This window comes from Thalassoglobus neptunius (assembly GCF_007859735.1).
In the GTDB taxonomy this organism is placed as follows: domain Bacteria; phylum Planctomycetota; class Planctomycetia; order Planctomycetales; family Planctomycetaceae; genus Thalassoglobus; species Thalassoglobus neptunius.
In genome coordinates, this window is record NZ_SIHI01000001.1 from 1,074,198 (window position 1) to 1,189,540 (window position 115,343).

The window sequence follows — 115,343 nt, forward strand, 5'->3', positions numbered from 1 at the left end:
CAATCGGTCAACTCAGGAGCCATTTCGAAAGCTTGACTGCATTAAGCATCGTACTCTGACGAGGCAATTCCCCTCAAAAGATTGCCATGTTTGAAGCGTCCCGGAAAGTTCTCCGGTACTCCCCAAACAATTGTGCGAAATCAGAATAACTCGAATCGTAACGAGATGTTAATCAGGGGCAACCTGTTATTCCATGCTTCCGCCGTCTCGCAGCCTCGGATCCGTTGCTTCCTGCAACCCTTCACCAATCAGATTGTATGCCAAAACGGTGAGAAAAATGGCGAAACCGGGGAAAAGAATTAACCACCAGTCCTCGAGATTCTGCCGACCGGAGTTCAGCAATTTTCCCCAACTTGGGGAATTGGCCGGTCCGAAACCGAGGAAACTGAGGGCAGATTCAATGAGAATCGCAGCTGCAATTCCGAAAGTGATCGGGACAAGAACTGGAGCGAGCGCGTTCGGAAGCAGGTATTTGAACATAATTCGGATGTGTCCGACTCCCAGAACACGGGCTGCCGAGACAAAGTCCATCGTTTTCAACTTCAGGAATTCTGCTCGTGTCAGACGGGCGATCCCTGTCCAGCCAGTCGCTCCGATGACTGCCATCATGTGCCAGATGGTCCGCTCGTTGATGACCGCGATCAGAGCCAGAATCAGGACGAGCGTCGGAATACACATCACCACTTCGATGAGGCGACTGATCAAGGAGTCAGTCCATCCTCCAAAGTAGCCCGCCAAACCTCCCATCGTGATTCCGATCACGGAGGCAATTCCCATGGAGACGAATCCAACCAATAGCGCTGTTCGCGTTCCGTGGACCATCTGCGAAAAGACATCAGTGGCTCGGGAATCTGTTCCGAACCAGTTGATCGAATTCGGAGCGGAACTTTGCGGCGTTCGCGGATAATCGGGCCATTCGTTCGGGTCGATGGGGCGGTTTGGATCACCGAAGTGCAGCGGCCAGATCGCCCAGCTGTCGGGGTCGTTCTCTTTCAGGTTGTCATAATAGTTGCCGAAGAAGTTTTCGTTGAGAAACGTTGCTTCGAACCTGGGAGAATAATAACTGAGCATTGGGAAATAGATCGTCCCTTTGTACTCACAGACGATCGGTTTACTTCCGGAAATCGCTGGTGCGAAGAGGGCGACAATCGACAGAAACAGCACGAAGCCCAGGCTGAGCATCGCCAGTTTGCGCTGACGAAACTGCCGCCAGGCTTCTTTCCAGAAGCTTGGAGATTTCGGGATCGACTTCAGTTCCGTGATCTGTGGTTCCGTCATGAAAATTCCGAAGCACTGCGGGACAGGCAAAGCATCAGTGACTAGAGCAAGTTGCTCTTTCCGGTGCACTCACTTGCGCGGTCTCACTCCTTTGAAAGCTGAGTTTGCTCGTGCGAGTCAGTGCAAAGCAAATTTGAAAATATTCTAGTTATTGTCGAGTCGCACACGTGGATCAACGACCGCGTAAAACACATCGGCCAACAACTGGGAGATCAGGGTCATCACCGAATAAACAAGTGTGATTCCCATCACAACGGGATAGTCCCGTTCGGTGATTGATTGCAGGAGTTCCAGACCCATTCCCGGCCAGGAGAAAATTCCTTCAATGATCACTGATCCACTGACAAGGCTCGGCAAAGTAAGTCCGACGAGCGTCACGAATGGGATGAGTGTGTTTCGAAAAGCGTGTTGCCACATGACTCTTCGCGGCGACAGGCCTTTGGCTTTCGCTGTTCGAATGTAGTCCTGCCGAAGCACTTCCTGCAGGTTCGCTCGCACGAATCGAGAATCGTAGGCGAGGCTTCCATACGTCAGGCAGATGACGGGCAGAAACGCATGCCACAGATAGTCGAAGACTTGCTGGGTCGACGACATCGAGTTGTGGGTGTTGCTTTGAATTCCCTCGAGCGGAAACCATTCCCAGTACACAGCCAGCCAGAGTTGGAGGAAGAGCGCAGCGACGAAACTCGGAAGCGAATAGAGCATGTAGAGAATCGTGCTGAGAATCCGTTCATTCCTCGATCCGGCATTGGCTCCTGCGTAAATTCCGAGGGGAATGGACAAGAGAAAGGCCAGAAACAGAGACGGAACCGACAAAAGCAATGTTGGTCCGAGCCGATCGAAGATGACTCGCGTGACTCCGATTTTCTGCTTGTAGGATCGTCCAAGGTCCCCTTGAACCGCATTTCCCAACCAGTGCACGTAAGCGAGTGGCCAGGGCTTATCGAGGCCGTAGGCGGCTTCGAGTTGGGCGATGCGTTCTTTGGAGAATTGGACCTCCGGATCCTGCAAGTCCATCGTGATCGGTGTTCCGGGCATGTTCCGGATCAAGCCGAAGATGATGAACGTGATAAGCATCAGTGTCACGACACCAATGGCGATTCGTCGAACGAGAAACGAAATCATGAATTCGACCGGCTAAGAGCGAACAGGCGGGCGGGAAATCACTATTGGGCGGTTGCCCAGATAGAGTCGAATCCGGGGGAATAGTGGTAGGGACCACGAGGACTGAACTTGTACCCGCGAAGTCTCTTGTTGTAGGCGTAGAAAGCTCCTCGATAGAAGAGCCAGCAATAGGGCTGTTCTTCCCAGAGAATCTCATCAATCTCGCGGTAATACTCGGCACGCACATCGCGATCGAGTTCGACTTTCGCCTTGTCGAAGAGTTCATCCACACGCTTGTTCGAATACTGGACGTAGTTTCGACCTTCGTCTGTTTTGAAGATGTTCTCGGTCGTCCAGGGATCGGTTCCGGTTCCCCATCCTCCGAAGAGTGCCTGAAACTCGTGCTTCGAGGTTTTGTCTTGAACAACCGTAAACTCTGTCGGCATGACGTTGCACTTCACCCCAATTCGTTGAAGCGTCGTTGACAGCGAGTTGCAGACATCCACTCTCCAGGGTTGATTGGGGGTCAGCATTGTGAACTGAAAAGGAATCTTCTTTCCATTCACAACCTTGTCTCGGATGCCATCCTGATCGGTGTCTTTCCAGCCAGCCTCTTCCAGAAGTGCGACTGCTTTCTTCAGATCCTGCTTGTAGGGAGCCCGTGGTTCTTCGGGACCCATCCAGGAATCGGGATGAAACTCGCTCGAGCACGCAGGCCAAAGTCCATAAAGCAGCGTATTGAGGATGTAGTCATAGTCGACGGCATATGCCATCGCTTTTCGAACACGCAAGTCCGAAAAGTAAGGAGTCTTCATGTTCCAGCCGAAGAAGTAGTACACCCACTGAGTTCCGCGGACTTTTGTGTTCAGCCGATAGAATTCGGGCTCGGTGGTCTGATTGACCCATTGAGCTGGCTGAAGCTCCAGGTCATCAATGTCGCCACGATTCAGTGCGAGCAGCTGGGTATTCGGATCGGTGATGACTTTAAAGCGGACGGTTTTGAAGTGCGGCTTGCGACGAACCTGCTCTCCGTTGTGCATGTACCAGTCGTCACGTCGCTCGAGGACGATTTCTGATTTCGAACGACTCTTCACGATGTAAGGGCCGCCGCAGACTGGTTTTTGTTCCAACTTAATGTGCTCGTCGGAATCGGCCATTGTTTTGTCGTCTTTGATCGTTTCCTCATAAACGTGTTTCGGAATGATCGGGAAGTTGCAGTTCCAGACGTTCGTCGCCAGAGAATGCTTATGGAAGATCACGAAGGTGCGTTCGTCGTAGGCTTTGATTCCAAGGATATCGTCCATCCCGGTGCGCACAGCGGGGATGGGAATTTCTTCGTCGAGAATCGTGTGATAGGAAAACTCGACATCATAAGCGCTGACTGGTGTTCCGTCTGACCAGGTGATGTCGTCTCGGATCACGACTTTGTCGAAACGCATGTCCTCGCTGGTTTGCCACGAATCGACATACTCAGCAACAGCGAACGGGTCCATATTCCAGTCGAAGCTGAAGAAGCCGAGGCCGATCATCCCGACGACATCACCCTCCACTGTTGAGCTTTGCATCAACGGATTCAGCGATTTCACTTCCGAGGGAAGGTGCCGCACGATCTCAGTTGAGAAGTCTGCGTCTTCGTCTGTCGCATACAGCTGACCGAGCGAACTGAGAATCTTTTCGTTGTTCTCGTCGGAATCGTTCTTCAGCTTCAAAGCTTCTTCGACGCTGACTTCCGGAGGATGGTCCTTCAGATATTCGCGATAAAGCTCCAGCGAGTCGATCACCGGACTGTCGACCCATGTGACCTGCTGATCGAGTTCATCAAGCGTGGCGGGAGGATCGAAAACCTGCTCAGGTTCTGAAGCAGCGATGGCTCCCGAAGAGATTGAGCCATCGGCGAATTCGGAGCGGAGCTCAGCGATCAGTTCCGATTTCAGCTCTTCTTTCATCTCTCCGAGGAGAGTTCTCAGCTGTTCCTCTTGTTTTTCCTGATTCTCAAGGACTTCCCGGTAATTCGGGGCCTTGGGGCATCCAGAAGCAAACATCACTGAGAAACACAGGAAAACCCGAAGCGAGTTCGAGGCCAGACGACTGTGCATATGGCTTGCATCCTTTCCGACGACTTTTGCAATCCGTTTTCGCTGCTCAATTCCATACTGACTGCGAGCGTGCTGTCACAGTATCGAACTGAGACGATTCTTGAAACGGTTGTAAAGAATTCTGTCACACGCTGTCCACACGAACAAGAGTGAACACTCTCATAAAGCTGAATGAAAACTCCCCAACCGTTTCGGAAAACGGCCGAGGAGTCGAATCATCGAAGTCAACACTTTGGGTGCTGAGGAGTTATGGGAGTTCTTTGATCAGGATATCGCGGAACTCGACAGCATCTCCATGACCGGCGAAACCCAAATGTCCCGATTCGAGATCTTTCCCCGGATGAGCCGAGTCAGCCATGTATTCGGTAATCTCGCTGAGATCGGTGTCGAGGATCTTGTTGCCGTTCAGTTCGACAATAATCCGTGAGCCGTCGACGGTCACTTCCTGATAGTTCCACTCGCCCGGTTCTCGAAGATATCCTCTTGCAGCTGCGGCCATGCCGTAAGCGGATCCGTGATATTGTCGGGGATCAAGCTTCGCATATTTCGGATGTTCTGAATCGAGAACCTGCAATTCGGTCATTCCGTCATAAGCCGGGTTTCCGCTTCCGGGGTAACGAATCGCGAGGCCATTGTTTCCGCCTTCAGGGATTTTGATCTGCAGAGCGACTTTGAAGTTCTTGTATTCTTTCTCGGTGAATAGATTTCCGCCGGTCTTCGGTTGGCAGCGAATCGCTCCTTCGAAGACCTCGTAGTTGTCCGTCGCACCGGCCCAACCGGTCAGGTCTTTTCCATTGAAGATTGGTTCGAAACCTTCTTCACGCTCTTCAACGAGAATGGCGGTCGCTTCTTCCGGAGTGAATTCCTTGATCGCGATATTTCGCCACTGAATTTCTCCTCCGTGCGTCTGCAACTGAATTTGTCCGGTCGGTCGCAGCGGGATGAGACGGTCCTTATCCCAGTAGTTTTCCATCAATGCGTTCTTGACGACTTGTTCCCCGTTCAGCCAGATGCTCGTGCGTGCTCCGATCTGACGAATTTTGAAGGTATTCCATTCCCCGAACGGCTTGTCCATCAGCTTGGATGGATCTTTCCCGGGAGTCCCGGCAGAGTTGTTCCAGAGACCTCCTGAACCGAGATTCGCTCCCAGCTTGAATTTGTTTTCGTCGGTAGAATCCCAGATTTGGACCTGTGGAGAGTTCTTCAGATAGATGCCACTGTCAGCACCGGGAACGGTTTTGTAGTCGATGAGCAGTTCGAAATCGCGGAACGAATCATCCGTGGTCAGATAAGCCCCGTGTCCATCGTTGATGATGGCTCCGTCGACGACCCGCCAGTGTTCTGAAACGGATTGATTCCATTCATCAAGTTTGGCTTCCCGTTCAGCTTCGGGCATTGCCTCCAACTGATCAGGATTGAAATGCGGCATCCCGTGCCAACCGGTGAAATCTTTTCCATTGAATAGCGGTCGATAACCATCTTCTGCAGCGAGCGAGAAGGAAGTCGCCGATAGAACGGCACTGGTCAAAGCGAGAATGGCGATGTTTCGCAAAGCGGAACTCCTCAGTCTTGGTGAAAGACAAACGGGCGGGCGAGTCGATGAACGATTTTCACCGTACTTCGAGCTTGCAGCGTAGTCAAACCTGCTGCAACTTGCGACGCAACCGAACAGTTCAAGGAGTGTGAATTCGAGGGAGAACTGATCAGATTGGTGTTGTGGCAATTCGACAAAGTGGCATATCTTGCCGGTCTCAACGTTGAATTCGTCGTCACGTGAGATTGTGATCGACTGGAGCCGGACCCGTTGCTCCTGACGGATTCAGTGTGTGAACTGATTCAAAGAGTTGAGTCGGTTCACCACCCTAAAAAAACGGGATGCCTTTGCCGGATGACATGGACGGATGGCAAGGCATGTGCAATGCATGGAGGTCTCGCACGATGGGCAAGATCGGTAGTTCAATACTTACATTCTTGCTGTCAGTTCCACTCACAGCAGTGACACTGGTGGCGATATTTGGCGTCCCACAATCCGCACAACTCAGTGCTGCGCCTGATGAAGAGGTCGTTCTACGAGACCCGTTTCATGAAGGGGATCAGTGGGCAAGCGACAGCCAACTCGGCCAGCCCGCTCAGTTCCGTCAGCCGTCTGCAAGCCGGCCTCAGCTGCACTTTGGTGAGTCCCAAACAGGTGAGTCGAATGCCCCGGCGTTCGGGAGTGCGCAAACAACGCAAGCTGGCAATTCTGTAGGAAATCATGCTCCGGAATGGGGCCATCCTCAGGACACTCCTGCTCGTGATCCTTACTCCGCTCCGGCTGATCATTCCAGCAATTCGGCTCAAATGCGAAACCCCTTCGCTCAGCAGGATGCGGTTGGACACACTCCGGAATCTTTTCGACAGCAAGGGCATGCAGCTCCGAATCCAGCGACAAGTTTCCCAGTTTCCTACGGAGACGCCACAACTCTGGCTTCCAACGAGAGTGCTTCTCTCGGGGAATCACGACACATCCCACGCGAAACCGGTATTCAACTCTTGTCCTGGCAGGATGCAGCCAATCGTCTCGCGGACTTGGGAATCGAGAACTATCACCTGGAATCGGGAGCCAATCCCGGAACCTTTCTCTTCGTTTGCCTGTATCGCCCCGCTGCCACTCCTTCAGTGACCCATCGATTTGAAGCGGAAGGTAATGATCCTCTCGTCGCTGTGAATCAGGTCATCACAAAAGTGAACGATTGGATTGCTGGCAACTATGCCGCTCAGGCTTACTCGAACGCAGCACCGCGATTCACAAGATGAGTCCTTTGTTCGCTCTTTTCGCTGGCTCAATCTGGTGAATGGAATCGTTGATCGAATCACTTTCGGAGAGAGCTTAAGAAGATTCGAATCATTGAACCTTTCGAACTGCTTCGCTCTTCTGAAAGAGGATGAATGAATTCGCGTTCGAATTGGCAGACTCTTCGAAGTGGAAGTATTCGCGAGATGACCCCTTTTCAGAAGAACGCACTCCAACCGGGAAAGACTGCGGATTTTCGTTCCGCGAATGGCGCCGTTGGTTGGAACTGGCGTCGACACCTCAAGAGAGAGTCAGCGGAATCGGTCACGATCGATCCGCAAATGGCCGGGCATCGTACTCCCAAGATGGCACGCGTTGAAGCAGCACTCTTCGTTGCAGATTCCGCACTCTCTGCGAGAAAACTGAGTCAGGTTGCGATGCTCGCCGACTACAAGGAAGCGCTTTCGGTGATCGAAACGCTGAACAACCTGTACGACGTGGCGGGGTCGGCATTTCGAATCGAACGTGTTGCATCCGGCTTCAAGCTGTTGACGCGTGCTCAACTTTCCGTCTGGCTGGATCGGGTTCACAGTCGTCAGGCTCACCTCAAGCTTTCCCCGCCTGCGATGGAAACGCTCACGATTATCGCCTATCGGCAACCATGCACTCGCGCGGATGTCGAAGCCATTCGAGGAGTCCAGGCTTCCGAGATGATCAAACAGCTGCTCGACAAGAATCTTGTCCGAGTCGTCGGCGAAGATGACTCGCTCGGTCGTCCGTATCTTTATGGGACGACGCGTCTCTTTCTGGAGAGTTTCGGCCTCTCGAACGTCAACGACCTTCCAATGTCGGAACTGATGAAACCGAAGGAAACCGAAACGGAAGAAGTCAGCGAGTCGGAAGCTCAAGAATCGGAAGCGGATGAGTCGGAGAGTGATGGGACACTCAAACTCGATGCCACTGACCCGAACTCAGGGGAGTTAGGGGGGGCAGGGGAGTGCTCGCAATCGGACGACGAAGACGACGATCAGGCTGCCGCGTAAAATCAGCGTCCACACGTCAGTCAGTGTTCAACAGTATTCATACGTTGCTGAGAGAAGCGTGTCGCGTGACGAGTTTCATCGATTCGAAGATGAGCCCGCTGACGCCTATCGCACCGCAATTCTTGCAGTTGGAGAGGCACTGTTCGCTTCGAAAGCGACAGGATCTTCACTTTCCACACGCGGTGAGACGACAGCCCAATGCACAGTGATCGGGGCCTGATCGGCTGAAGTTTGCCATTGAAGCATCAGCGGCTGCGTTCCGTAATGAATCTGCTCGGACAGATCGACACCGAGTTTCGTCGAGAGAGCATCGAGCGTGTACTGATCGGAAGTTTCATCATTCCAGAGAAGGATGCCTCCAGTTTTTACAAGATCTCGATGTGACAACCCGGAGCTGCGTTTGGGGTCGAGTTCGCTGAATGCCAAAGGGCGATGAAATGTTCCGTTGTACCAGCTCGCGTTTTGAGCAAGTTTGGCCGTTCCACCGATGATTTTCAGCGGCCGTTCGAAATTCTGATCCGTCCAGATTTTGCGGACCTGTTGAGCAAGGTCTCGCCCCGGAAAGTGAACACTTGAGGGAGGCGTCGACGTGATCATTTTCGGCATCATGGTGTTGATCGTGACAAGTAGAGCCGCAAAAGCTCCCACTGCGGCCCCGCAGCTGAGAAGGACTCGTCGCCACGAGGTTTTCGACTCTCGCAAGTCGCACCACAGCAAAATCGACAGTCCGGCAAACGTCCACAACGTCAGGCCTGTCGCTCCCAGATCGACACCAACCAGCCCGGCCAGAACGAGCATCGATGCAGCAGGCAGAAGTGTGACAACCAAAAGATACTGCTTCGCGAAGTCCTGATTTTCCTTCTCGTAGTTCGATTCGTCGCTGAACTGGACCGCCTGAATCATCGGAAGAAGCAGCAATGCGATCGGGACGACCGCCAGAAGTTGTCGAATGATAAATCGAAGGGCGAAAACAACATGAGCGCTGAGAGAATCCCAGCTGTGGAGGGATGTCGAAAACGTTTGAAAGTCATTCGACCAGGACCAGAACAGGTGCGGAGCAACGATCAGACCGGCGGTCAGAATGGCGAGAAATGGCCACGAAGTATCCCAGCATCGCCGGGCTTTGTAATTCATCAACGAGAAAGCACACATCGCCCAGAACAAAAGAACGGTGCTGTAGTGGCACAAGATTCCCAGTCCGAGGAGAACACCGAGAACAACCCAGTCGCGGCGATTTTCCAGTTGAAATGCTTTGTAAGCGGCCACAATGGAAAGGGCCCAGAGGGCTCCCGCCAGATGAGCACTCGTCAACGCCGAAGAGCCGATCGTGAAGAAGAAGCATCCTTCCAGCACAAGCGCTCCGCAAATGGCTGTCCAGGGATGAAGGAACTCTCGTCCAAGTTTCCACGCTGCCCAAAGGCATGTCGCGATACACAATTGAGCAATTAAATACGCAGGCCAAGCAGCTGGGGCAAAGACCGCAGAGACGATGGACATCACCCAGATGGAAAGCGGCGGCTGATCGAAGTAGCCCCAGGCTGGCGACTGGCCGAGCGTCAGAATTTCAAGGGTTTCGTCCGGAAGATTCGGCTGAGTGATCGTGGACAGAACCGTCCAGAAAACAACATGGATGCCGAGAAGGATGTAGAAGAAGCGAATCGTCGGGTCGCGATTCTCGTCGTTTTCTTGATGGGTCTTCTGGTGAAACGCGTCGACAATTCGAGTGACGTGTTTGAATTTCTGCGTGTAGGCTTGGCTCATGATATCCGTTTTCCGAGCTGTGGCCCCAGTTGGCTCAAAGCTGCAAAAGGTCCATCTTTTTGCGAAATCGAATCGGAGGCGAGAACATTTCACACATTCCTTTGGGATCGCCTGAAGAGTTCAGCTCAACACAGTCATGTGTCGGACCGCACACGTTTGTGAAAACCAGGTCGAAAACGCTCGCGAAGAGTAACGATCTTTGGAAAAAAACGTCAAGATCGGTCCTATTGGGGGGACGGTCCAAGATGGGCAAAGTGTTTATCGGGTCTCTGAAGTAGCCTGATGTTGATCTCTCGGACGCTTTCAAAAGCAAGAGCTTCGATTCTCGATCGCGTAGGGGCTGACAATATGCCGGTGAGATTCTATTCTCGCCAGTCGCCGAAGAAATCAATTCGACATTACAAGAATCCCGCCGATCCGAGCGGTCCGGAGAAGTCATGGAAATTTTGCCAGCCATTGATCTGAGAAACGGAAAGTGCGTCCGTTTGCGTCAAGGCGATTACAGTCAGGAGACAATTTTCGGCGATGATCCCGTCGCGATGGCTCAACGATGGGAGTCTGAGGGAGGCCAGCGATTGCATCTGGTCGATCTCGATGGGGCGAAAGCAGGACGACCGGTCAATCTCGACGTCATCTCCCGAATCGTTGAAGCGGTGAAGATTCCTTGCCAGCTTGGTGGCGGAATTCGCAGCGAAGAGACAGTCGCAGAGATGTTGAACGAGGTCGGAATCGATCGAGTCATCATCGGAACGCAAGCCCTCAAACAGCCGGAGTGGTTTCAGGAAATCTGTGAGAAATTCCCGCACAAATGTTGCTTGGGGCTCGATGCAAGAGACTCGATGGTAGCTACCGAAGGCTGGCTGGATGTCTCGGAAACGTCCGCGCTCGAACTGGCGAATTGTTTCGTTGGTGTCCCGCTTGCAGCCGTGATTTATACCAACATCGCCAATGATGGAATGATGCAGGGAATCGATGACGGAACGATGTCCGATTTTGTCGAGCTGGCGAAACGCGGATTCCCAGTGATTGCTTCAGGTGGTGTGACGACAATCGAGGACATTGTCCGCCTGAACGAACTCTCGAAACAGCATCCGAATCTGGTCGGAGCAATTACCGGTCGGGCGATCTACGAAGGAAAAATCGATCTGGCAGAAGCTGTCCGGATCACCGCTTCGAACGAATAACCGATTAGGCGAGCCTCTCGGTTCGCGCCTGAACGGGCCAGTCCCGCTTCTATAGGCTGCGTTCACCCACGCGCATCAATCGGCGCAAACAACAATGAAGATGCGCCGTCGACGGTCTCAGACCTGTCAAAAGTCCCTTGAACTGAATCCGTTGGGCGGGTGCAGAAGAAAGCGGGCGCAGAAGAAAGAAATTGTGACGGAAATCCGTTTGGGAAATCGGGATTCACAAGCGGGGTGTGAAAAAAGAAAGAAGCGGAGAGAGCGGGATTCGAACCCGCGGTCCCCTTTGACAGGGACACATCATTAGCAATGATGCGCATTCGGCCACTCTGCCATCTCTCCGTTCAACTGGGGCAACAAAATCATTGCCTCCCAGTGGCGCATGCGGAAGATAGATGTTCATTGAGCGAGTTGCAAGATTAGGAGCCTGATTCTGTGCTCCCAATTTTCCAACAGGCCATCTGGGCTCCATCTGTGCCGATTCCATCTTGACCAGATCCGCGAAATTTCTCTATGTAGGTCCAACGAAAGGAGTTTGAACTGTCTTGAGGATCGCCGACGTCTGTTTCGCCTGAAATTCTCGCTTCGTTTCAAGCTCTTTCTCGCAGTTGTTCTGTCTGCCAGCCCCCGCCTGGATTCGAATCGCCAGACCCATGTTCCCGATGTCCCGACTGCTCCAGCGTTATATTCTGGGTCAAGTAATCAAGGTTTTCCTCTCGATTCTTGCCGGGATGACTTTGCTGCTGGTCTTCGTCGGTGTTTTTCAACAGGCGGCCGAACTTGGACTCACACCGCAGCACGCGGTTCGCGTTCTTCCGTATATTGTCCCCAGTTTGCTCCCATTTACGATTCCTGCAGCAATGTTGCTGACAGTGAGTGTGGTTTATGGTCGGCTGTCGGGGGATCAGGAAGTGATCGCTGCGAAAGCTGCGGGAATTCATCCAGTTTCCTTGATGTGGCCCGCATTCGCACTCGGACTTGCTTTAAGTATTGCGTCACTCGTCTTGACCGACCGGCTGATTCCGTGGTCGATTTCCCGGATCGAACAGCATGTCGTCTCTGTGATGGAAGAGTTGTTCATGGAGCGACTCAAGTCACAACTTCAATACAGCGATCGGAAGTTGGGGCTGCATATCAACGTGGCCGATGTCGAGGGGCACACGCTGATTCATCCCGTGATCCAGTTTTCCAAAGGGAAGGGAGGCGTGACGACGCAGGCGGAACTGGCCCGCATTCGATTGAGTGTCGAGCGTCAGGAAATTCTGGTTCAACTCAAGAATGGCTTCATCGAGTTTCCCGACGACAGTCGCGTCTATTTTCAGGGGGAGCGATCCGAGCGATTCCGCTGGGAAACCGATATGGGCGATCGCAAAGCGCGTCACATCCCCATTACTGAAATTTATGGAGAACTCGACAAGATTGAGCATTTTCGGGAGAGTCAAAAACAGCTTCAGGCAACAGAAGTTTTTCTCTCACTTGCAGGGGCTGACTTTCGAAGACTCGTTACCGATGCCGTCAAGCGTTCGAAAACACTGGCGACGGATCAATCGCGGTTCAACAAGCTTCGGACAGAAGTTCACAGTCGCTGTTCCTTGGCGCTCAGTTGCTTCTTCTTCACCCTGCTGGGAGTGCCAGTTGCGGTCATGCTTGGGAAGTCCCAATTTGCGACAAGCTTCCTGTTCTGTTTCTTGCCGATTGTCTGCGGTTACTACCCGTTGACGTTGGGACTGATGTCTCAGGCGAAAAATGGTTCGATCTCTCCGGACTGGTCAATGTGGGTCGCCAATGTGCTCGTAATGATCCTCGGCGGATTCGCGATTCGGAAGGTGATTCGGTATTGATTACGGAACTGAATCCGGGTACATCCACTTCTTCAACTGTCCAGCCAATCCACTTAAATCCGCTCCTGGATAGCAAGTTGTTTATTTGAAAAGGTTTGTGTCAATGTGCGGTCGCGGAAGGTCGTTGACACTACATACACCAGATCTATAATCGCCCCAAAACCACCATGCAGCGACAAAAAAGATGCTGTATCAGCGGGCAACCCCATAGGAGAGAATCATGGCAGAAAACTTGGCCGAATTCAGCGACGATACATTCCAGTCAGACGTTCTGGAGAGCAGTGAACCCGTCCTCGTCGACTTCTGGGCGCCTTGGTGCGGCCCTTGCAAAATGTTGACACCAACGATTGAGGCACTCGCCGATCAATACGCCGGGAAGGTCAAAATCGGAAAGCTGAACACTGATGAAAATCGCCAGGCTGCGATCAACTATCAGATCAACAGCATCCCGACTTTGATCGTTTTCAAAGATGGCGAACCCGTCGATCGCCTGCTCGGATTGCAACAGCAGGAACGGATTGCTGAAGTCCTCGACCGACATCTTTAAGACTGGTGGTGGAGTGCCGATTGAGTCTCATCAATAGTTCTAACGGGGCTCTTGATCTCAGTCGGCGATTATCACTGGGTTGTCAATCTCGCTTCGGGGAAAGGATGCCCCATGTCGGACCGACCCGTTGATCATCCGTTTCCATTCGATTCCGAGGATGATCAACGCCTGCAACAGGCGAGTGAAATTTTCACCATGTTGCAGTCTCAAATGGATGAACTCGATCGAAAGGAGCGGAGCGTCTCAGAAGCGCTTTCCCTTCTTGCGGACCGGGAAGATACGCTCGCAAAACGTACCCGCAGCCTGGAAGACCGCGAACGCGCCCTCATCACTGCTGAACAACGATCGGGCGAAATTCTGAAGCTCGCCAGAGTTCTCCAAGCGAAAGAGCAGGAACTCGCTTCTGATCGGAAGAAGCTTGAAGCCAAAGAGGTTGAGCGACTCAATTCTCATCAACGTCAAGTTGCTGAGAGTCAACGCGAACTCGAAGAGAAGTTTCAGCAACAGCAAGCTGCCGCGAAAGAGCAACTCGATCAACAACGACGTCAGCTCGAAGACCGCGAAAAAGAACTTCAACGAGAACGGGAAGAACATCTCAAGGCAACTTCTGCATTCCGCTCAGAAATGGAGCAACAGCGGGCTCAGTTGCTCAGCGTGCACGAGCAGACTCTCGGGAAGAAGCTGCGCGAACTCGAAGCTGCTTTCGAAAAGAGAAGTGCGGAAGAAGAACAAAAGCTTAATCGCGTGCGGGCAGAGTACGAACGCGACGTTGCCGAACTGAATCGCCAACGCGAACAGCATCAACGGGCTGTTGAGAAGTTTCAAAACGAGTCCGCCGCCCAGCGAGCCAAGCTGGCCGAAGATCACGAAGCCCAACTCGCTCATCAGCGGCGTCTTCTCGAAACAGAGTTTGCCGAGAAACAATCCGCAGCTGCTCAGGAGTTGTCTCAGGAACGTGCGCGACTTCAGTCTCAACGAGCAGAGATCGAAGCAGAGCACGACCGTCAGCAGCAGACAATCGCACAATGGGAGAAAGAATCTGCGGAGCAGCGAACAGCCTGGGAAGCTGCACGCGATCGCCAAATCGCTGACGAAAAGCAGAAACTGGAGAGCGAGTTTGCGCAACTCCGGTCCGAACTCATTGAGCAATATCACGAGAAAGAATCTCGACTCGCTGAGCGGGAGCAGCAGCTCGAACGGAATCGGGAAGACTTTCAGAAAGCGGTCGCCGACTGGGAAGTGGAGTCCTCTCGGCAGCGTGAGCAACTTGATTCGCTGCGCATTCACCAACTCGAAGAAGTTCGTCAAGAAGTTCAAAAGGAGTTCGAGCAACGACAGTTCGATCTCGATGAGCTGCAAGCTTCGATTTCCGACGAACGTCAAAACTTCGAACAGGAGAAAACACAGTGGGCTGCGGATCTCGAACAGCAGAGACAGCAGTTGGACGCGGATCTTGTTGATCGCCGCCGCGAGTTGGATGACTTCGCAGCTTCGCAGTTGCACGAATCACAACTGCAGCTACACGTCGAGCAGGCACGTTTGAATCAGAAGAAGAATGAACTCGACGCGGAAACGAAGAAGTTTCAAGAGACGTTCGAGCAACAACGATTTGAGCTCGAAGAAGAACTCAAGTCGCTGCGAATGGAGTTTGAAAAGAGTCTTGAACAGAAAGAGAGTGAGTTCAACGACCAGCAACGGGCGCGTCGCGAAGAGCTGTTCGACGAAGTTCGACGGCATAAAAAACTTGTTGAAGACCAGTTGAAACGCGATCAGGAACAGCTTGCACAGACCGAATCGAAACTCGAAGCAGAACGCGCGAGGTTTCGAGATCAGGTTGACGAAGCAAAGGCCCGGTTGTCTGAGGAAGAACAGGTTCAGAGAGCCAAGACTGAGCAATTTCGGACTCAAAAAATTGCGGCCCTCGATCTCCGAGAACAGCAATTGCAGCGGCGGGAGATCGATTTCAAGAAACGCTCATCGCTTCATGAAAGTCATCTGGGGCGAGTTCGAAAAGAGTTAGAAGCGTCCAAAGCCAAACTGGAACAGACAAGTCAGAAGCAAATGATCTGGCGTGAAGAAGTTGAACGGGGAATTCGCCTTCGCTTAAGTCAAATGAGACGTTACCGCGATGTCATGTCTCTGCGAGAACAGTCGCTCGATCAGGACCGCGAAGAGTTTACGGAAAGCCGAAGGAAAGCAGAATTCGAGTTGGCGGAGAGTCGCAAATTGTTCGCCGAAGAAAGGTTTCGATGGCTGCAACAGAAGGCGATTTCGACAACCAAACTTCAGGAACTCGAAAGTGAAATTCATGAGGAGTATCGGGCCGTTCAACAACTCATCGGTCAGTTCGAGCAAGCGATGGGGGCCGACGCCGAATCGGGTGCCACCGCTTCGAATTCCTTGTTCTCCGATTCTGTCACAAGCATTCAGATTTCCAATCTCTTCGAGCGACTCCGTGAAACGCATCAGCTGATCCAACATCGAATCGACCACTCGTCGATTCTGGAAGGTGATGAAACCGAACAGTCGTCCACCTTCGAGGCTGTGTTCGAAGATCTTTCGCAGCAAGTGGAATCGGTTCGAATACGAGAAGAAGAGTTGGCGGGTGCTCGAGAGCAATGGCTGGCTGACCGACACAAGGCCGAACACGTCATTCGCGAGCTTGTGATTCAGCTGGAATCTGCACTCGACCAGATCGAGCAACTTGAACAGCAAGGGGAGGGCGGGCGACGTCATCTGGGACCGGTTCGCGGTCAAAACGTCGCTTAAATCATGCTTGTGGTTTCTCTTCTGTCTTCAGAGCCGATTTCGTTCGGTCAATGCGTGGCTCTTTGATGTGAGCCTGCAGAAAATCCCAGTAATGAACATGCGTGAAGAACGTTCGAAAACGCACGCTGGCGAGAAGTTTCGACAATGTCGTTGAGTTCGCTGTATGCCGAAACTCGACGGGACGATGATCAGTTCGCTACGATGAATTTAAGGCTTTAACGAGATTGGAACTATGGAACGCAAGCAACTGATCGAAACCCTGAATGAATTGCACCAGGAACTGGCGAATTCGCAGGAAGATGTCGATCCCGAAACTCAGGCACTTCTGAAACAGCTCTCTTCCGATATTGATCGGATTTGTGTAACGGAATCGGCGGAGCAACCGGAGCCGGTCAGTTCTTCGAAGCAGGAAAGCATGATCGACCAGCTTCTCGGATTGACCGATGAATTCGAGGAATCGCATCCTCGGCTGGCGGAGATTGTCGGTCGAGTTGCGAGCGCGCTGAGCCGAATCGGAATCTAAACTGAGTTGATGGTTCGTCTGCACTGGTTCTTTCGAATCAAGACTGCGCTGGCTGGTGCAAAGCTCGCAAACCCCGGTTCGAAAACTTGTTGAACAACAACACAAGGTCACGCTGAAACGATGCGCTCGAAATCTTCCGTTGAAGACATACGTGCTCGATTTGATGCTGATGTCGAGCGGTTTTCGAATCTTGAAACCGGTCAGTCCGCGACTGTCGATGCAGTTGTCTCGCTCGACTTGATTGCTCAAGCTGCCGCCGCCGTCAATCCGGAAGCAGAGTCGCTGCTCGATTTAGGTTGCGGGGCTGGGAACTTTACTCTCAGGCTTCTGGACACGGGAGTGCCGATTCGTGACGTCACGCTGATCGATCTCAGCCAGCCCATGCTTGATCGGGCAGTTGAACGGATTCAGGCGACTTCTTCCGCGCAAGTCTCAACCTTCCAAACCGACTTGAGAGAGTGGTCATTCCCGCAGCAGCAGTATGATGTCGTTCTGGCTGCGGCGGTCTTGCATCACTTGCGCTCCGAAGAGGAATGGAAAACAACGCTGAAGAGAATTTTCGAATCGTTGAAGCCCGGCGGTTCGTTCTGGATCTTTGATTTGGTGAACTATCAATCGACTGCCGTGCATCAATTGATGTGGGCACGATACGGTGATTACCTGACTCAGCTGAAAGATGCGGAGTATCGAGATCACGTCTTTGAATACATCGAAATCGAAGACTCACCTCGTCCGCTCTCAGAGCAATTGTTCTGGCTTCGCGACGTCGGTTTTGAGTCGATCGATGTTCTTCACAGCAACACCTGTTTTGCGGCTTTCGGCGGAGTTCGCCCGCTCTAAGAGCAGTCTGCTCTTTCCTGTGCTCTCGCTTGCACTGTTTCATCAGGCAAAAGGCTGAGTCTGCTCGTGCGAGTGGGGAAAACCTGAATAAGAAATGCTCGAAGGGCTTGAGAGGTCGATAGAATTGTGCCAACGATTCGCTGGACCGGCTTCAATTCCTTGCTCGTCGAACTTGCTCATCAGAAATGTTGGATTCTGGAAAATCATCAGGACGCCGGTGCCCGGTTCACGAAAAACAAGTCAAAGCGTGCTATAGACATGGGTGAACCGCGTTGACTGTTTTGCGTTCTGGTTGCTCGTGCGAGTTTGCAGCAACCGTTTCACAGCACGTTCTCGCCGTCGTTCAGAAATCGGGACGACGACAAAATCGGATTCATTGAAGTGACCCGGTTTTCTCCTTTCTTGTTCTTGTCCCAAGAGTGGAACCGGCAAGAATCGAGAAGTCGGGCAATGCAACAATCAATTGGAGTGAGTGGTGAAGTTTTTGATTTCGAATGATGATGGTTTTGATGCAGAAGGAATTCTGGCACTCAAGAAGGCGGCAAGTTCTTTCGGTGAAGGGACCATTGTCGCCCCGGATCAGGGGTATTCGGGATGCGGACATCGTGTCACGGACAAAGCTCCGATCCGTGTCGAATCGAGGCCGGATGACGTGCATGTGGTCTACGGAACTCCGGCGGATTGCACACGACTTGGATTGGTCAAACTCGTGAAGGACCCGGACTGGGTTCTCTCGGGAATCAATCATGGAGGAAATCTCGCTGGTGACATTTTCATGTCGGGCACAGCTGCGGCAGCACGAGAGGCAGCTATTTCAGGCAAAAAGGCGATCGCATTCTCCCAGTACATTCATCTGGAACTCAGTCCCCCCAATTGGGAACGCACAACTCTCTGGACTCGTCATGTTCTGAACGTGCTCTTCGACAAAGAACTGAAACCGGGCCAGTTCTGGAACGTTAACTTTCCCGCACTTCCCGAAGGAGATGTGACCCCGGAGATTGTTTTCTGTCGACATGACACGAGTCAGGTTGATCTGACCTACGAATGGTCCGCTGACGGGGCCATGTATCGCGGTGTTTACCGAGAGAGAGGACGTCGGCCAGGTTGTGATGTTGATGTCTGCTTCTCCGGAAAGATTTCCGTCACGCGGATTCAACTGGATGCGAGTGCTGAGTGATCGCATCGCGGATTGACGAAACGCTCGAGAGTTGAAATCGGAACAGTGATGTCCCTTGAAGCGATGGAGGGTTGCCGGAGAGAGGACGAAACTTGAGCGACAAAATGATCATTCGTTGCGATGAAACAGACCATAGAGTCAGGAAAATCGTTGGCGTCGCGGATGTGAATGGCTGGAATTTCGTGTTTGGGTTTTAATTCGACCGTTTCGACTGATAGAGTGGAAGCAGCACCCACCTGTGGAATGCGCTCCCTCCTGCGACGAGATGGTTCCTCACCATGCGAAACTCCACGCTGTCCCTCCTGACGTGTTTTCTTTCACTGGTCTGCCAAGCAGCTTCCGCTCAAGTTGACTACCTCGATGAGATCAAACCGATCTTCACTGAGAAGTGCATCAGCTGTCATGGTGCATTGAAACAGGAAGGTGGGCTCAGGCTCGATACTGCCCGAGCGATCATCCAAGGAGGAGACTCCGGTGAGATTGTCATCGCGAAGGTTCCGGACGAAAGCGAACTCTTATCGCGCGTCGAAGCGGAAGAAGACTATCTCCGAATGCCTCCCGAAGGAGAAGGGGAAGCTCTCAGCGCCGAACAGATCGCTGCTCTGCGGAAATGGATTCAGGCAGGCATGCCAGCTCCGGAGGATGAACAGGGGCAAGCGTCTCCGGAGAGTCACTGGGCTTATCAACCAATTGAACGACCTGAGATTCCCGAAGCCGATTCCGATTCTCTTTTACATCCCATCGATCGATTTCTCGCTGCGAAACGAAGCGATGTCGGTGTTGAAGCAGTCGCTCCTGCGGATGCATTCACACTTCTGAGGCGGATCTCACTCGACCTGACCGGGCTTCCTCCCACACCGGAACAACAACACCAGTTTCAGCAAAGCTTTTCTCCGGAAGCGTACGAGTCCGTCGTTAATCAACTTCTGGAAAGCGAACACTTCGGAGAACGTTGGGGCCGTCACTGGATGGATGTCTGGCGCTATAGCGACTGGGACGGATACAAGAATCAGTTGCGCGGAAGCCAACGTCACTTGTGGCACTGGCGAGATTGGATCATCGAGTCGTTGAACGCCGACAAAGGCTACGACCAGATGATTACAGAAATGATCGCTGGCGATGAACTGTATCCCGAACAGCCTGACGTTATGCGAGCGACCGGATTTCTCGCCCGCAACTATCATGTCAGTAATCGCAATATTTGGCTCGACTCCACAGTTGAGCATACCGCGAAAGCCTTTCTGGGGCTGACGATCGCTTGTGCTCGTTGTCACGATCATAAATACGATCCCGTATCGCAGGTCAGTTATTATTCGATGCGGGCGATTTTCGAGCCGATCAACGTTCGAACTGATCGGATCGCAGGGCAACCCGATCGCAAACAGAACGGGATTCCCCGCATCTACGACAAAGATCTGAAAGCGAAAACCTTCTTGTTCATCCGAGGCGACGAACGCCAACCGGATGAATCATCTCCGATCACTCCGGACGTCTTCAATTCGTTTGAGATCCCGTTTGATGTCACATCGGTCAGCCTCCCGGTGACCGCTTCCGTTCCGGCGTTGATCGAAACAGTCGAGCAGGAAGATATGGCGAGCGCGGATTTGAACGTGCAAAAGACGCGGGAAAAGTTGGAAGAGTTTGAACAAGTCGAACCGACGCTTGCGACCGGTGACTCGCAAAAGGATGTCCCTCCGGCTCCCGAGTTTCCGCAGAAGCTTGAGGACGATCACCTTGAAGCAAGTTACGCCGCCCGTGCTGCCGATTGGAAACGGCGATCGCTGAAAGCACGTTACGACGCAGAGAAGGCTCGAATCGACGATGAGTCGTCTCAGGCATTCAAGACTCTCGCAAAAATTGCTGCCAGGATTGAGCGTCGATCCGACGCAGCCCAAGCCCGACTCCAGACATTCCGGGCATGGCGAAAACTTCAGGAAGCGAAGGACGAAAAAGCGAGGAATTCGCTCATCACTGCACTCGACAAAGCCAGAGAGCAAGAACGCCAGAAGCTTAACGCTCTTTCAAAAACGGATGCAAAGTTTACTCCTGTTGGAGAGCGCTATCCGGAGACAAGCACGGGCCGACGAACTGCGCTCGCCAAGTGGATCACTCATCCCGACAACCCGCTCACCGCGCGAGTTGCTGTCAATCATGTCTGGTTGCGTCACTTCGGCACCCCGTTGGTTGCGAGTCCCAGCGACTTCGGATTGCGAGCGCCGCTTCCGGTCCATGCTGAACTGTTGGACTGGCTTGCGAGTGAACTGATCGAATCGGGGTGGAGCATGAAGCATCTCCATCGTCTGATTGTGACGTCCGACGCATATCAGCTCGCGTCAACTGGTGACCAACAACTGCTGGCGGACAATGAATCGATCGATCCTGAGAACGAGTATTACTGGAGAGCAAACGTTCGTCGCCTCGAAGCAGAGATTATTCGGGACTCGATGCTCTTCGTCTCGGGGCAACTCGATCAGTCTCTCGGAGGGCAGGAAATTGCACATGGAAAAGGTGAAGAAGTCTTCCGCCGCAGCGTGTACTTTCAACATGCCTACGAGAAGCAAATGCTGATGATGACAATTTTCGACGCCGCCAATCCTGCGGAATGTTATGAGCGATCGACAAGCATCATTCCGCAACAGGCTCTCGCTCTATCGAACTCGTCTTTGACACAGTCTGCGTCAAAGCATCTCGCGAACAAGCTTCATTCTCAAAGTCGTGATCGAGACGAATTCATCAACACGGTTTTTGAAAGTGTTTTGTGTCGACCATGTTCTGATGAAGAACGCGAAGCGTGTCGAGGATTTCTGGAGAAGCAGGAGAACTGGTTGAAGGAACAAAATTCTGAAGCGGAAGATCGCAAAGATTCCGCCGAGGGAGAAGACGCTCTCGCTGATCCAACTCTCCGAGCACGACAGAGTCTGGTCCATGTTCTGCTGAATCACAACGACTTCGTTTCTGTCCGCTAAACACGCAGCAAATCCTGACGAAGCGATCGAAGTTCGTGACACTCATTGAGTCAATTTGTTCCCCGGAGCGTTAAGTATGAATGCTGAAACACTCGCTCGACGAGCTTTCCTGCAAGACATGGGACTCGGTTTCGGAAGCCTCGCACTGGCAGCGATGACAGCTGAGGAGTCCTTGTCTGCGGAAAAGCTGACTCAACTGGCTCCACGAGCGAAGAGCGTCATCTGGCTGTTCATGATTGGCGGAACGAGCCACATGGAATCGTTCGATCCCAAGCCAGCTCTCAACAAGTATTCGGGAAAGACAATCGACGAGACACCGTATGCGGGTGTTCTGAAGTCTCCGTATCTCGACAACGAACGAGTTGTGGCCTTCGATCCGAACAATGGCTTCATTCGAAACGAAATTTATCCCCTACAGGTTGGCTTTCAGAAACGAGGCGAGAGCGGCCTTGAGATCAGTGACTGGTGGCCTCACGTCGCTGAGTCTGCCGACGACTTGTGTCTTGTTCGTTCGATGTGGACTGAAGACAGCAATCACGGGGCGCAGCTTCAATTTCATACCGGTCGTCATCGAGTTGATGGGTTCTTTCCAACCGTTGGAGCATGGGCTAACTATGGGCTCGGTTCACTCAATGACAACCTTCCGAAATTTGTGGTCATGGGAGATCCGGTCGCGGACTGTTGCGGAGGACAGGAAGCTCATCGGGCGAATTACCTGGGACCACAGTACGACGGAATTCCGCTCAACATTGATCCCAATAACCCGTTGCCGTATGCGACGCCGCCGAAAGGCGTCAGTCCGGAAGAGCAAAAGAGCGAGTTCGAACTCCTTCGACAACTCAATGGACTCACTGCCGCAACGTATCCGGGGGATGAAGCGATTCGCGCGAGAATGCGATCGTATGAACTCGCGTTTCGGATGCAGACAGCAGTTCCGGAAGTTGTTCGATTCGTCGATGAGACAGAAGAAACGCAGCGTCTTTATGGCTTTGAAGATCCCAAGGCCAAGGACTTCGGTCAAAAAATGTTGACAGCCCGAAGACTCGTCGAGCGTGGTGTTCGCTTTGTTCAGGTCTACCACGGAAGCAACGGAGGTGCTGGCCGGTGGGATGCTCACAAAGGGTTGAAGTCGGGCCATACCAACTTATGTCGAGAAGTGGATCAACCGATCGGCGGGCTTTTGAAAGATCTCAAACAGCGCGGGCTGCTCGACGAAACACTCGTCGTTTGGGGCAGCGAATTCGGACGAACTCCCGGATCTCAGCACTCAGATGGTCGAGACCATCATCCCTACGGGTTCACAGTCTGGATGGCCGGAGGCGGGATCAAGGGAGGAATCGCTCACGGAAAGACGGACGAAATCGGCTTCCATGCCGTTGAGAATCGTCACTACGTCACCGACATTCATGCGACCGTTCTCAGGCAACTCGGTCTCGATCACCGCTCGCTTGAGATCCCCGGACGCAAGCGATTGGAGAAAGATTTCGGTCACGTCATCCAGGAGGTCATTGCTTAGGACGTGCTTCAGAGAACTTGGGAGAAAACAGGACGAAGTTCATTCGTTCATGCGGTTTTCGTACCAGACGACATTCTTGCTCGACTGACCAGCCACGACGAGATCGATGTCCCTGTCGCCGTCCATATCGATGGACCGGATGTCGTAAGCTGCCTGAGCATTGTCGAGTTGATGCGTTCGGAATTTTCCTGAACCATCGTTTTCGAACCATGCTGTTGTCATGGAATCCTTCGCGCACGTCGCTGCGTCAATATCTCCATCTCCATCGAAATCAGCGACGGCCAGACAGTGAGGAGCGATTTGTCCATTCCCGAAATTCGTTCGTTTCATGTCGGGACCAGCGAACCAGCACAGACCGGTTCCGTGTCCGCGCGATGCGAGCACATCGTTTCTTCCATCTCCATTCACATCGACGACGAACAGGTTCGTGGCGCCGGGTTCGTCATTCGAGATCAGATGCTTTGACCATCCCGTCGTCGTGGGATCGACAGGTGCTTCCCACCAGGCAAACCAGTCGCCCGATCCCGGTTCTGCCATTGGTCCCCCTTTGGCTCCCGTGAGAATGTCCGGTCTTCCGTCGTGATTGACATCACCGAGACCCAGATAATGACTGAGGCCGGGAGCATCTTTATCGGCGGGGATGTAGCGTTTCCAGGGTTGTCCTGTTTCGACTCCGATGCGGTCGTACCAGACAACGGATTCCGGAAAATCCCCAACGGGCTGCGCGCTGTTCGCGATCAGGTCAGCGTGTCCATCGAGGTTGACGTCCCCGACGAGAAGCCCATGAATTCCGTGGACCTGATCATCGACGAGATGCCATTTCCAGTCTGCACGAGCTTCCGATTGCTTGCCAGGGGCATTTTCGTAACCGGGATTTTCAAGCCATGCAATGAGTCCGGGATTGTACCGTGCGCAGATGTAATCGAGATCGCCATCCCGATCGACGTCCATTGCTTCGGAGTGGATGCACCGTTGCTTTTGGTTTTCGTAGAGGACGACGTGCTTCCAGTCAGGTGCGATATGCAGATGAACTTTTCCGTCGCTGTGACTGATCACGTCGACGATTCCATCGCCGGTGAAGTCTCCAGCAATCGCGGTCTGACAACTGCCACCTTCATAGAGAGTGTGTTTGATCCACGCGGTTGGATCGCCTGCATGGAGTGGTGTGTCGAGAATCAGCCCGGAAACGAAAGCGACAAGCCCGGAAACGAAAGTGACAAGAAGTGTCAAGCAACGCATAAAAGTCCTCGCGAGCAGAAGGGACCGCACGCCGGCGATGAATTCGCCGGCGGGTCACCTATCTGACTACAGCGAAGAGCGAATTTCAACCATAGCGAACAGTGCGCTCGCGACACCGGAAGCAATCGTCAAGCTGGTTGCGATCGTCTGCATCAGATAGCTGGCAGGTTCCGATTGAGTGATCGCTGGACGTTTCGGGACACGGCGTCGAACGCGAGAGGGTTTACCGCGAAGGTCGTTGCATAGACCTTCGAGAAAAGGTAACCCCACATGGAGGTCAGGTGATATTGTCATCGGTCTCTCCGAATTTGGTGAGTGGTGGAGGGGACGAACACAAACGCTTTCGTCCTACACTCTCAATCGGAATCCCGTGAGTGCTTGATGCAATCTTCAGAATAGAGAAGCGGCGGAATCTGCAGATCGCACGACGACTTTGATTGCTGGGGGCTTGCTGTCAATTGGGGCAGCTGCAACAGCGCTCACGACTGTGTCGAGAAAACCGATCGTCCCGCACGGCGCTGCATTGAACCGGATATCACGGATTCAAGGATCAGAACAATCAGCGCAGCCAGGAGGAGCCATTGCCAGAGTCGCTGGCGAGATTCGAGTTCCCGATTCATCAACTGTCGACTGCTCTCCGGGCTTTCCTCCTCCGCCAAGAGTGCGGTTGTTGCGGAAGTGATCGGAAGCCCAGCTGCTTCGAGCGACTCGAACGAAACAAGGTCGAGTCGCGATTCGTCGGGATGAAGATTGATCGCAATTTCGTGGGCGTTGCCTTCGGTGAGATCAGCTTTGGACTCGGCAAACATTCCGATTCCGGCCTTCTCCAGCACAAGAGGAGAGTCGTTGGTCACACGAACCGGGGCGTCTTCCGGTTCCTGAAACCAGATTTCTTCGAGAGAGGATTTCAGCAACGCCGGAGTGAGTGAGTCTCCAACATAAAGTTGCGGTTGTTCTTCGACGCGGTTTTCGAGATGTTCGAGGAGGCCATTCATGAGCGGGACGAATTTGCTCCACACAGCCAGATCACTTTCATCTCTTCCCCATCCTGCCGTCATCAGAATGAGTTGTCGATTGCCGATCTCCATGAGAAACGGTTCACCGTCTTCAAAGCTGAGGAGAGGCTGTGAATCCGGGAACGAATTTGAGTCGAATGACCGAAACCCATAGAATCGGACTTTGGTGAAGTCTGCGTAGCGGGGATCATCGAAAGGGGCGAGTGCCGGATGAGTCAGGTCGACGTCTCCGATCATTGTGTAATCTTCCGGAGTGACTTCCGTGACCGGGCTGGGTGACAACTCCAGCAAATCATAAATCTGCGACCCTTGCTCAACGGACGTGGCGACGAATATTGCAGGGCGGCCGGATTTGATCGAATCCCGAAGCCAGTTGACCTGCTCTTCATCGCAATTTGTACCAATGAGCGTCATCGTGATCTCTGGATCGTTGACATCCGGAGGGCTTTCGAGGCTCTCCCAGTCTGTGACAGTTACCTGTCGGTTTGGAGTCGAAGGGAACATCGGTTCGACAAAGAAACGCAACCCCTCTGGTCCTTTCGCATCTTCGTCGCCGAAATACAGAATCTGCACATTCCACGGAGCGGCCGGAGCGACATAGCTGACGTTATCGAACTCGACATCATCGCCGGTAAGAAGCAGCTTGTGGGCTGTGATTCCCTCTTCAATTTCCGGTGCCCGCACCACTTTCGACTGGCCGGGAGGAACATCGACTCGCGTCTTCGACGGAGATCGATCACTGATTGGATCTTCTAAGTTTTCAAGATGATCACGATCCCATTGAAGATCGAACGTCTCGCTTTGAGCGTTCTTTGAGGATTGAACACGAAGTCGAAGATCTTTGTCGTTGGCGTTTGTTGCGGCGATGATATGGGCGGTCGCGTTGGTCAGCGTGTTTTCAAGTTCAATGATTCGGGGTTCGATATCGACTCCTTCCGGCCATTCATAGCCGCGCAGAACTTCCCAGTGACTCCCTTCCTGAAAGTCGGAGACGACGACAATCTGTCGGCGGGAGATCTTTCGCTCGCTGTTTTGAGCGAGAAGATCGGCAGCGTAAATCAGTGCATCACCTAACTCGGTTCGTCGTTGAGTCGGCTTGAGTTCGGACAGCCTTTCCTCGGCGGTTGACTGGCGACTGTCGGCGGGCAACTCCTGCCAGTCTTCAAAGCTGATGAGCGAATTCACTTGTTGGTCGAAAGTCAGAAGACTCACAGAATCGCTGGCGGAGACTGAACTCAGTAGCTCGTTCACTTCATCGATCGTACGCTGCCATTGATCGGAGTGGGTCATGCTGGCTGATGTATCGACCAGAATTGCGAGACGCCTGCCGACATCTTCCTGTGCGAGGGATTCCTGATGGGAGCGGAAAAACGGACGGGCAAACGCGAAAGCCAGCAGGAACAGCGCAAGTCCTCGAAGTAGCAGCAGGAGGAGATTGTCGAGCCGGCTGCGTTTCGTCATCCGAGGGGGCGACTGTTCGAGAAACATTAAGCTTCCGAAAACCTGTCGCCCTTGCGGAGTTCTCCGAATCAGATGAAAGACGATCGGCAGGGTCACAGCCAATCCAGCCAGCAGGTAAAGCGGAGTCAGGAAACTCATGGAGACCATCCGTTTCGTGTTGTCTCAAGGTCGTCTTGGAACCGTCATTGCCGTCGAGTTTGAGTGACTCGCAATCGCGTTTCCAGAAAATCGAGCATTGCGATTTCGATCGGGGAATCTGTCGTCAGGCGAGAAACATAAATCCCGAGTCCGTCACAAATCGCAGAGACCTGATCGAGGTGTTCCTGCAGCCGTTTTTGATATTGCGACCGCGCTTGCTCTGGATCGACGAAAAGTTCCTGACCGGTTTCTGCATCGAGAAAGACAGCAGGTTGGTCGAAATCGAAACTCATCTCGGTGGGATCGAGAACCTGAAAGACAACCACTTCATTTCCCCCAGCCCGCAAGTAGCCAAGGCGAGACTGCAGCACATCGACATTTGTCAGAAAGTCCGACATGACGACGAAAAGTCCCCTCTTGCGGACCCGTTCCGCTGCTTCTTCCAAAGCGGCATTAATTCCCGAAGAAGTTCCTTCCGGAGCGGATTCGAGGCTCGTCAGCAGTCGGCGGAGTTGTCCAACTCGAAAACGGGCGGGAATGAATTCATCGACCTTGTCGGAAAAACGAAACAGCCCAACGGCGTCTCGTTGCTGCGTGAGAAAATAGGCCAACGTCGCAGCGAGTGTTTTTGCGTAATCTTCTTTCGAGTAGCCGAGCGATCCGAATGTCATCGAACGGGAATTATCGACGATGAGATGGCACCGGAGGTTGGTTTCGTCTTCGAATCGCTTGATGTAATACCGGTCAGAGCGGGCAAAGAGTCGCCAGTCCAGATAGCGGAGATCGTCTCCAGTCGAGTATTGCCGGTACTCCGTAAATTCTACTGAGAACCCATGATACGGGCTGCGATGGATTCCGTTCATCAGCCCTTCGACAACAGACTTCGCCCGCAATTCGAGCGACTTGATCTGCATCAGCGACTGGGAATCGATGTACGAGGGGGGCGGGTACGGACGCGGTTCAGAACTCGAAGAACTTGGCATTGCCACACTCTCCTCGACAGGGCTTCATCTGGTCTTCAATATTGTAATGACTCCACAATTGATCCGCGAACAGATCGAACTCTTTTCATCGCTTCCGTCCGGGTGGTGTCTCCTCTAAACTGCCAGTGCACCCGAGTTTCTGAGGAGCGTCTCCTCAGGGATGAATCGCACTGATTTCTATCCAGTATCCCCAAGTTCAAGCGAATCCATGGCTATTCTCGTCGACAAAAATACGAAGATCATTACTCAGGGAATCACCGGTCGAGCGGGACTGTTTCATTCTCAGAAGTGTCGCGAGTACGCCACAGAACATCGTCCGGGCGAGTCTGTTTTGGTCGGTGGAGTGACTCCGGGAAAAGGGGGCGAGGAAGTCGACGGATTTCCCGTCTATGATTCTGTTGCAAAGGCAATTTCGGAAACTGGAGCAAATACCTCACTCATTTTCGTGCCGCCTCCGTTCTGTGCCGACGCGATCATGGAAGCGGCCGACGCGGGAATTGAGCTGATTGTCGCCATCACTGAAGGCATTCCTGTGCTGGACATGGTTCGAGTGAAGAAATTCCTCGCTACAAAGCCGAATTCACGGTTGATTGGTCCCAACTGCCCCGGAATCATCACTCCCGGTGTTGCGAAGATCGGAATCATGCCGGGATACATTCATCAACCCGGTTCCGTCGGGCTGATCAGCAAGAGTGGAACACTCACTTACGAAGCTGCCTGGCAACTCGGAAATATCGATCTCGGACAGTCGACAGCTGTCGGAATCGGGGGCGATCCGATTATCGGGACGACGTTTATCGATCTGCTTGAAATGTTCGAAAACGATCCGGAAACCAAGTCGATTCTGATGATTGGTGAAATCGGTGGAGACGCCGAAATTCAGGCTGCGGAATACATTCAAAGCAACGTTACGAAACCCGTTGCTGCCTTCATCGCCGGAAAGACAGCCCCTCCTGGCAAACGCATGGGACACGCAGGAGCGATTATTTCTGGAGGAAGCGGAACCGCTGAAGAGAAAATCAACGCCCTCGAAAAAGCCGGTGTCGAAGTGGCGGCAAGCCCGGCGGACATGGGATCAGCGATGAAGCGAGCGATCGAAAAGCACAATTCGTAGCATCGGCCGCGTGCCCTCAGCTTCCAACGGAAAATCCCCGTCGTGAGTTGTCCACTGCTTCGTTCAACAAGTGGAGGAAACCGAGTTGGATCGATGGGTTGTTGATGCCATCCTGGCGATGTTGTTCGCCGGAGTGACGGCAGTGATCGCGAAGCAGGGACTCGAAGGCATCTCGAGCAAATGGGGGCTTGCCGTTCGGACGATGTTCGTTCTTGCGACAGTCATCGCGATCGCCTTTTTTCGTGTTCCGGTCGCGGAGGTGAAGTCGATCAGGTGGTCACCTGTCACCTTCCTCAGCTTCTCGGCAGCCATGACCCCTCTGTTTGGACACTTCTATTCTCGAGCCATTTCGAACCGAAAATTCTCGACGGTCACAGCCATCGATAAGGGAAGTTTCATCGTCGCTGTGCGACTGGCCTCGATGATTTGGATGAGCGAATTTCCTCGCAAACAATGATCGGCACGACGCTGATCTTCGCGGGTTTGGCCATCGTGGTACTTCAGTAAAAGTTTCAGTACGACGAAGATCGTTTGCATCTCCGTTGATGGAATTCCACGGCGAGGCACTTGACGAAGCGGGGGCAAACATGCAGACTCGGTATTCAACACTCAATGAGGAAGTCGAGGCGGATTGACCTGTTCCCAGCCTCTCCATGATCGCGACAGCGCGGGTCTCTGCTGTTGCAGCGACAAGAAAACAGTTGCGTCGATGTCGAGTCGATGCGCTCTTTCCTCAACAAACATCACCCCTTCGAGATCGGTGTATCTGACATGGAATCGGTGAGCGCGACGAAACCTGCGGACACAAATTTCAAACTCCGCTTTCATCCCCGTGTTTTGGGAACGGCCGCACCGGTCTTTCCTGGATTCGAAATTGATATTTGCGATCGAGTGACAGACGAGGAAAAACCGGATGCTGTCTGGCATCGCGATCGTGCGAAGAAAATGCTCGCTGCGCATCCGGAAATCAAAGAGTTGTTTGGTCCGACCCTTTCGACAGGGTATTGGTGCGTCCTCGTGAGCAGCTTGCAAGTCGTCATGGCATGGCTTGTTTGCAGCCAACCACTTTGGGTGACGTTCGTCGCTGCATATGTGATTGGATCGTGGATCAACATTAATCTGTTTCTGTTGGCACACGAATGTAATCACCATCTTGTCTTCAAGTCAGGCAAGTGGAATCGCTGGTTGTATACCTTCACGACGCTTCCGATGTTTCTTTCTGGCCATCACACGTGGTGGGTGGAACATCATGTTCACCACAACGATATGGGAGCTACCAAAGACTTTATTAAACGGCGGCGAAGTTTCTTTTTGGCCACCAAAATTAAAGACTCGATGCCATACACCCGCGGTCCCTTGTACGACTTCTGTTCCTGGGCATTAACTCCGCTCTTCTTCCCGTATTCCGGGATCATGTTGATCACTCAAGTCTTGCGATCAGCCGTCGGATTGGTCGTCTACTTCGTGAGCCTTCCGTTCCGTCGCCGTCTCGATCCGAGCGATAAAACACTGGCGATTCTGGCGGACGAGCATCTCGTCAGCGGCTATCAGCGATACGGAATTCGTTTGTGGGGTGTGATTTATCCGATTCTCAGCCTCGGACTTGTCGGCGGCCTGTTCTTCTTTGGGGGTTGGAAAGCTGTCCTGTACCTGTTTTTAAGTCAGCTGTTCATGACGGGCTTCCTGCATCCGTTGTTGTTCGGAATGATCCTGAGCAACTCGCATTTCCATGGACACAAAGAGTATCAACCGTCAACGTCTTATTACGGATGGTTAAACAAGATCAGCTTCAACTTTGGACTCCACACCGAGCATCATGATATCTCGGGAATCGCCTGGAGCCGATTGCCACAGATGTGCAAAATGGCCCCGGAGTTTTATGACGATCTCCTCAAGACAAACTCGTACACCAAGCTCGCGTTTCAGTTTGTCTTCTGTCCAAGAGACCAGTTTGAATTGCGCTTCGACAACGAGATTCACCGTAACACGGAAATCTTCACTGAAGAACCGTCTCAGAATCCGGCTCCGGTTTCGACATAAACCTTTGAAGACAGTCGGGCTTCTGCGGGACGTTGTTCTGCCGAGCAGATCGTGAGTCTCAGAACGAGACGAAGAAACGCCGTCGACTGGACTATGCAGGACTGTCCAGTCCGCGTTCTTTACGAACGGCAAGCACTTCCTGATAAACCTGATCCACAAGCTGTGAGTTCAGGCTGATCGCGTTGTACTGAATCACATTCACGATGAGATTGGCAAGCAGAGTCGTCAGTGCCAGCGTGAAATGAATCTTGTCCGCGTAATTCATTTGCGTGTTCGAAGCGGGGTCGGCAACCGCTCCGAAGGCTCCGGTCGTCAGAATGAGAATCAGGCAAAGCATCATTCCCGGGAGGACTTGGTACTTCAACTGAATGTTCCTTCGACGGGCCGCTTCGTCGAAATGGTACGCATCGCTCGTTTCCTGAATCCAGCGACCCGTTCCCATGAAGTACGTCAAAACGATCGCGTGGACGAGCAGTGCGAACGAAGCCGCAGCGAGGGCGAACAGAAAATGAATCGAGACATGCTGCCGTGCCACTTCAGAAAGTGAACTCGCGTCTTCGATTCTCCATCCGAGATAGAAGGTGACAAAGAGCGCACTGTTGCCCAGTAATGCGAGAAACAAGAAAATCTGGTTCACGAAAATTCTCCAATATGACACCCCTGTTTCGGATGTCGAAATCATCAGGTGATGACTCGCTTGTCAGACGATTCACTCGCGGTCTGCTCGACAGGTGATCGATCCGTCTGAGTTGATTTCAACGACGATCACCATGGGACAACAGCAGATCGGGCAATCTTCGACATACTCCTGATTTTGTCCCTGACTCAAATCGATTGGAATCAGAATCTCCTCGCCGCAACTGGCACAAACGTAAGTTGCTTCATCGTCCATTATGTCGCTCCCGAGACCGAAAGAGCATCATAGTCGCTTGTCGAGAATGCGATAGCGGTCTGTTCCCGCTCGCAAAGCTTTCTCCTGCAAGAGAGAGCGATTACTGATTCTGAAACTTTCGGTACTGATCCGCAATCTGCTGGTCGATGCGTTGATGAAGCCCTCCCTGGAAGAGATTCATGTGATCGCGACCTTTGAAGAGAGTCACTTCCGCATCGCTTCCGAGACCGTCGAGCGTCTCGTCGAGAAGAACCGTCGCCCCTTCGAGATAGAAGTTATCAACGTCGCCCATGAAGACGTGAATCTTCCCGTTCAAGTGAGGGCTGAGGTCCGACCAGTCCTCTTTCAGAATCAGGCTGATGTCATACTTTTTCCACGTCTCCGCCACAGATGTGTCGATTTCCCCGGTCTTTCGATCCCAAAGCGGGAGCGGATTCCCATCGTCCCCGCGCGGGCTGAAAACGGCCTCAAAGCTGTGAAGCTGTCCTCCGGGACCGAGCACGTATTCCATATCTGAAAAGTCGTTGTACCAGATCAGAATTTGACCTTTCATGCGGGCGAGCGGACGTCGTTTCCCGTATTGGTCCGTGAACATGTTTTCCCCCGGCTGATAGAGATTGATCCGTTGGAAATCTCGGAAGTCGACCGGATCGGGCGAAGTGCTCCAGACACCCCCAAACACTTCCGGATAAGCGACTTGCAGCCACAAGGAACTCCAGCCTCCGGAAGAGTGCCCCGTGAGGAATCGACCATATTCGCGGGCGTCGGTTCGAAAGCGGCGATCAATTTCGGGAATGAGTTCTTCAACCAATGCGTCTCCCCAGGGACCATTGTTTTCAGAATTTGCGAAAACGTGGTGACCGAGAGGGCACTCCGGATCGAGCATCACCTTGATGAAGGAAACGCCGTCCGTGTTGGTTGGAGGTGCGAGAAGTCGGTTCCATCCGTAGCGGTAAGTTCCCCCGAATCCCGGAATCTCGTAGATCACGGGATAGCGTTTGTCCGGATTTTGATCGTAGTCCTCAGGGACAACTACGGACGCCTTCAAAGAGACCGGGCGTTGATGGAAGTCGCTAAGCAGCTGGGACTTAAGCTCAACAACGTGCACGCGGTCGTTCTTTGCGACTTCAACGGGGGGAACGATCTTGTCGACCGTCAATAACGTGACTTCTTGTTCGGAGAGTTCGGAAACATCGCTGTAGGCGTTTCCGGGACCGGTTCCGACGGTCCGCTCCCAGGGATTGAGTCGAACGACCGCCTGAGCGGATTGCCCAACGAGAGACGAGAAATCGACATCCCGGGGAAACTTCAGCAGTCCCGGAGTCTCTGGGGTGAGAGTGACCGTTTTTTCAGGTGTCCAGTTTGAAACATCGAGAGAAATGATCGGTTCTGGCCGAAACCAGTTCGGGCCGTTTCTGGGCTCTGACTGCCCCGACGTAAAGAAGACATAGACCCGTCCGGAAAAATTCTCGACTCCGAGGTTCGGGGCGAGCTTGATTTGGATTTCCTGGGTGCGGGCTGCATCAGGCCAGAGGAGGAAGAGTGCGGAGAATGCGATTAAGCATAGAACCAGTCGAGAGATACGACGCATAGAGTTCGTTTCCATTGGGGATGAAAGTCCGTCTCTGAAGCTGTGACGAACTTCGTCGCTGTCCAGCTACGTTCAGAAATTCTCAAAATTCCTGTCAGAATTGACGAACCTTTCCAGGTGGGAATGAGTCACAAAGCGTAGAAGAAAGTATACACCTTCGCACGGGACTCGTCTTTCTTTCGAGCCCTTGAGAAAGTACTCTTTCAGCCACAGCTGATGATCATCTCGTTCGATGTACTCGTCGGCGAGTTATTCTGTTTATGTGTTTTCCAGAGACTGCGACACGTTCGCAGGAGGTGCAATTATGACACAGCACATCACCACAACCGGCAATCAAGTCCACGGAACCACTGGCAACGTCCATGTGCAAGCCGTTACAGCCGTACGTGAAGAGTGTGTCGTCGTACGCACAGACTCAGGAAAACGGCTATCCAAACGCCCCAAGGATTGGTCGCGCTTTTATCAAAGCGGCGACGGATCCGAGTGTTGTATTGAACACTCACAGATTGGGGAAGCTTGTCGTTACGCCGGGGCACTCCCGGCGCCCGCGTGGGCGGCGATCTCAATGTACCGAATGTCGGACATGCCGAGGTCGACCTCGCGGAGCATGAATGCCAGTAGCTCGATTTCCTTATGAGGAAATGTTGAACCCTCGCCGGATTCGTTCGGCGGAATTTGTTCAGCCGTTTCTCATCGGCCAGTGATTGGAAATCAGCCTGAGCGGTCCACGTGACCATTCAGTCTTGAAGCCAATTGCTGTCCGTCCGGAAAGCTGTCGTCGACTCATTCACGATCCTGTGTTCGAGAATGGGACTTCTAACAGCTTTTCGGGATGGCAATTTCCCACTGACGTTCACCTCAGCGAGTGCTCCATCTCCGCCACTTTCGGAGTCATGGTCATTCGCTGTCGTCGTGGGTCGACGCACTCTGTGTTCTCGCAGACCGGTCAGTTCGGACAACTGCGTCGACCATCCTTCTCCAATTCGAGCGTTACCGCTCATTCACCCTTAGCGGACTCCCTGTACTCACACACTTGTGTCGGGAGCCAACACAGACAGGAAGTAATCATGGAAATCGTCACAACCTACGTTCAGGTCCCACACGTAATGAAACCCTGGCGACTTGTACGACGATTTGAACGCGCTTCCTTTAAGAGAGAGCGCGATATCAACAAAAGGTTCGACATCTTCTACTAACAAAAACGAGAGACCGTCCAACAGTTGTCTGATGAAACGGACCGACCGGAAAGTCTCATGACGCACCCATATGATGGGGAGGCGATAAATGACCGAGACGTTGAGATTGGATTTGGTGACCCGGGCACAAACCGGTGACCGTGATGCCTTCGGGGAACTTGTTCAAGAGTACCAGGGGATTGTTTTCGCAATCATCTTTCGTCGATTGCGAAACCACTCCGAGGCTCTTGAAGTGACTCAGGAAGTCTTCATGCGAGCTCTTCGAAAGATCGATCAGCTTCGTGAACCTGAACGATTCGAAGGATGGTTGAAGCGCATCGCGGTGCGAATGGCCATCAATCGAGCTGTTCGTCGACCGAAAGAAACCATGCAGACTCCCGAGGCTTTCGGAGGGCTGACTGGTTCCCGTCAGGCACCAATTGAGGATGTGTTGAAGTCTGAACAGGCGGGACAAGTTCGGTCAGGCTTGTGTCAGTTGAGACCCATGGATCGGGAAACGCTGTTGGCGTTCTACTTTGAGGGACAAACCTTGAAGGAGATGAGCGAACGGTTCTCGAGTCCAATCGGAACGATCAAGAGACGGTTGCACACAGCGAGAAATCGATTGAAGGAAGCGCTGTGCGACTTGCAACCTGCGTAAGAGAATTGAGAGTGCGCTGTCCGGATCAGTTCTGCTGTTTCGGGCGCGCACCTTGATTCTGACGCGAGTCATGTCAAAGAGAAAAGCCCGTCGAACTGAGTTCGGCGGGCTCTTTTTGTGTTTTCAGTTTGTGTATTGATGCGAAGCAACGATTGGGTGATCGGCAACAATGGATCGTGTGAAGCAGTCAGGGTTTGCGATGAAACCTTTAAGGCGATGCGATCACGAGCAACCTGTTCGCGGCAGCATTTCCCACTCTTCGCGGACCTTGCGAAGACCTTCTGAGCAGAGTTCGAATTCCTGGCTCAGTCTGCGCAAAACACCTGAGCGAGGTTCTTCAGGTTCTCCGGAGAGTTGGCTCGCCAGATAATAGGATCGCTTTCCCTGGGCCTGATAGTCGATCATCGCATCTTTGCGATCGAGAGCTTTCAGTCGCTTGAGACCTTCGGGATAAACCCCGGTCCAGAACAGTGTGAAGTCTCCAATGTGCCGGTGAATCTCTGCTTTCGGTTTGGAAGTACACTGCTCCGCTTCCATCATCATCTCAGCGACTTCTTCGAGTCGCCTTCCGACAACATCGCGAACCTTGAAGATGACATCCACTCGCGTGAACCGAACAAGCATGTCGGAGAGATAATCGATCAGCGGGGGATCGGCGACGCCAAACTCGACCTGAAAAGTCTGCTCAGTGACCGCAGCAAAGAGATTTCGCAACTGATCACTACCGGAAAGTACACGTGGCATTGTGTTCCTCCTCTTCCGTGTTCGTCGGATTCGACTCCCGTAACAGGTGTGTGTTTCAGCGAGGCGTGAATCGTTTCGAGGTGAAATCGTTAGCATTTCTGACGAAATTCACCAAGTTCAATTTCTCAAAGTTGTCTGCCAAGCCCAAAATTGTACGTCCCGAGTCTCGAGCGGTGGCAATTTTTGCCGACAGAATTATCAACTCGGGAGACATCAGCAACTTTGCATGTTGAACCGCTATAAGTGTTTGCGCCATCGATTTCTTCAAGCAAGTCGTTACAACCCGCAGCGTTTCGGTGACGCGGTCAAACCGAAAGCAGGGCGATGATTGCGCAGATCCCTTTTGTCGTTCGACAGGCATTCCCCAGTTCTCCGTCGCGTTCGACGATATCAATGTGGGGATTTCAAGTTTTTGTTTGAGATGACATTCTTGCCCCCCTAGAATCAAGGGCATGTTGCTCTTGCCTGTGCACTCGCGTTGGTCAGTTTGAAATGGATTTCACCCTGTTCGTTAGTGTGAACTCGGGAAGACCATTACCAGAACTGCACTCAATGATGTCATGAAGAGCCGGTATCGGGATCGACAGCTCGCTATGAACAGATTCTTTTTTCAAAGCCGCCCTCCGTTCCGGAAAGATGGCCTTCGGTCAGCCATCAGCAACGCCGTGAATCGCTCCCAGTCGAAGATCGTGCATCTTTTCCTGTTTCTGTTGGGGGGCTCATTCTGTCTCTTTGCTGAGCAAGCACCAGCGGATGTGATTCGATTGAAATCCGGGGGTGAAGTTCGTGGCGAGTTGAGTGAGGCTCAAGCGGAAGAGTCGGCTCCCGTTTCAATTCGCTCACTGAGCGGTGCACAAATTCTGATCCATCGTGACGACATCGATTTCGTCGAACGACGCTCGGCGGTCCTCGAAGAGTATGAAACACGCGTTCGTGAACTTGATGGGTCGATCGAAGCCCACTGGCAACTCGCCGAGTGGAGTCGAAGCCATCTCTTGAACGAGAAGCGCGAAGAACAACTTCTGGCGATCGTCAGCATCGATCCCGAACATGCTGAAGCCCGACGGATTCTTGGTCATCAAAAACATCGGGGCCAGTGGATGACCGAAGATGAGGTCATGTCTGATCGCGGGTATGTGAAGTATCAGAACAAATGGATGACGCCGCAGGAACTCGCGTTGATCAAAACGGATGTCAAACAGCGAGAAGCGGAAATCCAATGGTATCCGAAGATCCGCGTCTGGCTCAGTTGGCTGACCGGGTCGGACCCACAGCGTCAACGCAAGAGCCTTGAGCTGTTCGCAGAGATTACGGACCCCGATTCCATTCCCGCTCTGCGAAAGATGATGGAACCCGATGAGAACACGAACGTGCGATTGCTCTACGTTGACGTGCTCGGACAGATCGCTGGCTCCTCAGCCATTCCTGCACTGGTCGACCGATATCTGTTTGACGATTACGAACCAGTGCGGCGCGCAGCGATGGATGTCATCTTCAATTCAAGATCGGAAGCTGCGGTGTCGCTCCTGATTTCGGCGTTGCGGCATCAATCCAATCTGATCGTTCGCCGGGCAGCCCGGGGACTCGAAACGATCGGGGACACATCCGCTGTTCCCGCGTTGATTGATGCTCTCGTTACGACGCATCGCGTGACCTATTCGAAGACTGAAGTCGCAGGCAACGGATTCTCCATGTCCGGCGGACAGGTCTCATTTTCGAACGGGAATCCGTACTCGACATGGTCGCCGGAGCTTTATGCAGCTGCGATCACCGGGCAGGTGAATGTTGAGCCGAGTCCGTATCTCCCTCGAACAACTCGAACGTTTGCCGTCAGTGTTCCCGTCAAGAACGCGGATGTTCTCGCTGCTCTGGAAACGTTGACCGGTCGCAATCTTGGGTTCAACGAACGCGACTGGTACGTCTGGTGGTCCGTTCACAAGAGTTGAGACCACTTCACCGCTGATTCTTCGCATACCTCGAAGAATGCGAAGTCCGGCGTGTGCGAAGAGTCCCGAGAATCTGGTTCAGGCGTAGATAGGGCTTACCTGAATCGCGAGCCATGTCTGGAATTGCTCTCCTGGATCGAGAATCTGCAGGCCGGTATTGAGGTCTTGATGATGCAGGTTCATCGCATCGGTCACACAGGAATAGGGCTCCAGGCAAACTGCGTTTCGGTTTGCAGGTGTGAAGATGACCGCTTCGCGGAAGACGCGCCCGTCGCAGACCTGATTGATTTCGAGTCCGCCTTTTTCATCCACGACTGAAGTGCGAACCGTTTCTCCGTCGGTTTCCCATCCGGTGTAGACATTGTCGAATGTGCGCGTTCCGAACGTGACAGCTCTCGGTCGATCGGCACTGGATTCGAGGGGAAGGCGGCGGCCGGTGGGCAGGCTCTCTTCAAGTTCCCATTCTTCATGCACATCAACACCAAACGTGCAATCTTCAGGCTGGCTGTTTGCGGACAACGGGAGCCGAAAATAGGCGTGAGTTCCCAGTCCCCACGGAAGTGCAGTTGGGGAAGGGTTCTCGATTCGGAACTGCGTCTCGAGCCGGTTCTCTGCGACTCGATACCGAATACTCAAAATGAAATCCGCTGGCCAGCACGCGGCACGTTGAGGATCATCGATGGAAAGTTGAAACTGCCCGGTGACGGAGTCTTCTGACTGTTCAACGACTCGCCACGGGCGGTCGTAGCAAAAGCCGTGAATCGCGTTCGGATGTCCCGGTGAAAGCGGAACATGGTAGTCCTTGCCTTCCCACTGAAATTGCCCAGCACGAATCCGGTTGGGAAATGGAAACAGGACAGGGATTCCGAACGAACTCGGTCTCGGCGGGTTGGTGAGAACATCCTCGGGAGAGTCGATGACTTGAACTGTCTCTCCGTTGAGATCGACCTGAAACTGGAAGCAGTTGAATCCAAGATCAGGAGCAATACTGGCACGGGCGCCGCTTTGCTGATCGTGGATCGTGATTGCGTTCGTCATGATTCGCCTGGACGTTCACGTCGAAAACCGAACAGCGTTACTTCACGCGTGGACCGGATTCCGCTTCTGATGTTCGAAAGATCCCCGGAGCAATCGCATTACGTTGTTCCTGCATCGGCAGTTGGTCGGGATCGGCTTTGATGTCCGCGATTTTCTTCCATGGAGGAAGAAGTGTCACGCTCCAGGGAGCTTTGAAATTGTTTTCGATAAGATTCAATGGCTCAGGTTCATGGAAGATGTATGTCGTTTCCTGATTCCCAGAAGGGTCCCACAACTTCACAGCTTGAGGCATGAATGTCTTTGGGTTGAGCATAATCTCTGCGCGGGAAAATTCACGTCGCAGGGCAGCCACCATGGGAATCGCAACAATATGAACTTGTGACTCCATGTCGTGCTTCTTGCCGAAGGTCATGGCATAGCGCTGCTTGACGGAGTCGGCCTTCATTCCGAAGAGAAATGGCATTGGGCCATCGGTGATCCGTTGACCGCGATACTCGGCCGGAATCTCCATTTTCGAATAAGTTTTGGGCTCGTGGTCGAGTTCCAGAATTTCTTCGCCGGTGCAGATCCACGATTTGAGTTCGTCCGCCATGACTTCGAAAGTGGTTCCGGAAACTTCGTGGGTCAGCTTTTGTCCAGCTGGAAGCTTCTTGCTGTATTCCACAATCTGTGGATCAGGATGGAAGTCCATTCGGGCTTTATCGGGAGCACCAAACCAGTATTGCCCGACAGCTCGTTTTTCCGTGTGGAAAACGTAGTCGTAGGTGTACCGGACGAATTGCCCTTTGAGCGATTTGATCCCCGCCGTTTTCTGTTCCCACGTCTGGAGAACAGGATTCATTTCTTCGGGGGTCTTCAAATAGATTTGAGCGGGTTGCCCACCGCTTTGTGGGTTCGGACCCTGTCTGGGGTCAGTGCGGCCCGGAGTTTCCTGTCCGAATGCAGGGGAAACCAAAAGAGTTGAGAGAACGGCAAGGCTCTTCAGGTGAATTCTGAATTGAGAACCTGGGAGCGTCATGAGGAGTCCTTCCCTGAATTCTGGCGTCTGCAGTTGTGGTGTCTTGAAAAACGACGCCGTGTCGCGCGGATTGTCCGCTCCGCCTTTCGTCATGTTGGGCGGAATGCCGGAGAGTCTATCCGCGAACGAGATCTCTGCAAAGGTCATTTCGGGCTGGCCAGAAATGGAAAAAATCCGCCTTCAACTCGATATCAATAGAAAACGGTTCATGAGAGAGTGAGTCCCCCATGAACCGCTATCATTCGAATCGAAGTCGACAACGGATTTTCCGCGGTCTCGACTTACCAGACCTACCAGTTCTTAGGATTCATGAACCACCACCAGCGGTCGGTTCGTGAATCAAACTCAAGGTTCCAACTTCCATCTTCCCAAGACAGTGTGGATTTTCTCCACCCCAGAGGAACTTGGGGATATGGGTAGTATGGACCAATGTACGGCCAGGCGCTGGCATCGTACTGGCTGGGATAAGTCACAGCCGAATAGTTGTCATACTGTGCGTATGCTGGCCATGCGTTGCTTGGCATGTTCGGCGAATTGTAGACCTTGTGGCCCATCTGCTGGACGTTTCCAGGGTTGGGACCGTAAGCCTGCGGTGCACCCTGAGGACCAGGGGCATAGCCTTGAACTTGCTGAATTGGTGCTCCCTGAGGAGGACCGTAAGGCATCTGTCCAGGGCCACCAAACTGAGGTTGACCGGGACCACCGAACTGTGGTTGACCAGGACCGCCAAACTGGGGCTGTCCGGGGCCAGTTGGGCCGAACTGAGGTGCTCCGCCAGGAGCGCCCGGTGCTGGCTGTCCAGCGACAGTCAATCGGTTCATGACCTGATTGACACCAGGCACGCTTGCAGCAGCCTGATGTGCTCGCATTGCCTGTTCTGGCCCGTCAACTGTTCCGATCAGACTCGCGACACCGTTCTTGTAACGGATCTCGATGTCGTAACCGCTCATTCCAACAGAAGAAAGGGCACCAGCGATGTTCTGGGCGACTTCCTGATTGTTCTGTGCACTCTGTGCGTACGAAACAGGTTGGACTTGAGAAGGTGCCCCGACTGGCTGTTGAGCCATTGCTGTCTGAGGCTGGCTGACTGGAGCAGCAGGAGTTGATCCCATGAGGCTCAACTGGTTTTGAACGTTTTGAACACCGTCAACGCGTCCTACGATTCGTGACACAGCTGCTCGCTGTGCTTCGTCTTTAATCTGTCCGCTGATTGTTGCCGTTCCGGACTCGAACTGAATGGCAACGTCTTTGTGTACGAGGTTTGCTCTCTTCAGAGATTTTGCAATCTCTTCGGCAACGCGCTGATTCTCGGTCTTCGAAGAACCTTCTGCCGGTGACGAGGCTTGCTCTGCACTGGATTGAGGTTGCAAAAGATCGAATGGGCCAGCAACTGAAACGGTCGGGATTGCTGCCAACAATCCGAGACTCAGCGCCCATTTCCTTGGCAGAAGCATGGACTCACTCCTTTAGGTTTTGAGTGTTCCGCAACCGTTTCCCTTTGGAAGCGGCACGTCCGGTTGTTCCGGTGCGGACTCGATCGAATGATAGTTATTCCACTCATCGGACTCGTTGGGGCGCTGAGTTCAATTATTCTGGTTATTTCGTGGAGAAAGACATTTTTGATCGAATTCACTGGTCAACCGTCGGATTTCCCTCAAGTTCAGAGAGAGAAATCAGAGTAGGCGTCAACAGGACTGCCACAAAGAGGACAAATCGAGACCGTATCCGCTTGCAAACTTCCACCGTCGCACGTTTCGGGAGCGACAGGAATTGTTGCCGTGGATCAGTTTAGTTCTTCTGGACCCATTCAATGGCTTCTCGAACCAGATGCGCCATTTTGGGATGTGAAGGTTCCATGCAGGGGGAAAGATCAAACTGACGCAGCCGTTCCGAAGCTGTGGGGCCGATGCTCGCATGCGGAATGGTTTTCGCCACAGCGAACCATTCGTCAAACAGATTCATTTCTTTGGCGGTCTGGATGACGTGGTTGATCTGCTGGGCACTCGTCCAGAGGATCAGATCAAATTCGTTATTGATGAGTTGGCGAACAGAGTCTTGCAGCGGTTTGATGTCGTCGGGCAGTGTCCATCGATAAATCGAGACCGACAAAACCTCGGCACCTTGTGAAGAGAGCCATTCGTGAAACTCAGTGTTGGCGACTCCGTATTCCTGGACGGCGACCGTTTTTTCCGACAGAACCACTTTCTCACGTGACATTTCTTCCGCAAGCTCATGCCAGGTATTCGGTTCAGGAGCCCGGACGTTCGGTTGCAGGCCCAGTTTTGCGAGGACGGCGGCGGGTTTGGGGCCACGCACAGCGATCACAGTTTTGCGGATTTCTTCCGTCAGTTCGTCAGCAGAGATTCGACTTTCAACAGCATCATAAAGTGCTTGCGTGCCGACTCCCGTCATGAACACCGAGACATCAACCTCTCCGGAAAGCAGCTTCTCAATATAATGCAGCGGTTCAGAATTCGATTCGAGTGGAACTTCCTGCATTGAGGGAGCCACGGTCGGGATGCCGTGGAATCTTTCGATCAATCGACCCATCTCCGGAGCGCGGCGGCTTTCAAAGGCACAAACTCTGACTTTCGACGACATGGTGCTCGACTCACAATCTTGAAAATTCAAACAGCTTGACAGTTATAGCCAATCGTTCGCCGCTGTTGGCACCCATTGGAAGCAGCAAACACTTTGATTCTCGCAAGACGCTCACGAACTCGCACGAGCAATCACTGCTACTCAGCAAAGAAGAAGTGTTCTGGCGAATGCAGATGTCTCACGGAAATCGTTTAAGAGGTGATCACGCGAAGCATTAGAAAGCGGGCGTCGATTAGTTGTTTGGAATGTTTTCTTGCGTCGAGACTCAGCAAGTTTGCCGGATCGCCGAATTATTCATTCGCCCAGCATGATCGAAGGATTCTCTCCGCTGTGATGAGGAGAGATGTTGGTTCGACAGTCGCGAAGTGAGAAGCATCAAAGGCGAATTGAGAAGTATAAAAATAGTAAAAGCGAGTGAAAATGGCTGGGGGCGTGGGCGCTCGCCCGGAAGAACTCCAACGAGGAGAACCCCGGCCACACCCCCAGTCAGTGAACACTCGCTTTTACATTGGCTCTATTGGCAATCCCCGTGCCACGACACGCCGAACTTTCTCGGAAAAGCGCATCTTGCTTGGCAATCAATGGTTGCGTTCATTTGGCTGATGTTGGATGGAATGCCACTTGCCACGAGATCGGGCATTGCCGCAGCGAGGCTGCATAAATGCGCATCAGCTTTCAAAGAATCAGTGCGCGAGAGACAAAAAACTGCTGATCCAAAGCACCCTCAATCTCAGCCCTGAACGATTCGCACGAGCAAGAACAGCATTCATCGGAAGGTATGCGTAGAGGCAACTACGGAGCTGAAGTCTCACTCAGTTCGACTCCGTGTTCGGTGAGACGCGTTCATCGAGAAGAGCTGAGTTCGGACAGAAGTTATTCAGGAAGCAAAGTGCTTTACGGCTTCACTTCTTCGACTTCCATGCCGAGCTGTCGCATCTTTCGATACAGGTTTGAGCGGTGGAGGCCGAGGAATTCGGCGGCGTCGCTCATATTCCCTTGCATTCGTTTCACAGCTCGCTTGATGTATTCGCGCTGAAACTTGTTCGTCGCATCGGCGAGTCCGACTCCATCGGAGAGATCTTCGTAGGGATCGTGAGTCGGGCTGAGGATGAATGCGAGGTCTTCGACTTCGATTCGGTCTCCGCCTGCGAGAAAGGCGACACGCTCCATGAGGTTTCGAAGCTCGCGGACGTTTCCGGGCCAGCCGTGAATTCGCAGTCGCTTTTCTGCTTCTGGAGTGAACTCCAATGTCTTGCGCCCTGCGTCGCTGCAAAATCGTTTGAGGAAGAAGCGAGCCAGTGTCGTCACATCTTCAGGGCGCTCTCTCAGAGGAGGAATTTCAAGCGTGACAACACTTAACCGGTAATACAGATCCTGTCGAAACTTCTTCTGCGCGACCATGTTGGTGAGATTCACGTTTGTGGCAGCGACAATTCGCACGTTGACCGGAATCTGCTGAGTGCCGCCAACGCGAGTGATGACCTTCTGTTCCAGAACTCTCAGAAGCTTCGCCTGTCCGCCGAGACTCATGTCTCCGATTTCATCGAGGAAGAGCGTTCCACCTTCGGCCAGTTCAAACTTTCCAATATGGGTCGATTGGGCATCTGTGAACGCCCCTTTTTCATGCCCGAAGAGTTCACTCTCGAGCAGCGATTCCGTCAATGCAGCACAGTTGACAGCGACAAACGGCTTGGAGGCTCGCGGACCATTGTGATGCAGAGCCTGAGCAGCCACTTCTTTTCCCGTTCCGCTTTCTCCGAGAATGAGAACGGGAAGCTCAGTGGCGGCGAGTCGGTCGATTGTTCCGCGAAGAGCGACGATCGACTCGTTCTCACCGATAATCGTGACGCCGCTCGAAACACGTTCGGTGAGATTTTGATTGCTGCGGACGAGGTTCTCGAGTTCCAGCGTGTTCTTGATCGCAATGGATGTGTGAACAGCGAAGTCCTGAACGGCAATCAGGTCGTCTTCCGTAAAATCGCCATCGAGTTTGTTAATCAATTCGAAGGCGCCAATGCACTCCCCTTCCGCGTCGAAGAGTGGGACCGACAAAAGATTCCGCGTCTTGTATCCCGTCTGGCGGTCGACTGTCTGATCGAAACGAGAATCGGAATACGCATTGTCGACAACGACCGGCGATTGCGATTCAATCGTTTCACCGATGATTCCCTTATTGTCAGGAAGAAAGAGCTTGCCTCCTTCAACTCCCAGTGCGGGGCATGCGATGAGCATTCGCTGATTGCGATCCCAGATGAAGATACTCGCCCGATCAGCTCCGAGCAGCCTGGAGGCTTCTTCAGCGATCCGCTCCAGCAGGTGTTGAGTGTCCGTTTCGCCGGCGAAAGTATGTGCGAGCGCGTTTGTTGCGCGTAATCGTTGGACGGTTTGTTGTGCATGGTTGAATCTCGCAAGGTCGTTGATTCGGGAGCCGACGACTCTGGCGATCGCGAGTCCGTCGGTAAGTTGTGCAGGATCGAGTCGGACGCCAGAGAAAGCGAGGACATGTTGCTGCAACGATCCTGTTGCGACAAACATGTGGGCATCGTCACCGGCTGGACGTGACCAGACAGCGGCATTCTGATCCACAACGTCGTTGAGAAGCGGTCCGGGGAGCACGTCGATCGGTTCCCCGCGCGCTGCGATCGTTTCCCATCCTTCTTTGCGTTCCAGAACGGAACAGCGTGGGACTCCGAATTCGGCCGCAATATCTGTCACGATCTCCGGTAGTGATTCGAGCTGTAAGATTCGCTCACATGCCCGAATCAGGGATGCGTGAGCATTCGATCGTTGAAGCCAGGGGAGATCTCTCCATTTCAACCAAACTGATTCCTCCATGATGCACTCCGAACGACAGTCTAAGTAATCGCGTTAATCTGACGACGCTTCTCCGGCAAAGTAGATTATTTCGCGACACATTGGCGTGATCAAGCCGACGACACAAGAAACTCGGTTTTCATTCAAAATGAGTGTCAATTTGACTGACCAAAACGGCCGCCAGAGCGATTGCGGCGGTCTCGACCCTCAGAATGTTCGACGAAATTGAGATCGGACGGGCTTCGGAATCACGCAGAAGCTGTAGTTCGTCGGGGCTGAATCCCCCTTCCGGGCCGATACAGACGATGATAGAGCTGACATTTTCGGGCAGGATTGGTGCTCGATGAGAACGTTCTTGTTTCTCCGGAACATCCCCGAACATCAGGTGAGAATGTTCGGCCTTTGATTGCTGTAAAAGTTCCGGAAGCGACGTGGTGGGCGCGATTTCCATCAATTGATTGCGGCCAGATTGCTTACAAGCTTCGATTGCTGTTCCGGTCAGACGTTCTAACTTTCCCGGTCGCGGTTTGACGACGCTTCGTTCGGTCAGGAGTGGAACGAAACGATCGACTCCCAGTTCGGTCGCTTTTTCAACGAGCCACTGAAGGCGGTCGCGTTTGGGCGGAGCGACGGCCAGCGTCAATGTTGTTGGGCGTTCTGCCGACTTGGCGGGGGCAGAGAGCAATCGAATTCGAACGGAACGTTTGGCGACTTCGATCAGCTGACCGGAAGCGCTCGTTCCGAGACCATCAAACAATTCGACTTCATTGCCCGTTTTTTGCCGGAGAACAGTGGCGAGATGATGAGCTTCCGGGCCGTCTAAAGTGATCTCATCTTCCCAAGGTCCGACATAATAGAAGCGGTCTGCCATTGGAGCATCTTCAGATTTGGTTTGCACTCTCTCGCACGAGCAAACAGAGTCTTTTAATTGATGAAACAGTACAAGCGAGTGCACAGGCGAGAGCAACTTGCTCTAGTTCTGTCCGCTTTCCTCTGTCGCGGTTGCTTGCGAAGCGGGGAACTCCAGATAGGGGATGCGAAGCCGTGCCGTTTCGTCGCGAAGCGTTCGAACTTGCCGCACATCGAGAAGGGACCCGGCCGACAAAATGTCCAGATTGGATGTGACAATCTGGTCACCGGGGGCGATTTCTCCATCGACCAGTGCGAAGGACTGGAGCTTCTGCAGAATGCGAATCTTGCGAGGGCTGACGGTCAGTGGAGTGTCAGCAGAGGCTGATTGATCGCGGTTAACGACGAAGACAACGTCGCCATTGATCGCTTCCCTTGGAATCAGGAGTCCCTGATCGGTGTCGAGAATTCCTCCGTCAATTCTTGCATAGACGAACACGCCCGGTTTGAGGGGAGTCGATTGCTCTCGGTTATCGACTTCGACAAACACCTGCACCGTTCGGGTTTTTTCATCAGCCTGCGGATTCACACGACTGATGTATCCGGTCCGTGACGGGCGGGCTGGGTTCAGTAAGTCTGTCTCGCGAGTTGCCAGACGTGCTTCTGTCCGTTTGCCCTGACCCAACAACTTGCCGAGGATGATGGCATCTTCGAGTGGAAGTCCAATGGGGACTTCAACCCGATCGATTGCAGTGAGTTCAACGATCGGGTCACCGGCTCGCACATACTGGCCCTGTTCGACGTGAACTTCGCTGATGATTCCAGAAATCCCAGCCCGCACAGTCGCCTTTTCGAGGTCCTGTCGAGCGAGGCTGAGTTCGCTTTCTTGTACTGATGTCTGAGCTGTCAGCTCTTCGACTTGGGGAGCAATCAATTCGATCGTGTTTCTGAGTCGTTTGACCGTCTCATTCTGGCGGGCGAAATCGAGTTCTTCCTGATCGACGGTTGCCTGGCTTCCCGCACCGCGAGAGAGAAGTTCCTTCGCCCGTTCCAGTTCTCCGCGAATCAACGCGAGTTGTCTTTCTTGTAAGGCGAGGAGTTCTTCATTGAGCTGTTTTTCTTGAACGAGTCGATTGAGCCGGGCATGCGAGACCCGCAGTTGAGCTTCAGTCTGCGCGACGCGCTCTTGATAGACCTGACTGTCAATCTGGACGAGGATGTCTCCAAACGTTCGACGCGAACGGCCATCGGGTTGGGTTTCGACCGTTGGTCCTTTGACCTCAACACCCACTTCCAAGTGGCTTTTCTCGGTGATCCGTCCGCTGACTTCCGCGGAGACGGTCACTTGAGTGTCGGGCTGAACGGTTCCGAATCCCGGAAAAAATCGCCTCACGGGGATCCGTTCTGTTTCAAACGCTTCGACTTTCAGGACGACAGGCGGAGGGTTTTCACGCGGAGGAGCCGACTTCAGGCGTGCCAATGCCATGAATACGTTCATCGCGAAAAAGATCGCCAGTGCGCCACAAACGACGGTAATAATGACACGCCGCCACATGGAAGTTGATGAGCCACTCTTGGGCGTCGGACTCCCTTTCGGACTTGTGGAGGCAGATTGTGGAGGCGTTTGGACTTTGGGCATTGTCAGCCTGTTTTAAGAATGATTCCAGATTGACTACAATGACGTCTCAAGGGAAACGGACATTCTGCCACAAGATCCCTCATCATCAGGTCTTCGGTCGAGTGATTCTGAGGGACCGTGCATCCGTTCGAACGACCTCACGAAGAGTTTCGTGTTATATCAGGTGCATCGATCGAGCAGGGACATGGATTGAGAACAGTTACGTCAGATGTTTGCAGTGCGATTGCTTCGATTTCAAGTTCGCATCAGCATTCCCATTCTTAAGGAAAGTGACGGGTGAAAAATCCATTTCCCACGCAGAGATGAACCCGGACAGTCAATGAGATGTCACGAACCATTCGTCACATCAAGTTCGAGAGTTTTCACAGGAGCAGCTCGACCGCGACTTTTTCCAGTGATCACGTCTTCGCTTGTTCGCACTTTCGAATCGGTTTTCCGGAATTCAGGCGAGCAAACAGGCTGCAAACAATGTCAAATAGTCCAACCAAATACATCAGAGAGAGCAGTGTGCTCTCGACGTGATCTGAAAACCTGTGAAGCGAGTACTTTTTCGAAGCCCTCATTGTGTAAAAATTGGTTTCAGGAACAGTTCGCACGGTCGAATTGTTTCTGAATCGTATTCCATGAGCAATGCGACTTTTCAGGATTCCTTAACGAAGCAGCATCGATGACGGACTCATTAACCGAGGATCTCAGTTCTATTCATGATTTTCCGCTCGAACAGCAAGCTCTTTTCGAACAGAACGGTTTTCTGGTCCTTCGAGAATTTGTCGACAAAAATGTTGTCGATGAGATGCTTCAAATCACACAAGATCACCGTCGCCGAGCAGTTGAGCCGGTCGAGTATGAATCGGATCTCAACTATCCCGGAGCTCCACGGTCGCGGCAGGAGAGTGGAGGAACAACGATTCGACGCCTGAAACAGGCCCATTGTCGCGGCATCGTCTTCACGAACTGGATCAATTCAGACGCACTCAAATCGCGACTCGAACGTCTGCTCGGCCCACGACTTGTTTGCCCGCTGGCTCATCACAATTGCATCATGACCAAAGAGCCAGCTTACAGCAGCGATACCGGCTGGCATCAGGATATTCGCTACTGGTCGTATGAAAAGCCGAATCTGATCAGCGTCTGGCTGGCGTTGGGGAAAGAATCTTTGGAGAACGGATGCCTTCAGGTGATTCCGGGATCTCATCGCATGGGTTTCGGGCAACATCAATTCGATCGTGAATTGTTTTTCCGAGACGATCTTGCGGAGAACCAAAGGCTCCTCGAACAGCGGCAACCGGTTGAATTGAATCCGGGGGATGTTTTGTTGTTCCATTGTCGAACGCTGCATGCCGCGACTCGGAACTATTCCAACACCACCAAGTTCTCCGTTGTCTTTACGTTTCGGGCAGCAGACAATTCTCCGCGTCCAGGATCGCGTTCCGCATCCATGCCGGAGATGCTTCTTCCATGACAGTATTGTGGGGGACGTTTTCGAATGATCCGTCCAGCAAAGAGGTGTCCACGTGAGTGGTTCGCAAGAGGTTCAAGCTTCGATCGATCACAAGAAACAGGCGTTGTTTGAACACGTCCAGCAATACGGACCGACAGTTGTCGCGTTTTCCGGTGGCGTCGACAGTGCGGTCGTCGCACGTGCTGTTCATGAAGTTTGGGGAGATCAATCTCTGGCAGCAACGGCATCGAGCGCGTCTCTCGCTTCCGGAGAACTTGAAGAAGCGCAGCAAATTGCGGAGTTGATCGGGATACGACACGAAGTCGTGCGGACGGAAGAGTTTCTCGTCGAAGGGTATCAACAGAATCTCGGCGACCGCTGCTTCTACTGTAAGTCGGAGCTTTACACCGTCCTCCGATCCAAATTTCCGGAGTCTGAGTTTCCGACGATCTGCAACGGGGCCAATCTGGACGACCTGGGTGACCATCGTCCCGGAATGCGGGCAGCTTCTGATCATCAGGTTCGTAGCCCGCTGATCGACGCGGGGCTGAATAAGACGGATGTTCGCTCTCTCGCCCAACATTGGAACCTCCCGATTTGGGACAAGCCAGCGATGCCGTGTCTGTCGAGTCGCATCGCCCACGGAGTTGAGGTGACCCCCGAGCGAGTGCAGCGGGTTGATCGAGCAGAGGCCTATCTCAAGTCGGCTTTGAATGTCAAAAACCTGCGTGTCCGGCATGAGGCCAACGATCTTGCCCGCATCGAAGTTTCGATTGATGTGCTTCCCCGGTTTCTCGACGAAACGTTCCGAAACCGTCTGACCGAAGAGTTCCGCCGGATCGGATTTCTTTTCGTCACTTTAGATCTCGAAGGATTTCGCTCCGGGAGTATGAATCAAACGTTGGATCTCGTCGAAATCCAGTTGGAAAAAGATTAAGAAGGTAACCCGCATCCATTTTCAAGCGGTGAGGATTACAACGCACATGCGTGTTGGATTTTCCGGCTCGGAAAAATCTGACGGAACGTATCTCACATCTCCGTGTACAAATGCGTATTATTGGAACCCGGAAAAGTTTGTCGTGAACTCGTTCGCGATGAGATGAAAATATACTGAATCGTTGTTCACGAGTTTCCGCCTGAGAATTATCGGGCCCTCCCAACAGGGACATTCGGGAGCAGGAGAAAGCAGCGATTCGATTTCGCATACGGGCTGAAGTCGATTACGGATTGACGAGAACTCTCAACGATCATGATTCAACGTGAACCGGATCGCTCTTTGAGACTCGCAGAGAAAATTCCCACGCAATGAGTAGTGAGTGGCTATCAAGAGCGGTCAACGTTTTCAAAAGAGACGTTCCAGAAACGCCGCAACCGTTTGATGTCGAGTGCGAATGCGGACAGCGTCACACCGGTCTTCGCCGCGTTCGCTTTCAGCATCTCGTCTGTAAGTCCTGCGGCGGTTCACTATTCATTCTTCCTCGTGATTCTTATCCCCCTCCACTCGATCCTGCCAAACGCAAAAAACGACGCAAAAAACGACGCAGCAAACGTCGCCCGAAAGAGAATAAACGCCCGACTCCGCTCGACTTCTCTCAACCGGATGAAGTCGAAATCCCAGCTTCGGAGGATTCCTCACCGAATTCAGCACCGAAACCAGCATCGAACAAGAAGCTTCCCAAAGAGGTTTACGAAGAAGATCCCGGACCCGGATTTATCATTCGTCAAATCGAAGGGACTGTCGGCTTCGTGTCGGCATTTCGGGATGCGTTCCTGGGGTTTTGGTCTCCCCATCGAAAGATCGGGCTGTTGATCTTTTGTCTGCTGGCAGCTACGGTGTTTTACTCGATCCGTCGGTCTACGCTTGCACAGGCCGAGATTGACGCGAGAGAAAAATTCGCGGCGGCGATTGATTTGATTGCAGAAGAACGATGGAGTGATGCGAAGGCAGAATTGAAGGACGCCGTCGAAGCGGTCGATCGCCTCGGACGCACGGATCGGGAAGCGAGTCAGATTCGTCAGATGCATTCAGAAATTCAGGCGTTCACGGGGCTGTCTCAATACACTTTGTTCGAACTGACTGAAGATGCCGAGAAGACGTATGTCGCGGAGGGCATGGAAGCATGGCAGGAACGGTTCCGGATCAGATATCAAGATGAGTGGCTCATCATTGAAGGAAACCTGCGCCCCGTTCATTCCTATCAAGGGCAGAACGGATCGCTTTCCCTCGAACTGGAATTCCCGTGGGTCGTTGGAGATCGCCCGCGGGAAGTGAGCGTTCTCGTTGACTTCCCTCTCGCAAAGGGGCTGCCGGTGGTTTCATCTGAACCGTACGATGACAGCCCCGGTCAGTATTCAATTTTCGCGGCTCAAATCGAAGACTGTTCGCTCGGCCTCAACGGCAACTGGATCGTTCGATTGAATCCGCGGACCGCGTTTTTCTGGTCAGATGAAAAAACCTACCGTCAGACGAATCTGAATGTGGGATCGATTCTCAGCCAGGAAGAGTTGGAACACATTCTCGCCCAACAGGCAAAATGGATGGGGGTACGAGATTAATGAACGTGATGCGAATTGTCGTTGTGGTGCTCCTGTGTCTGCTGGGATTCCATCGAGAGGGATTCTGTGAAGCGCGGTCGATCCAGTCGTTCACGGCGGTCAAAGAGAAGTGGGACGATCTTGTCGGGACAACGTGGCAGATCGAGGGGCGGTATTCGCTGATGGGCGCGACCACATTGAAGTTTGTCAATTGTGAAATGCCGTTCCGTTTCTCCTCGGATGTCATGCGACCGTCCGGGCAGTTCAAGAATCTCGAGGTGATCGGAAAAATTCAGAAAAAAAACGGTCGGCTCTTCTTCGAAGTGAGGTCACTTCGGAAGGTTCCCAGTGATGACGAACAGTACCTTGCGCGGCGTGCTCGCGTGGACAGCGACGATTCCAAAGCGATGTACGAACTTGCGGAATGGGCTGAGGAGCGTGCCCGATTTTACGGTGACGAAGACCTTCGCAAGAGAGCTCAACAGCTCAAACAAAACGGGCTGCTCGTTGAGTACCGACAACTCGAAACGATCGATCAGCGCGCCCTCGATCATCTTTTGAAGAAGGCCAGAGAGTTTCAGTTGGATGAGCGGATCGTTCAGGAGTTTTTGCATCGAGGTTACTGGGAACAATTCGATCAGACGAACCGGTTGCGTGATCGAGTCGAACGCCTCACAGAGCTGCATGTTTCGATCGCGAGAAACCTTCCGGGAGCGTCCACTCCACTCGAAACGTATCCTCAAGAGCTTGCGGACGAATACTTCGCAGCCCCGATTCAGATGTATGATCAATCCCGGAATGAGAATCGTCGGCAACTCGACCGCCTGTTCTATCTGAAAGTCTCCGTCGACATGATTTTGGCTCAGGCAGATGCTTCGGGAGCCAATGGTTTCGCGATCGCCAAACGATTGAAAACGGATGCTCCAGAACGAAAGGATCTGATTCGGGAATATGAAGCGAAGGAACTCGCCTACGCGTCCAAGCGGTTGGACACAATGACTCGAGCCGAGATGTTGAACTTGTCGAATCGATACGTCGACTTCGGTGATCCATCTCAAGCTGTCGAAACAAAACGAAAATGGCTCGCTTCACGAGAATTGCTCGCACGAGGTCAAGGGGCACGAGGATTGGTCGACTATGCGGAAGACTGGATTCAACTTCTTGATGACCGAGAAGCTGCTGCCAGGTTTTATATGGAAGCCTGGAAGATCAATCCCCAATACCCGCTGGCGACAGAATGGCTCGACAAGAACGGGTACGCGCTGCATGACGGAATCTGGACTCCGAAAGAATTGATTCCGGAGACACGCGAATCTCAAATTGAAATGGCGATTCGAGAAGGGCGAATTGAGAAAGGGATGACGCAGCATCAGGTGAAAGCTGCCATGGGGATCGCGCCGGATTCCATTGTTCGGTTTGCGAGTTCCGGACGCATTTCTGAACTCTGGACTTACGATGCTGCGGGAGTGATGATCCGATTCAGCTGGAAGCAAGGTGATTCCAACGGACAGGTCAATTCGATCAGTTCGACGATCCGTCGAGGGACGAACTGACGATACCGCTCCAGTCGAAGCCGATATCAATCGCGGGAGCTGAGTGCGTTAACGCTCCGACGCTGATTCGATCGACGCTTGTCTCGGCAATGGCTCCCACTGTTGTGAGTGTGACACCTCCGGAGGCTTCCAGCAGAACTCGTTGATTCAGTTCATCGCGAAGCTGCACTCCTTCTTTGAGTTGTTCATTGGTCATATTGTCCATAAGAACGATGTCGGGATCTGAGGGTAGAACGGAACGAAGCTGTTCGATGGTGTCGACTTCGATTTCGACGATCACTCCCGAAGCGACATGGCTCCGCGCTTCTCGGACTGCTTCAGCGAGGTAGTCGTCTGAACGAGTTTTCAACCATGCAAGATGGTTGTCTTTGATCAAGACGGCATCGTACAGCCCGATTCGATGGTTCGTTCCTCCGCCGCAACGTACAGCAAATTTCTGGGCAGCTCGAAGACCCGGCAGCGTTTTTCGCGTCTCAAGAATCTGACACTGAGTTTGTTTCACCGCGTCAACAAATCGCCTCGTGAGCGTAGCTGTGCCGCTGAGCAGTGTCAGAAAATTTAAGACTGTCCGCTCCAGTGTGAGAATGCTTTGCATCGACCCGGAGACTTCAGCGATCACAGTGCCGGGGATGAGTGCATCGCCATCTTTGAGCAACGGATGAAACTTGATGTTTTGCTGACCATAGCGTGAAAAGATTCGCTCGGCGATCGCTGCTCCCGCCAGAGTTCCCGGTTCTCGGCCAACGATTTGAATCGTGCCTTGTGCTGATTCCGGGACCAGGGAGTGCGTCGTCAGATCGTTTTGATTCTGAAGGTCTTCATCGATTGCCGTTTCAATCAGGCGGTCGATCTGTTCCAACTCGCTGGGAGTCAAGCAATAGTCAGGCATGAGAGTTCGCTGCTGAAGAGATATCAAACCAGTTATTCAAACAATGACGGCCGGCGGAAACAATCGGTTTCACTGCTCTTCTGTTTGATTCGAGGAAAATTTTTTCAGCGACTGTTCAGCGACAGTTTGAAGGTGGCGAAAGTTATCACAGAACGCAGAGTACTTCATTTCTTTGCGAATTTCTTCAACGAGCGCTTTGCCTCCGACAGCAAGTGTGGCGTTCAGTTCGAATGCGAGATTGGACAGCTCTTCGAACTCGGTCAAGAATTCTTCTTTGTCACGAATGGACGAAACGCTGATCCATAGAAAGCTGGCGCCGGTGTCTCGAAGCGCCTGACGCATCGATGCAAACGGAAGCATGTTTCCCATCGAGGTCGCGTTCCAGCCGGTGTCGCGGAGGACGAGTTCGCTCATCGATGAAGCGAGTGTGTACGGATCTCCGTCGAGTGTTCCGCCAATGGCAATCGGAGCAGACGCAGGCAACTCAGGGAGTGCACGTCGCAATTCATGAATGATTCGCAAGCAGAGTTCGCAAGCTCGACGTTCCTGATAGACAGCGACGTCTCCGCATCCCCAACGGTCGCCAATTTCGTGAAAGGTTTCCGCAAGGACTTCATCACAAATGGCACTCACAGGGCAGTTGCCCAGATACAGGTTGAAGACGATCTCAATACAGACCTCTTCATTTCCCGAAACCATGGCCGACAGAAGACGTGCCTGCTCAGAGGAAATCTTGCGCGCCTGACCACCTGTTGTGGCCGGGGGAAGTCCGAGAATCTCCGGATGCTGGATCTCAAGACCTTGTTCGCGGAGATAGCTCAAGACCCCATTGACGGGAATACGTCGATGGCCACCGGCGGTGTAGACTGCCGGGATCACTCCCTTGTCACACCACCGTTTTAGCGACGATTCGCTGACCGATATCGCCTGGGCAAGCTGTTTTGGAGAAACGAGTTCCTTCACAAGTCTCACTTCCGAAGAGGTCAAGTGATTGAGCGTTCACGATGAGAATTTCGGGAAAGCCTCGTTGAGGATGGAGTTCACGGTTTTGGGCTTTCCACGAGATTGTAGCTCAGTGGTTTAAAAGACCAACTCACTTTCAAACGCGACGAACGCGGGCCTCTTGCACTTCTTGACAGATTGAGGACTCTGGCGGCGATCATTCGGAAGTTGATCGACTTAAGCGCGAGAAGATGTGTGACGCGGAGAATCGCACGATCCAACGCAAGAAAGACAGAAAGAGAGACGGAGAGAGACGGAGAGAGACGAGTTTACGCGACAGGAGCGATCCGAAGGAAATGGATCAGTCCGAAATGTCGAAGCTCGTGCGGGGAAGAACTGACGGAAGTTGTGACTGGGTCCAGTCGACCCCAACATCTCGTCCATCACTGGCCGCTTTGACAGCTGGGTTCGTGCTGAATGCACCGGTTTCCAGATAGAAATCGATCGGTTGAATCAGGTGTGCCGATTCCGATGACTGAACGGATGAAGAATCCAAAGTGATTCCTTCCCCGACGCGTGTCAGGTCCATCCGAAGTTCGCTGGCCGAAACCTGTTCCGGTTCCAGAAGGAAGCTGCTGATGGAATCCACGAGACAGATGTCTGTCGTTCCAATCAGGAAGTTCGGGTCGGAATGGTTCATCCAGGTGAATCGATCGAGCAGTTCGCTGCTGTCGAGATGTCCTTCCAGAAAGATCAAGGGAGACATATCGTCCGCAATACGGAAGATGTTGTTTCGAACGTTCAGTTCCCAATGTCCAAGTGTTCCATGATCGCCGGCCGAAGCAGAGAACAAACCTTCTCCGGTCAGGGCTGTGACATGCTGAATCGAAACGGTCGACGTGATGGATGCCGGGTCGGTGTCCATGCTGAGATTGTGTGCGTTCTCTCCATCGACTCGGAGGACCGCTCCCGTCACGTTCATGGCCGTTTCTTCGAATCGAATGTCGGCCGGAGCAAGACTTCGCTGAGAGATGACATCTGCTTGTCCGCGAAGAATTGAATCCTGAACGGAAATTGAAGTTTCACGAGCGACCATTCGATCGGGCATCAGACTTGAAATGTCCGCAGACGCTGTGGCTGCGATTTCAAAGAATGTGGCCGGTCGCTGAGTCGGGTTGATGAGCGTCATCGTCGACCAACGGGTGACGACTTCTGATCCGGAGCCCATTTTGAAGAATGTCCACAGGTCTGCACTCGTTGCAGTGTCGACAACGAGTTCCAGATCGATTTCGTAGATCTCAATCGCTCCTCCGGTTCCCAACTCGATGGCGGCAGCGAGACTCTCGTAAGGTTGGCGAGCGAGGGAGTCGCGAAGGTCGAAACGGACGACAGGTTGGAAGCCGTCACTGGAGCGGAGCCGCACTCGCTTGTTTGAAATCTGAACAGGATCGGTTTGAAGTTCGACCGGTCCATTGACGCGAATTTCCACAACCGAATTGTTGTCCGCAACGGCGAATGCTTCGGAAAGCGTTGCTGCCCGCTTTGTCTTGTCACTTCCGGGGACACGGATGAGATACGGCTCGCTCGCACTTGAAGAAGCAGCGACCGATGTTGTTTGTTGATCCGATTCGAAAGTTTTTTCTCCGGAATCAACCGAGTCGTCATCGCGATTAGCGGTCGAAGGAGAATCGTTCCCCGTGCTCCCAATCTGATCCCATTGCCGCCACACATTTGTTGAATCGACAAGCTGGGACGGAAGAGTTCCCAAGGAGTTCGCAATCAACTCCGGTATCGTTCCGGAGACCGCATCGGAAAGACCGTCGATCTGCGTCGGAAACGTCAATCGAGGGTTAGGCGACTGATTCGTCGGAGTGGGCGTTGACTGAGTCCCCATCACGACGCCGGTGTCATCAGGAATGATGACACGATTCGTCTCAGTTTGGGAACTCCCTGATTGTGATTCCGTTGACTCTGGATCAAGTGGATCAGTTGCCGAATCAAGGTTTGCAGCGACGCTGTCGGCCCCGATATCCCCGTCGCGGTTGGGTTGCAAACGGTCCACGAGAAAGACGATCAACAGCAGTACGAGCGCGACAGCCATCCACGTTCGTGTGCCGTCCCAGTAAGGGTTTCGCGCTTTATAAAGTGGAGTTGTCCAAACCGTTGTGTCAGGGTTTGTCGGTTGAAGGCCGAGGTGTTCAGCAATTTGAACGAGATCGTTCACGAGCGCATCGGCGGATGCATAACGCTCGTCGGGGTTACTGGCCATCATTCGTTGAACGACGCGAGCCAGTTGTGGCGGAACCAGTCGATTCCGCTCGGCGGGATTCGGAGCGACCGACCCGTGGTGGCTGACCACCTTCTGAAACATCGTCCCTGATGGGTAGGGAGGTTCTCCCGTGAGCATGTGGTAGACGGTGCATCCGAGTGAATAAATATCACTGCGAACATCGACGTTTCGGGCATCAATTGCTTGTTCGGGTGAGATGTAATCAAACGTTCCCAAAGCGGTGCCGGCAACCGTCAGATCCCGCTTCCCACTCGCCGACTGATGACGTGCCAGGCCGAGGTCGACAAGTTTTGCACGCCCGGTCGGGGAAATGATAATGTTCGAAGGTTTGATGTCGCGATGTACAACATTTGCTGCAGAAGTGTGCCGAAGTGCTTCAGCAATTTGCAGCGTATAGTTGACAACGTCCGGAATCCGAAGCCGCCCTTTCTGAAGAATAAAATTTCGAACATTCGTTCCAGTGACAAACTCAAACGCGATAAAATGCAGTCCGTGTTCTTCACCGATGAAGTGCACGCGGGAAATGTTGTCGTGGTCAAGACGAGCTGCTGCTCTTGCCTCGTTTTGAAAACGCTGAATCGCTTCGCTGTCGGAAGAGAGTGAAGGAGACAGAACCTTCAAAGCGACAACGCGATCGAGCCGCTGATCAATCGCTCGAAAGACTGCACCCATTCCGCCCCGGCCGATGCGTTCTTCGATGACGAAATGTCCGAGCTGCATTCCAGTTACGGAAGGAAGAGATCCCGAATCGTCGTTGGTTGTTTGCGGGAAAAGACGTGTTTGAAAGCTCGAACCAGTCGTTGACCAAATCGGGGCCATTGGTTCGCTTCCGATTTCTGGCACGTTCGCTGAAGGCGAAGTTGACGGTCCCCGGGGAAGCGGTCGAACGAATGTCAACTCGCCACCAGAGGGATCAGAAGTCGGGTTTCCGGGATTGGAACTGGGCATCAGACCGCTATTGTGTCACATACGGAAGATCGCAAAATACAGATTCATTGAGGTGCTGTTGAATACGGTCATGAACGACCACTATTCAGGGTATTCGGTTCGGGCGAAGTGAACAATCAACGCGACAACAATGCAAGAATGATGCCGCCGCAATTCTCGCTGTCATGTTGAAAAACGGAGATCGCTCCGTTTCTTCTTCTGATGGCTTTTTCAGTTCCCGATGACGCGTCTGAGGTCTTCGTCGATCGATTCAAGGTACTGAAGAAGTGATGACGAAAGTTGTTGCGTGAAATCGTCCGATTGAAGTGTTTTTTCGACCGTACTGCGAATGGTCTTGTCGGTAATTTGATCTTGTTCGCGAGGATCGTTGCCGTGCCTCGCGGTCCTGCGCAATGTGTGGACCTTAGGAATAAAACCGTGTTCGATGTGATGAATGAGTTCTCTCGTCAATCGTTCAGACTCATTCAGTTTGTTTCGCAGAGTGAGATTTTGTCCAGGTTGGTTCATATCACAGAACTCCACGGGCTGAATCAATCTGAGGATGTGATCATACTGACTGTGTCGCCAAATCGATTTGGCGAGTACAAATGAGATGTGTGAGTATTGTAGTCTTTCGAGCGTCCGATTAGTCAATCTTAGTTCCCGGAATCCGATGCGAATCCTCGTTCTTGCTGATATTCATTCGAACTGGGCGGCACTCCGCGCAATTGATGAGGAATTCGATCATTGTGTGTTCGTCGGCGATCTCGTCGACTACGGAACCAATCCTCTGCCGTGTATCGACTGGGTTCGCCGCAATGTCGATGCCCACGTGCGAGGCAATCACGATCACGCGGTCGCACAACGCGTTCAAGCGACATCAGGGCAAGGGTTTCGCCAACTTGCCGCAGCCACACGACCGCTACATTGGGATCTTCTGGACTCCCGTCGCATGAAGTTTTTGGGACGAATGCCCGTCACGACTCACTTTCGTGTTGAGGAGACACTTCTCTATCTCGTTCATGCCACGCCCAGAGATCCCATGGATGAGTATCTGGGGCCAGACGAAGCAGCCTGGTCAGCGCGGCTTGCCGGGATTGATTCTGATTTCGTATGCGTTGGACATTCCCATGTTCCGTTTTGTTTAGAGCTTGAAGGAAAGACGGTGTTGAATCCGGGAAGTGTCGGCCAACCGCGCGATGGAGACCCGCGAGCCTCTTATGCCATTATCGAAGATGGACGGCCGTCGCTGCATCGAGTCGAATACGATATCGACGAAGCTGTGGCACAACTTCGAGAGTCTGGAGTCGAAGACTGGGTTGTCGAAATGAGTACCAATGTCTGGACTTCGGGTGGTCGTTTGACGCGTGAACAGCTTGAACGCTATCGATCTCCGCGTTAAATCATCCACAAAAACATTGAGCGTCATCGCACACGTTGAAACGGAACAAATCACGTGGGGAACAACCCCGGCGATTGCGCAGGCAAGAGCGTTATGCTCTCGAACAGATTCTGATCATCAATGAAAGCACTCGTTACCGGTGGCGCAGGATTCCTTGGAAGGCATCTCGTCGATCAACTTCTCGATTCAGATAACGATGTCCGAATCCTTACTCGCGGGGACTATCCGGAACTCGCTGATCGAGTTGGGATCGTTCGCGGAGATGTTCGAGACAAGGAAATTGTTCAATCCGCGTGCGCGGGTGTCGACGTTGTCTTTCATGTGGCAGCGGTTCCAGGAATTTGGGGGCCGTGGAAAACTTTTCATGGGATCAATACGCAAGGGACTCTCAACATCATCGAAGCCTGTCAGCTTCACGGAGTCCCGAAGCTCGTCTATACGAGTTCACCCAGCGTGGTCTTTGACGGAAAGTCCCATGTCAACGCGGATGAAAGTCTCCCCTACCCTTCGAAATATCTTTGTCACTATCCGCATTCAAAGGCTCTGGCTGAGGCAGCAGTTCTCGAAGCGAACAGTGATTCACTCGCGACAGTTTCGTTGCGGCCGCATCTCATTTGGGGGCCTCGTGACAATCATCTGATTCCCCGGCTCATTCGACGCGCGATCGCTGGCCGACTCGTAAGAGTGGGAGATGGGACGAACCTCGTTTCGTGTGCGTATGTCGAAAATGTTGCAGCCGCTCACAGACAAGCCTGCGACGAATTATCACCGGGAACTCGAGTCGCTGGCAAAGCTTACTTCATTAACGAACCCGATCCGGTCAACCTTTGGGAGTGGGTGGATCAGTTGCTTGATCTGGGAGGATTGCCTCCAGTGAAACGGTCGATCTCTGCGAGGTTGGCATCTTCCGTCGGAACAGGATTCGAAGCGGTTTATAGAGTTCTGGGAAAGAAAGCAGAACCGCCGATGACGCGTTTCCTCGCTGCCCAACTCAGCCAGAGTCATACCTATTCGATCGAGAACGCCCGCCGCGATTTTGGCTATCAACCGCTAGTCACCTTCGAAGAAGGAATGGCTCGACTCGCTCCAGAAATTAAAGCGATTGCTGATCAGGAATCGTAGAAGCGAAATCTGAATACGCGAGCGGCTCAAGAGACGAGAGCTACGCATTCTGCTCAATGACTTCAGTCTGTTTCTGACGCGACTGTTTCCAGAATAGGACGCTCAGGAAAAGAATCAATGCGAGATCGAGCCACAACTCGAATTGAGAAAACTCTCTCCCATAATGCCTGGAATCCCAGTAGCTGACCGGGCTCGAAAATCGAGTCGACCAGTCGAATGGAAACCAGATGAGCGGGCCATCGTCATAGTGCGTGAAAATGTCGATCACCGAGTGGAACAGGCACGAAAGAAAGAACCAGAACCACCAGCTCGTCTGGAGCTTGGAGAGTGACCGGTTTTTAATCGCAATGCAGGCAAGAGCCGATAGCAGAATGAGCGGTGCATGCAGAAGGTTGTGCAACACGATCCAGAAAGGGTTCTCGAAGAACCATTGATCGAAGACCGTTCGGAAAATCTGACGTGGCTCCCACCCGACGACGTTCCTCATCCACAGAAACGAACCGAACGTCAGGAAGTACAGCGGCAAGTCGGGAGCGATCGAGCCCAGCAGAATGGCGGAGGGAATCACTTTCAGCCAGGGAATTCGACCGATAGCGGCCGTCACCAGAAAGTGGGAAGGAGTCTTCATGGGTGGTCAACGCACAGCTTCAGATGACCAAGAAAAGTTCAACAGAAGTAATATCCTCGTCGAACTGCTATTCGTCTTCTTGCGAGTTCTCTTCCAAATAACGGGTCAACCACTGGCCCCATGTGAAATAGTGGAGGACGATAAAAAAAAGAAAGCCTGCGACCACAAGCACGAGGCCCAGGATTTGTGGCATGATCAACGAAGTGATCCCGATCAGGCTTCCGGCGATGAGCAGCAACGCGATCAATGCGACCCACGTTCCTCCGTTTCGACGAGGAGAGCCGGAGCGCCGCGAGGACCCCGGAAAGCGAGTGGTCATACAATCGCGCCTTGTGAAATGAGTTCTTTAAGTCGTTCTTCCCGGTAGAAGAATCCGTTTTCCAACTGGTCGATGACTTTGTCTTCAGTGAGGAAAAAGCCGACCAGTCCACCGGGTGGTTCAAACTCGACGATATCAATTTTCAGACATCCGCCCTCAGCCGATTCGTATCGATGAGAGTGCTGCCACGATTTCATGGGGCCTTCGAGTTGTTCTTCGACCACATGCGAGCCATGTTCAAACTCGATGATCTTGTGTTTCAGGGTATGAACCTGCCCGAATGAAACGATTTGAAATTCGAGTTCCACACCTTCTTCAAGCTTCTCGGGAGCATCGACAAACTTGAACTGAAGATTGGGGTCGCTCACTTTGGAAATGTTGGCCGGGCAAGTCAAAAAGCTGAATAGACCGGTTGGTGAACAGGAAAGTTCCGTCTGGTGTTCAAAGAGTGCCATCGTGACCTCATCAATTGTGGTTATGCGACCAGAGAATAGTAGTCGAGATGAACGGTGAATTGAATCGAATGACGAAAGTTGACGCGTCGATTCATGGGAGTCGTTTGATGTCTGAGTGATCGTTGATCGTCAGAGACGAGACGACAGTCCGGGAAATTCCCGTTCCTCGGGGCTTTGTTGCTCTCCTTCAAGCTTCCCGCCACAATCTGATCTCAGTTTCTGATCAATGTGCAAAAGAGGGACGGATGAAACGGATGAAGATGTTACGCACCGGACTCGCAATCCTGATGGCATTCGTTGTGAGCAGTTCCAGTTCGAGTGGTCAAACACCGGAGGAATTGAACACTCTTCAGGAATTGCTCCAGAATCTTCAGTCAGAACTTCAAAAGGCTTCGCCTCAAAAGCGGGTGGATGCTGAAGTCTGTGCCAAATCTGTCGAATGGATTCTGCGGCATCAGGAGTTCTACAAGCCGCAATACGTTGAGTCAGCGAAGAAAACCCTTGAGCTCGGACAGGAACGTCTCAACCAGCTGAACGATCCCAACGATCGCTGGTGGGAAACTCCCGGTGCTCATGCCCTGGGATATCGATCGAGAGTCGATCAGTCGGTTCAGCCATACATCGTCATTCTTCCGGTGCAGTTCAAACCCGATCGAACAGTCCGTTGGCCTCTGCATGTCGTATTGCATGGCCGAAACGGAAATCTGACCGAAGCTCACTTCATTGCGTCTCAAGACGGAAAACCTGCTCCTGAAGATCAGGACTGGATCGAGTTACACGTCTTCGGCCGGACCAATAACGCGTATCGCTGGGCCGGTGAGACGGATGTGTTCGAAGCGATGGATGATGTCATTCGCCGATTTCCGATCGACGAGACCCGCGTCACGCTTTGGGGGTTCTCGATGGGCGGAGCGGGTGCCTGGCATCTCGCTGTTCATCATCCTTCGCGATGGGTCTCCGCGGGTGCAGGGGCCGGGTTTGTGGACTTCTACAAGTATCAGAAACGAGACGAGCAGCTTCCCGACATCCAGCATCAGCTTCTGACGATTTACGATGCTGTCGACTACGCAGAAAACTTAAGCATTGTTCCGATGATCACCTACGGAGGAGAGAACGACTCGCAATTGCTCGCGAGTCTGACAATGAAAGCCGCTGCCGAAGAGGCTGGTGTTCCGCTGACGGTCCTCGTTGGCCCGAACATGGGGCACAAGTTTGACGATGCCAGCAAAGAAGCGTTCATGGAGTTCCTCAAGCAACACAACTCAGAGGGGCGAAATCGAGTGCCCGGCAAGAAGGAATTCCAGTTCGTCACCTATACACTCAAGTACAATCAGTGCGAGTGGCTCACGATTCACGAACAGCAATCTCCGTTCGAACGAACGAGTGTCACGTCCGAGGTCGATGATTCGGGAGCACTGCGACTCGAAACGGAGAACGTGGCGGCATTCTCGATTCGACGGGACATCGCCGACTCGGTGGTGATCGATGACACAGAGTTCGACCTGGCTGCGGACCTCGATCCGAATTTGACCGATCTCTATTTCGTTCAAGATGAGGACAGCCAGCAGTGGCAGATTCTCGACTACGACGATGCGATCTCGTTCGAAGGCAATCCGAATCAGCACAAACGCCACAACCTTCAAGGACCGGTCGATGACGCCTTTATGGGAGGGTTCGTCTGTGTGACCGGTTCCGGAAGTCCGTGGAGCGGTGAACTCTCTGACTACTCAAGCTGGGTGCTCGACCGATTCTCAGGTGAGTTCGACAAGTGGATGCGAGCGGTTCCCCAGCGAGTGGATGATCAATCGGTCACCGAAGAACTGATCCGCAAGAACAATCTCGTGCTCTTCGGAGATCCCGGTTCCAACGAAATCCTCGGTCGAATCCATGAGAATCTGCCGGTTCAATGGAGCCGCGATCAGTTCACGTTCGACGGAAAGACCTACTCCACTCGAGATCACGCGTTCGTTCTTGTTTATCCCAACCCGCTCAACCCGCGGAAGTACGTCGTCCTCAACTCCGGGATGACAATGCGAACTAAAGACTTCAAAGCATCGAATTCGTGGCTGTTCCCGAAAATCGGCGATTACGCGGTCGTCAAGTTTTCCGAAAAGGAAGATGGGAGTTTTGACGAAACTGTAGTGGAGACAGGGATTTTTGACGCTCACTGGAACAAATGATCAGGTTTTGAAGAAGCACTGAATTCGGATTGTGACGACCAGAGAGGATGGGGTAACCTCCCGCCCATTCAAGCGTCGATAGATTAACGATAGCGGATTCTGTTGATCTTCAATGAAGGACGAGAATCATGTCTCGCCATCTGATGACTTTAAAAATTTTGAGCATTCTTGCGCTGACCCAGGCAGTCGTTCTCGGGAACGATCCCGGAAATCGTCCGCTTGTGGAACTTTGGTACCTCGGCGACAGCGCTCCTTCGCATCCGGAAGTTGTTGTCCTCGGTGACGGGCGACTGCAAATTATGTCGCCAGAGGGACCGGAACGTTCTCAGCTCAGTCAGGATCAGCTTCAGGAATTGATTCACGGACTCGTGAATCTCGACGGATTGAAGTCCGTGGAAACGTCCCAGTTGGAGAGTCAGATCAGTCTGGCCGAAGCACGATCCGGCTTGAAAGCACAAATTCCGCATGCTGGCGACACGGTCATTCGTCTCCGAATTGGCGAGGAATACCGAGAGATCCGCTGTCATGCTGTTGGCGTGCTGGCCAATCGGTTTCCTGAACTGGAATGCGTTCGAGCTGTCGCAGCAGCGACTCGTCGCTTGGAGAACCTCCGGGCTGTGACGACCGTTGGCGGACATGAAGAAGCGAAATACATCGCCGATCTGGCGACTCGTCAGGTCGAAGACTTCTACGACATGAAGCTTGCGATCTCAGTTCAGGATCTGTCGATGGTTCGGGCTTTGCCGGATGGAAGCCGGTTCAGCCAGTTTGTCGTTGAGTCGAACGCCGGCGGAGAATCGATGATCCGGATGGTCTCCGTGACCGAAACTCCCGGACATCATCCACGCGTGAGCATGATTGGTGGTCCAACGATTCGATGAGTGATTCCGAGGAGTTACCCGATCCGCTCGATCGCAACCTGTGCTGGCGGACAATCCAAGTCGCTCTTCAATTCCTGTTTGCGATCTGGTTCGGATACAGGGCCAAAGGCATCGAGCATCTCCCGAAAGGGGGAGCGCTCTTCCTGGTCAATCATCAAAGTTTTCTCGACCCACTGCTGGTCGGGCTTCCGCTCCGACGCCCGGTCAGTTTTCTCGCGCGAGACAACTTGTTCAAGGTCCCTGTCGTCGGTTGGATTCTCCGCAACACGTACGTGATGTCGATTCGACGAGAATCAGCGGGAACGGAAAGCCTTCGCAAGTCGATCGCGCGCGTCCAGCACGGCTTCTATGTTGGGCTCTTTCCCGAGGGAACCCGGACTCTCGACAGTCAATTGGGAAACATCAAACCCGGTTTTATCTCTATTGCTCGTCGCGGCGGAGTTCCAATCGTTCCCGTCGGAATCTCTGGAGCCTTCGAGGCGATGCCGAAGAACTCGTTTTGGATTCGCCCGACGCGTGTGCGTGTCGTCTTCGGAAAACCGATCCCAGCTGAGCGGGTGGCTCAGCTGAGTCAGAAAGATCGACAGGAAGAGTTTCTCTCCGTGGTGAGTTCCGAGATTGACGGATGTCGCAGACAGGCCGAAAAGTGGCGAAATGGCGAAACTCTGGAAGATATGAGTGTTGCCTCTCACTCAGGTGAGGAGGAATCAACAGCTTCTTCGGAATCTTCCGGAGGGGCAGGTTCTTCCAAAGATTCGATGTAAGGCTGACTCTCGCGATAGCTTTGAATGCGCGTTTTCAGCTCTTCGAGTTCTTCTTCGTCTTCCATCAGCTCAATCGCGGTTTGGCAGGTCTGAATGGCTTTCTCGAATTGACCATCCGCTGCATACGCAGCTGCGAGAGTGTCAATGAATCCCGGATCTCGGTACTCCGTGGAGCGGTTGGCGGAAAGTGCGAGTTCAATCGCCCGTTTCGGTTTTCGGAATTCGGAGTCGGGGCAAGTGGCGAGCATCCAGGCGAAGTCGTTTTGAGCAGCTGGCGACTCTTGATCGACGGTCAAAGCGAGTTCGTAGTCCTTCTGAGCCAGATCAAATTGCTGCACCGACTTGAGTGCGTACGCCCGGTTCAGAATCGCTTCCAGAAAGTGCGGATCGGCGGTGATCGCTCCATTGAAAGCAGTGACCGCTTCGTCATACTGATTCTGAAGACTCAGCGCAACTCCTTTTCCATTATACGCTTCGGCGTTATTCTCTTGGAGCGAAATGACCTTTTCGAAATCTCGAATGGCTGCGGAGAAGTTTTCGAGATCGAGGAACAAGTTTCCTCGTGCGAGGAGTGCCACGACCTCGTCCGGATAGGATTTCAGGACAGAGGAGAACTCTGCGAGGGCTTTCTCCTGCAATCCCAGCCCGATCAGGGAATGCCCGAGGTTCAAGTGAAGTGAAGCGGAACTCTCTCCAAGGTCATAGGCTTCCTCCAGATCGTTGACCGCCCTGCCCCAGTCCTCACCGGCCATATAAGCAATTCCCCGTAAGTGATAGCTCTCGGCAGTTGGTTTTTCTTCGATCCGCGAGGTGAATTCCGCGACAGCTCCTTCGAGCGGCACCAAATCTCGGGTATGAACCCAGCCGTTGATCGCCTTGGAATATCTCCACGGACCGCGTTGCAGAGTTGCATCGAACAGAGTTCCCAGAGCCACGGTATTCACGCGTTCGCTCCCGTGCATCACCGCAGCGGACTCCGCGTGCACGATGAATGGCTCAGGCGGATCAACAGCTACGACTCCATCGTCCGCCAAAATCGGCATGGATGTTAAGAACCCGGTACTTGCTAGGATCGCCGGGAGTATCAATTTGATCAGAACAATCATCAGAAGTTCCCTCGTCTGCAGCATTTCTGAAAACCTCCCAGACTTTCTTGCAAAAGGTTCACCGCTGCGTATCTTGTCTAATATATCTATTCGTACGTACTTCGCTATTTGCGATGACCATCAGGTTTTGACTGCTGTGGATCTGCACATCCACATTTCACACTCAACATTTTTTGAAGAATACGGGGGGAGGATTTCGAATGAAACATCTAGCCATGTTATTGCCAGCTTTGGCAATGGCAATCTTTGTTGCTGATGTCGACGCAGGGGCTTGCGGGAAACACCGACGGCGCTCTTGTCCGGCACCATGTGCGGCAACCACCGCATGTGCGACAACAGCAGCTTGCGGAACTTCAGCAGGAGGCCCATGTGGCACAGTTGGCGGTCCATGTGCCACAGCAGGTGGCCCATGTGATGCAGTTGTTGGCGGCAGTCAAGGAGGAGCGACTCCGGTACCACAGCCTCAGTACATCGAACGGACTGTCATGGTCCCTGAGATGACAACTGAAACTCGTACCGTCACCGTGACCGAGTACCATCAAGAGCAGCGTGAGCGAACCTACACTGTCAACAAGCAGGTTCCTCGCACCGAAACTCGTTCACGAACAGTGGTCTACTACGAGAACGAACCACGAACTCGCACCGAAACGTACACCGTGTACGAAACTGCTGAAGAGCAGAAAGAAGTCGAGTACACCGTGCACGTTCCTCAGACAGAAGAAGTCGTCAAGACTCGCACTGTCCACGACCAGGTCTGGGAAGACAAAGAAGAGACCTACACAGTGATGGTTCCGCAAACAGAAGTGCGAACCGGAACTCGTACAGTCACTGACATGGTCGAAGAAGAAAAGACCCAGACTTACACAGTGATGGTTCCTTACACTGAAGAGCGAACCGGAACTCGTAAAGTTGTCGACTACGTCGATGAAGAAGTAACTCAAACCTACACCGTCATGGTTCCACGCACCGAACAGCGTACCGGAACCCGTCGCGTTGTGGACTACGTCAACGAAGAAGCGACTCAGACTTACACAGTGATGGTTCCTTACACTGAACAGCGAACCGGCACTCGACAAGTCGTCGACATGGTGAACGAAGAGAAGGAAGTTGCTTACACAGTGATGGTTCCTCATACCGAAACTCGGACTGGAACACGACAGGTTGTTGACTACGTCGACGAATCCGTCGATCAGACTTACACCGTCATGGTTCCACACACCGAAACTCGGACTGGCATGCGGAACGTCTGGGACACTGTTCAAGAGCAACTGACTCGAACAGTTTCACGAAGTTCCGGATCATGGGTGACCGAACAGGTCGCAGATCCTTGCAACCCAGCTTGCACACGATGCGTTTGCAAATGGGTTCCACAGGTGACTTGTGAAGAAGTTCCTTACACCGTGTGCAAGCAGGTGTGCCGACAAGAGCCTTACGAGTACCAAGTGACTGTCTGCAAGCCAGAACAGCGAACACGAACCGTCGTTCAGCGGAAGCCTGTCACTCGTACTGAAGAGTACACCTACAACGTGTCTGTCTGTCAGCCAGAGCAGCGCACACGCACTGTCACTGTCTGCAAGCCAGTCACTCGCACCGAAGAGTACACTTACAACGTGACTCTTCACCGCCCAGAAGAGCGAACTCGCACTTACACCGTCTGCAAAGCTGTTCCACGTGACGAAGAGTACACCTACAACGTCACTGTTTGTGAAGCAGAAGAACGCACACGGACTTACACTGTCAAGAAGCCAGTGACACGCGAAGAAGAGTACACCTACACCGTGTGCCTTCAGCGTCCAGAAGAGCGAACTCGCACTTACACTGTCAGCAAAGCTGTTCCTCGTCAGGAAGAGTACACTTACAACGTGACAGTCTGTAAGCCAGAAGAACGCACTCGCACAGTGAAAGTCAGCAAGATTGTTCCTCGCGAAGAAGAGTACACTGTTCAGAACACAATCATGGTTCCTGAAACACGTACTCGTACTGTCACAACCTGCAAGCAAGTCCCTGTCGAAAAGACTCGCGAAGTCAACTACTTCGAACGCGTTCAGAAAGAACGAACCGAAGAGTACAACGTGACTGTTTACGACACCGTGACTGAAGAAAAGACACAAACTTACAACGTTTGTGTTCCAGTTCAGGTTGAAAAAGAGATTCAGGTCCAAGTCTGTCGAATGGTTCCAAAAACCATTCAAGTTCAGGCACCAGCTTCAGGATGTGCTCCAGGTGCTGGGTATGGTCCAGGTGCTGCAGGTGCATGCAATCCTTGCTGCAACTAAGCATTTGAATCGCATTGATTGAATCGGCAGCCTTCTGGACTTCAGAAGGCTGCCGATTCTATGCGCGGATCGTCAGTCAACTCGAGACATGACTTGCGGGGCCTCGTGGCTGCGAGATTCTCCCGATGCCCTCACTTGCTCCAACCTTCACTTGATCCGATATCGCTCACACAATTGCGGAGCGTGGCCATGTGAGGCTTGGCGTCATTGTGAGAACTCTAAGATGCTCTCTCGCGTGCACGCCGCTTCTGGAGCTTTCTGAGACGTCTTCGTTCGCTCTTGCTGAGCTTACTCAGGTCAACGTCTTCGTCGTCCAGGAAGTCGATGTCGGTGTTCGCTTCGGCCGGTTGGATGTGAGCCTTGGGAATTGACTCCGCCTGATCGGTGCGGGCAACCTTACCGAGAACACGAGGCTTCTTCCGGCTCGAGCTTTTGGCAGGAGCTGGCTTGGGACTTGGTTTCGCACGCTCGGTCGGTTTCGCGTTTGTCTTGGATTCAGCGGACGGCAGTTCCTCTTTGACGTTCTTTTCAGCTGCGGACGCTTCCGCCTGAACGGTCTTGGATGTCTTTCGCTGATTTTGGGCTGCGGTTTTTTGGGCTGCCTTGGCTTGGTCGCGTTCGAGGCGTTTCTTCTTCGCTTCCTCGGCGGCGAGTTCCTTTTGACGCTTGGCGTCTTCTTTCTTCTGATCGCGTTCTGCCTGCTTTGCCTGATTGAGAGCCGCTTTCTTTTCCTGCTTCTCACGTTTCAGCTTCTCGGCAGCTTCGTTTCTCTCAGCGAGTTTCTGCTTCTTCAGTTCGTCGCGTTTTTCCTTTTCCACGAGTCGCTTGGCGTTCTTCTCGCTTCGGAGTTGTTGGCGTCGTTCCTGACGCTTCAGCCACCAGGCTCGCAATGGAGCAGTCTTCTCGAAGACGCGATCTTTCACCTTCTGAAGAGCGGACTTTCCTGACGGAGCTGCCTCATTGGTGACGTGAACGACAAAGCGGACGTGCAGCAAGAGGGTCATCGTAATCAGGTAGTGCCAGAGGGCGACCGTTCCATCGAGTGCGACATCGCGAAGTTCAACGGGGATGAAGCGATTCATTCCGATCGTCAGTGATCCGCCCGCAATCCCGACAGCCAGGGTCAATCGCCACATCCATCGGCTTTGTGGAGACCACCGCATTTCACGTGCAAGCATTTGGTGAAGCGTCAATGCGCCGACCGAAAACGGAACAAACCAGTACCAGGTTTCTGCCTGCCAGCAATAGATTGGCCATTGCTCAAAGAGCAGGACCGCAATCGGGCGATGGAGTTTCAATGCAATCGACAGACAATTGATTGCCCAGAATGAAGCTGCCCAACCCCAGATGCGGTATCGTCCGCTGAAGTCTTTTCGGCTTCGGGAGCGATACCAGAAAATCAACCACGAAAGTTGGGCACTCAGGGTCAAGAAAATGACGCTGAAAAACTGAAACCCGGAACCATGCGGTGGGCAAATCAGTTGGGCGAGGCCGAGAAGTTCTGTCTCGGCGAGACTCACACCGACCAGGAACAGAAACGCGAGCAGGCCAACCAGACCGAAAGCAATGAGCTTCCACAGGGAAGCAGGGACGATGCTTTCGTCAGCGACGACATCCGATTTGGTTGTCGGAAGGTCTTTCGACTGCCGTTTCAATCTCTCTGAAGGTGGTGAGGTTTGAGATCGCTGTGAAGGTGGAGGGGCAACCTCTGACGACGTCTGAGCAAGACGTCGACGCCGACGGTCATCCAATGAACCGGAACCTGCAAATTTTGCGGTCATCCTGCCGCTAACTCTCTCGTCGAATTTAGAAGGGGAGCTCGCGGATAAACGCAATCCTCTGTGGCATCCTGCCTTCGAATATCCCTTTCATCGACTCGAAGGGTTTTGTTCCCCATGACCACTCAAGTTGTGCTGCGGGATTTCGAGCGGAAGGCCCGGCCGGAACGCAAGAGTCGTACAACAGGTGGCCCCTGCCCAGCTTCTCTATTTACAAGTGGTGCCAATATGGCCTTGTTGCAGCGAGTGTGGTTGGTGCCGTAATGGCAGTGTTGCGGAGTGCCTCGCAATGTCTCAATGTGTATTTGTTGTTGTAAGTGATTGGATAGTATCGTCTTGAGTTGTTGTTGTGGTATTCTGGCACGTGGTTTGCTTTTCTGACGCATCGAACAGCACAACGCTGACAAATTGATGACAAGTGCCATTTCGACCATTTTTGTGATCGGAGGATAACAAATGCTTACTGCCAATCGACTCCATGAAATGTTTCGCAACTCATTTGATTGGAATGAACTCTTGCGAATGCACGCTGCATCGACCTCACAGGTGATGGGGCCGCGAGTTGCGGTTGCCGACACGTCGGTCGTGGTCGAATTCGATCTTCCCGGTGTCCAAAGTTCCGAGCTGGATGTGGAAGTCGAAAAGAATCGACTCTCACTTCATGTCAAGAAGGCGGAACCGAGCCTCGGCGAGGGTGGACAATGGAAAGTCCGGGAACAGGGTTCTCTCGATCAACCGATGGAGTTTCATTTCCCGTTCCGGATCGATGCGGAGAACTCTGAAGTGACGTTGGCCAACGGCGTTCTCAGAGCGACGGTCCGTAAAAATGCGGAAGACTCACCCGTCAAATTGACGGTCAAATGATCCCGGTTCAGATCCAGGAGTACGACACTCGAACTTTACGAACAGACTCTGTTTCAGAATAAGGAGACTCATCTATGGGCACTTCAACCGAAATCCAAAAAAACGACCATGTCACGGAAAACTCGACGAATGAAGCTTCCAGCACCGAGAGGAAATATCCTGTCGTGAACGTGAAGCCAGCGACTGACATCGTGGAATACAACGATCACTTCGCAATGTCAGTTGGTGTGCCAGGCGTGACGCATGACGACCTCGACGTGACAATTGAGAAGAATGTTCTGACCATCGAAGCGACCGCCCGATTCCAGATTCCTGAGGGCTATCAACCACTTGCTGGTCAACCGGTCGATCGTCGATACAGCCGAACGTTCCAGCTTTCGGACGAGATTGATCGTTCCGGAATTGAGGCCGAACTGAAAGATGGAATGATCCACGTCAAGCTTCCCAAGTGCGGTCCAGCACAGCGTACGAAACTCGAGGTGCGTTAACTCCCTCGTTTGACGGGATCGTCCAACAAGTTTTCAGCGGTTTCTTTTCGAGAATCGCGTTGAAGTGGCGATCCTGGGCAAACGTTTTCGTCCCACTCCGTAAGAACGTGAAAAATGACGTTCTTGCGGAGTGTTTTTCTTGACTGAGAGCTGTTTGATGGGGTTAATGGGGGCATTCAAAGTCCGTGAGTATTCGTCACAATTGACGTAATGAGACCCTCAAGCAGAGATTCGCGGGCAAGCTGATCGAGTCGAAGAAGGACTGTATTGTGTCTCGTCGTGAATATGCTGTCTCGCGTTATTCTTCGCGGCGAAGACGTTTGATTGCCTCGCTTTATGGTCAATCATCAGGCCACTCCAGCGACGAGGATGTTGCGTTCGTTGATCCGGTGGAAACGGAATCAGCCTCAGTTGCGTCGTCAGCGGCGATTGAGAAATTCCGCCATCGCTTAAACCGTGATGCGGAATTGAATTGGCTTTGCCTCGGAGAGAGTTTTCCCATTGCAACTCAGCCTGTTTCTCTTGCTGGGATGATTTCTTCCGACATTCGTCGGAGAAGACGGCGATCTCGAGACATCTTCATTGACGCCACCAGTCCCGGCGGGAATTCGAGAGAGTCGCTCACCCGGTTTCATACGCAATTCTGGCGGCAATCGATCGATATTACGGTGACGGTCCTTTCACCCGAAGAAGTGATGGACGTGCGTCAGAGCGATATCTTCAAGTCTTCGCTCGCGCAGTTTTTGAATGACACGGCGATTGCGGGCGTTATTCCGCTCTTTCTCCTGCCGCGGCTTTCTGAGTTTCTGGACGAGTGGGGCGATCCGCGAAACGTGGAGATCAGCGTGGCCAATCTGGAAGGTCAACTGCGGGAACACGACGCTCTCTTCGTTCCAATGTGGCAGCAATCGGATGACTCCGAAGCGACAGAAGGCGGAGCGAATCAGGCAGTGGACTCGCAGCCGGCGTCTCGATTCGTCACAATGTGGAGGTCTTTCTTGCATGAGGTTGAACACCATGAAGAGCAAGCAGTCACTTCCAAATCTTTCGACTAATCCAATGCGTTTGCCTGGGAAGTCCTGGCAGCAATCACCTGTTGGATCTGCTCACACAGCGTGGTTCCTTGTTGGCCTCTTTGTCTGCCTGGGGATTCTTGAGAACGACTGCGAGGCCCAGTTTCGGGGCGGTCGCCGCAATCGGATGCAGTTTTCGCAATCCATGGAACCGGGCGGAACGCGATTCTATATCGACCGCAACGGCGTGCCCGACTGGGAACGCGACGAAGAGTTTCCGGAAGATGTCTTCACGTTTGTGCGCATCATGTACAACTCGCGTGGAGGAGGAGACGGGCAATGGCGGACTGATTATCCGGACAGCGACTTAAATATGTCGTTCCGGCTTCAGCAGTTGACGTCCCTGAAGGTTAATCCCGATCCAATTGTTCTCGAGCTGACGGACCCGGCCTTGTTCAATTATCCGTTCGTCTACTTTTGCGAGCCTGGCGGCCGTGGAAGAGGGGGATGGGGCGGCGGATTGAATTTCAGCGAGGCTGAGATCGAGGCGTTTCGTCGCTATCTGGAGAACGGTGGATTCGCCATGTTCGACGACTTTTGGGGGGAGTTCGAGTGGTACAACTTCTACACTGAGATCAAACGCGTCTTCCCGGACCGTGAGCCAGTCGATATTCCGCTGGAGCATCCTGTCTTTAACGCGGTCTACGAACTCAAGGAGAAGCCGCAGGTTCCCTCGATCAATGTTGCCCAGCGTGGTCGTGTATACGGCATCACCTGGGAACGTGACGATGCTCGCGAGCCACACTATCGCGGGATCTTCGATGACGAGGGACGTTTAATGGTCATAATCTGTCACAATACAGATTTGGGCGATGGCTGGGAGCGTGAAGGGGAAGACGAATGGTACTTCCACGAATTCTCTGAAAAGCGGGCTTACCCTCTGGGCATTAACATCATTTTCTATGCGATGACGCACTGAGTGGACTTGTCTCCTCGGGCAACGAAATCGAGCAAGCAGCGCGCTTCCTAAGCAGAATCCGGGGCTGGGCGCGTTTTTTTCGAGTTTTTTGTTTGAGAGGAGTTTCACTGCATGCGGAATCAGAATTGGATGCCTATAATGCGTGCAGCTCGCAACATCTTCCTCTCTGAAGCATTTCACTCTTCCAGTATTGTCAGCAATGGATTCTGATCACGACGATTCTCCACCGTTCGATGGTTTCATCGGATCCTGTGATAGAATGCGCGAGCTCTTTCGGCACATCCGCAAGATCGCGAACAGCTCCGCGACTGTCCTGCTTTTGGGTGAGACAGGGACGGGAAAAGAACTCGTTGCAAGAGCTGTTCACGAGCAGAGTCCGCGTTCGACAGGACCGTTTGTCCGAGTGAACTGCGGAGCGTTGAGTGAGAGTTTGTTGGAAAGCGAGCTCTTCGGGCACATCAAGGGGGCCTTCACCAACGCCATCGAAAATCGCACCGGACGTTTCGAAGCTTCTCACGGCGGGACGATCTTTCTCGACGAAATCAATTCTGTGAGTCCCACGCTTCAGGTCAAACTGTTGCGTGTGCTGCAGGAGCAAGAGTTCGAACGCGTTGGCGATTCCAAGACGATCTCCGTCGATTGTCGGATCATCGCAGCGACCAACCGCGATCTGGCTGAGATGGTCGAAAAGGAGTCATTTCGGGAAGACCTTTACTATCGGTTGAACGTTCTTCCGATTTATGTTCCCGCTCTCCGCGATCGGCGAGAAGACATTCCCGACCTTGTTCGATTCTTTGTGAACAGGTACGCGATTGAAAATCAGCGAATCATTGCATCGGTGACGAGTGAAGCGCTCTCTTATTTGAAAGCCTATCTCTGGCCCGGGAACGTTCGCGAACTGCAAAACTACATCGAGCGGGCGATCGTTCTTGCAGACGGCGATGAAATTTCGGCAGAGTTGCTTCCTTCTCATGTTCGAGGAGAGGCACCGGTTCGCTTCGGGCGGGTGCGAACGGAACTTCAGTCGTTGTGTGCCGAACTGGTCTCTCGCGGACTCTCAGAAGTCGCGGAAGACGGAGCTTCGCATGAAGCAGTGATGGGGCTCGTCGAGCGGGAGTTGATTCTGCAAGTCCTCAGAAGCTGTCAGGGGACTCAAACGAAAACAGCGTCCAAGCTTGGAATCAATCGGAACACGTTGCACAAGAAGATCGAAGATTATCGACTTCACGATGAAGCACGTTAGACCGCAGTCGCCAATTTAACGCGCTCGGCGGATCTCTTTGTTGTCTAACCCTGCTCTGTTTCGCTGTTTGCTTTGAGATTCTGAACAACGTCTTCGACTTCTGCTGCAAAGAAGAAGGAACCGGTGGCGCACAGCAAGTCGTCACTGCCTGAGATTTCCATTCCGCGCGACACGGCAGCTGCTGGATCGGCGGCAGTTTCGAAGCGACAGCCCTCAGTATTCTCGGCAATGTGGGCGAGTTCATCGATCGGAACGGCTCGAGGATTCGACTGGTACGCGGTGAGGATAAACTGGTCGAAGTTCTTTGAAAGGATGACGAGCAGTTCCTTGACGTCTTTGTCTTTCGAAGCGGAGAAAAGGCAAATTCGCTTTTGATACGTCCCTGAGCTCAATGTGTCGCAAAGCGCTTGAATGGATGCCGGATTGTGGGCGGAATCGAGGATGAATGTCGGCGACGTTGACAGCGTCTGAACTCTCATTGGGAGCACAGCCGATCGCAGTCCTTGTCGAAGATGCTCACTGGACACCTTGAAGCGATCCGGGTCGAGCTGTCGAACAGTTGCGACGGCCAGTGCGGCATTGCGAACCTGGTGTTCTCCCGGCATACCGAGAGTCAGCTCTTTGAGTGAAAGGTCTTCGACTTCAAGGTCGAACGTCCACGGAGACGGAGTTGGGCCGGAAGGGCTTGCATTGGTGACGATCAATTCTCGATCGAGTCGCAGCAGTTTGGACTGATGGCTTTGGGCGATTGACTCAATCACTTCAGCGGGACCGGCAGCGGTGACACCACTCACAACAGGGACTCGGTCTTTGATGATTCCCGCTTTTTCTCTTGCGATTTTCTCCAACGTGTCTCCGAGCAGCCGCGTGTGGTCCTTGCTGATGCTCGCGATGACAGCCACTTCCGGATTGCAAACGTTTGTCGAGTCGAGTCGTCCACCGAGTCCCACTTCCACGACAGCGACGGAAGTTTGTTTCTCTTGGAAATGCAGCCATCCCGCCGCCGTCGTCAGTTCGAAGAAGGAGGGGCCGCGTTTGGACTCGCTGTCCATCTGCTGGCAAATCGGTTTCAGACGCTCGACAATCTGCACGATTTCCTGACGAGAAGCTGGAACGCCGTTAACGGTGATCCGTTCTTCGTACTTGTGTGCATGTGGTGAGGTAAACAGCCCGACTCGGTGACCGGCCGCCTCAAGGATACGGGCCACCATGATGGCTGTGGACCCCTTCCCTTTCGACCCTGCGATGTGAACGACCGGCTGAGCGGTTTGAGGGTTTCCAAGAAGGGTGAGTAAACGATCCATTCGGGCGAGTGGAAAGTCCGCCATCGATGTCGCCAGATCGGGTCGAGACTCATAGTTGATGCGACTCAGCAAGAAATCAATCGCTTCCTGATAGGCACGATTGGTCTCAGTGAGTTCGGGCGAATCGAGTCCAAGTGAAGACATCACAGATACTTCTGGCAGTACATCAATCTTTGAAACAAACAGAATTGGATGGAACATCGCGCGAGAACGGTTACGTCAGTGCTTCACAATAACGCTTTACCAAGCTGAAACAAGTTGGCTGGAAGCATTCTCAAGCGGCGATGAGGCGTTTCAAGCGATCCGTTTGGGAAGCTTGATGATAGCTTTCCCGCATTGGCGTGATAAAATTTGTCACACGCGTCGGTGGAGCTCGGAATCGTCTGCAGCAAAAGCTTGCAGGTTAGAGATGAGTGAGGCCGGAAGTCATGTTGATTGCCGGCTGACCGATGTTCCGACGTGTGAGCGACCAGTGATCTGGTATTGAAAGCAAATTATGGAAACGATTGATCTCGCGGAGTTTGAGTGGAAGACCGTTCTCAGAAGGCTGGCGATCGAAGACTTCGATGCCCTTGTCGAAATGCAGAAGCTCTGTTTCAAGGGGATGCAGCCGTGGGAAAAGAGCCAGATCGAGAGCCAGATTCATCTATTCCCACAAGGTCAGCTTTGTATCGAGATTGAAGGAAAACTGGCTGCCTCGTGCAGCAGCTTGATTCTGGATTACGATCCGGAACTCCCCTGGCATGACTGGAAGAAGGTTGCTGACAACGGTTACATCCGAAATCATAATCCCAAAGGAGATACGCTCTACGGGATTGAGATGATGGTTCACCCGGAGTTTCGCGGGATGAAGCTCTCCCGGCGGCTTTATGATGCTCGCAAAGAGCTGTGCCGAGAGAAGAATCTCGAGAGGATCGTTATCGCTGGCCGAATCCCCGGTTACGGTCAACACGCTGACCGAATTTCTGCTCGAGAGTACGTTGAGAAGGTTGTCGACAAAACTCTTTACGATCCCGTGTTGACGGCTCAACTTTCCAATGGGTTTGCGTTAAACGGATTGATTCCGGACTACTTTCCGACGGATGAAGCGAGTCGTGGTTTTGCGACATCCCTCGATTGGCGCAATCTCGACTATCAGCGCGGGGCCCGACGCCGTTACGGACACACCACGGAACCGATTCGGCTCGCGGTTGTTCAGTATCAGATGAGAACGATCTCAGTGTTTTCGGAGTTCGAAACACAGTGCGAATTCTTTATCGACACCGCCAGCGAGTACAAGTCGGACTTTGTCGTCTTTCCTGAACTGTTTACGACACAACTTCTGTCATGCGTCCATCAGGATCGGCCCGGAAGCGCAGCCCGAAAACTGGCGGAGTTCACACCTCAATATCTCGATTTTTTCACTGAGATGGCGGTGAAGTACGACATCAATGTCATCGGGGGATCGCACTTCGTCGTGGAAGATGAATCGCTCTTCAATGTCGCCTATCTGTTTCGACGGGATGGATCGATTGGCAAGCAGGAGAAGATTCACATCACGCCCAGCGAACGCAAGTGGTGGGGAGTGACACCCGGACGAAGTGTGAGCACTTTCGATACGGACTGTGGACGAATCGCGATTCTCGTGTGCTATGACATTGAGTTCCCGGAGCTTGTCAGAATCGCCGCCCAGAAGGGGGCGAAGATCATTTTCGTGCCTTTCAATACCGACACCCGGCAAGGATATTTAAGGGTCCGGAACTGCGCGATGGCTCGCTGTATCGAGAATCATGTTTACGTTGCTGTGTCTGGATGCACCGGAAACCTCCCGTTTGTCGAGAACTCCGACTTACACTACGCACAGTCTGCCATCTTCACTCCCGCGGACGCAGAATTCGCACGCGACGGAATCGTTGCTGAATGCAATGCGAACATCGAAACGATGATCATTGAAGACGTCGATGTCGAACAGCTGCGACGCCACAAAGAAAGTGGCAGCGTTCAAAACTGGAACGACAGGCGCCGCGATCTTTATAAGGTTGTCTATCGCGAAAACGGAGAAGAGTTCGAAGTCTAAAACCTGTTTCTTTTGCTTGGGAGCGACTGACAACGGTTTCACAACATGCTCGAAACCATCTTCATGTTCTCAGTCAGCTTCCGTAATTCGGAACGTTGAGAGAACCGGCGCAAACAAAAACACCCCGTCAGAATTTCTGGCGGGGTGTTTGTTGAAAGCTGTCTCACGTGGGACGAACTCACGCTGGACGAGGTTTACTCTTGCGGATCAGCTGGAAGACGTTCGTCTTCGACTTCTGGAAATGAACCGGTGAGTGCTTCCATGAAAGCGACGAGGTCGAGCTTTTCCTGCTCGGTCAGATTGAGCTTCACGATCTTGTCGCTGAGATTCTTGTTGGGCGTTCCGCCCTTGTTGTAGTGCTCAACAACATCCATCAGTGTGTCCAGACTTCCGTCGTGCATGTAAGGAGCAGAGTGGACGACGTTTCGAACGGTTGGCGTTTTGAAGGCGCCCCAGTCTTTCTCGTCTTTCGTCACTGCGTATCGTCCGACGTCAGGGTCTTCGGCATCCATTCCGATTCCGAGATTGTGATACTTCTCGTCGGCGAGGTTTGCTCCCACGTGACACGCTGCGCAGTTGACGCGTTCACTGAAAAACAGCTCCTGTCCGCGGAGAGCACTTTCTGACATCGGATTGGATTCGGCTCCCTGTTTCGCAAACTCGTACTGCTTTGCAAACTCTTCGCTTGAGTCGATCAGATCTTCAAGGTCTTCGGGATCGAGTTGAGCGAATCGTTTCATCTCTTCGCTGAAATCGTATGCGGCTGGTCCGGTGACGAGTGTTCTTTCGAAGGAAGCGAGAGCGTCAGCGACGTTTTCGATGTTGACTGCGTTCTTGCCTTTTCCACCGAAGACAGCACGGAACTGCAAGACGTATCCGGGGATGTTCTTGATCGATCCGACAGCGGCTTCGTGGGTGTTTCCCATTTCGATCGGGTTGGCAATCGGTCCAACGGCTTGTTCTTCGAGTGAGGCTGCGCGGCCGTCCCAGAACTGGAGGTCCGACAGAATTCGGTTGTAGCTCACTGGGGAATTTCGGTTCCCTTCCTGTCCTCCGATGCCGACGCCGAACTTTGTAAATCGTCCGTAACCTTCGTCCGGATGATGGCAGGTGGCGCAGCTGATTGTCGTGTCAGCAGACAATCGGGGATCGAAGTAAAGCTGGCGGCCGAGTTCGATTTTGGCCTGTGTCAGAGGGTTTCTGTCCAGACCTTTAATCTGCGACGCTCCGGCTGCAAGCCCGAGCGGAAGGACAGGTTCGATAACTCGGTGAAGTTCCGGTTCTGTGAGCCACTTCCGAATCTCTCGAAGCTTCAGGTCTCCCTCGCCGGGAATGCCGTGCAGGAGTTCTCCTTCTCCCAGCTTGACGGTCTTCGGTCCTAACTCTTTTGCTTTGGCTTTCGCTTTCGCGATTGCGTTTTGCTTTCTCTCTTCCTGCGCTTGGCCGGGAACTCCGATTGAGAGAATACAGGCTCCTGTGATAACAACGAAAAGCAGCTTCTTCATCTCAAATCCTCAATCTCTCCGGTTGGGGTTTCTGTCGGCACGTTCTTCTACTGAGAGTTTAATGAGTGAGGTGGAGTGAATGTTCTTTGAGTGAGCAAGCAGTCACCTGAATCTCAAACTCCGACTCTCGTTTCTACATTGTATGAACCGACGCGATTGGGTCCACCTAGCGGACAGATTGACTGCGAGTTCGTGGAGTTCCTTATCAAAAATTCACTCTTCCCACAAAAAAAGCCGGAGCTGAGATGCTCCGGCTTTCCTGAAATTGAAACACAGTGACAGGTTCTGTGTCAGGCTGACTGAACCTGTTGAGATTGTGTGCTTCGGGCGAGTTCTATTCTGCTCGCATCTTCGCACAGATGGCTTCTGCCATATCCTGAGTGCCGACGGCAGTTGGGTCGTTTCGATCGGCTTTCATGTCGTAGGTGACGTCTTTGCCTTCTTCGATGACAGCAGCGACCGCCCGATCGAGTTTCGCAGCAGCTTCTCGTTCTCCGAGGTGATCGAGCATCATCTTTCCGGAAAGGATCAGAGCGACAGGATTGACGCGGTTCTGTCCTTTGTATTTCGGAGCACTTCCGTGAGTGGCTTCGAAGATGGAGGCTTCTGTCCCGATGTTTGCTCCGGGGGCAACTCCCAGTCCGCCGACGAGTCCGGCGCACAGGTCGCTCAGAATGTCCCCGTACAGGTTTTGCGTCAGGATGACATCGTACAGTTCCGGTTTTTGGACAAGCTGCATGCACATGTTATCAATGAGCCGTTCCATGTAGCTGACATTGCTGGCATCGGAAACTTTTCCGACCAGTTCCGGATCAGGAGCGGCACCGTCAGCGAGTTCTTCCCATTCGAATTTCGCCCCGTAAGCGAGAGCAACAGCTCGGGTTTCGTCGTACCAGAGACCGTCGGTGAACTTCATGATGTTGGCTTTGCAGACCGACGTCAGTGATTTTCGCTCCTGTTTGACCGAATAATCGAACGCGAAATCTGCAATTCGCCGAGTCCCTTCGTAAGAAATCGGCTTGATGCTGATTCCGGTCGTGTCTTCTCGTGTGTTGATCTTCTTTCCCGTCGCAAATTCATTGATTTGCCCAATTAGCTTGGCGGTTTTGTCGTCGCCAGCCTGGAATTCGACACCTGCGTAAAGGTCTTCTGAGTTTTCACGAATCAGAACGAGGTCGACGTTGGAGTCCTCGAAATAAGTTCGAACGCCCTTGTAAGTCTTGCATGGACGAACACAGGCGAAGAGGTTCAATTCCTGTCGCAGAAAGACGTTAACGCTGCGGAACCCTTTTCCGATCGGTGTGGTGATCGGTGCTTTCAGAGCAATTCCATTCTTCCGCACAGAATCCATCACGCGATCCGGGACTTTTCCTTCACGCTCAATGACTTCAATCCCACATTCTTGAAAATCCCAGTCGATTTTCACGCCTGTGGCTTCAATACACTTTCGTGTTGCTTCGGTGATCTCTGGACCAACACCGTCACCGGGAATCAGCGTCACATTGTACATTTCGAATACTCTCTGCTGTTTCGATATCGAGGCCGAAAGCCGCCACGCTTGGCTTCAGACGATTTCGCAAATGCGGTAGCGCTTCGTCTGTTGAGGAATTCTCAATTTTCCAGATATTTCGGAACTTTTCCGACGAACAGATTTGGCATCTGGTGGGTTACTCTGGATGAACAGGACCGTATCAAAAGGCAATGTCCCATTCAAGGAGTGCAACGGCCTGTCAACCTTTCATAACGTTTTGTCGTCAATTCGTGGCGGTGATATCAAAATGAATGCGCAAGTTGACAGGAGGATCCACTCCAGTCGGAAACGCCTTTGACGAAAATCGCCTGCGTTTCAATTGAAAAGAATCAGAATCAATCCGGAAAGATCACCCAATCATGAGCATCGGTACAGGACTTGCGAAACCTGTCATCGGTTCAGTTCGGTGATCATCTGATTTCCGCTCTATTGAGCGTGGAGTGTTGAGAGCAATCCTTCAACATTCCTTCCCTGGCGAGATAGAGGTTCGTCAGCCTCACGGCAGCAACAACTGAGCCGGAAGCAAGATCGCATTGGAAGGTTGAGCAATCAGCTTTTTCGTGCGATGCCTGCTTGGGTCCCCTGACTTCGGGGGGAGCGGGGGACCCAATTTTCGCGGATTTCTCTCAAGAAATCCGTCTACGGTTCGTCAATTCACGTCACACCTTCCAGTTGTTCCTGTCCCATCTTTCAAGCCACCTCACGACGGTTGACTGGTGATCCCTGCAGCTGCAATTCGTCTGCGAACCATTGAAAAGACAGCCAATGCTGTCGTCTTCGATGAGGGACGATGCAGCTCACAGTAGATCGGAAACTTGTCGCTATGGTTCTCGCCCCGAAGAAACCGAAGAAGTCACGTCGGTCAGACTCGCATTCATTCCCTTTCTCTTCATTCCGAATCGGCTCAAAATTCAGGGAATGCTCCTTGAGAGAATTTTTTGAGCTGGTCCTCGCGAACTCGCGAAATCACAACCGAACTGAACTCAATCAGGCCAGTCAGGTGAGCGAACAAGCAACCGAAGATTGTTCAAGCGGCGAGTTGGCAACATCCTTGTCGTTGGGAAATGACGATTGCAATGCTGTCGATTGTGATGCGATTGAAGATGTCATCGCGAGCTATCTGCATGATGTTCCCCACAGTGCGAAAACGTGGGGCCAACGAGACCTGGAAAGTTTTCTTCAATGGGTTCGCGACTCAGCCATGTTTAACGAAGATCGCCATTCCTCAACGGAAAAAGCGAACCTCCGGCGATCTACTGAGCAGCTGATCATTCAGAAACGACTTGCCTTCCGAAGGTTTCAAGCAATCGCTGCTGACTGCTCTGTTGATTGCAGAACTCAGAATTGGAGCGACAAGACAGTCCTGCATCTCAATCCGACGTTCGTCTGGTCAGCGTCGAAACCGAATTGCCGATCCTCTCACGGGGAGCGAACCGTGCTGTTTGTTTCGACGGACGAGCGAGTCACATCGATGTCGTTGTCGGCCAGCTGGGTTGAATTCATCGAGTTGTTATCGCGAACGGGACCGGCGACAGTGAAGGCTGCGCAGCGAAAAACGAAATCAGCCAGCCGCGAGGTGTTTGACGACGTTCTAACTCGAATGCTGGGCCATCAACTTCTCGCGATTTCGACGTGAACTCACCCAGCGACAACGGCATAGCATTCACAGCTTAGCAGCGATGGCGCACTGTCCTTGCTGGGAAGTTCATCGAGAAGTGATGCAACAAAGTGTTACGCGGGATTCGGTTCGGGAGTCTCTGAGGCTTTTGGCTGCGTGAGCAATGACACTCCGACCAGCGTCAGGAATCCGAGTGGAATCGTCACAATTCCGGGTTGGCTGAACGGGACGTAACCCAGGTGCCCGGGAATTTTGTAGACAGCGTCGAACGTGTCTCCGCTTAAGAGAATCCAACCGAGTGAAGACACCATCCCGACACTCACAGCTGCGATCACGCCTTCTTTCGTGGTCTTGTTCCAGAACAACAGCATCACCAGAGATGGCAGGTTCGCGGAGGCAGCGATACTGAACGCCCACCCGACGAGGTAGCCGACGTTCAGCCCCTCGAAGAGAATTCCAAGAACGATTGCAATCACACCCACGACGACGGATGTGATTTTCGCAACGCGCACTTGTTGAGAGTCGTTCAGATCGACTTGGCCAACGTTCATCAGCAAGTCCCTCGTGACTGCACCCGCCGAAGCGAGAATCAATCCGGAGACGGTTCCGAGGACGGTGGTGAAGGCAATCGCTGAGATGATCGCGAAGAGCCAGACGTTCATGCTTTTCGCGAGAAGAGGAGCGGCCATGTTTGAGTCGGTCACATCCATCGCTCCACTGACCATCGCTCCCAGGCCGAGATAGAGAGTCAGAATGTAGAAGAACCCGATCGCGCCAATTCCGACAATGGTACTCTTCCGGGCACTCTCTCCATCTTTCACCGTGTAGTAGCGAATCAGGATATGTGGCAGTGATGCTGTTCCGCAGAACAATGCGAGCATGAGCGAGATGAAGTTCAGTTTCTCGACGAACTTATCGCCACGAATCCCTGCAAACTTGGGGTGATTTCCGGGCATCAGAACTTCGCTGCCGGAGGTTGGTTTCTGATAGTAGATTGTGGTCACGTCGCCGTTTTCTTCCGCGACAGTTGTTTTGCCCCACAGAATGACTTCGCTGCCGTGAAATTTCTGAAAGAACGAAACTGGTCCCAGTGCTCCGGTGGATGTTTCATCATCAGGAAGGCGGCTGATGTAGCCGACCGGATGCAATTCGGGTTCCCCTTTTTCAGAGCCTTTGGGGAGACCGTTGACGAGCAACTGTCCGTCCGGTGTTGAGGTGACAGTTTGACCTTCAACGAGGAAGACTTTCGAAGCATCTTCCGAATCCTTCTTGATGCTGAAAATCTTTTGTCCGCCATCCGGTTGTTCGACTCGGACGTACGGTTTTTCAGCCCATTCTCCATCTGCTGGCAGAATCGTTCCCGAGACTCCGGGCAGAGTGTGTGATTCGGATTCGGCAGACTTTAGTTCCGCTTCTGTGATGGGGCCAATGGTTTGAAACTTGTAACCATCCATTCCTCCTTCTTCGACATTCAAGCCTTTCGCCAGAATCATGATTACGAGGATCAGGCTGAACAGCACGAGGAGTGAGCCTTTGAGGAATTGAACATACGTTGTCGACACCATTCCGGCCGAAACGACGATGGCGACCACTGCTGCACCGACGAGGACAACACCGACCCAGTGGGGAAGTCCCAGCAACGGTTGAATCAAAACGCCCGCGCCGACCATTTGTGGAATGAGATAGAAGATACTGACGATCAGCGTGCTGATCCCGACGACACATTGGATTCCACGGGACTGAAAGGTCGAGTCGAGTGCGTCGGCGAAGGTGTATTTTCCCATCCGTTTGAGTGGTTCCGCCACGACGAACAACGCCACGATCCACCCGGCCAGAAAGCCGATCGAATACAGGAATCCGTCGTACCCGTAAAAGGCAATCATCCCGCAAATTCCGAGGAACGAGGCTGCGGAGAGGTAGTCGCCGGCAAAGGCGACCCCATTGATGAACCAGGGGATTTGACCGTGAGCAGCGAAGTATCCGGCGGACGATTTGGCTCGACCGGCGAGATAGAAACTTAAACCCATGGTTCCGCCGACGAAGGCGAGAAACGCCACGACCGCGATTGTTGATGGTTCGTAAATCATCCTTGCCCCTCCTCTTCCTTTTGAGGTTCGGAGCGACAAAGCAGGCCGTAAAGAATCGCGAGTAAGAATGCGGACAGGATCAATGCAAAGCCGTAAAGGACGGCCAGGTTGATTCCCTCAATCGGTGTGGCTCGCATCGTTTCTGGACGAAACGCATTGAGCAGCACGAAGATGACATAAAAGATGAGATAGATCCAGAAAAGGATCAATCCAATTCGGGAATTCCGAGCCTGCATCAAGGTATCCTTCATTCTCGCGATGGACGCGAATTACATATCGATAGCATTTGATCGTTGTCGGAAGATACAGGCTGAGACAATCCACGACAAGGACTTGGTACGATCGCTGCCGATCACGTTCGGAATTCGTCAACAGCTTCTGTGAACGTCGACCCCAAAGAACTGTTCTTGAAAGACCCGTCTCTTCGCATACAAAACGGGTTCAAGCATTCCTACTTCTTACTCAGGACCAGAAACGATGCCGCTTCCACAGGTTGGTAAAAAAGCTCCCGCGTTCACGCTTCCAGCGATTCCCTCAGGCAAGGTTCGTCTCAGCCAGTTTCGAGGAGACAAGAACGTCGTTCTCTATTTCTATCCTCGTGACAATACTCCCGGCTGCACGCAGGAAGCTTGCGACTTTCGTGACCAGATTGCCCGCGTTCAAGACAGTGACACCGTTGTGCTCGGAATTAGCGGAGACAGCATTGCCTCGCACGAAAAGTTTGCCGCCAAGCATGAATTACCCTTCCAGCTTCTCGCGGACGAAGACCACTCGATTGCTGAAAAGTACGGTGTTTGGGTCGAGAAAAAGAACTATGGCAAAACCTATTTTGGGATTCAGCGCGCAACCTTTCTCATCGACAAACAGGGAACTCTCGTCGAAATCTGGCCCAAGGTGAAAGTGAAAGGCCACGTCGACGAAGTGATCGAGAAGTTGAATGAACTTCAAGATTGATGAAAGAAGCTGCGCGCACGGATTCGTGACAGATTCAGTGATGAATGCCGGGCATTGATGTATGCTGATCAGTGACGAAGACTGACGTGTTGCAGCTGGTTGCGAATTTCGCGAATCAATTGGAGCTGCATCACCTGCAATCGTTCAAGCCCTTCGATGTCTTGATTGAGTTGTTCAAACAACTTGTCATCTTCGGTGGAAGATTTCTTCTCTGTCTGTTGTTTGGTTCGTGATCGTCGTCGCTTGTCCATGAGTCATAGTGCACCCGCGCGTTCTGGAAATCGGAAGGTCGATCGCTCTCGTCGCATACTGTTGAGTGTTTTCGTTCAACACCGAGAGCAAACACGACAGTCGACATGATCTCTCACTTGACCGCGTCGGAACTGGCTCGCGACGAACTTTAGATCGGAAACTCACAGCAGGAGAGGATCAACCTGCCATTGTCATAATTTACCGATCCATAACGGCCGACGATGACTCTCCAACCGATTCAAGAGTGAGTAGCGATTGGTCTGAACTGGTGAGAACTTCGCCGATGACTTGAGTATCTGGAATTGTCACCAGAACGTAAGTGTTTCGTCCGTCATGGATCTCGACGATTGTACTCACTGACGGGGCACGTGACGCGACCTGATTTGGGAGGATTTGTGGCGTAATAGTGATTTCCCTTAGACCTGCGGGTAATTCCGCACGAAGCACTTGAATTTGGTCGGGAAGAAGTGTCCAGCTGCGTGTGTCGGCTTGCTCTGTTGCTTCCCAGGCGACACCTGCCGCAGTCAGGGCGAAGTCGGCAAGCCCCGAGTTTTCTGCGCCCAGGCTGTCTTTGGCAGCATAGATCGCCGCCTTTTTGAGAGTCCTTCGGACAACCGCTCGTGCGACGACATCCGGGTGTTCGGCGGCAGCTTGCTCCACGGCGAATTCGCTGATGTTGCTCAGTGTGGCTGTTGTGCCAAGCACTTCGTTCCCGACGGAGACCTGAACGTTCTCGATCAGTGAGCGCCCCGGAATCACAACGGGAACTTTGATCGGGGCAATCGTCGGAGTGATTTCCTGTTCTGTGAATTCGTTGAGAATTCGGTCGGCGATCAACATGGCAGCGGTCGAGGGAACTTCAACAGCTTCCACTTTCTGCGGACCGCGGCCAACTAAACAGAAGACGTACAAGACGCCGTTGCCTCGCTCGGAGTGTTTGCCTTCCCGGGCGCGGGCGAGGTCAATCTGAGCATCGCGGAAATCTGTTTCCCAGTTTGCCACCTTCAGCCGCGAGCGTTCGATATCGTCGTAATCGAGGTGCCGTTCTTCCAACAGGGCTGCGTGAACGTAAGGGCCGAGAGCCAGTCTTCGGAAGTGAAGCTCTTCCGCGACTTCTTCTTCGTCGAGTCGTCTTGAGTTTTCAATTCGGGCGATGACGTCGTTTTGTTTCTCCGTAACCTGAAGCGCGTATGCGGTTGCGTCATCTCCGCCGTGCATCAGATTGGTGATCGCCAGCATCGCGCGAATGAGAATACGTTCGTAATCACTCCCAGCCCACGCGATTTCGTTGTCGTCCCGAATCATCGATCGCACGAGTTCTCTTGCGTCGCGTTGTTCGAGGTGATCGAGCCGGTCGCGGACTCCTCGAAGAAGCTGTTCAGCTTCATGAGTGTTGCCTGCGGTGAGTTGAATCATCGCTTTGTCGAGAGTCAACGCGTCGGAATCTTTTCGTTTCTCGTCGATGAGCGTCTGCAGCCTCGCTTGCGATTGAACGAGGTCGCCTGAATAGAACTCTTCTCGAAAACTCTGGGCCTGTCGCGCGCGGTGGGAGCATCCGGCCAGCAGAATGCAGACGATCAGCACCTGCCGTGCGACGCTTCGAAAGTTGGACACGGACATTTCGTGGGCAAGCATGCGTGAGTTCTTCATGTTTGAAATATCATCGAATGCTCTTGTCGATCAATGCAATGCAGGGATCGCCCTCCCTTGCTTCCCGTTGATCTCGGCGCGAACTCTTTCTGTCTGTTGCTGATCGCCGGACGCGAACTCGAGCAAATTGCTCTTTCCTGTGCACTCGCTTGAATCTTTCCATCAGGTCAAAGGCTGAGTTTGCTCGTGCGAGTGAGTCCACACCAAATCAGAAACTAATTTAAAAGTGACTCTTCGAGTAGAGTTTTCGGAGGTTAGCTGACTCTTTCGTGAACTCTCCGGTGTTGATGTCGACCATCTCCAGCGTGAGCAGATAATCGCGTTGATACTTCTTGTTATCCCGAGTTGTTCCGGAAGTCAGTTTGGCAAAAAGGAGATAATCGAACGGTTGATTGAGTTTCTGCATGACACTCAAGTACAGCTGTTGATTGTCGGGGAGGAAGAGATCGTCGGGACGAAGTCGTGTTTCGCGGAGCCCTGCCTCGACGTATCTTCGGCTGATTGAGCTGTACAATTCTGACTGCGACAGCATCGTGTCGATGTGTTCGAAGATTTGCTCCTTGAAGTCTCCAATCTCTTCGGAGCTGCGATTCTCAACGCCAACGAAGCAGATACGTTTCTTTCCGGTCGGCATTCCGTTCATGGATGCCTGTTGGATTTCTTGGACCTGGCGCCCCATCAATCGGCCGACTGCCTCATCGATGAGTGGTTTCCACGTTTCCGCACCTGCTTCATGGGAACCGACAGCATCGGCATCCATATCAGTCAGAACGGTGGCTTTTTGTGATCCGCGGCAGCCATAAGTCCAGATGGAGAGACCGCTCGATGTGAGGAGAAGGAATTGACGCCGATCCATGGCTACCTCTTGCTGTGATTGGAGAATCACTCTGTATGATTTGCGTCGCCAATTCTATGAGTTCGGTGTGTCGCGCAATAGATCGGTTCGTCGATGGGAACGGCGTCCTCGCGATTGGAGGCAAGTCCTGCCGAAGAGTCTCTTCGGGTGTGACGGGACTACGTGTCGTCAATGTGATGTCTGTTGCAGCATGGTCGTGTGAAATCGCAATTCTTAGCTGTCTCACTTCGGGCGGAAAGTTACCGAATCTGAGACTGGAAATCTTTTTGACAGTCTTTGTTGTCAAAAGTGTGAAATCGCGTATACTTGGGACCTAGGTTCCCGGCTCTTTGACCAATTCCGCAATCATGACACGTGACCAGACAGATCATGAATTTCTGAGCGTGTTGCAGCGACAGTCGCCTGCCACGATTCAGAGTTTGTGTGATTCGATCGGGATCACAGCGACTGCGGTTCGCCAGAAGCTGATGAGGTTTCAGGCTGCGGGTTTGGTTGATCGCGAGTTGTCACGTCAGGAACGCGGTCGGCCGAGCTATGCGTATCACCTGACTGCGGCAGGACTTAAGGAGTTGGGTGACGATCATGCGGAGATCGCTGCCATTCTCTGGAAGCAGATTATGCAGATTTCGGACGAGAATGTCCGGAAGAGCGTCCTGAATGGTGTGAAAGATTCGTTGGTCGAGCGGTTTGGAGCATGTCGGGATGGAAACAGCCTGGCGAGCAGGTTGCAGTTGCTGACCAGTCACTTGACTGAGCAGGGATTCGAAATTGAATTCGCCAGCAACAGTGAGCCGGACGGCTTGCCCATCCTGCGAGAATACAATTGTCCGTATCATGAACTGGCTGAGGAAGATTCGTCGATTTGCGATCTTGAACAGTCAGTCTTTTCAGAGTTGCTGGGAGTTCCGGTCGAGTTGTCGTCCTGTCGATTGGATGGCCATCGATGTTGTGAATTCCAAGTCGGAGAGAGTGGTTAAGCGTGATGAAGTGTTGAGGAAGGGTTCGGTCCAGCAAAGGGTTTGGACCGGCTTGCAACTGACGGGTTATCCGTCGACAATTCCGCCCGCCCTGGAGTTTTTGAGTCACCAGTTTTGAGAGATCAGCCCCGAGAGTTGTGTTCGTCGGAACGACGGGCTAGTAATGAACTTGAGGGCGTTTTGTAATTCTGGTTTTTGACCTGCACCTTATTCAATGCTTCCGATCATTAAGGATACCGTACAATGACATGGATCGAAGGTCGATTCGAAGAGAACGTCATCACGACGAGTCTGGAACAGGCGATGAACTGGGCGAAGCAGTCCAGTGTGTGGCCAATGACGTTCGGATTGGCGTGTTGTGCGATTGAAATGATGGCAACCGGAGCGAGTCGTTACGACATCGACCGTTTCGGAGCGGGAGCGTTTCGGGCGACTCCACGTCAGGCAGACCTGATGATTGTCGCCGGAACAGTGACGCACAAAATGGCCAGCCGTGTGCGTCGCCTCTACGAGCAAATGCCCGATCCCAAATATGTCATCGCCATGGGGGCGTGTACCGTCGGTGGTGGTCCTTACTTCAAGTATGGATACCACGTTGTGAAGGGCGTCGATCTGGTCGTCCCTGTTGATGTTTATGTTCCAGGGTGCCCTCCCCGTCCTGAGGCACTTCTGGAGGGAGTGATGCGAATCCAGGACAAGATTCGAATGAAGAAAATCACCCGAGGTGCAGAAGACTCACTGCCTGTTCCTCACCATTCCGGATACGTCAAAGAGCCGGAAATTGTCCTTGCCTGATTCGTCGACTTGTCGACTTTTGTTTAATTAGATTTGTGATTGCGAAACCATGTCCAGCTTGTTGAAAATCGAAGACCTGCATGTTTCTGTCGGGGAAACCGAAATCCTGAAAGGCGTGAATCTTGAGATCCGCCAGGGAGAGATTCATGCATTGATGGGACCAAACGGGTCCGGAAAAAGCACGCTGGCGTACGCACTCGTGGGACATCCGAAATACGAAATCACCAGCGGTTCAATCTCGATCGACGGGACAGATGTTCTCGACCTCGATCCAGCGGAGCGAGCGCGTCTGGGAATGTTCCTCGCGTTTCAATATCCAGTCACAATTCCCGGCGTGAAGGTTGCAGATTTCCTTCGACATGCCATCAGTAACGTCCGTAACCCCGATCGGAAAGAAGGCGAAGAGCTGATGCCGATGCGGGAATTCCGGACGGAACTCCGTAGCACAATGCAGGAGTTGAACATCGACGCTGAGTTCGCACGGCGATACCTGAACGACGGGTTCTCCGGTGGTGAAAAGAAGCGGATGGAGATTCTCCAGCTGGCCATGTTGAAGCCGAAGTTCGCAATTCTCGACGAAACAGATTCCGGACTCGACAGCGATGCTGTCCGGGTTGTCAGCGAAGGCTTGAGCAAATTGTCCGGACCGCATATGGGGGTCTTGATTATTACTCACCACGAACGGCTTCTGGAGTATAACGTTCCTCAGTTTACACACGTGATGCTTGCGGGGCGAATTGTGGAAACGGGCGATGCCTCGCTCGCTCATGATCTGCATAACAACGGTTACGCAGGTGTTCGCGAGCGGCATCCAGAGGCCGCTGCAGAAGAGGACGCAGCTCAGGAAGAAACGACTTCTGTCTAGTACAGATGTTTCTTTCGAAACCCCTCGCTTCCCGAGCGGATTTTCGGGAACAGTGCAGAGCGACTGGATTCGCGACCCGCGATTTGGGTGATTAGCCCACCTCGTACTTCCTTATCAGCAATCCCGACTTTCAATCGGAGACGGCACCATGGCGACGACAGATACACTTGACTCAGATCTTGGCAACGACGGCAAAGCCGATGTCTCGATCGGGGATTATCAATACGGGTTTCACGATCCGACTGACAAATACGCATTCACCTCTCAGAGAGGTCTCAACGCAAAGATCGTTGCTCAGATCTCTGAGATGAAGAATGAGCCGGGCTGGATGACGGACTTCCGCTTGAAGTCCTACGAAATCTTCGAATCGAAACCGATGCCCACTTGGGGCGGCGATATGTCGGGGATCGACTTTCAGAACATCTTCTACTACGTGCGTGCCAGCGATCGTCAGGAAAAATCCTGGGACGACGTTCCGGAAGACATTCGGAAGACTTATGACCGTCTCGGGATTCCCGAAGCGGAAAAGAAATATCTTTCCGGTGTGAAGGCTCAGTATGAGTCAGAAGTGGTCTACGGATCGCTTCAGGAAGACCTCGAAAAGCAGGGAGTCCTGTTCACAGACACCGACTCCGCACTGCGTGACCATCCGGAAATCTTCCGGCAGTACTTCGGGACAATCATTCCGCCAAGCGACAACAAATTCGCTGCATTGAATAGTGCTGTGTGGTCCGGTGGATCGTTCATCTACGTTCCGCCCGGAGTCAACATTGACTTCCCGCTGCAGGCGTATTTCCGGATCAATACCCAAAATATGGGACAGTTCGAGCGGACCCTGATCATTGTTGATGAGGGTGCCAACGTCCACTACGTCGAAGGGTGTACTGCTCCGACTTACAGTTCCGATTCATTGCACTCAGCTGTCGTTGAAATTGTCGTCAAACGCAAGGGGCGATGTCGTTATACCACCATTCAGAACTGGTCGAATAACGTCTACAACCTTGTGACCAAGCGGGCGATGGCCTACGGCGACGCCCTGATGGAATGGATCGACGGAAACCTCGGCTCCAAGCTGACGATGAAGTATCCGGCGATTTATCTGATGGAGCCCGGAGCTCGTGGCGAAACCCTTTCCATCGCTTTTGCGAGCGAAGGACAGCATCAGGACGCTGGGGCAAAAATGGTCCACTGTGCTCCGCATACTTCGAGTCGAATCATTTCGAAGTCGATTAGTAAAGATGGCGGACGAAGCAGCTACCGCGGACTCGCGAAGGTGGAAAAAGGGGCGACTGACTGTAAGAGCAATGTCGTCTGTGACGCTTTGATTTTGGATTCCGAAAGCCGAAGCGACACGTATCCTTACATCGAAGTTGAGGAAGATGACGTCGCGATGGAGCACGAAGCCTCAGTTTCGAAGATTGCCGAAGAGCAGCTTCTGTATCTGATGAGCCGAGGGCTGACCGAAGCAGAAGCTTCCGCGATGATCGTGACAGGTTTCATTGAGCCGCTTGTGAAAGAGTTGCCGATGGAATATGCCGTCGAGATGAACCGTCTGATTGAATTGCAGATGGAAGGAAGTGTCGGGTAAGTCAGTTTTCGATTGACCCGATGCAATCGTTCGAGGCCCATTCGCACTGACCTCTGAACACAAACAATCAAACACGGCAAGCACTTCAGATGAGGTGCTTGCCGTGTTTTTTTATCGTTCGAACTTTCCTCTGTGGTGAAGAGTTTGAGCCGAACGCTTTATTGTCGGGAGGCGACGGTTTTGCCTGTTGCTGGTGCAACGACAACAGCGATTTCGTCCGCGACAGTTTGGTCGGCTGTCAGAATCTGAATGACACCGTTGACAGGTTCCGAAATTTGAATCGAAGGCAGAACAGCGGTTGTCTGCTCTGTGGTCCAGTTTTCAACATTGGCTTGCAGCTTCATTCCGCCGATGACAAGCAGAACGGTTCCTTGTTGTGCTCCGATTTGACCGTCGATGGAAATTGCTTGTCCAGGATTGACGACGACTGAGTCAGGTGTCGTCGCTGGAGCACTTGCATCTGGAGCTGTCGGAGAACTGGCGGCATACCGAACGCCAAGGGTATTCAACACATCACCGGTTGGGCTCATCACAACGAGCTCAGCTTGGACCGGCTCAGTGACTGGGAGTGTTGGGAGTTGTGCTGTGGCGATTGCGTCTTCCCAGCGAGTGACTTGAGTCCCGAGCGACATTCCTCCGATTCGAAGAACGATCGAGCCCGGAGTCGCTCCAAAGCCGGCTCCTTCAAGTGCAATCTCCTGGCCTGAGTAAACGTCAGTCAATTCCACGAGTGGCGAAGCAGGTACTGCTGGTTGGCCGGGGCTTGGGTGGCATTGGCAGGGAGTTGCGCAATGGCAATCGTGGTCGCATCCGCAAGGTTTCTTTTCGACACAAACCGTTTCAACGGGGCGGATAGTGCAGACCGGATGGTGTGGCTCGCAAGGTCGAATAACGCATACGGGGTTCGGAGGTGGGCAAGGGCGAATCACACATTTTGGAGGTCCGACGACTGGAGGGGGTGTAATGCAAGCGGGTGGCGGGATGATATGTGGCGGCGGGTTGATATGTGGTGGAGGAGTGATGCAGACCGGCGGAGGAATGATCCGCGGTGGAGGGGTAATGCAAATTGGTGGAGGAATGATTCTCGGCGGTGGCCCGATTGTGACTGGTGGTGGAATAATTCTTGGCGGCGGAGTGATGCACTTTGGAGGTTCAATGTGGGGTGGTCCGAATTTCGGCGGATCGATTGGCTGATGCTTCGGCGGATGTCCTGTCCACTTGGGAGGATTGTGTTGCGTGCCGAATTTGACCTTCGAGAAGAAGTTGTTGGAGCTTTTCGATTTAGAATTGGACAGCTGATTGAACAGCTTCTTTGCGTCGAAAGACTGAGCGTAGCCTTCGCTGGCGGTGACGGCAGTGATCAATGTTGCGGTGAGGACGAGAGTTTTCATAGCCTGTTTCCCTGCTGAGTGTTCTGTGTCTCTTGTGTGACGACACTCAGAGACTAGGCAGGTCCCGTGCCATACGGTTTTATCAGCAGTTTTTGCCATTTCGTCGCGAACTGCGCCATCGGTTCGACTCCTCGTGAATCGACATGACAACAAGTGGCTTCAGCGCGTGATGACACACCGCTGATTCAGCTTGAATGCATGGCTGCAAACACATGGGTGCCGGAATTCGGTCGCTCTATCGCTGCGACGGGAGAACTTGCGCCCGGTTTTCGCCTTCGAGAGATATGGCGAGGCAGCTGCCGAAGCGGGTTAAGGGGTCTGTTCGTTTCTCGCCAGGATGAAGTCGACCCATTGTGGAAGCTTCTCGACGAAATCCGGTGGGAACCGGTGTTCGGACATTCCCGGATACTCAATGGCTTCAACTCGTGCGCCCAGCCGCTCAAGGTCCTGAGCGTAGAACCGGGTGATTGCGATGTTCCCCAACAGTTCCTGAGCTCCGCACGTGACCATGTAACCCTGCTGAGTGTGTTTCGCCTGAGGAGAAACGGAAAGCGTGGCGGGATCGTTGTTGCCTCCGGGAGACATGATGAGAGCACCGGAGAATTCATCCGGATGTCTGGCTGCGATTTCAGCAGCGACCATGGCTCCCTGTGAAAATCCAAACAGGACAAGCTGACCGGGAGCAGCTTTCAGCTTCTGGCTGACTTTCTCCAGCGCCTTGCGAATCCTGGCTTCGTCGAGTTGCGGGTCTTCAGCCCAGACGAAGCTGCTCGGGCCAAGCGGAATGGGTCCACTGATGCCGAGGATGGCGATTTGCATTTCATCTGAGAGTTGCTGATAGCCGGTGTTGACGAAGTTTTTGGCGCGTCCCCCCATCCCGTGCAGTCCGATCAGAATGGGAATCGGTTCAGTAGGCTGATAGTTCGACGGGAGGATCAATGAATATTCAGTGAGACCGCTGCTCTTCCAGTATTCTCCGTACTGTGACAGGTATCGCTGAACCTTGTTCCAGCGTGGGTCGTTTCGAACGAGGGCCAGATCCGGATCCTGATTCGTCCATTCCGCATCGACGCCTTCCTTCTCTGCTGCCTCCAGTAGCCAATAGAAACTTGCTTCGACGTTTCCAGCGAGGGAGTAGTAGCAGGCGAGATTGTAGGCCCCTTCGGACTCTTCGCTTTGAGCATGTGACCAATACTGCAGTTGAACAGCGTCGACGTAATTTCCGTCAGCGGCGTTTTGCCGCGCGCCTGCTGCGAGCAAGTCACTTTCAAGCGTCGACAGATCGAGTTCACCGAACTGATTTGAAGGAGGTGTCGGTTCGGCAATGACAAAGGGGCGAATGGGGCGTGTGGCCGGCACTTCCGGTTTTGCCACGACCGTTTGATCCTGCTGCGACGAGGCAATTGGGGTTCCGATCAGCTGATCGCTTGACGTTTGAGCTCGTTCACAACCCAACAAACACAACATCAAGCTGAGCAGCCCCCAAGTCAAAACTTGAGACAGGAGGGGCTTCGCTGTTGTCGTTGTTGGTCGATGCATCATTCGTCGATCCTACACCATGCTGCGATTCATGGCCATAAACGGTCGTACTCTCCTGTACGGTTTGTCTCCGTAATTCGTTAAGGCTGCAAAAATATTGCGGGAGGAATCACAAGTTTTTGCGACGCCTCCCGCTACGAACCGGCTATCCTTTGACAACAAAGTTGACCATTCGTTTTGGGACACAGATGATTTTCACGATCTGCTTCCCTTCGAGTTGCTTCTGAACAAGTTCATTGGTTTCGGCTGACTTCTGCATCGCTGCCTGATCAGCTACAGCGGGGATGCGAATCTTCGCTTTGACTTTTCCGTTGACCTGAACCGGGATTTCGATTTCAGCTTCCGCAATTTTCGATTCGTCGAAGGATGGCCAGGGAGCGTATGTGAGCGACTCGGAATGTCCGAGAAGCTGCCACAATTCTTCTGAGATGTGAGGAGCAAACGGTGCCAGCAAAAGGACGAGCGACTGAATCGCTTCTTTCGGGCGCACTTCCTGTCCGGTGAAGAAGTTGGTGAACTCCATCATCTTGCTGATCGCGGTATTGAAGCTGAGCTTTTCGATGTCTTCAGTGACACCTTTGATGGTCTTGTGCAGGACTCTCTCCTGCTCTTCGTTCATCGCGACGTCTTGAACGGCCGGGCTCAGTTTGACGTCATCGGATTGCTCATCAGTGACCAATCGCCAGACACGTCCGAGGAATCGGTAGACTCCTTCGACGCCTTTCATGCTCCACGGTTTCACCTGTTCCAGTGGCCCCATGAACATCTCGTACAGTCTCAGCGAGTCGGCTCCGTATTCGCAGACAACATCGTCGGGGTTGATGACGTTGCCTTTCGACTTGGACATCTTCTCGTTGTTTTCCCCGAGGATCATTCCCTGATTCACGAGCTTCTGGAAAGGCTCGACCGACGAAACGTATCCGCGATCGAAAAGGACTTTGTGCCAGAAGCGGGAGTAGAGAAGGTGCAGGACGGCATGCTCGGCTCCACCGATATAGAGGTCGACGGGCAGCCAGTATTTTTCGAGTTCCGGATCGATGAAGCTCGAGTTGTTTTTGTTGTCAGCGAAACGGAGGTAATACCAGCAGCTACCGGCCCATTGCGGCATGCTGTTGGTTTCGCGTTTGAGTCGTGTTCCATCTTCCGCGACCGAATAGAGCCACTCATCGGGAGCCCAGCTGAGAGGAGGGTCCGGAGTTCCTTTCGGTTTGAAGTCGTCCATGTCCGGCAGAGTGACAGGCAATTCGCTTTCGTCGACCGTGCGGATGTTTCCGGTCGGAGTGCCTTCTTCGTCGAGTTCGTGCCAGATGGGAAACGGCTCGCCCCAGTAACGTTGTCGGGAGAAGAGCCAGTCGCGCAATCGATAGTTGGTCGCCTGTTTTCCGAGACCGGCAGCTTGCAGGTCTTGTGTGATCTTCTCTTTGAACTGTTGTGTTGGAGTTCCGTTGTAGTCGCCGGAATTGATGGCGGTGCCTTGACCAGTGAAGCCGATGTTCTCGACGTCGTCGCTGCCGGAATCGACAACTTCAATGACCGGAAGGTCGAACGTCTGAGCGAATTCGAGATCGCGTTCGTCGTGGGCGGGGACCGCCATGATGGCCCCGGTTCCGTAGCTGATGAGAACGTAGTCAGCGATCCAGATCGGGGTTTTCTCGCCATTGACCGGATTGATCGCGTAGGCCCCGGTGAAGACTCCGGTCTTTTCTTTGGCGAGATCTGTGCGGTCGAGATCGCTCTTCAATGCGGAACGTCGTCGATACTCTTCGACTTCGGAACGCTTGTCGTCGGTGACAATCGTGTCCACGAGTTGATGTTCGGGAGCGATGACCATATAGGTTGCTCCGAAGAGTGTGTCCGGACGGGTTGTGTAGACCCGCAACACATTGCCTTCGGGAGTTTGTGGGAGACCGGAATTCTTTCGCGCGGATTTCCAATCATCAAATGTCGCGGACGATGCCGATTCGGAATTCGAAGGGAGTTCAACGAAGAAGTCGACCTCTGCGCCAACGCTTTTCCCGATCCAGTTCCGCTGCAGAATCTTGATCGATTCGGACCAGTCGAGGTCCTCCAAATCATCAATCAGACGCTCTGCGTACGCGGTGATGCGTAGCATCCATTGTCGAAGGGCTCGACGTTCGACGGGATGTCCGCCGCGATCACTCAGACCTTCGGCGGTGACTTCTTCATTCGCGAGGACGGTTCCGAGTGCGGGACACCAGTTGACCGGAGCGTTGCTTTGATAGGCGAGGCGATGCTGGTCCTGGTAATCACGAACCGACTGTTCGCCTTTCTCGGAAACATCTTCCGGGATGGGCAGTTCTGAAATCGGTCGACCACGGCCGGTGCGTTTGGTTCCGTTCTGGTCTGTCCAGGTCATCTCCGGATCGTACCAGGTATCGTAAAGCTGAAGGAAAATCCACTGCGTCCAGCGGTAGTAGTCTTCGTCCGTGGTGGAGATCTCTCGGCTCCAGTCGTAGCTGAAACCCAGCATCTTCAACTGGCGACGAAAGTTGTCGATGTTCTCGTACGTTGTGACTCGTGGATGTGTCCCGGTGTTGATGGCGTGCTGTTCTGCAGGGAGGCCAAACGCGTCCCATCCCATCGGATGCAGAACGTGCTTGCCCTTCATCCGATTGAAGCGGCAAACGATGTCTGTGGCGGTGTAGCCTTCCGGGTGTCCAACATGCAGCCCCGATCCAGAGGGATACGGGAACATGTCGAGCACATACATTTTCCCCTGACTGGCGTCATTCGGTTCATTTGAGGTCACGAACGTTTCGTGTTCATCCCAGTAGGTTTGCCATTTGGATTCAATGTGCCGAGGTTCGTAGCGAGACATATCTTCAGTCGAGTTGGTGCTGTGTGCGTGTGCAGAAAACCGGTAGTGTAGAGCGCAAGAGTGATCCGGTCACCAGTCACAGACAACGTTCTCTGGAACTGAGTTCCTTAGCAAATGCTGGTTTGAGAGAAATTGACGCATTCGAACACATTCGGCGAGGCAGTTCTCGCGGAAGTGGAGCCCGTGTGTTCCGTGAGAGCGTCGTTCCGAGGTGCGTTCGGGGCATCGTTTCGAGCAAGCTTGCTGATTTTGGCCCAAGCAGGTGCGTCGAAATGTGCAAGTGCGTCGAGATGCGGAAGCAGGCAGTGAATTCGGTTTCGAGAGCGAAAACAGCTTCAGGCAGCGAGTGAGCGGGGGAAGCGTTTTAGAGTCCAATCGATGACATGGTTGAAGATTTCACGCCATCGGGGATCGTTGTGCGGCTCGTGAATGAATTCATCGAGCGGGACGAATCTCCCGGAAGGGACTGACTGGCAGAATTCGTAAGTTGCTTCACATGAGGTAATTGCGTCGGATGTTCCATGGAAGGCGAGGACCGGGACCGGGAACTGTGCGGCGTTTCTGAGAGCCCATTCGCCGGCAAGATGGCACTCAATGGCTGTCTTCATTGTGATCCGATTGTGCCTCAGCTCATCGTTTCTCAGCTTCTCCAGAATCTCTTCCGATCGAGTCAGTTCCTGGCTTCGAATGCTTGTCGGGACGCTGAATTCTGGCCAGACGAGTGAAACTCCGTGGATCAGATTCGTTTTCAACGCAGACGGAGGAGTCGCAAGGCGGAACCATGGAGCTGAGAGAATCGCTCCGGTGATTTGATCTTCGAGTTCGCCTGGCATCTTTCGAAGACACCAGTTCGCGACAACTCCGCCCCCCATGCTGTGACCGAAAAGTGTGATCAGGCGGTACGGGTCATCCTGAAGGATGTGGTCAATGACGAGAGAAACATCATTCAGGTAGTCGTTGTAAGTGGAGATATGGCCGCGAGTTCCGGTCGAGACTCCATGGCCTCGCTGGTCGAAACGGACAACGCTGAGACCGACCGAGTTCAGCAACTCGACAATGTGTCCGTAGCAGCCGCTGTGTTCTCCGAGGCCGTGGACGAGAAGAACGGTTCCCTGGCCGTACGGAACCTGATGGTCGACGACGTGCAAAGCGTGTCCGTCTTCTGTCGTCAATTCGGTTTCAACGGTTCGGGTGAGAGACATCCTTCTCCTTTCAGCAATCGAACACGACGAACTTCCGACTGAGAGACTCTACCAGAAATTGTCCCCAAATAGACCGTTTTCATGGTCTGCAGGCACTCATGTGATGGTTGTCGATATCAACCATCATCATCAATCAACGTTTCGAGCCATCCTATAAAGGATCGGCAGATTGAGTTGGAACTTCGTATCAAATGTCGTAAATTTGAGGTGCGAATACCGATGTCCTTCCCGATTTTGTGCGAAGATGTCTCGCTTCGTACATCACATTTCCCCAATCGAATCATCCCCTGGGGCACCCCGCCGATGATCAGACCCTTTTTCTACGGAATTGCTGCCTGTCTCATGGTTGGCAGCTACGGCATCGCCGATCCCGGTACAGTGAAGCCTGTCGACTTCGATCGGGAGATTCAGCCGATTCTCCAGGCTCGCTGCGCGAGTTGTCATGGATCGGAAGCGAGAGAAGGAGGGCTTCGATTTTTGGGACGGGACGACCTGTTTCTTCGGAACGATTCAGGTGAGCCAGCAATTGTGGCTGGGGAGCCATCAGCAAGTGAATTGATTCGCCGGATTGAGGCTGACGAATTTGAACGAATGCCTCCCGAAGGTCCCCCTTTGAATGAGGAACAAATCACGCTGCTGAAGCGATGGATTCAAGAAGGTGTTTCGTGGCCTCAGTCGCAAAAAGCTCCAAAGCATTGGGCGTATGTTGCCCCCGTCAGACCTGACGTTCCGCAGGTTGAAAGTGGTCGAGTTGCCAATCCCATTGATGCGTTTGTGCTGTCGACGCTTGAAGAGTCGGAGACCGGGTTGCATCAGTCTTCACCCGCATCGCCAGCGACACGATTGCGGCGGGTCTATCTTGATCTGATCGGGCTCCCTCCCGAGATGCACGTGCTGGAAGCCTTCGAAGCGAATCCATCGGAGGACCATTACCGCGAGATTGTCGATCAGCTTCTGGCTTCTCCTCACTATGGGGAAAAGTGGGCTCGGCAGTGGCTCGATCTGGCACGTTATGCAGACTCAAACGGTTTTCAGGCGGACCAGTTTCGGGAGATCTGGCCGTATCGCGATTGGGTTATCGATGCTTTCAACAATGATATGCCTTTCGATGAATTTTCCATCGCGCAGCTTGCTGGGGATCTTCTGCCTGAGCCCAGTCTCGATGACAAAATCGCGACGGGATTTCATCGTTGCACGACCTGCAATGTCGAAGCGGGAGTCGATCCGGAAGAGAATCGGACGAATCAAATTATCGACCGTGTGAACACAACCGGAACGGTCTGGCTGGGGACGACTCTGGAATGTGCTCAGTGCCACAATCATAAGTATGATCCGTTTTCGCAGGAGGAGTACTACGAACTCTTCGCATTCTTTAACAACACTCCTCTTGAAGTCGTGCAGCCCGGTGGCTCGGGCGTTCAGTTCGAAGTGTCGGGTCCCAAGATGGACCTTCCGCTGACCGAACTTCAACAGGAGGAACGGGATGAACTTAAAGCGGAATTGAAGCAGGTGAAGCGTCGCATCTCGCGCCGCGAAACAGTTCTCGCTGAAGAGCAAGAAAGTTGGGAAGACGAATTGCGTGCGAGCCTCGCATCTGTTGCGGAATGGCATGTGTTGGAGCCGATCACGTTTGAATCGGAAAAAGGTTCTGAGTTCCGCATTCTCCCGGATTCTTCAATCCTTCTGACTGGCAAAGCACCGGACAAAGATACTTACACTGTGACGTTCTCAACGAATCTCAAGGACATCACCGGATTCAAAATCGAAGCATTGACCGACGACTCATTGCCCGGAAAGGGACCGGGACGCGGCGACGAAAAACGGCCCAACTTTGTCGCGCATGAACTGAAAATTTCTGTCACTTCAGAGGGCGAAGTGGATCGGGATTTGAAGCTGCATACACCTCAAGCAAGTTTCTCTCAGAAGAATTATGATGTTGCCGGGCTGATCGATGGAGACCTGAAGACCGGCTGGGCGATCAACCCGAAATTCGGTGAGCCGCATTGGGCGAGTTTTCTGATCAAAGAAGCGATCAATAAGACGGGTCAAGAGGCTGGCTCAAAGGCTGGGAAGGATTCTTCGTCGAAGCCGGTCACGATTCGGTTTGAGCTGTCGCAACAGTTCGGGGGGGCGCGAACGGTCGGTCGCTTGCGAGTTCAGGCTCTCACTGGAGATCCCGAGGCAGCGACGATTCCGTCAGACATTCGGGAAGCATTGCTTGCTGAGAAGGAACGGACTGAGGAACAGGGTGTTGCTCTGGCGAAATTTCATGCGTCGCAAGATCAGGGGATGAAGAGGCTCGTCAATCAGCGGAAAGAAATTCAGTCGAAGATTGACGCCATCACTCCGCTGACGACATTGGTGATGGTTGAGATGGACGATGGTCGGGAAACGAACATTTTCCAGCGGGGGAATTTCCTTTCTCCGGGAGTGACAGTGGAAGCAGCTGTGCCTGGCGTTCTTCATCCGCTCTCTTCTGCTGTTGGTGAGACGGAACAACGTGATCGTCTCGCATTTGCGAAATGGCTTGTCTCTGAGGAGAATCCGCTCGTGGCCCGCGTGGCTGTCAATCGCTGGTGGTCGGAATTCTTCGGGCATGGGATCGTGGAGACCCTTGAAGATTTCGGAACCCAAGGAGATCGGCCGACTCATCCGGAGTTGCTGGATTGGCTCGCGGTCGAACTCATGGAGAGCAACTGGTCGATGAAGCAGATTAATCGCACGATTGTGCTCTCGGAAACTTATCAACAGGATTCGCGAATCGAGAGTGCTGATCGCGAGCTTGACTCATTGAATCGCCTCTATGCTCGCGGGCCGAGGTTCCGTTTGAGTGCGGAAACAATCCGCGATCAGGCATTGGCGATCAGCGGGCTTTTGTGTCGTGATGTCGGCGGCCCCCCTGTTTATCCGCCGCAACCTGAGAACATCTGGCGGCACGTGGGACGCAATGCTCCGAAATGGGAGACCGACACCGATGGCGATCGATTTCGGCGAGGGCTGTATGTTGTCTGGCGGAGAAGTGCCCCGTACCCGAGTTTCGTCAACTTCGATGCTCCCGATCGGGCTTCGTGCGTTGTCAAACGTTCTCGAACCAACACTCCTCTGCAAGCATTGACGCTGCTCAACGATCCTGCCTATGTCGAGATGGCTCACGGGCTCGCGAACCGGTTGCTTGTTGAGTGTTCGGATGGAGGAACAGACGAACTGGTCGAGTTCGGATTCCGGCTGGTGACCTCTCGACAGCCCAACAGCCACGAAGCGGCCTTTCTCATTGCGTTTCTGGAATCTGAGGAACAACGATTCACTGACGATCCCGTGGCTGCCAAACAAGTGGTCCCTGAAAGCGTTCGCCAGACTGACGTTCCGATTGCGAAACAGGCAGCCTGTTTCGAACTGGCGAGTGTTCTTTTGAATCTCGACGAATCGATTACGAAGAACTGATGCGTTTCCGGGCCGGATTGGGAATCGATTGACGCCGGCTGATCTCTCGCTATGTTGCAGACGGTCAGATTGAGATGAGTGGAGTGCGAAATGCTCGCGTCATTCTGATCTCTGGTTTGCGGCGATTGACACCAGCAATCGCCGCATTCATCAAAAGAAACGAGTTCTTGCAAGTGCTGAGAAGCCATGAAAATGGTTGAGGGACATTTTATGAGAATCCCATTTTCGGTTGGTGTCGTCGTTCTTGCCCTTATCGTGCTTCCGGTGCGTGGAGAGGACTGGAATGAATTTCGTGGGCCGACAGGACAGGGAGAAGTGAGTGGGGTGAGCCTGCCAGTCGAATGGAACGATTCCGAGAGCGATTCGGAAAACATTCTCTGGAAGCAGCAGTTGGATGGGCTCGCCTGGTCTTCTCCGATCGTCGTCGACGGGAAGATTTTCATGACGTGTGCTTCTGAAGAGAGTGAAGATTCTTTGTCGCTTCAACTGATTGCTCTGGATGCGGAGACGGGAGACGAGTTTTGGCGACGTGAGCTTTGGACTCATTCTGATGATGTGCAGGTTCACAAAAAGAATTCGCACGCGAGCCCGACCCCGATTTGTGATGGGGAACATCTCTACGCTCATTTCGGTCCACAGGGGACTGCTTGTGTGACTCTTGATGGAGAGATCGTCTGGAAGCAAAAGCTGGAATACAAACCGGTTCATGGAAACGGCGGTTCTCCGGCGCTGGCAGAGGGTGTGCTGGTGATTTGCTGTGATGGAGGCGATCGGCAGTTTGTGGTTGGTCTCGATCGAGCAAGCGGCGACATTCGCTGGCGGACGGAACGGGAGACGGATCCCAAGAAAGGCTTCTCGTTTTCCACTCCGCTCGTGATCGAAGTGAATGGTCAGCAGCAAGCTGTCTGTCCGGGAAGTGATGCGGTTTTCGTCTATGACCCTCAAACAGGTGAAGAGATTTGGCGCGTCGATTATCCGGGCGGGTATTCGGTAACGCCAAGGCCGGTTTACGGGAACGGATTGGTTTATGTCTGTACCGGATTCAACAAACCGCAGCTGCTGGCGATTGATCCGACGGGGACTGGAAATGTGACAGAGACGCATCTGCGATGGAGTGCCGATCGAGCGATTCCTCATTCTCCATCTCCGGTCTTTTTTGAAGACTCTGTATATGTTGTCTCGGACAAGGGAATTGCGACGTGCTTCGATGCTGAGTCGGGAGAAGTTGTCTGGCAAGAACGCCTCGGCGGGAACTTCTCAGCCTCGCCAATTGTGTCGGACCGCAAGCTTTACTTTCAGGATGAAACTGGGACCGGAATCGTTTTGAAAGCGAGTCGGGAGTTCGAAGAGTTGTCCCGGAACAACATTGGAAGCGGTGAACGGACGTTTGCTTCCTATGCTGTGGACGGAGACTCAATTCTTCTTCGCAGCGAGTCGCATCTGTATCGGATCGGTCGAAATTGACCCGGCGTCGCGACGATGCTCGGCTTCTCTTTGAAGAGCATCGATCTCATTCTCAAGATCGTTCAGAGTTCGGATCGTTCTTTCAATCAATCGGTTCAAAGAGTAAGTTTACGAAACGTTTGAACAGGTGGTTGAGTCACAGCTGGAAAACGGCACAATTCCCACCTGAATCGAGAATGAATCAACTTCACTTTCACTTTCACTTTTTACTTCAGCGAAACAGTTTCCACTTATGTCGACATCTGTGAAATCCAACTCCGACTACATGGCGGACGACATTGAAGTCCTGGAAGGGCTCGAACACGTTCGCAAACGTCCCTCAATGTATATCGGAGGTGTGGATGCTCGCGGTCTGCATCACCTTGTCTGGGAAATCGTCGACAACTGTGTCGATGAGTATCTGGCCGGGGAATGTGATCAGGTCAAAGTGACGCTTCACAAAGATGGTTGCTCAATCAGTGTTGAGGACAACGGGCGCGGGATTCCGGTCGACAAGCACAAGAAGACGGGGAAATCTGCTCTCGAAGTCATTCTGACGACTCTCTATGCGGGCGGAAAATTCTCAGACAAAAACTATGTTCGCAGCGGGGGACTTCACGGAATTGGTTCGTCGGCGGTGAACGCACTTTCGGAAGAGATGGTGGCAACGGTCCATCGTGGAGGCCACGAGTGGAGACAATCTTATCAGCGGGGAAGACCTGACGGACCGGTCAAGAAGATCAAGCCATTCCGGGGACACGGGACGATTATCTTCTTCCGGCCGGACGATCAAATCTTCCGGCGTGTGCAGTTTCATGCAGATACCATTCGGCAACACCTCGAAGACATTTCCTACATTCACGGTGGTTTGAAAATCACTTTCGTCGACGAGACGAAGGGGGAACGATTCGAGCTGCACCACCCGGAAGGAATCGCCGCTTTCCTGCAAAAGCTGATCAAAGATGAGAAGCGAAAAGCCGTTCATGAAGTTCCCTTCAAAGCTGATAAGGACGAAGGAGCGATTCGTGTTGAGATGGTCCTGCAGTGGACCGAATCGACCGATGAGCAGATTCGAAGCTATGTGAACGGAATCCGAACTCGCGGTGGGGGAACGCATGAATCCGGATTTCGAACCGGCCTTGCGAAAGCTGTCAAGAATTACATGGACGTTCACGGGATCAAGCCGAAGGGGCTGAACATCAATCCCGATGATATTCGTGAGGGCGTGATTGGAATTGTTTCCGTCTTTCACAACGATCCAATGTTTCAGGGACAGACGAAAGACCGGTTGAATAACCCGGAAATGAATTCCCTCGTCGATGGAATTGTTCGCCCTTCTGTTGAAACGTGGCTCAATAACAATCCTTCGATTGCAGATGCTGTGATCGGTCGAATCATTCTCGCTGCTCGCGCGCGACAGGCGAGTCGCGATGCGATTAAGGAAATCAAGCGGAAGGGGCCCGGGGCAAAGCGGAGCAACTTGCCTGGCAAACTTTTGGACTGTCGATCGACCGATCCCGAGGTGTGTGAACTGTTCATCGTGGAAGGACAGTCCGCGGGTGGAACAGCTGCCAGCGGCCGAAATTCCGCGACTCAAGCTGTGTTGCCGCTCCGGGGAAAGGTGCTGAACACCGAATCGCTGGAACTGAACAAGATCATTAAGAATCAGGAAATCAGTGATCTTGTCGAAACGCTGGGAACCGGGATCGGGCCGCACTTCGATCCTCACAAGCTTCGATACAATCGAATCATTCTTTTGATGGATGCCGATAGCGACGGATATCACATCAGTACGTTGCTGCTGACGTTCTTCTTCCGGCATATGCGCGATCTGATTCAACTCGGTCGACTTTATCTTGCACAGCCTCCGCTCTACAAAATCGAGTTCGGGAAAGAGCGGCTTTATGCTCGTGATGACAGCGACAAGGAAGAAATCCTGTCGTCAATTCCGTCCAATCGCACGATTGACGTTCAGCGGTTCAAAGGGCTGGGAGAGATGAATGCAAGTCAGTTGAAAGAGACGACTCTCGATCCCGATTCGCGGACGCTCTTGCGGGTCGACATCGACAGTGCGGTCGAAGCCGATCAGACCTTCGCACAGCTTCTCGGGAAAGATGCCAGCGAACGCTATCGGATTATCATGGACGAAGCAGCCGAAGTCGACGACATCGATGTCTAAGAGCACGTTGCTCTTTCCTGTGCACTCGCTTGCGCTGTTTCATCAGATAAAACGCTGAGTTTGCTCGTGCGCGTGAGTGCAAACCAAATTGGGAAATGCTCGAAGAGCGACTCGGTCCAATTGTCGTTGGCGGGTTAAGACTCGCATCGGAGGTGCTGGATTTCAGGTGAGAAATTGTTGCCTGAAATCCAGCGATCGTTCCGAAAAGCCAATGACTATTGAACTCCCATGACTACTGGCCGAGTGAACGGTCGGTCCATTCTCCATCGACGAAACGTGACAGCCCGTCGATTGTGTTTTCGTCCCGGAGTTCGGGAGGAAGGCGATGAGGGCGGACGTTGTCGTAGCATTCGAGCATGGCGAATCGCCGCAGTGAAGCAGGAATTCCGACGGCTGTGAAACCGGGATGACCGGTCGCTGGATACGGACCACCATGATTCATCGCAGGGCTGACAGCGACACCGGTTGGCATTTTGTCGTTGAGCAGTCGGCCGACATATCGACGAAGTTCACCAGCGAGTTGATCGTAGAGGGCATCGTCGGCGCCATTTGTTTCCGAATAGATGCAGCCGGTCAGATTGCCTTCCAGTTGTTCCGCGACAGCGATCATTTCGTCATCCGAATCGCAGACGACCAGCAAAGAGCTGTTTCCGAAGGCTTCTTCCTGATGGCCGTTCGGATCGTTGAGGAATTGTTTTCCTGTTGAACGAAGGAGCGTGTTCGCGAAACAGCAGCGTGACTCATCGACCGGTTTGTTTCCGGTAACGATGTGAGCGCCGGTGCGTTGAATCGCGACGATTCCGGCTCGTAGGCTTTGCTCGACGCCCTCTCCGAGGAGTGTGCCGGCGGGGGCTTCTTCGAATTTCTTTGCAACAGCGGAAATGAATTGTTCCGCGTGATCACCGGCTCGAAGCACGACGAGTCCCGGATTTGTGCAGAACTGTCCGGTCCCCATGAGGCAGCTTCCGACGAACTCTTCGACAAGGTCATCGAGCCGTTCGCTCAGTGCGTTCGGCAGTATGAAGACGGGGTTGATGCTCGAGAGTTCGAGATAGATGGGGTTTCCGCCTTTGTCTGCTGCTTCTTTCAGGAACAGTCCGGCGTGTCGCGCGCCGGTGTATCCGGTGGCTCCCAGTCGCTTGTCGGCGACGAGTCGTGCTCCGTCCTCGTGAGAAGTTCGGTAGATGAGTTGAACGAAGCCTTTGGGCATCTTCGTCGTTTCGGCAGCATGTGCAGCGGATTCAGCGAGAAGCTGAGTTGTGCGCGGGTGTGCGGAATGTCCTTTGGCGATCACAGGATTTCCGGAAGCGACAGCAGCGGCAAAATCTCCGCCAGCGATACTGTTGAATGCGAGTGGGAAATTGTTGGGGCCGAAGACAGCGACTGGTCCAATCGGGCCAAGCATGGAACGGATGTTCGTCTTGGTGTCGATTGTCGGCAACGTCCAAGAGCGATTTCGTGCCGCTTGTGCTGCCTGGCGAAGTTGGTCGATTGTGCGAACCATTTCTCCGTCTTTCAGCCGAGGCGAGACGGGAAGCGCGGTTTCTTCATTCGCAGCGGCGACGATGTCGTCGATGCGGGTTTCGATTTCGGCGGCATAGGCTTCGAGGAAATCGGCAAAGCGTTCCGGTGCGAAGTCGCGCACCTCTTTAAAGGCAGTGTGCGCCGCTTCGAGGACCTCATCGATTTCCTCCCAGGGGCTGACCGGAAATTCACCCGAAAGGACTTCTCGATTGGCCGGATTGATGCGCGTAAACGTTTTGGACCCGGTTGATGGACGCCATTCTCCGTTGATATGAACTGGTTGAACGCTCATGAAGTTCGCTTTCGTTTTGGTTGTCAATGCCTTGAATCTTAAGACTAATCATCGAAGAGTCGAGTTTCGAGTCAGTGCTGACGGCGTATTCATCGAGGGAAACGGAACGAAGTTGAGGGATTTGTCCGGATGGACACTTCTTTGATTCTGAAATCAACGTCCGTGAATGTGAGGTGCTGGAGCAAGTTGCTCTTGCCTGTGCACTCGATTGTGCTGTTTTATTATGTGAGAGGCTGTGTTTGCTCGTGCGAGAGAGTGCAAACGAAATCTGAAGATGATCTCGTTGCCGGGTTTTCGGGATTCTCGGAGGAATGCAGAACGATTCTGAGGAATTCTCACGGAACAATGGTCGACCGAACTCCTTCGGCTTTGATACGCTTCCGAATTCCACAGATTGTTGTTCCCACTCCCAGAGATTCCGAGGCGTTTCCGTGTCGATCATTGTTCAGAAGTTCGGAGGAACCAGCGTTGCCAATGCGGATAAAATCCGCGCTGCCGCAGAACGAGCTGTTGCGGCTCATCGCAATGGACATCAAGTGGTGATGGTGGTCTCCGCTCGCGGTAAGAAAACGGATGAACTGGTCCAACTGGCTGCCGAGTTCAGCGAAACTCCTGCAGCGAGAGAAATGGACATGCTGTTGTCGACCGGAGAACAGGAATCCGTCGCGTTGATGTCGATGGCGATCCATTCCATGGGGGAGAAGGCGGTCAGTCTGACGGGTGGTCAGATCGGAATTATCACCGACTCGACATTTTCGAAAGCACGGATTCAGTCGATCTCAACGGATCGGATTCGTCGTCATCTCGATGCTGGGGAAATTGTTGTTGCGTGCGGATTTCAGGGGATCGATCCCCTGTCGAACATTACGACGCTCGGACGCGGGGGAAGTGATACGACAGCGACCGCCCTTGCTGCAGCGCTTCAGGCGGATGAATGTCAGATTTATACCGATGTAGAGGGAGTGTTCACGACTGATCCGCGTGCGATGGACGAAGCACGGAAGGTTGAACAGCTTTCGTATGATGAAATGCTCGAGCTTGCGAGCCTCGGTGCGGGGGTGATGCATTCTCGTTCGATCGAGTTTGCCAAGAAATTTCGCGTTCCGCTGCGCGTGAGGCCGTCGTTCAATGACGGAATGGGAACACTGATCGCCACTGCGGGTGAAGACCGAACGGTGACGGGACTGGCGCTTGCGAAGAACGAGGCGCGAGTCACTCTCGATGATCTGCCTGATGAACCGGGAGTGATGAGCTCGATCTTTTCGTGTCTTTCCGACCGCAAGATTCCGATCGACATGGTCGTTCAGAACGTGGCGTCGAATGGAAAGGCTGAGGTCACGTTCACTGTTCCTGAAGGCGATCTCGCCGAGACGCTGACAGCTGCCAATACAGCGATTGAACGAATCGGAGCCGGAACGATTCGCAGCGGGACGAATGTCGCGAAGGTTTCGGTCGTTGGAAGTGGAATGCAGTTTCACTCCGGTGTCGCAGCACAGCTGTTTCAAATTCTCGCTGCACAGAACATCAACCTTGAGATGATCACGACGAGCGAGATTAAAGTTTCTGTGCTCGTCGCCCGCGATCAGTGTCAGGAAGCTTTGCAGGCTGTGCATCGCGGTTTCAAAATGGAAGCCGGTGAGACTCATATGCCTGTTGTTGGTACGAAAGTGGCTCGCACGGCGGAGCAGTTGTCAGCAAACGAAGACGAGTTGCTCTCGCGAATTGTGGGGCGACTTTCCAGCATGGAAGATATCGTCGTCAGTGAGATTACGCTGGACGAATCGCAAGCCCGAATCACTGTCCATCACCTGCCGGATGTCCCGGGAACCTGTGGGAAGCTGTTCCATGCGGTCGCTGACGGGAATGTGATGGTTGATATGATTGTCCAAAACATCAGTAATAGCGGTTACGCAGAAGTTTCGTTCACCGTTCCACGCAGTGAAGTGGCGAAGTGTCTTGAGCTTGTCGATCAAGTGCGAGCTGACTGGGAACAGTCGTCCGTGACTCATGAAGCGGAAATTGCGAAGCTAAGCGTGTCGGGAATTGGGCTGCGGACTCACACGGGTGTGGGAGACAAGATGTTCCGGGCGTTGTCCGAGGCCGGAATCAATATTCAAATGATTAACACCAGTGAAATTCGCATGAGCGTGGTTGTCGACGCAAATCAGGGACAACCGGGATTGCGGGCACTTCAGGAGGTGTTTGGGTTGGATGACGAACGTTGATTGCTGCGAAGTCGGGATTTCGACTCGAAGTCGACGATCGCTCGTCATATACTGAAGCAGCCACATCGAATGAACGCATTTGCAGCGCGATTCATCAGACCGCGATCGTACGGGATATAGCATGAGCAGCGAGACGACGACTGAAGTGGGTAGTTACTTTGTCTCGAACTATCCTCCTTTTTCCCAATGGAAGAAGGAAAATCGGCATCAGTTTCTGGATGTTCTTGAGAAAGAGCCGGATCGATCCGTTCCGATGGGAATGTATCTTCATATTCCTTTCTGCCGGAAGCGGTGCAAGTTCTGTTACTTTCGAGTTTCTACGCAACAGAACGCCGAGACGATCAAAAACTACGTCGATACTCTCGATAAGGAAGTTCGTCTTCTTCGAGACAAGCCCGCAATCAAGGATCGCGTGTTGAAGTTCGTCTACTTTGGTGGGGGAACTCCTTCTTATCTGAGTGCCAAGCAACTCCTGATGTTGCGTGAACGGCTCAGCGAATCTGTTTCGTGGGACAACGCGGAAGAGGTGACGTTCGAGTGTGAACCGGGAACACTGAGCCTCGAAAAAGTGCAAACTCTCAAAGAGATCGGAGTGACGCGCGTTTCACTGGGGGTTGAGAACTTTAACGATGCCATTCTCGAAGAGAACGGGCGGGCTCACCTTTCTCCGGAAATTCTGCGGGCGTATGACTGGCTTCAACAGGTCGGTTTTCCGCAGGTCAACATCGACTTGATTGCGGGGATGGTCGGAGAGACTGACGAAAACTGGCACAAGTGCGTCGAAAAGGCACTTGAGATGGAGCCGGACAATCTGACGATCTATCAGATGGAATTGCCATTCAATACCGTCTATTCGAAAGAAATCCTCGAACAGGGTGCGGCGTCTCCCGTTGCGGACTGGCCGACCAAACGTCGCTGGGCGAGCGAGGCGATTGATCGATTCCTCTCCGCCGGGTATCAGCTTTCGAGCGGAAACGAGCTTGTGAAGAGCCTCGATACCGACCGGTTTGTTTATCGCGACAATCTCTTCCGGGGAAGCGATATCGTGGCGGTGGGTGTGTCGAGCTTTGGGCACTTGCAGGGAGTGCATTACCAGAACAAGGACGAGCTGAACGATTACATCACGACTGTTCAGGATGGGGAATTCCCCGTCAACCGGGCGATGACTCCGACGTCTCATCAAAAATTGATTCGTGAGTGGATCTTGCAGATGAAGGAAGGCCGCGTTGCCGTTGAGCCGTTCCGAGCCAAGTTTGGTGTAGACCCGCTTACCGAGTTTGCAGAACCGCTTTCGAATCAGCAGGTCGCTGGGTATTTGACTGTTGAAGATGATCAGGTTCGCTTGACACGGAAAGGTCTGCTGCAAGTCGACAGCCTACTGACGGAATACTTCGAGGAACAACATCGCGAAGTTCGCTACACATGATCGGAAATCGTGATCAGGATCGACCGGCTCGGGAGGTCCGAGTTGTTTCAAGTGACAGTCTGGAGCAAACTCAAGAGTTTGGTCGTCTGTTCGCGACGGTGTTGCGACAAGGAATGGTCGTCGCGCTGATCGGTGATCTGGGAGCGGGGAAAACTCATCTCGTTCAGTCGATTGCCGAAGCCTTCGGGGTGAATCGTGAGGACGTGAGCAGCCCGACGTTCGTCCTGATTCAGGAGTACGACACGACGATTCCGATTTGTCACATTGATGCTTATCGTCTCGGGGATGTTGATGAGTTTCTGCAATTAGGGGCTGATGAACTTCTGGGAGGGGATTATCTCTGTCTGATCGAATGGGCGGATCGGGTGGAAGAGGCTTTGCCGCGAGATCAGATTCGAGTTGAAATCGTCCCCACAACGGAGACCGGACGACAAATTCGGATCACTGCTTCGCCCTCACTTTTGGACGAGCTCGAACAGAAGCTTGGCGGTTCGTCCATTTCTGTCGTCAAGGACGGTTGAAGTCCGTCCGATCGTTGGCGACACTGACAGCGACTCGATTCTTTGTGGAAAGTTGCATTTCATGACGACTGCTCTTGAGAAGACACTCTTTGACGAACTCGAACAGCTGGTTCTGATCGACCCACATACGCACATCAATCCGCTGTCTGCTCCTTCGGAGACGCTGGCGGATATTCTCGGGTATCACTACTACACAGAGCTTGCTCATTCGGCGGGGCTTGAGAAATCTCAAATCGAAGAAGAAGGGCTCGACCCCAAGACGAAGGTCGGCCGACTCATCGAGAAGCTGGCTGATCTGGACAATACGATTCAGGTGTCGTGGCTTCTGGAAATCTGTCGGGAGTTCTTCGACTTTCAGGACGATCGAATCACGACCGACAACTGGGAAGCACTCTACGACACTGCTCAGCAGAAGTTTGCCCAGGAAGGTTGGGAACAGCACGTTCTGCAGCACAGCAAGTTGGAGAAAGTTTTTCTGACGAATGACTTCGACGATCCGCTCGAAGGCTTCGACACGAATGTCTATATCCCCTGTTTGCGAACGGACGATCTTGTCTTTCACTTCTTGAAGAAGTCGGTTCGGAACCGACTCAATGAAGCTTCGGGAATTGAAGTGGGCGATGCGACGACTTTCCGCGAAGCGATTGGAAAGCTTTTCAGCAAGTTTGTCGAAAAGAACGTCAAAGCGTGTGCGATTTCGATTCCGCCAAGTTTCTCTCCGGCGAAGGTCGATGCGGGGGCGGCGGCAGCTGTCATTAAACGGACGATCCGCGGCCAGCGATTGACGAGTGCCGAGCAGGAAATGCTTTCCTCATTCGTCTTCTGGACCAT

The 115,343-nt window shown here is 52.9% G+C and carries 89 protein-coding genes and 1 tRNA gene (1 of these 90 only partly in view); 46 read left to right on the forward strand and 44 right to left on the reverse strand.

Annotated features, from left to right (window positions below):
- Positions 1-186: 186 nt before the first annotated feature.
- The 4 genes from KOR42_RS04345 to KOR42_RS04360 form a co-directional block, all read right to left on the reverse strand.
- The gene (locus KOR42_RS04345; RefSeq protein ID WP_146507380.1) at positions 187-1,278 is read right to left on the reverse strand and encodes an ABC transporter permease; all 1,092 of its coding nucleotides are present in this window, start codon (positions 1,276-1,278) and stop codon (positions 187-189) included.
- Positions 1,279-1,422: 144 nt separating this feature from the next.
- Complete coding sequence (locus KOR42_RS04350) at positions 1,423-2,403, reverse strand: ABC transporter permease (RefSeq protein WP_146507381.1); 981 nt, start codon at positions 2,401-2,403, stop codon at positions 1,423-1,425.
- A 41-nt stretch (positions 2,404-2,444) separates the two neighbouring features.
- Entirely contained in the window at positions 2,445-4,478 is a 2,034-nt protein-coding gene (locus KOR42_RS04355) for an ABC transporter substrate-binding protein (protein WP_146507382.1), read from the reverse strand.
- Positions 4,479-4,725: 247 nt separating this feature from the next.
- Positions 4,726-6,030 carry a 3-keto-disaccharide hydrolase gene (locus KOR42_RS04360; protein ID WP_231740631.1) on the reverse strand — a complete coding sequence of 435 codons (1,305 nt, stop codon included), beginning with the start codon at positions 6,028-6,030 and terminating at the stop codon, positions 4,726-4,728.
- Positions 6,031-6,416: 386 nt separating this feature from the next.
- On the opposite strand from KOR42_RS04360, the gene KOR42_RS04365 reads away from it, so the two are divergent.
- A complete protein-coding gene (locus KOR42_RS04365) occupies positions 6,417-7,274 on the forward strand; it encodes a hypothetical protein (protein ID WP_146507383.1) in 858 nt (285 codons plus the stop codon).
- Between the two features lie 132 nt (positions 7,275-7,406).
- Entirely contained in the window at positions 7,407-8,294 is an 888-nt protein-coding gene (gene scpB, locus KOR42_RS04370) for an SMC-Scp complex subunit ScpB (protein WP_231740634.1), read from the forward strand.
- A 105-nt stretch (positions 8,295-8,399) separates the two neighbouring features.
- Here the strand turns inward: scpB and KOR42_RS04375 are convergent, their stop codons facing one another.
- Complete coding sequence (locus KOR42_RS04375) at positions 8,400-10,055, reverse strand: glycosyltransferase family 39 protein (RefSeq protein WP_146507384.1); 1,656 nt, start codon at positions 10,053-10,055, stop codon at positions 8,400-8,402.
- A gap of 437 nt (positions 10,056-10,492) precedes the next feature.
- Here KOR42_RS04375 and hisA point away from each other — a divergent pair, with 437 nt between their 5' ends.
- Positions 10,493-11,239 (forward strand): 1-(5-phosphoribosyl)-5-[(5-phosphoribosylamino)methylideneamino]imidazole-4-carboxamide isomerase, encoded by a 747-nt coding sequence (gene hisA, locus KOR42_RS04380; protein ID WP_146507385.1) that lies wholly within the window; start codon positions 10,493-10,495, stop codon positions 11,237-11,239.
- 253 nt (positions 11,240-11,492) lie between these two features.
- On the opposite strand, the gene KOR42_RS04385 is transcribed toward hisA, so the two are convergent.
- Positions 11,493-11,581, reverse strand: a tRNA-Ser gene (locus tag KOR42_RS04385).
- A 320-nt stretch (positions 11,582-11,901) separates the two neighbouring features.
- Between KOR42_RS04385 and KOR42_RS04390 the strand changes: the two genes are divergently transcribed.
- The 8 genes from KOR42_RS04390 to KOR42_RS04425 all read left to right on the forward strand — a co-directional run bounded on the left by KOR42_RS04390 (position 11,902) and on the right by KOR42_RS04425 (position 23,418).
- A complete protein-coding gene (locus KOR42_RS04390; RefSeq protein WP_197440854.1) occupies positions 11,902-13,080 on the forward strand; it encodes an LptF/LptG family permease in 1,179 nt (392 codons plus the stop codon).
- Positions 13,081-13,300: 220 nt separating this feature from the next.
- Complete coding sequence (trxA, locus tag KOR42_RS04395; RefSeq protein WP_146507387.1) at positions 13,301-13,627, forward strand: thioredoxin; 327 nt, start codon at positions 13,301-13,303, stop codon at positions 13,625-13,627.
- A 111-nt stretch (positions 13,628-13,738) separates the two neighbouring features.
- Positions 13,739-16,396: a coiled-coil domain-containing protein gene (locus KOR42_RS04400; protein ID WP_146507388.1), complete on the forward strand. Its 2,658-nt coding sequence runs from the start codon at positions 13,739-13,741 to the stop codon at positions 16,394-16,396.
- Positions 16,397-16,628: 232 nt separating this feature from the next.
- Positions 16,629-16,919 carry a DUF4404 family protein gene (locus KOR42_RS04405; protein WP_146507389.1) on the forward strand — a complete coding sequence of 97 codons (291 nt, stop codon included), beginning with the start codon at positions 16,629-16,631 and terminating at the stop codon, positions 16,917-16,919.
- 120 nt (positions 16,920-17,039) lie between these two features.
- Positions 17,040-17,759 (forward strand): class I SAM-dependent methyltransferase, encoded by a 720-nt coding sequence (locus KOR42_RS04410; protein ID WP_146507390.1) that lies wholly within the window; start codon positions 17,040-17,042, stop codon positions 17,757-17,759.
- 475 nt (positions 17,760-18,234) lie between these two features.
- The gene (gene surE, locus KOR42_RS04415) at positions 18,235-18,936 is read left to right on the forward strand and encodes a 5'/3'-nucleotidase SurE (RefSeq protein WP_146507391.1); all 702 of its coding nucleotides are present in this window, start codon (positions 18,235-18,237) and stop codon (positions 18,934-18,936) included.
- Positions 18,937-19,214: 278 nt separating this feature from the next.
- A complete protein-coding gene (locus KOR42_RS04420) occupies positions 19,215-21,902 on the forward strand; it encodes a PSD1 and planctomycete cytochrome C domain-containing protein (protein ID WP_146507392.1) in 2,688 nt (895 codons plus the stop codon).
- A gap of 76 nt (positions 21,903-21,978) precedes the next feature.
- On the forward strand, positions 21,979-23,418 hold the full coding sequence (locus KOR42_RS04425) for a DUF1501 domain-containing protein (RefSeq protein ID WP_146507393.1): 1,440 nt from the start codon (positions 21,979-21,981) through the stop codon (positions 23,416-23,418).
- A gap of 39 nt (positions 23,419-23,457) precedes the next feature.
- Here KOR42_RS04425 and KOR42_RS04430 read toward each other — a convergent pair whose 3' ends face one another.
- The 4 genes from KOR42_RS04430 to KOR42_RS04445 form a co-directional block, all read right to left on the reverse strand.
- Positions 23,458-24,657: an FG-GAP repeat domain-containing protein gene (locus KOR42_RS04430; RefSeq protein WP_146507394.1), complete on the reverse strand. Its 1,200-nt coding sequence runs from the start codon at positions 24,655-24,657 to the stop codon at positions 23,458-23,460.
- A gap of 66 nt (positions 24,658-24,723) precedes the next feature.
- On the reverse strand, positions 24,724-24,951 hold the full coding sequence (locus KOR42_RS04435) for a hypothetical protein (protein WP_146507395.1): 228 nt from the start codon (positions 24,949-24,951) through the stop codon (positions 24,724-24,726).
- 185 nt (positions 24,952-25,136) lie between these two features.
- Positions 25,137-27,272 carry a BatA domain-containing protein gene (locus KOR42_RS04440; RefSeq protein WP_197440855.1) on the reverse strand — a complete coding sequence of 712 codons (2,136 nt, stop codon included), beginning with the start codon at positions 27,270-27,272 and terminating at the stop codon, positions 25,137-25,139.
- A 44-nt stretch (positions 27,273-27,316) separates the two neighbouring features.
- Positions 27,317-28,255: a DUF58 domain-containing protein gene (locus KOR42_RS04445; protein ID WP_197440856.1), complete on the reverse strand. Its 939-nt coding sequence runs from the start codon at positions 28,253-28,255 to the stop codon at positions 27,317-27,319.
- 208 nt (positions 28,256-28,463) lie between these two features.
- Here KOR42_RS04445 and sucD point away from each other — a divergent pair, with 208 nt between their 5' ends.
- From sucD to KOR42_RS04460, 3 genes are all read left to right on the forward strand, one after another.
- Positions 28,464-29,369: a succinate--CoA ligase subunit alpha gene (gene sucD / locus KOR42_RS04450; protein WP_146507397.1), complete on the forward strand. Its 906-nt coding sequence runs from the start codon at positions 28,464-28,466 to the stop codon at positions 29,367-29,369.
- 85 nt (positions 29,370-29,454) lie between these two features.
- Complete coding sequence (locus tag KOR42_RS04455) at positions 29,455-29,826, forward strand: EamA family transporter (protein WP_146507398.1); 372 nt, start codon at positions 29,455-29,457, stop codon at positions 29,824-29,826.
- A 314-nt stretch (positions 29,827-30,140) separates the two neighbouring features.
- Positions 30,141-31,409, forward strand: coding sequence for a fatty acid desaturase (locus KOR42_RS04460; protein ID WP_231740636.1), 1,269 nt, complete (start codon positions 30,141-30,143; stop codon positions 31,407-31,409).
- A gap of 91 nt (positions 31,410-31,500) precedes the next feature.
- On the opposite strand, the gene KOR42_RS04465 is transcribed toward KOR42_RS04460, so the two are convergent.
- From KOR42_RS04465 to KOR42_RS04475, 3 genes are all read right to left on the reverse strand, one after another.
- On the reverse strand, positions 31,501-32,046 hold the full coding sequence (locus KOR42_RS04465) for a hypothetical protein (RefSeq protein WP_146507400.1): 546 nt from the start codon (positions 32,044-32,046) through the stop codon (positions 31,501-31,503).
- A gap of 72 nt (positions 32,047-32,118) precedes the next feature.
- Entirely contained in the window at positions 32,119-32,301 is a 183-nt protein-coding gene (locus KOR42_RS04470; protein ID WP_146507401.1) for a CPXCG motif-containing cysteine-rich protein, read from the reverse strand.
- A gap of 100 nt (positions 32,302-32,401) precedes the next feature.
- Positions 32,402-33,892: an alpha/beta hydrolase gene (locus KOR42_RS04475; RefSeq protein ID WP_197440858.1), complete on the reverse strand. Its 1,491-nt coding sequence runs from the start codon at positions 33,890-33,892 to the stop codon at positions 32,402-32,404.
- 304 nt (positions 33,893-34,196) lie between these two features.
- On the opposite strand from KOR42_RS04475, the gene KOR42_RS04480 reads away from it, so the two are divergent.
- On the forward strand, positions 34,197-34,529 hold the full coding sequence (locus KOR42_RS04480; RefSeq protein ID WP_146507403.1) for a hypothetical protein: 333 nt from the start codon (positions 34,197-34,199) through the stop codon (positions 34,527-34,529).
- A gap of 100 nt (positions 34,530-34,629) precedes the next feature.
- Here the strand turns inward: KOR42_RS04480 and KOR42_RS04485 are convergent, their stop codons facing one another.
- Positions 34,630-34,893, reverse strand: coding sequence for a hypothetical protein (locus KOR42_RS04485; RefSeq protein WP_146507404.1), 264 nt, complete (start codon positions 34,891-34,893; stop codon positions 34,630-34,632).
- A gap of 283 nt (positions 34,894-35,176) precedes the next feature.
- On the opposite strand from KOR42_RS04485, the gene KOR42_RS04490 reads away from it, so the two are divergent.
- Complete coding sequence (locus tag KOR42_RS04490; RefSeq protein ID WP_146507405.1) at positions 35,177-35,728, forward strand: RNA polymerase sigma factor; 552 nt, start codon at positions 35,177-35,179, stop codon at positions 35,726-35,728.
- A gap of 222 nt (positions 35,729-35,950) precedes the next feature.
- Here KOR42_RS04490 and KOR42_RS04495 read toward each other — a convergent pair whose 3' ends face one another.
- Positions 35,951-36,472: a hypothetical protein gene (locus KOR42_RS04495; RefSeq protein WP_146507406.1), complete on the reverse strand. Its 522-nt coding sequence runs from the start codon at positions 36,470-36,472 to the stop codon at positions 35,951-35,953.
- 593 nt (positions 36,473-37,065) lie between these two features.
- On the opposite strand from KOR42_RS04495, the gene KOR42_RS04500 reads away from it, so the two are divergent.
- On the forward strand, positions 37,066-38,418 hold the full coding sequence (locus KOR42_RS04500; RefSeq protein WP_197440859.1) for a HEAT repeat domain-containing protein: 1,353 nt from the start codon (positions 37,066-37,068) through the stop codon (positions 38,416-38,418).
- A 78-nt stretch (positions 38,419-38,496) separates the two neighbouring features.
- Here KOR42_RS04500 and KOR42_RS04505 read toward each other — a convergent pair whose 3' ends face one another.
- From KOR42_RS04505 to KOR42_RS04535, 7 genes are all read right to left on the reverse strand, one after another.
- Complete coding sequence (locus tag KOR42_RS04505) at positions 38,497-39,456, reverse strand: aldose 1-epimerase (RefSeq protein ID WP_146507408.1); 960 nt, start codon at positions 39,454-39,456, stop codon at positions 38,497-38,499.
- A gap of 37 nt (positions 39,457-39,493) precedes the next feature.
- The gene (locus tag KOR42_RS04510) at positions 39,494-40,474 is read right to left on the reverse strand and encodes a hypothetical protein (RefSeq protein ID WP_146507409.1); all 981 of its coding nucleotides are present in this window, start codon (positions 40,472-40,474) and stop codon (positions 39,494-39,496) included.
- 290 nt (positions 40,475-40,764) lie between these two features.
- Entirely contained in the window at positions 40,765-41,928 is a 1,164-nt protein-coding gene (locus tag KOR42_RS04515) for a BON domain-containing protein (protein ID WP_146507410.1), read from the reverse strand.
- Positions 41,929-42,262: 334 nt separating this feature from the next.
- The gene (locus KOR42_RS04520; RefSeq protein ID WP_146507411.1) at positions 42,263-43,075 is read right to left on the reverse strand and encodes a uroporphyrinogen-III synthase; all 813 of its coding nucleotides are present in this window, start codon (positions 43,073-43,075) and stop codon (positions 42,263-42,265) included.
- A gap of 894 nt (positions 43,076-43,969) precedes the next feature.
- Positions 43,970-45,910 (reverse strand): sigma-54-dependent Fis family transcriptional regulator, encoded by a 1,941-nt coding sequence (locus KOR42_RS04525; RefSeq protein WP_146507412.1) that lies wholly within the window; start codon positions 45,908-45,910, stop codon positions 43,970-43,972.
- A 118-nt stretch (positions 45,911-46,028) separates the two neighbouring features.
- Positions 46,029-46,760 carry an RsmE family RNA methyltransferase gene (locus KOR42_RS04530; RefSeq protein ID WP_146507413.1) on the reverse strand — a complete coding sequence of 244 codons (732 nt, stop codon included), beginning with the start codon at positions 46,758-46,760 and terminating at the stop codon, positions 46,029-46,031.
- A gap of 102 nt (positions 46,761-46,862) precedes the next feature.
- On the reverse strand, positions 46,863-48,377 hold the full coding sequence (locus KOR42_RS04535) for an efflux RND transporter periplasmic adaptor subunit (RefSeq protein ID WP_146507414.1): 1,515 nt from the start codon (positions 48,375-48,377) through the stop codon (positions 46,863-46,865).
- Positions 48,378-49,044: 667 nt separating this feature from the next.
- Between KOR42_RS04535 and KOR42_RS04540 the strand changes: the two genes are divergently transcribed.
- The 4 genes from KOR42_RS04540 to KOR42_RS04555 all read left to right on the forward strand — a co-directional run bounded on the left by KOR42_RS04540 (position 49,045) and on the right by KOR42_RS04555 (position 53,906).
- Positions 49,045-49,839 (forward strand): phytanoyl-CoA dioxygenase family protein, encoded by a 795-nt coding sequence (locus KOR42_RS04540; protein ID WP_146507415.1) that lies wholly within the window; start codon positions 49,045-49,047, stop codon positions 49,837-49,839.
- A 52-nt stretch (positions 49,840-49,891) separates the two neighbouring features.
- Positions 49,892-50,755 carry an ATP-dependent sacrificial sulfur transferase LarE gene (gene larE / locus KOR42_RS04545; RefSeq protein WP_231740638.1) on the forward strand — a complete coding sequence of 288 codons (864 nt, stop codon included), beginning with the start codon at positions 49,892-49,894 and terminating at the stop codon, positions 50,753-50,755.
- 368 nt (positions 50,756-51,123) lie between these two features.
- Positions 51,124-52,374, forward strand: a complete 1,251-nt coding sequence (locus KOR42_RS04550; RefSeq protein ID WP_146507416.1) for a hypothetical protein — start codon at positions 51,124-51,126, stop codon at positions 52,372-52,374.
- 8 nt (positions 52,375-52,382) lie between these two features.
- Positions 52,383-53,906, forward strand: coding sequence for a hypothetical protein (locus KOR42_RS04555; RefSeq protein ID WP_146507417.1), 1,524 nt, complete (start codon positions 52,383-52,385; stop codon positions 53,904-53,906).
- Here the strand turns inward: KOR42_RS04555 and nadC are convergent.
- The 4 genes from nadC to KOR42_RS04575 all read right to left on the reverse strand — a co-directional run bounded on the left by nadC (position 53,875) and on the right by KOR42_RS04575 (position 59,482).
- Positions 53,875-54,795 (reverse strand): carboxylating nicotinate-nucleotide diphosphorylase, encoded by a 921-nt coding sequence (nadC, locus tag KOR42_RS04560; RefSeq protein WP_146507418.1) that lies wholly within the window; start codon positions 54,793-54,795, stop codon positions 53,875-53,877. The genes KOR42_RS04555 and nadC overlap by 32 nt on opposite strands.
- A gap of 69 nt (positions 54,796-54,864) precedes the next feature.
- A complete protein-coding gene (locus KOR42_RS04565) occupies positions 54,865-55,758 on the reverse strand; it encodes a B12-binding domain-containing protein (protein WP_197440860.1) in 894 nt (297 codons plus the stop codon).
- Positions 55,759-56,098: 340 nt separating this feature from the next.
- Positions 56,099-58,846, reverse strand: coding sequence for a serine/threonine-protein kinase (locus KOR42_RS04570; RefSeq protein WP_231740641.1), 2,748 nt, complete (start codon positions 58,844-58,846; stop codon positions 56,099-56,101).
- 339 nt (positions 58,847-59,185) lie between these two features.
- Entirely contained in the window at positions 59,186-59,482 is a 297-nt protein-coding gene (locus tag KOR42_RS04575; RefSeq protein WP_146507421.1) for a hypothetical protein, read from the reverse strand.
- 145 nt (positions 59,483-59,627) lie between these two features.
- Between KOR42_RS04575 and KOR42_RS04580 the strand changes: the two genes are divergently transcribed.
- Positions 59,628-60,356 carry a metallophosphoesterase family protein gene (locus KOR42_RS04580; protein WP_146507422.1) on the forward strand — a complete coding sequence of 243 codons (729 nt, stop codon included), beginning with the start codon at positions 59,628-59,630 and terminating at the stop codon, positions 60,354-60,356.
- Positions 60,357-60,476: 120 nt separating this feature from the next.
- The gene (locus tag KOR42_RS04585; protein ID WP_146507423.1) at positions 60,477-61,478 is read left to right on the forward strand and encodes an NAD-dependent epimerase/dehydratase family protein; all 1,002 of its coding nucleotides are present in this window, start codon (positions 60,477-60,479) and stop codon (positions 61,476-61,478) included.
- A gap of 40 nt (positions 61,479-61,518) precedes the next feature.
- Here the strand turns inward: KOR42_RS04585 and KOR42_RS04590 are convergent, their stop codons facing one another.
- The 3 genes from KOR42_RS04590 to KOR42_RS04600 form a co-directional block, all read right to left on the reverse strand.
- A complete protein-coding gene (locus KOR42_RS04590; RefSeq protein ID WP_146507424.1) occupies positions 61,519-62,106 on the reverse strand; it encodes a metal-dependent hydrolase in 588 nt (195 codons plus the stop codon).
- A 67-nt stretch (positions 62,107-62,173) separates the two neighbouring features.
- Complete coding sequence (locus tag KOR42_RS04595; RefSeq protein WP_146507425.1) at positions 62,174-62,425, reverse strand: hypothetical protein; 252 nt, start codon at positions 62,423-62,425, stop codon at positions 62,174-62,176.
- Positions 62,422-62,880: an SRPBCC family protein gene (locus KOR42_RS04600; RefSeq protein ID WP_146507426.1), complete on the reverse strand. Its 459-nt coding sequence runs from the start codon at positions 62,878-62,880 to the stop codon at positions 62,422-62,424. The genes KOR42_RS04595 and KOR42_RS04600 overlap by 4 nt, the downstream gene beginning before the upstream one ends.
- A gap of 254 nt (positions 62,881-63,134) precedes the next feature.
- Here KOR42_RS04600 and KOR42_RS04605 point away from each other — a divergent pair, with 254 nt between their 5' ends.
- The 3 genes from KOR42_RS04605 (at position 63,135) to KOR42_RS04615 (ending at position 66,705) form a co-directional block, all read left to right on the forward strand.
- Positions 63,135-65,060 (forward strand): prolyl oligopeptidase family serine peptidase, encoded by a 1,926-nt coding sequence (locus KOR42_RS04605; protein ID WP_197440861.1) that lies wholly within the window; start codon positions 63,135-63,137, stop codon positions 65,058-65,060.
- Between the two features lie 128 nt (positions 65,061-65,188).
- On the forward strand, positions 65,189-65,941 hold the full coding sequence (locus KOR42_RS04610; protein WP_146507428.1) for a hypothetical protein: 753 nt from the start codon (positions 65,189-65,191) through the stop codon (positions 65,939-65,941).
- Positions 65,938-66,705 (forward strand): lysophospholipid acyltransferase family protein, encoded by a 768-nt coding sequence (locus KOR42_RS04615; RefSeq protein ID WP_146507429.1) that lies wholly within the window; start codon positions 65,938-65,940, stop codon positions 66,703-66,705. The genes KOR42_RS04610 and KOR42_RS04615 overlap by 4 nt, the downstream gene beginning before the upstream one ends.
- Here the strand turns inward: KOR42_RS04615 and KOR42_RS04620 are convergent.
- Positions 66,630-67,811 carry a tetratricopeptide repeat protein gene (locus KOR42_RS04620; RefSeq protein WP_197440862.1) on the reverse strand — a complete coding sequence of 394 codons (1,182 nt, stop codon included), beginning with the start codon at positions 67,809-67,811 and terminating at the stop codon, positions 66,630-66,632. The two genes, KOR42_RS04615 and KOR42_RS04620, sit on opposite strands and share 76 nt — an antisense overlap.
- A gap of 200 nt (positions 67,812-68,011) precedes the next feature.
- Here KOR42_RS04620 and KOR42_RS04630 point away from each other — a divergent pair, with 200 nt between their 5' ends.
- On the forward strand, positions 68,012-70,087 hold the full coding sequence (locus KOR42_RS04630) for a hypothetical protein (RefSeq protein WP_231740644.1): 2,076 nt from the start codon (positions 68,012-68,014) through the stop codon (positions 70,085-70,087).
- A 218-nt stretch (positions 70,088-70,305) separates the two neighbouring features.
- Here KOR42_RS04630 and KOR42_RS04635 read toward each other — a convergent pair whose 3' ends face one another.
- Positions 70,306-71,868, reverse strand: coding sequence for a hypothetical protein (locus KOR42_RS04635; protein WP_146507433.1), 1,563 nt, complete (start codon positions 71,866-71,868; stop codon positions 70,306-70,308).
- A 453-nt stretch (positions 71,869-72,321) separates the two neighbouring features.
- Here KOR42_RS04635 and KOR42_RS04640 point away from each other — a divergent pair, with 453 nt between their 5' ends.
- The 5 genes from KOR42_RS04640 (at position 72,322) to KOR42_RS04660 (ending at position 76,452) form a co-directional block, all read left to right on the forward strand.
- A complete protein-coding gene (locus KOR42_RS04640; RefSeq protein ID WP_146507434.1) occupies positions 72,322-72,729 on the forward strand; it encodes an Hsp20/alpha crystallin family protein in 408 nt (135 codons plus the stop codon).
- A 74-nt stretch (positions 72,730-72,803) separates the two neighbouring features.
- Positions 72,804-73,217 carry an Hsp20/alpha crystallin family protein gene (locus KOR42_RS04645; RefSeq protein WP_146507435.1) on the forward strand — a complete coding sequence of 138 codons (414 nt, stop codon included), beginning with the start codon at positions 72,804-72,806 and terminating at the stop codon, positions 73,215-73,217.
- 269 nt (positions 73,218-73,486) lie between these two features.
- Positions 73,487-74,272: a hypothetical protein gene (locus tag KOR42_RS04650; RefSeq protein WP_146507436.1), complete on the forward strand. Its 786-nt coding sequence runs from the start codon at positions 73,487-73,489 to the stop codon at positions 74,270-74,272.
- A gap of 4 nt (positions 74,273-74,276) precedes the next feature.
- On the forward strand, positions 74,277-75,209 hold the full coding sequence (locus KOR42_RS04655; protein WP_231740646.1) for a DUF4159 domain-containing protein: 933 nt from the start codon (positions 74,277-74,279) through the stop codon (positions 75,207-75,209).
- Positions 75,210-75,408: 199 nt separating this feature from the next.
- On the forward strand, positions 75,409-76,452 hold the full coding sequence (locus tag KOR42_RS04660) for a sigma-54 interaction domain-containing protein (protein WP_146507438.1): 1,044 nt from the start codon (positions 75,409-75,411) through the stop codon (positions 76,450-76,452).
- Positions 76,453-76,496: 44 nt separating this feature from the next.
- Here the strand turns inward: KOR42_RS04660 and KOR42_RS04665 are convergent, their stop codons facing one another.
- A complete protein-coding gene (locus tag KOR42_RS04665; RefSeq protein WP_197440865.1) occupies positions 76,497-77,900 on the reverse strand; it encodes a bifunctional folylpolyglutamate synthase/dihydrofolate synthase in 1,404 nt (467 codons plus the stop codon).
- Positions 77,901-78,252: 352 nt separating this feature from the next.
- Here KOR42_RS04665 and KOR42_RS04670 point away from each other — a divergent pair, with 352 nt between their 5' ends.
- On the forward strand, positions 78,253-79,812 hold the full coding sequence (locus KOR42_RS04670; RefSeq protein ID WP_146507440.1) for a carbon-nitrogen hydrolase family protein: 1,560 nt from the start codon (positions 78,253-78,255) through the stop codon (positions 79,810-79,812).
- Between the two features lie 194 nt (positions 79,813-80,006).
- Here KOR42_RS04670 and KOR42_RS04675 read toward each other — a convergent pair whose 3' ends face one another.
- Both KOR42_RS04675 and KOR42_RS04680 read right to left on the reverse strand, forming a co-directional pair.
- A complete protein-coding gene (locus tag KOR42_RS04675; RefSeq protein WP_146507441.1) occupies positions 80,007-81,317 on the reverse strand; it encodes a cytochrome-c peroxidase in 1,311 nt (436 codons plus the stop codon).
- Between the two features lie 334 nt (positions 81,318-81,651).
- Entirely contained in the window at positions 81,652-82,827 is a 1,176-nt protein-coding gene (locus KOR42_RS04680) for an isocitrate/isopropylmalate dehydrogenase family protein (protein ID WP_146507442.1), read from the reverse strand.
- A 946-nt stretch (positions 82,828-83,773) separates the two neighbouring features.
- Here KOR42_RS04680 and KOR42_RS04685 point away from each other — a divergent pair.
- Entirely contained in the window at positions 83,774-84,484 is a 711-nt protein-coding gene (locus tag KOR42_RS04685; protein ID WP_146507443.1) for a hypothetical protein, read from the forward strand.
- A gap of 95 nt (positions 84,485-84,579) precedes the next feature.
- On the opposite strand, the gene KOR42_RS04690 is transcribed toward KOR42_RS04685, so the two are convergent.
- On the reverse strand, positions 84,580-86,553 hold the full coding sequence (locus KOR42_RS04690; RefSeq protein ID WP_146507444.1) for a sodium/solute symporter: 1,974 nt from the start codon (positions 86,551-86,553) through the stop codon (positions 84,580-84,582).
- Positions 86,550-86,789 carry a DUF485 domain-containing protein gene (locus tag KOR42_RS04695; protein ID WP_197440866.1) on the reverse strand — a complete coding sequence of 80 codons (240 nt, stop codon included), beginning with the start codon at positions 86,787-86,789 and terminating at the stop codon, positions 86,550-86,552. The genes KOR42_RS04690 and KOR42_RS04695 overlap by 4 nt, the downstream gene beginning before the upstream one ends.
- Positions 86,790-87,030: 241 nt before the next feature.
- On the opposite strand from KOR42_RS04695, the gene bcp reads away from it, so the two are divergent.
- Positions 87,031-87,507 carry a thioredoxin-dependent thiol peroxidase gene (bcp, locus tag KOR42_RS04700; protein WP_146507446.1) on the forward strand — a complete coding sequence of 159 codons (477 nt, stop codon included), beginning with the start codon at positions 87,031-87,033 and terminating at the stop codon, positions 87,505-87,507.
- Between the two features lie 68 nt (positions 87,508-87,575).
- On the opposite strand, the gene KOR42_RS04705 is transcribed toward bcp, so the two are convergent.
- The 3 genes from KOR42_RS04705 to KOR42_RS04715 all read right to left on the reverse strand — a co-directional run bounded on the left by KOR42_RS04705 (position 87,576) and on the right by KOR42_RS04715 (position 90,265).
- The gene (locus KOR42_RS04705) at positions 87,576-87,758 is read right to left on the reverse strand and encodes a hypothetical protein (protein ID WP_146507447.1); all 183 of its coding nucleotides are present in this window, start codon (positions 87,756-87,758) and stop codon (positions 87,576-87,578) included.
- A 199-nt stretch (positions 87,759-87,957) separates the two neighbouring features.
- Entirely contained in the window at positions 87,958-89,409 is a 1,452-nt protein-coding gene (locus KOR42_RS04710; RefSeq protein WP_146507449.1) for a hypothetical protein, read from the reverse strand.
- A gap of 220 nt (positions 89,410-89,629) precedes the next feature.
- A complete protein-coding gene (locus tag KOR42_RS04715) occupies positions 89,630-90,265 on the reverse strand; it encodes a penicillin-binding protein activator LpoB (RefSeq protein WP_146507450.1) in 636 nt (211 codons plus the stop codon).
- Positions 90,266-90,612: 347 nt separating this feature from the next.
- On the opposite strand from KOR42_RS04715, the gene KOR42_RS04720 reads away from it, so the two are divergent.
- The 4 genes from KOR42_RS04720 to sufB all read left to right on the forward strand — a co-directional run bounded on the left by KOR42_RS04720 (position 90,613) and on the right by sufB (position 94,490).
- On the forward strand, positions 90,613-91,242 hold the full coding sequence (locus KOR42_RS04720) for a helix-turn-helix transcriptional regulator (RefSeq protein WP_146507452.1): 630 nt from the start codon (positions 90,613-90,615) through the stop codon (positions 91,240-91,242).
- A 243-nt stretch (positions 91,243-91,485) separates the two neighbouring features.
- Positions 91,486-92,037: an NADH-quinone oxidoreductase subunit B gene (locus KOR42_RS04725; protein ID WP_146507454.1), complete on the forward strand. Its 552-nt coding sequence runs from the start codon at positions 91,486-91,488 to the stop codon at positions 92,035-92,037.
- A 49-nt stretch (positions 92,038-92,086) separates the two neighbouring features.
- The gene (gene sufC, locus KOR42_RS04730; RefSeq protein WP_146507456.1) at positions 92,087-92,902 is read left to right on the forward strand and encodes a Fe-S cluster assembly ATPase SufC; all 816 of its coding nucleotides are present in this window, start codon (positions 92,087-92,089) and stop codon (positions 92,900-92,902) included.
- A 148-nt stretch (positions 92,903-93,050) separates the two neighbouring features.
- Positions 93,051-94,490, forward strand: a complete 1,440-nt coding sequence (sufB, locus tag KOR42_RS04735) for a Fe-S cluster assembly protein SufB (protein WP_146507458.1) — start codon at positions 93,051-93,053, stop codon at positions 94,488-94,490.
- A 158-nt stretch (positions 94,491-94,648) separates the two neighbouring features.
- Here sufB and KOR42_RS26445 read toward each other — a convergent pair whose 3' ends face one another.
- The 4 genes from KOR42_RS26445 to KOR42_RS04760 all read right to left on the reverse strand — a co-directional run bounded on the left by KOR42_RS26445 (position 94,649) and on the right by KOR42_RS04760 (position 101,461).
- Entirely contained in the window at positions 94,649-95,881 is a 1,233-nt protein-coding gene (locus tag KOR42_RS26445) for a hypothetical protein (RefSeq protein WP_197440867.1), read from the reverse strand.
- A gap of 309 nt (positions 95,882-96,190) precedes the next feature.
- The gene (locus KOR42_RS04750; protein WP_146507465.1) at positions 96,191-97,423 is read right to left on the reverse strand and encodes an alpha/beta hydrolase; all 1,233 of its coding nucleotides are present in this window, start codon (positions 97,421-97,423) and stop codon (positions 96,191-96,193) included.
- 142 nt (positions 97,424-97,565) lie between these two features.
- On the reverse strand, positions 97,566-100,259 hold the full coding sequence (gene leuS, locus KOR42_RS04755; protein WP_146507467.1) for a leucine--tRNA ligase: 2,694 nt from the start codon (positions 100,257-100,259) through the stop codon (positions 97,566-97,568).
- A 335-nt stretch (positions 100,260-100,594) separates the two neighbouring features.
- A complete protein-coding gene (locus tag KOR42_RS04760) occupies positions 100,595-101,461 on the reverse strand; it encodes an alpha/beta hydrolase (RefSeq protein ID WP_146507469.1) in 867 nt (288 codons plus the stop codon).
- Positions 101,462-101,764: 303 nt separating this feature from the next.
- Between KOR42_RS04760 and KOR42_RS04765 the strand changes: the two genes are divergently transcribed.
- The 3 genes from KOR42_RS04765 to KOR42_RS04775 all read left to right on the forward strand — a co-directional run bounded on the left by KOR42_RS04765 (position 101,765) and on the right by KOR42_RS04775 (position 108,524).
- Positions 101,765-104,902: a PSD1 and planctomycete cytochrome C domain-containing protein gene (locus KOR42_RS04765; RefSeq protein WP_231740651.1), complete on the forward strand. Its 3,138-nt coding sequence runs from the start codon at positions 101,765-101,767 to the stop codon at positions 104,900-104,902.
- A 210-nt stretch (positions 104,903-105,112) separates the two neighbouring features.
- A complete protein-coding gene (locus KOR42_RS04770; protein ID WP_146507471.1) occupies positions 105,113-106,366 on the forward strand; it encodes a PQQ-binding-like beta-propeller repeat protein in 1,254 nt (417 codons plus the stop codon).
- A gap of 232 nt (positions 106,367-106,598) precedes the next feature.
- Complete coding sequence (locus KOR42_RS04775) at positions 106,599-108,524, forward strand: DNA gyrase/topoisomerase IV subunit B (RefSeq protein ID WP_146507473.1); 1,926 nt, start codon at positions 106,599-106,601, stop codon at positions 108,522-108,524.
- A 232-nt stretch (positions 108,525-108,756) separates the two neighbouring features.
- On the opposite strand, the gene KOR42_RS04780 is transcribed toward KOR42_RS04775, so the two are convergent.
- Entirely contained in the window at positions 108,757-110,340 is a 1,584-nt protein-coding gene (locus KOR42_RS04780; RefSeq protein ID WP_146507475.1) for an aldehyde dehydrogenase (NADP(+)), read from the reverse strand.
- Positions 110,341-110,771: 431 nt separating this feature from the next.
- On the opposite strand from KOR42_RS04780, the gene KOR42_RS04785 reads away from it, so the two are divergent.
- From KOR42_RS04785 to KOR42_RS04800, 4 genes are all read left to right on the forward strand, one after another.
- Positions 110,772-112,565: an aspartate kinase gene (locus KOR42_RS04785; RefSeq protein ID WP_146507477.1), complete on the forward strand. Its 1,794-nt coding sequence runs from the start codon at positions 110,772-110,774 to the stop codon at positions 112,563-112,565.
- Positions 112,566-112,686: 121 nt separating this feature from the next.
- On the forward strand, positions 112,687-113,991 hold the full coding sequence (locus KOR42_RS04790; RefSeq protein WP_146507479.1) for a coproporphyrinogen-III oxidase family protein: 1,305 nt from the start codon (positions 112,687-112,689) through the stop codon (positions 113,989-113,991).
- Positions 113,988-114,512 (forward strand): tRNA (adenosine(37)-N6)-threonylcarbamoyltransferase complex ATPase subunit type 1 TsaE, encoded by a 525-nt coding sequence (gene tsaE, locus KOR42_RS04795; RefSeq protein ID WP_146507481.1) that lies wholly within the window; start codon positions 113,988-113,990, stop codon positions 114,510-114,512. The genes KOR42_RS04790 and tsaE overlap by 4 nt, the downstream gene beginning before the upstream one ends.
- A 61-nt stretch (positions 114,513-114,573) precedes the next feature.
- Positions 114,574-115,343 carry the 5' portion of a glucuronate isomerase gene (locus KOR42_RS04800; protein WP_146507483.1) on the forward strand. The gene runs 511 nt beyond the window's last position, so only the first 770 of its 1,281 coding nucleotides appear in the window; the start codon lies at positions 114,574-114,576; its stop codon lies beyond the right edge, outside the window.

Coding starts and splice junctions, on each gene's coding strand:
- KOR42_RS04715 (WP_146507450.1), bottom strand. CDS start 90,265: ATGGATCGGCGTCAATTCCTTCTCCTCACATCGAGCGGTCTCTCCATC.
- KOR42_RS04430 (WP_146507394.1), bottom strand. CDS start 24,657: ATGCGTTGCTTGACACTTCTTGTCACTTTCGTTTCCGGGCTTGTCGCT.
- KOR42_RS04410 (WP_146507390.1), top strand. CDS start 17,040: ATGCGCTCGAAATCTTCCGTTGAAGACATACGTGCTCGATTTGATGCT.
- KOR42_RS04790 (WP_146507479.1), top strand. CDS start 112,687: ATGAGCAGCGAGACGACGACTGAAGTGGGTAGTTACTTTGTCTCGAAC.
- KOR42_RS04680 (WP_146507442.1), bottom strand. CDS start 82,827: ATGTACAATGTGACGCTGATTCCCGGTGACGGTGTTGGTCCAGAGATC.
- KOR42_RS26445 (WP_197440867.1), bottom strand. CDS start 95,881: ATGAAAACTCTCGTCCTCACCGCAACATTGATCACTGCCGTCACCGCC.
- KOR42_RS04780 (WP_146507475.1), bottom strand. CDS start 110,340: ATGAGCGTTCAACCAGTTCATATCAACGGAGAATGGCGTCCATCAACC.
- KOR42_RS04475 (WP_197440858.1), bottom strand. CDS start 33,892: ATGCGTCGTATCTCTCGACTGGTTCTATGCTTAATCGCATTCTCCGCA.
- KOR42_RS04640 (WP_146507434.1), top strand. CDS start 72,322: ATGCTTACTGCCAATCGACTCCATGAAATGTTTCGCAACTCATTTGAT.
- KOR42_RS04535 (WP_146507414.1), bottom strand. CDS start 48,377: ATGCCCAAAGTCCAAACGCCTCCACAATCTGCCTCCACAAGTCCGAAA.
- KOR42_RS04400 (WP_146507388.1), top strand. CDS start 13,739: ATGTCGGACCGACCCGTTGATCATCCGTTTCCATTCGATTCCGAGGAT.
- KOR42_RS04350 (WP_146507381.1), bottom strand. CDS start 2,403: ATGATTTCGTTTCTCGTTCGACGAATCGCCATTGGTGTCGTGACACTG.
- KOR42_RS04750 (WP_146507465.1), bottom strand. CDS start 97,423: ATGATGCATCGACCAACAACGACAACAGCGAAGCCCCTCCTGTCTCAA.
- KOR42_RS04445 (WP_197440856.1), bottom strand. CDS start 28,255: ATGCCAAGTTCTTCGAGTTCTGAACCGCGTCCGTACCCGCCCCCCTCG.
- KOR42_RS04355 (WP_146507382.1), bottom strand. CDS start 4,478: ATGCACAGTCGTCTGGCCTCGAACTCGCTTCGGGTTTTCCTGTGTTTC.
- tsaE (WP_146507481.1), top strand. CDS start 113,988: ATGATCGGAAATCGTGATCAGGATCGACCGGCTCGGGAGGTCCGAGTT.
- KOR42_RS04590 (WP_146507424.1), bottom strand. CDS start 62,106: ATGAAGACTCCTTCCCACTTTCTGGTGACGGCCGCTATCGGTCGAATT.
- KOR42_RS04655 (WP_231740646.1), top strand. CDS start 74,277: ATGCGTTTGCCTGGGAAGTCCTGGCAGCAATCACCTGTTGGATCTGCT.
- KOR42_RS04770 (WP_146507471.1), top strand. CDS start 105,113: ATGAGAATCCCATTTTCGGTTGGTGTCGTCGTTCTTGCCCTTATCGTG.
- KOR42_RS04440 (WP_197440855.1), bottom strand. CDS start 27,272: ATGAGTTTCCTGACTCCGCTTTACCTGCTGGCTGGATTGGCTGTGACC.
- KOR42_RS04435 (WP_146507395.1), bottom strand. CDS start 24,951: ATGACAATATCACCTGACCTCCATGTGGGGTTACCTTTTCTCGAAGGT.
- KOR42_RS04645 (WP_146507435.1), top strand. CDS start 72,804: ATGGGCACTTCAACCGAAATCCAAAAAAACGACCATGTCACGGAAAAC.
- KOR42_RS04530 (WP_146507413.1), bottom strand. CDS start 46,760: ATGGCAGACCGCTTCTATTATGTCGGACCTTGGGAAGATGAGATCACT.
- KOR42_RS04605 (WP_197440861.1), top strand. CDS start 63,135: ATGAAGATGTTACGCACCGGACTCGCAATCCTGATGGCATTCGTTGTG.
- sufC (WP_146507456.1), top strand. CDS start 92,087: ATGTCCAGCTTGTTGAAAATCGAAGACCTGCATGTTTCTGTCGGGGAA.
- KOR42_RS04630 (WP_231740644.1), top strand. CDS start 68,012: ATGAAACATCTAGCCATGTTATTGCCAGCTTTGGCAATGGCAATCTTT.
- KOR42_RS04460 (WP_231740636.1), top strand. CDS start 30,141: ATGGAATCGGTGAGCGCGACGAAACCTGCGGACACAAATTTCAAACTC.
- KOR42_RS04490 (WP_146507405.1), top strand. CDS start 35,177: ATGACCGAGACGTTGAGATTGGATTTGGTGACCCGGGCACAAACCGGT.
- KOR42_RS04720 (WP_146507452.1), top strand. CDS start 90,613: ATGACACGTGACCAGACAGATCATGAATTTCTGAGCGTGTTGCAGCGA.
- KOR42_RS04760 (WP_146507469.1), bottom strand. CDS start 101,461: ATGTCTCTCACCCGAACCGTTGAAACCGAATTGACGACAGAAGACGGA.
- KOR42_RS04690 (WP_146507444.1), bottom strand. CDS start 86,553: ATGATTTACGAACCATCAACAATCGCGGTCGTGGCGTTTCTCGCCTTC.
- KOR42_RS04635 (WP_146507433.1), bottom strand. CDS start 71,868: ATGACCGCAAAATTTGCAGGTTCCGGTTCATTGGATGACCGTCGGCGT.
- KOR42_RS04405 (WP_146507389.1), top strand. CDS start 16,629: ATGGAACGCAAGCAACTGATCGAAACCCTGAATGAATTGCACCAGGAA.
- KOR42_RS04705 (WP_146507447.1), bottom strand. CDS start 87,758: ATGGACAAGCGACGACGATCACGAACCAAACAACAGACAGAGAAGAAA.
- KOR42_RS04575 (WP_146507421.1), bottom strand. CDS start 59,482: ATGAACCAACCTGGACAAAATCTCACTCTGCGAAACAAACTGAATGAG.
- KOR42_RS04520 (WP_146507411.1), bottom strand. CDS start 43,075: ATGTCGTCGAAAGTCAGAGTTTGTGCCTTTGAAAGCCGCCGCGCTCCG.
- KOR42_RS04675 (WP_146507441.1), bottom strand. CDS start 81,317: ATGAAGAAGCTGCTTTTCGTTGTTATCACAGGAGCCTGTATTCTCTCA.
- KOR42_RS04375 (WP_146507384.1), bottom strand. CDS start 10,055: ATGAGCCAAGCCTACACGCAGAAATTCAAACACGTCACTCGAATTGTC.
- KOR42_RS04580 (WP_146507422.1), top strand. CDS start 59,628: ATGCGAATCCTCGTTCTTGCTGATATTCATTCGAACTGGGCGGCACTC.
- KOR42_RS04425 (WP_146507393.1), top strand. CDS start 21,979: ATGAATGCTGAAACACTCGCTCGACGAGCTTTCCTGCAAGACATGGGA.
- KOR42_RS04670 (WP_146507440.1), top strand. CDS start 78,253: ATGGAAACGATTGATCTCGCGGAGTTTGAGTGGAAGACCGTTCTCAGA.
- KOR42_RS04775 (WP_146507473.1), top strand. CDS start 106,599: ATGTCGACATCTGTGAAATCCAACTCCGACTACATGGCGGACGACATT.
- nadC (WP_146507418.1), bottom strand. CDS start 54,795: ATGCCTGACTATTGCTTGACTCCCAGCGAGTTGGAACAGATCGACCGC.
- KOR42_RS04485 (WP_146507404.1), bottom strand. CDS start 34,893: ATGAGCGGTAACGCTCGAATTGGAGAAGGATGGTCGACGCAGTTGTCC.
- KOR42_RS04620 (WP_197440862.1), bottom strand. CDS start 67,811: ATGATTGTTCTGATCAAATTGATACTCCCGGCGATCCTAGCAAGTACC.
- KOR42_RS04615 (WP_146507429.1), top strand. CDS start 65,938: ATGAGTGATTCCGAGGAGTTACCCGATCCGCTCGATCGCAACCTGTGC.
- KOR42_RS04765 (WP_231740651.1), top strand. CDS start 101,765: ATGATCAGACCCTTTTTCTACGGAATTGCTGCCTGTCTCATGGTTGGC.
- KOR42_RS04345 (WP_146507380.1), bottom strand. CDS start 1,278: ATGACGGAACCACAGATCACGGAACTGAAGTCGATCCCGAAATCTCCA.
- KOR42_RS04570 (WP_231740641.1), bottom strand. CDS start 58,846: ATGGCCCCGATTTGGTCAACGACTGGTTCGAGCTTTCAAACACGTCTT.
- KOR42_RS04695 (WP_197440866.1), bottom strand. CDS start 86,789: ATGCAGGCTCGGAATTCCCGAATTGGATTGATCCTTTTCTGGATCTAT.
- KOR42_RS04390 (WP_197440854.1), top strand. CDS start 11,902: ATGTCCCGACTGCTCCAGCGTTATATTCTGGGTCAAGTAATCAAGGTT.
- KOR42_RS04470 (WP_146507401.1), bottom strand. CDS start 32,301: ATGGACGATGAAGCAACTTACGTTTGTGCCAGTTGCGGCGAGGAGATT.
- KOR42_RS04525 (WP_146507412.1), bottom strand. CDS start 45,910: ATGGAGGAATCAGTTTGGTTGAAATGGAGAGATCTCCCCTGGCTTCAA.
- KOR42_RS04420 (WP_146507392.1), top strand. CDS start 19,215: ATGCGAAACTCCACGCTGTCCCTCCTGACGTGTTTTCTTTCACTGGTC.
- KOR42_RS04540 (WP_146507415.1), top strand. CDS start 49,045: ATGACGGACTCATTAACCGAGGATCTCAGTTCTATTCATGATTTTCCG.
- KOR42_RS04495 (WP_146507406.1), bottom strand. CDS start 36,472: ATGCCACGTGTACTTTCCGGTAGTGATCAGTTGCGAAATCTCTTTGCT.
- KOR42_RS04480 (WP_146507403.1), top strand. CDS start 34,197: ATGACACAGCACATCACCACAACCGGCAATCAAGTCCACGGAACCACT.
- KOR42_RS04660 (WP_146507438.1), top strand. CDS start 75,409: ATGGATTCTGATCACGACGATTCTCCACCGTTCGATGGTTTCATCGGA.
- KOR42_RS04725 (WP_146507454.1), top strand. CDS start 91,486: ATGACATGGATCGAAGGTCGATTCGAAGAGAACGTCATCACGACGAGT.
- bcp (WP_146507446.1), top strand. CDS start 87,031: ATGCCGCTTCCACAGGTTGGTAAAAAAGCTCCCGCGTTCACGCTTCCA.
- trxA (WP_146507387.1), top strand. CDS start 13,301: ATGGCAGAAAACTTGGCCGAATTCAGCGACGATACATTCCAGTCAGAC.
- hisA (WP_146507385.1), top strand. CDS start 10,493: ATGGAAATTTTGCCAGCCATTGATCTGAGAAACGGAAAGTGCGTCCGT.
- KOR42_RS04550 (WP_146507416.1), top strand. CDS start 51,124: ATGAGTAGTGAGTGGCTATCAAGAGCGGTCAACGTTTTCAAAAGAGAC.
- sufB (WP_146507458.1), top strand. CDS start 93,051: ATGGCGACGACAGATACACTTGACTCAGATCTTGGCAACGACGGCAAA.
- KOR42_RS04365 (WP_146507383.1), top strand. CDS start 6,417: ATGGGCAAGATCGGTAGTTCAATACTTACATTCTTGCTGTCAGTTCCA.
- KOR42_RS04510 (WP_146507409.1), bottom strand. CDS start 40,474: ATGACGCTCCCAGGTTCTCAATTCAGAATTCACCTGAAGAGCCTTGCC.
- KOR42_RS04665 (WP_197440865.1), bottom strand. CDS start 77,900: ATGTCTTCACTTGGACTCGATTCGCCCGAACTCACTGAGACCAATCGT.
- KOR42_RS04585 (WP_146507423.1), top strand. CDS start 60,477: ATGAAAGCACTCGTTACCGGTGGCGCAGGATTCCTTGGAAGGCATCTC.
- KOR42_RS04555 (WP_146507417.1), top strand. CDS start 52,383: ATGCGAATTGTCGTTGTGGTGCTCCTGTGTCTGCTGGGATTCCATCGA.
- KOR42_RS04600 (WP_146507426.1), bottom strand. CDS start 62,880: ATGGCACTCTTTGAACACCAGACGGAACTTTCCTGTTCACCAACCGGT.
- KOR42_RS04505 (WP_146507408.1), bottom strand. CDS start 39,456: ATGACGAACGCAATCACGATCCACGATCAGCAAAGCGGCGCCCGTGCC.
- leuS (WP_146507467.1), bottom strand. CDS start 100,259: ATGTCTCGCTACGAACCTCGGCACATTGAATCCAAATGGCAAACCTAC.
- sucD (WP_146507397.1), top strand. CDS start 28,464: ATGGCTATTCTCGTCGACAAAAATACGAAGATCATTACTCAGGGAATC.
- KOR42_RS04710 (WP_146507449.1), bottom strand. CDS start 89,409: ATGAAGAACTCACGCATGCTTGCCCACGAAATGTCCGTGTCCAACTTT.
- KOR42_RS04610 (WP_146507428.1), top strand. CDS start 65,189: ATGTCTCGCCATCTGATGACTTTAAAAATTTTGAGCATTCTTGCGCTG.
- KOR42_RS04515 (WP_146507410.1), bottom strand. CDS start 41,928: ATGCTTCTGCCAAGGAAATGGGCGCTGAGTCTCGGATTGTTGGCAGCA.
- scpB (WP_231740634.1), top strand. CDS start 7,407: ATGAATTCGCGTTCGAATTGGCAGACTCTTCGAAGTGGAAGTATTCGC.
- KOR42_RS04595 (WP_146507425.1), bottom strand. CDS start 62,425: ATGACCACTCGCTTTCCGGGGTCCTCGCGGCGCTCCGGCTCTCCTCGT.
- KOR42_RS04500 (WP_197440859.1), top strand. CDS start 37,066: ATGAACAGATTCTTTTTTCAAAGCCGCCCTCCGTTCCGGAAAGATGGC.